Annotated in this window: 86 protein-coding genes and 1 tRNA gene (2 of these 87 only partly in view); 32 read left to right on the top strand and 55 right to left on the bottom strand. The window is 72.6% G+C overall.

The window, feature by feature from the left end; genetic code table 11:
- A protein-coding gene (locus ACWEN6_RS08545) for a choice-of-anchor L domain-containing protein (RefSeq protein WP_452569614.1) crosses the window boundary here: on the top strand, positions 1-331 show its end. It extends 2,519 nt beyond the left edge of the window; the window shows 331 of its 2,850 coding nt (coding positions 2,520-2,850); its start codon lies beyond the left edge, outside the window; its stop codon occupies positions 329-331.
- Positions 332-504: 173 nt separating this feature from the next.
- Here ACWEN6_RS08545 and ACWEN6_RS08540 read toward each other — a convergent pair whose 3' ends face one another.
- The gene (locus ACWEN6_RS08540; RefSeq protein WP_452569613.1) at positions 505-1,533 is read right to left on the bottom strand and encodes a polyprenyl synthetase family protein; all 1,029 of its coding nucleotides are present in this window, start codon (positions 1,531-1,533) and stop codon (positions 505-507) included.
- Positions 1,534-1,671: 138 nt separating this feature from the next.
- On the opposite strand from ACWEN6_RS08540, the gene ACWEN6_RS08535 reads away from it, so the two are divergent.
- Complete coding sequence (locus tag ACWEN6_RS08535) at positions 1,672-3,009, top strand: hypothetical protein (protein ID WP_452569612.1); 1,338 nt, start codon at positions 1,672-1,674, stop codon at positions 3,007-3,009.
- A gap of 114 nt (positions 3,010-3,123) precedes the next feature.
- Here the strand turns inward: ACWEN6_RS08535 and ACWEN6_RS08530 are convergent, their stop codons facing one another.
- The 7 genes from ACWEN6_RS08530 to ACWEN6_RS08500 all read right to left on the bottom strand — a co-directional run bounded on the left by ACWEN6_RS08530 (position 3,124) and on the right by ACWEN6_RS08500 (position 10,586).
- Complete coding sequence (locus tag ACWEN6_RS08530; protein ID WP_452569611.1) at positions 3,124-5,796, bottom strand: fumarate reductase/succinate dehydrogenase flavoprotein subunit; 2,673 nt, start codon at positions 5,794-5,796, stop codon at positions 3,124-3,126.
- Positions 5,797-6,552, bottom strand: a complete 756-nt coding sequence (locus ACWEN6_RS08525; RefSeq protein WP_452569610.1) for an ABC transporter ATP-binding protein — start codon at positions 6,550-6,552, stop codon at positions 5,797-5,799. It lies immediately after the preceding gene.
- Between the two features lie 40 nt (positions 6,553-6,592).
- The gene (locus tag ACWEN6_RS08520; RefSeq protein ID WP_452569609.1) at positions 6,593-7,435 is read right to left on the bottom strand and encodes an ABC transporter permease; all 843 of its coding nucleotides are present in this window, start codon (positions 7,433-7,435) and stop codon (positions 6,593-6,595) included.
- Positions 7,432-8,844, bottom strand: coding sequence for an ABC transporter substrate-binding protein (locus tag ACWEN6_RS08515; RefSeq protein ID WP_452569608.1), 1,413 nt, complete (start codon positions 8,842-8,844; stop codon positions 7,432-7,434). Before ACWEN6_RS08515 ends, ACWEN6_RS08520 begins: the two co-directional genes overlap by 4 nt.
- Before the next feature lie 11 nt (positions 8,845-8,855).
- Positions 8,856-9,083 (bottom strand): 4Fe-4S dicluster domain-containing protein, encoded by a 228-nt coding sequence (locus ACWEN6_RS08510; protein WP_148440852.1) that lies wholly within the window; start codon positions 9,081-9,083, stop codon positions 8,856-8,858.
- Positions 9,074-9,904: a GntR family transcriptional regulator gene (locus ACWEN6_RS08505; RefSeq protein WP_380830499.1), complete on the bottom strand. Its 831-nt coding sequence runs from the start codon at positions 9,902-9,904 to the stop codon at positions 9,074-9,076. The genes ACWEN6_RS08510 and ACWEN6_RS08505 overlap by 10 nt, the downstream gene beginning before the upstream one ends.
- 196 nt (positions 9,905-10,100) lie before the next feature.
- Positions 10,101-10,586 carry a GNAT family N-acetyltransferase gene (locus tag ACWEN6_RS08500; protein WP_452569607.1) on the bottom strand — a complete coding sequence of 162 codons (486 nt, stop codon included), beginning with the start codon at positions 10,584-10,586 and terminating at the stop codon, positions 10,101-10,103.
- A gap of 268 nt (positions 10,587-10,854) precedes the next feature.
- On the opposite strand from ACWEN6_RS08500, the gene ACWEN6_RS08495 reads away from it, so the two are divergent.
- Positions 10,855-11,628 (top strand): SDR family NAD(P)-dependent oxidoreductase, encoded by a 774-nt coding sequence (locus ACWEN6_RS08495; protein WP_452569606.1) that lies wholly within the window; start codon positions 10,855-10,857, stop codon positions 11,626-11,628.
- Positions 11,629-11,735: 107 nt separating this feature from the next.
- Here the strand turns inward: ACWEN6_RS08495 and ACWEN6_RS08490 are convergent, their stop codons facing one another.
- On the bottom strand, positions 11,736-15,101 hold the full coding sequence (locus ACWEN6_RS08490; RefSeq protein WP_452569605.1) for an AAA family ATPase: 3,366 nt from the start codon (positions 15,099-15,101) through the stop codon (positions 11,736-11,738).
- Between the two features lie 366 nt (positions 15,102-15,467).
- Between ACWEN6_RS08490 and ACWEN6_RS08485 the strand changes: the two genes are divergently transcribed.
- Positions 15,468-16,886 carry an amidase gene (locus ACWEN6_RS08485; protein ID WP_452569604.1) on the top strand — a complete coding sequence of 473 codons (1,419 nt, stop codon included), beginning with the start codon at positions 15,468-15,470 and terminating at the stop codon, positions 16,884-16,886.
- 181 nt (positions 16,887-17,067) lie between these two features.
- Here the strand turns inward: ACWEN6_RS08485 and ACWEN6_RS08480 are convergent, their stop codons facing one another.
- The 6 genes from ACWEN6_RS08480 to ACWEN6_RS08455 form a co-directional block, all read right to left on the bottom strand.
- Entirely contained in the window at positions 17,068-17,991 is a 924-nt protein-coding gene (locus ACWEN6_RS08480; protein ID WP_452569603.1) for an aldo/keto reductase, read from the bottom strand.
- 38 nt (positions 17,992-18,029) lie between these two features.
- Complete coding sequence (locus ACWEN6_RS08475; protein WP_452569602.1) at positions 18,030-19,895, bottom strand: RiPP maturation radical SAM C-methyltransferase; 1,866 nt, start codon at positions 19,893-19,895, stop codon at positions 18,030-18,032.
- Positions 19,896-21,089: an aKG-HExxH-type peptide beta-hydroxylase gene (locus ACWEN6_RS08470; RefSeq protein WP_452569601.1), complete on the bottom strand. Its 1,194-nt coding sequence runs from the start codon at positions 21,087-21,089 to the stop codon at positions 19,896-19,898.
- A gap of 119 nt (positions 21,090-21,208) precedes the next feature.
- A complete protein-coding gene (locus tag ACWEN6_RS08465; RefSeq protein WP_452569600.1) occupies positions 21,209-21,451 on the bottom strand; it encodes a hypothetical protein in 243 nt (80 codons plus the stop codon).
- A 680-nt stretch (positions 21,452-22,131) separates the two neighbouring features.
- Positions 22,132-22,989 (bottom strand): alpha/beta hydrolase family protein, encoded by an 858-nt coding sequence (locus tag ACWEN6_RS08460; protein ID WP_452569637.1) that lies wholly within the window; start codon positions 22,987-22,989, stop codon positions 22,132-22,134.
- A 331-nt stretch (positions 22,990-23,320) separates the two neighbouring features.
- Positions 23,321-26,380 carry an AAA family ATPase gene (locus ACWEN6_RS08455; RefSeq protein WP_452569599.1) on the bottom strand — a complete coding sequence of 1,020 codons (3,060 nt, stop codon included), beginning with the start codon at positions 26,378-26,380 and terminating at the stop codon, positions 23,321-23,323.
- Positions 26,381-26,864: 484 nt separating this feature from the next.
- On the opposite strand from ACWEN6_RS08455, the gene ACWEN6_RS08450 reads away from it, so the two are divergent.
- A complete protein-coding gene (locus ACWEN6_RS08450) occupies positions 26,865-30,452 on the top strand; it encodes a discoidin domain-containing protein (protein WP_452569598.1) in 3,588 nt (1,195 codons plus the stop codon).
- Between the two features lie 255 nt (positions 30,453-30,707).
- The gene (locus ACWEN6_RS08445) at positions 30,708-31,859 is read left to right on the top strand and encodes an LLM class flavin-dependent oxidoreductase (protein ID WP_452569597.1); all 1,152 of its coding nucleotides are present in this window, start codon (positions 30,708-30,710) and stop codon (positions 31,857-31,859) included.
- Positions 31,860-31,955: 96 nt separating this feature from the next.
- Here ACWEN6_RS08445 and ACWEN6_RS08440 read toward each other — a convergent pair whose 3' ends face one another.
- A complete protein-coding gene (locus ACWEN6_RS08440) occupies positions 31,956-32,222 on the bottom strand; it encodes a putative glycoside hydrolase (protein ID WP_452569596.1) in 267 nt (88 codons plus the stop codon).
- Positions 32,185-33,234, bottom strand: a complete 1,050-nt coding sequence (locus tag ACWEN6_RS08435) for a hypothetical protein (protein ID WP_452569595.1) — start codon at positions 33,232-33,234, stop codon at positions 32,185-32,187. The genes ACWEN6_RS08440 and ACWEN6_RS08435 overlap by 38 nt, the downstream gene beginning before the upstream one ends.
- A gap of 126 nt (positions 33,235-33,360) precedes the next feature.
- On the opposite strand from ACWEN6_RS08435, the gene ACWEN6_RS08430 reads away from it, so the two are divergent.
- The gene (locus ACWEN6_RS08430; protein WP_452569594.1) at positions 33,361-34,506 is read left to right on the top strand and encodes a TIR domain-containing protein; all 1,146 of its coding nucleotides are present in this window, start codon (positions 33,361-33,363) and stop codon (positions 34,504-34,506) included.
- 6 nt (positions 34,507-34,512) lie between these two features.
- Positions 34,513-34,935 carry a hypothetical protein gene (locus tag ACWEN6_RS08425; RefSeq protein WP_452569593.1) on the top strand — a complete coding sequence of 141 codons (423 nt, stop codon included), beginning with the start codon at positions 34,513-34,515 and terminating at the stop codon, positions 34,933-34,935.
- Between the two features lie 125 nt (positions 34,936-35,060).
- Here ACWEN6_RS08425 and ACWEN6_RS08420 read toward each other — a convergent pair whose 3' ends face one another.
- The 3 genes from ACWEN6_RS08420 to ACWEN6_RS08410 all read right to left on the bottom strand — a co-directional run bounded on the left by ACWEN6_RS08420 (position 35,061) and on the right by ACWEN6_RS08410 (position 39,763).
- Entirely contained in the window at positions 35,061-37,721 is a 2,661-nt protein-coding gene (locus ACWEN6_RS08420; protein ID WP_452569592.1) for a glycoside hydrolase family 3 N-terminal domain-containing protein, read from the bottom strand.
- 446 nt (positions 37,722-38,167) lie between these two features.
- Complete coding sequence (locus tag ACWEN6_RS08415) at positions 38,168-38,584, bottom strand: PH domain-containing protein (protein WP_452569591.1); 417 nt, start codon at positions 38,582-38,584, stop codon at positions 38,168-38,170.
- A 9-nt stretch (positions 38,585-38,593) separates the two neighbouring features.
- Positions 38,594-39,763 (bottom strand): YihY/virulence factor BrkB family protein, encoded by a 1,170-nt coding sequence (locus ACWEN6_RS08410; RefSeq protein ID WP_452569590.1) that lies wholly within the window; start codon positions 39,761-39,763, stop codon positions 38,594-38,596.
- A gap of 167 nt (positions 39,764-39,930) precedes the next feature.
- Between ACWEN6_RS08410 and ACWEN6_RS08405 the strand changes: the two genes are divergently transcribed.
- Complete coding sequence (locus tag ACWEN6_RS08405; protein ID WP_452569589.1) at positions 39,931-40,635, top strand: dienelactone hydrolase family protein; 705 nt, start codon at positions 39,931-39,933, stop codon at positions 40,633-40,635.
- Between the two features lie 19 nt (positions 40,636-40,654).
- Here the strand turns inward: ACWEN6_RS08405 and ACWEN6_RS08400 are convergent, their stop codons facing one another.
- The gene (locus tag ACWEN6_RS08400) at positions 40,655-42,307 is read right to left on the bottom strand and encodes a catalase (RefSeq protein WP_452569588.1); all 1,653 of its coding nucleotides are present in this window, start codon (positions 42,305-42,307) and stop codon (positions 40,655-40,657) included.
- Between the two features lie 164 nt (positions 42,308-42,471).
- Positions 42,472-43,014, bottom strand: a complete 543-nt coding sequence (locus ACWEN6_RS08395) for a cysteine hydrolase family protein (RefSeq protein ID WP_452569587.1) — start codon at positions 43,012-43,014, stop codon at positions 42,472-42,474.
- A gap of 217 nt (positions 43,015-43,231) precedes the next feature.
- On the opposite strand from ACWEN6_RS08395, the gene ACWEN6_RS08390 reads away from it, so the two are divergent.
- Positions 43,232-43,471, top strand: coding sequence for a helix-turn-helix transcriptional regulator (locus tag ACWEN6_RS08390; RefSeq protein WP_354834142.1), 240 nt, complete (start codon positions 43,232-43,234; stop codon positions 43,469-43,471).
- Positions 43,471-44,016, top strand: a complete 546-nt coding sequence (locus ACWEN6_RS08385) for a hypothetical protein (protein WP_452569586.1) — start codon at positions 43,471-43,473, stop codon at positions 44,014-44,016. Before ACWEN6_RS08390 ends, ACWEN6_RS08385 begins: the two co-directional genes overlap by 1 nt.
- Before the next feature lie 9 nt (positions 44,017-44,025).
- Here the strand turns inward: ACWEN6_RS08385 and ACWEN6_RS08380 are convergent, their stop codons facing one another.
- The 3 genes from ACWEN6_RS08380 to ACWEN6_RS08370 all read right to left on the bottom strand — a co-directional run bounded on the left by ACWEN6_RS08380 (position 44,026) and on the right by ACWEN6_RS08370 (position 47,738).
- Positions 44,026-44,826 (bottom strand): cytochrome c oxidase assembly protein, encoded by an 801-nt coding sequence (locus ACWEN6_RS08380; protein ID WP_452569585.1) that lies wholly within the window; start codon positions 44,824-44,826, stop codon positions 44,026-44,028.
- 73 nt (positions 44,827-44,899) lie between these two features.
- A complete protein-coding gene (locus ACWEN6_RS08375) occupies positions 44,900-45,454 on the bottom strand; it encodes a DUF2243 domain-containing protein (RefSeq protein ID WP_452569584.1) in 555 nt (184 codons plus the stop codon).
- Between the two features lie 136 nt (positions 45,455-45,590).
- Positions 45,591-47,738, bottom strand: a complete 2,148-nt coding sequence (locus ACWEN6_RS08370; protein ID WP_452569583.1) for an ABC1 kinase family protein — start codon at positions 47,736-47,738, stop codon at positions 45,591-45,593.
- Between the two features lie 234 nt (positions 47,739-47,972).
- Between ACWEN6_RS08370 and ACWEN6_RS08365 the strand changes: the two genes are divergently transcribed.
- Positions 47,973-49,031: a zinc-dependent alcohol dehydrogenase family protein gene (locus ACWEN6_RS08365; protein WP_452569582.1), complete on the top strand. Its 1,059-nt coding sequence runs from the start codon at positions 47,973-47,975 to the stop codon at positions 49,029-49,031.
- Positions 49,032-49,496: 465 nt separating this feature from the next.
- On the top strand, positions 49,497-50,069 hold the full coding sequence (locus ACWEN6_RS08360) for an STAS domain-containing protein (protein ID WP_452569581.1): 573 nt from the start codon (positions 49,497-49,499) through the stop codon (positions 50,067-50,069).
- 363 nt (positions 50,070-50,432) lie between these two features.
- Here ACWEN6_RS08360 and ACWEN6_RS08355 read toward each other — a convergent pair whose 3' ends face one another.
- Both ACWEN6_RS08355 and ACWEN6_RS08350 read right to left on the bottom strand, forming a co-directional pair.
- On the bottom strand, positions 50,433-50,843 hold the full coding sequence (locus tag ACWEN6_RS08355; protein WP_354834162.1) for a hypothetical protein: 411 nt from the start codon (positions 50,841-50,843) through the stop codon (positions 50,433-50,435).
- A 252-nt stretch (positions 50,844-51,095) separates the two neighbouring features.
- Entirely contained in the window at positions 51,096-53,453 is a 2,358-nt protein-coding gene (locus ACWEN6_RS08350; RefSeq protein WP_452569580.1) for an NB-ARC domain-containing protein, read from the bottom strand.
- 240 nt (positions 53,454-53,693) lie between these two features.
- Here ACWEN6_RS08350 and ACWEN6_RS08345 point away from each other — a divergent pair, with 240 nt between their 5' ends.
- Positions 53,694-54,083 carry a hypothetical protein gene (locus ACWEN6_RS08345; RefSeq protein WP_452569579.1) on the top strand — a complete coding sequence of 130 codons (390 nt, stop codon included), beginning with the start codon at positions 53,694-53,696 and terminating at the stop codon, positions 54,081-54,083.
- Between the two features lie 163 nt (positions 54,084-54,246).
- Here ACWEN6_RS08345 and ACWEN6_RS08340 read toward each other — a convergent pair whose 3' ends face one another.
- Positions 54,247-54,513, bottom strand: coding sequence for a hypothetical protein (locus ACWEN6_RS08340; protein WP_452569636.1), 267 nt, complete (start codon positions 54,511-54,513; stop codon positions 54,247-54,249).
- A gap of 53 nt (positions 54,514-54,566) precedes the next feature.
- On the opposite strand from ACWEN6_RS08340, the gene ACWEN6_RS08335 reads away from it, so the two are divergent.
- The 3 genes from ACWEN6_RS08335 (at position 54,567) to ACWEN6_RS08325 (ending at position 63,274) form a co-directional block, all read left to right on the top strand.
- Positions 54,567-55,205 carry a hypothetical protein gene (locus ACWEN6_RS08335; protein ID WP_452569578.1) on the top strand — a complete coding sequence of 213 codons (639 nt, stop codon included), beginning with the start codon at positions 54,567-54,569 and terminating at the stop codon, positions 55,203-55,205.
- A 418-nt stretch (positions 55,206-55,623) separates the two neighbouring features.
- Entirely contained in the window at positions 55,624-61,461 is a 5,838-nt protein-coding gene (gene pulA / locus ACWEN6_RS08330; protein WP_452569577.1) for a pullulanase-type alpha-1,6-glucosidase, read from the top strand.
- A 25-nt stretch (positions 61,462-61,486) separates the two neighbouring features.
- Positions 61,487-63,274 carry a carbohydrate-binding module family 20 domain-containing protein gene (locus ACWEN6_RS08325; RefSeq protein ID WP_452569576.1) on the top strand — a complete coding sequence of 596 codons (1,788 nt, stop codon included), beginning with the start codon at positions 61,487-61,489 and terminating at the stop codon, positions 63,272-63,274.
- 53 nt (positions 63,275-63,327) lie between these two features.
- On the opposite strand, the gene ACWEN6_RS08320 is transcribed toward ACWEN6_RS08325, so the two are convergent.
- Both ACWEN6_RS08320 and ACWEN6_RS08315 read right to left on the bottom strand, forming a co-directional pair.
- Positions 63,328-64,143: an alpha/beta fold hydrolase gene (locus ACWEN6_RS08320; RefSeq protein WP_452569575.1), complete on the bottom strand. Its 816-nt coding sequence runs from the start codon at positions 64,141-64,143 to the stop codon at positions 63,328-63,330.
- A gap of 166 nt (positions 64,144-64,309) precedes the next feature.
- Positions 64,310-66,739 carry an AAA family ATPase gene (locus ACWEN6_RS08315; protein WP_452569574.1) on the bottom strand — a complete coding sequence of 810 codons (2,430 nt, stop codon included), beginning with the start codon at positions 66,737-66,739 and terminating at the stop codon, positions 64,310-64,312.
- 209 nt (positions 66,740-66,948) lie between these two features.
- Between ACWEN6_RS08315 and ACWEN6_RS08310 the strand changes: the two genes are divergently transcribed.
- Positions 66,949-68,022, top strand: coding sequence for a hypothetical protein (locus ACWEN6_RS08310; RefSeq protein WP_452569573.1), 1,074 nt, complete (start codon positions 66,949-66,951; stop codon positions 68,020-68,022).
- Positions 68,023-68,040: 18 nt separating this feature from the next.
- On the opposite strand, the gene ACWEN6_RS08305 is transcribed toward ACWEN6_RS08310, so the two are convergent.
- From ACWEN6_RS08305 to ACWEN6_RS08295, 3 genes are all read right to left on the bottom strand, one after another.
- Positions 68,041-68,922, bottom strand: coding sequence for an N-acetyltransferase family protein (locus ACWEN6_RS08305; protein ID WP_452569572.1), 882 nt, complete (start codon positions 68,920-68,922; stop codon positions 68,041-68,043).
- Between the two features lie 107 nt (positions 68,923-69,029).
- Positions 69,030-69,800 carry a type 1 glutamine amidotransferase gene (locus ACWEN6_RS08300; RefSeq protein WP_452569571.1) on the bottom strand — a complete coding sequence of 257 codons (771 nt, stop codon included), beginning with the start codon at positions 69,798-69,800 and terminating at the stop codon, positions 69,030-69,032.
- 149 nt (positions 69,801-69,949) lie between these two features.
- Positions 69,950-70,777, bottom strand: coding sequence for a M55 family metallopeptidase (locus ACWEN6_RS08295; protein ID WP_452569570.1), 828 nt, complete (start codon positions 70,775-70,777; stop codon positions 69,950-69,952).
- Between the two features lie 377 nt (positions 70,778-71,154).
- Between ACWEN6_RS08295 and ACWEN6_RS08290 the strand changes: the two genes are divergently transcribed.
- On the top strand, positions 71,155-72,942 hold the full coding sequence (locus ACWEN6_RS08290; protein ID WP_452569569.1) for an SUMF1/EgtB/PvdO family nonheme iron enzyme: 1,788 nt from the start codon (positions 71,155-71,157) through the stop codon (positions 72,940-72,942).
- Positions 72,943-72,972: 30 nt separating this feature from the next.
- Here ACWEN6_RS08290 and ACWEN6_RS08285 read toward each other — a convergent pair whose 3' ends face one another.
- Positions 72,973-73,920, bottom strand: a complete 948-nt coding sequence (locus ACWEN6_RS08285) for an endonuclease/exonuclease/phosphatase family protein (RefSeq protein ID WP_452569568.1) — start codon at positions 73,918-73,920, stop codon at positions 72,973-72,975.
- Positions 73,921-74,178: 258 nt separating this feature from the next.
- On the opposite strand from ACWEN6_RS08285, the gene ACWEN6_RS08280 reads away from it, so the two are divergent.
- Positions 74,179-74,466 carry a Fe-S cluster assembly protein HesB gene (locus ACWEN6_RS08280; RefSeq protein WP_452569567.1) on the top strand — a complete coding sequence of 96 codons (288 nt, stop codon included), beginning with the start codon at positions 74,179-74,181 and terminating at the stop codon, positions 74,464-74,466.
- A gap of 423 nt (positions 74,467-74,889) precedes the next feature.
- Here ACWEN6_RS08280 and ACWEN6_RS08275 read toward each other — a convergent pair whose 3' ends face one another.
- Positions 74,890-77,769: a galactose-binding domain-containing protein gene (locus ACWEN6_RS08275; protein WP_452569566.1), complete on the bottom strand. Its 2,880-nt coding sequence runs from the start codon at positions 77,767-77,769 to the stop codon at positions 74,890-74,892.
- 263 nt (positions 77,770-78,032) lie between these two features.
- Between ACWEN6_RS08275 and ACWEN6_RS08270 the strand changes: the two genes are divergently transcribed.
- From ACWEN6_RS08270 to ACWEN6_RS08250, 5 genes are all read left to right on the top strand, one after another.
- Complete coding sequence (locus ACWEN6_RS08270; RefSeq protein WP_452569565.1) at positions 78,033-79,220, top strand: LacI family DNA-binding transcriptional regulator; 1,188 nt, start codon at positions 78,033-78,035, stop codon at positions 79,218-79,220.
- A gap of 381 nt (positions 79,221-79,601) precedes the next feature.
- The gene (locus ACWEN6_RS08265) at positions 79,602-80,975 is read left to right on the top strand and encodes an ABC transporter substrate-binding protein (RefSeq protein ID WP_354920413.1); all 1,374 of its coding nucleotides are present in this window, start codon (positions 79,602-79,604) and stop codon (positions 80,973-80,975) included.
- A gap of 70 nt (positions 80,976-81,045) precedes the next feature.
- Positions 81,046-81,963, top strand: a complete 918-nt coding sequence (locus ACWEN6_RS08260) for a carbohydrate ABC transporter permease (RefSeq protein ID WP_452569564.1) — start codon at positions 81,046-81,048, stop codon at positions 81,961-81,963.
- A 12-nt stretch (positions 81,964-81,975) separates the two neighbouring features.
- Positions 81,976-82,986, top strand: coding sequence for a carbohydrate ABC transporter permease (locus ACWEN6_RS08255; RefSeq protein WP_452569563.1), 1,011 nt, complete (start codon positions 81,976-81,978; stop codon positions 82,984-82,986).
- A gap of 140 nt (positions 82,987-83,126) precedes the next feature.
- Entirely contained in the window at positions 83,127-84,689 is a 1,563-nt protein-coding gene (locus ACWEN6_RS08250) for a glycoside hydrolase family 13 protein (protein WP_452569562.1), read from the top strand.
- 62 nt (positions 84,690-84,751) lie between these two features.
- Here the strand turns inward: ACWEN6_RS08250 and ACWEN6_RS08245 are convergent, their stop codons facing one another.
- A complete protein-coding gene (locus ACWEN6_RS08245; protein WP_452569561.1) occupies positions 84,752-85,909 on the bottom strand; it encodes a serine hydrolase domain-containing protein in 1,158 nt (385 codons plus the stop codon).
- A 70-nt stretch (positions 85,910-85,979) separates the two neighbouring features.
- Here ACWEN6_RS08245 and ACWEN6_RS08240 point away from each other — a divergent pair, with 70 nt between their 5' ends.
- Positions 85,980-86,567, top strand: coding sequence for a TetR/AcrR family transcriptional regulator (locus ACWEN6_RS08240; protein WP_452569560.1), 588 nt, complete (start codon positions 85,980-85,982; stop codon positions 86,565-86,567).
- A gap of 36 nt (positions 86,568-86,603) precedes the next feature.
- Here ACWEN6_RS08240 and mshB read toward each other — a convergent pair whose 3' ends face one another.
- The 3 genes from mshB to ACWEN6_RS08225 all read right to left on the bottom strand — a co-directional run bounded on the left by mshB (position 86,604) and on the right by ACWEN6_RS08225 (position 89,659).
- On the bottom strand, positions 86,604-87,455 hold the full coding sequence (gene mshB, locus ACWEN6_RS08235) for an N-acetyl-1-D-myo-inositol-2-amino-2-deoxy-alpha-D-glucopyranoside deacetylase (protein WP_452569559.1): 852 nt from the start codon (positions 87,453-87,455) through the stop codon (positions 86,604-86,606).
- A gap of 115 nt (positions 87,456-87,570) precedes the next feature.
- Complete coding sequence (locus ACWEN6_RS08230; protein ID WP_452569558.1) at positions 87,571-88,599, bottom strand: LacI family DNA-binding transcriptional regulator; 1,029 nt, start codon at positions 88,597-88,599, stop codon at positions 87,571-87,573.
- A 142-nt stretch (positions 88,600-88,741) separates the two neighbouring features.
- Positions 88,742-89,659, bottom strand: coding sequence for a 1-aminocyclopropane-1-carboxylate deaminase/D-cysteine desulfhydrase (locus ACWEN6_RS08225; protein ID WP_452569557.1), 918 nt, complete (start codon positions 89,657-89,659; stop codon positions 88,742-88,744).
- A gap of 83 nt (positions 89,660-89,742) precedes the next feature.
- On the opposite strand from ACWEN6_RS08225, the gene galK reads away from it, so the two are divergent.
- Positions 89,743-90,885 (top strand): galactokinase, encoded by a 1,143-nt coding sequence (gene galK, locus ACWEN6_RS08220; protein WP_452569556.1) that lies wholly within the window; start codon positions 89,743-89,745, stop codon positions 90,883-90,885.
- A 181-nt stretch (positions 90,886-91,066) separates the two neighbouring features.
- Here galK and ACWEN6_RS08215 read toward each other — a convergent pair whose 3' ends face one another.
- The 5 genes from ACWEN6_RS08215 to ACWEN6_RS08195 all read right to left on the bottom strand — a co-directional run bounded on the left by ACWEN6_RS08215 (position 91,067) and on the right by ACWEN6_RS08195 (position 94,564).
- Positions 91,067-91,462, bottom strand: coding sequence for an STAS domain-containing protein (locus tag ACWEN6_RS08215; RefSeq protein ID WP_452569555.1), 396 nt, complete (start codon positions 91,460-91,462; stop codon positions 91,067-91,069).
- A 113-nt stretch (positions 91,463-91,575) separates the two neighbouring features.
- Complete coding sequence (locus ACWEN6_RS08210) at positions 91,576-91,779, bottom strand: cold-shock protein (protein ID WP_354834246.1); 204 nt, start codon at positions 91,777-91,779, stop codon at positions 91,576-91,578.
- Positions 91,780-92,004: 225 nt separating this feature from the next.
- On the bottom strand, positions 92,005-92,784 hold the full coding sequence (locus ACWEN6_RS08205; protein WP_452569554.1) for an enoyl-CoA hydratase-related protein: 780 nt from the start codon (positions 92,782-92,784) through the stop codon (positions 92,005-92,007).
- Between the two features lie 66 nt (positions 92,785-92,850).
- Positions 92,851-93,984, bottom strand: coding sequence for a nitric oxide synthase oxygenase (locus ACWEN6_RS08200; protein ID WP_380823620.1), 1,134 nt, complete (start codon positions 93,982-93,984; stop codon positions 92,851-92,853).
- Positions 93,985-94,488: 504 nt separating this feature from the next.
- A tRNA-Asn gene (locus ACWEN6_RS08195) sits at positions 94,489-94,564 on the bottom strand.
- Between the two features lie 245 nt (positions 94,565-94,809).
- On the opposite strand from ACWEN6_RS08195, the gene ACWEN6_RS08190 reads away from it, so the two are divergent.
- Positions 94,810-95,112 (top strand): YtxH domain-containing protein, encoded by a 303-nt coding sequence (locus ACWEN6_RS08190; protein ID WP_354834255.1) that lies wholly within the window; start codon positions 94,810-94,812, stop codon positions 95,110-95,112.
- Between the two features lie 229 nt (positions 95,113-95,341).
- Here the strand turns inward: ACWEN6_RS08190 and ACWEN6_RS08185 are convergent, their stop codons facing one another.
- The 4 genes from ACWEN6_RS08185 to dnaG form a co-directional block, all read right to left on the bottom strand.
- Positions 95,342-95,821 carry a hypothetical protein gene (locus tag ACWEN6_RS08185; protein WP_452569553.1) on the bottom strand — a complete coding sequence of 160 codons (480 nt, stop codon included), beginning with the start codon at positions 95,819-95,821 and terminating at the stop codon, positions 95,342-95,344.
- Positions 95,822-95,875: 54 nt separating this feature from the next.
- The gene (locus tag ACWEN6_RS08180) at positions 95,876-97,150 is read right to left on the bottom strand and encodes an MGH1-like glycoside hydrolase domain-containing protein (RefSeq protein ID WP_452569552.1); all 1,275 of its coding nucleotides are present in this window, start codon (positions 97,148-97,150) and stop codon (positions 95,876-95,878) included.
- 126 nt (positions 97,151-97,276) lie between these two features.
- Positions 97,277-98,380, bottom strand: coding sequence for an RNA polymerase sigma factor RpoD (gene rpoD / locus ACWEN6_RS08175; protein WP_452569551.1), 1,104 nt, complete (start codon positions 98,378-98,380; stop codon positions 97,277-97,279).
- Between the two features lie 181 nt (positions 98,381-98,561).
- Positions 98,562-100,430: a DNA primase gene (gene dnaG / locus ACWEN6_RS08170; RefSeq protein ID WP_452569550.1), complete on the bottom strand. Its 1,869-nt coding sequence runs from the start codon at positions 100,428-100,430 to the stop codon at positions 98,562-98,564.
- Positions 100,431-100,682: 252 nt separating this feature from the next.
- Here dnaG and ACWEN6_RS08165 point away from each other — a divergent pair, with 252 nt between their 5' ends.
- On the top strand, positions 100,683-101,600 hold the full coding sequence (locus ACWEN6_RS08165) for a peptidoglycan DD-metalloendopeptidase family protein (RefSeq protein ID WP_452569635.1): 918 nt from the start codon (positions 100,683-100,685) through the stop codon (positions 101,598-101,600).
- An 88-nt stretch (positions 101,601-101,688) separates the two neighbouring features.
- Here the strand turns inward: ACWEN6_RS08165 and ACWEN6_RS08160 are convergent, their stop codons facing one another.
- The 4 genes from ACWEN6_RS08160 to ACWEN6_RS08145 all read right to left on the bottom strand — a co-directional run bounded on the left by ACWEN6_RS08160 (position 101,689) and on the right by ACWEN6_RS08145 (position 108,831).
- Complete coding sequence (locus ACWEN6_RS08160; RefSeq protein WP_452569549.1) at positions 101,689-102,714, bottom strand: GDSL-type esterase/lipase family protein; 1,026 nt, start codon at positions 102,712-102,714, stop codon at positions 101,689-101,691.
- Positions 102,715-103,067: 353 nt separating this feature from the next.
- The gene (locus tag ACWEN6_RS08155) at positions 103,068-104,303 is read right to left on the bottom strand and encodes a deoxyguanosinetriphosphate triphosphohydrolase (protein WP_452569548.1); all 1,236 of its coding nucleotides are present in this window, start codon (positions 104,301-104,303) and stop codon (positions 103,068-103,070) included.
- Between the two features lie 264 nt (positions 104,304-104,567).
- Positions 104,568-107,228: a pyruvate, phosphate dikinase gene (ppdK, locus tag ACWEN6_RS08150; RefSeq protein WP_452569547.1), complete on the bottom strand. Its 2,661-nt coding sequence runs from the start codon at positions 107,226-107,228 to the stop codon at positions 104,568-104,570.
- 316 nt (positions 107,229-107,544) lie between these two features.
- Positions 107,545-108,831 (bottom strand): MFS transporter, encoded by a 1,287-nt coding sequence (locus ACWEN6_RS08145; RefSeq protein WP_452569546.1) that lies wholly within the window; start codon positions 108,829-108,831, stop codon positions 107,545-107,547.
- Between the two features lie 212 nt (positions 108,832-109,043).
- On the opposite strand from ACWEN6_RS08145, the gene ACWEN6_RS08140 reads away from it, so the two are divergent.
- Positions 109,044-109,829, top strand: coding sequence for an aminotransferase class IV (locus tag ACWEN6_RS08140; RefSeq protein ID WP_452569634.1), 786 nt, complete (start codon positions 109,044-109,046; stop codon positions 109,827-109,829).
- 152 nt (positions 109,830-109,981) lie between these two features.
- Here ACWEN6_RS08140 and ACWEN6_RS08135 read toward each other — a convergent pair whose 3' ends face one another.
- On the bottom strand, positions 109,982-110,836 hold the full coding sequence (locus ACWEN6_RS08135; RefSeq protein ID WP_452569545.1) for a PHP domain-containing protein: 855 nt from the start codon (positions 110,834-110,836) through the stop codon (positions 109,982-109,984).
- Positions 110,837-110,917: 81 nt separating this feature from the next.
- On the opposite strand from ACWEN6_RS08135, the gene ACWEN6_RS08130 reads away from it, so the two are divergent.
- Positions 110,918-111,964, top strand: a complete 1,047-nt coding sequence (locus tag ACWEN6_RS08130; protein WP_452569544.1) for a hypothetical protein — start codon at positions 110,918-110,920, stop codon at positions 111,962-111,964.
- 104 nt (positions 111,965-112,068) lie between these two features.
- Here ACWEN6_RS08130 and ACWEN6_RS08125 read toward each other — a convergent pair whose 3' ends face one another.
- Positions 112,069-112,962, bottom strand: coding sequence for an SCO6745 family protein (locus ACWEN6_RS08125; RefSeq protein WP_452569543.1), 894 nt, complete (start codon positions 112,960-112,962; stop codon positions 112,069-112,071).
- 365 nt (positions 112,963-113,327) lie between these two features.
- Between ACWEN6_RS08125 and ACWEN6_RS08120 the strand changes: the two genes are divergently transcribed.
- Entirely contained in the window at positions 113,328-114,992 is a 1,665-nt protein-coding gene (locus tag ACWEN6_RS08120; RefSeq protein ID WP_452569542.1) for a serine/threonine-protein kinase, read from the top strand.
- A gap of 124 nt (positions 114,993-115,116) precedes the next feature.
- Here ACWEN6_RS08120 and ACWEN6_RS08115 read toward each other — a convergent pair whose 3' ends face one another.
- Positions 115,117-115,343, bottom strand: the final stretch of a protein-coding gene (locus ACWEN6_RS08115) for a response regulator (RefSeq protein ID WP_452569541.1). 445 nt of this gene lie beyond the right edge of the window; 227 of the gene's 672 nt are visible here — the last part of the coding sequence; its start codon lies off the right edge, out of view; it ends in the stop codon at positions 115,117-115,119.

The raw sequence follows: 115,343 nt of genomic DNA, 5'->3' as shown, positions 1-115,343 counted from the left end.
GAACCCGCTGCCCACCGTCACCGGCGGCGGGGCCGACGACGAGACCCCGCCCGACACCACCGTCAACCTCACCTACGACACCTTCGAGGGCAAGCGGCGGGTGCGCATCACCGCCGGCGGCACCGACGCGGGCGGGGCCGGAGTCGAACGCATCGAGTGGGCCATCGAGTCGAGCGACCCCGGCGACCGGACCCAGTACGCCACCTACGCCCAGCCGTTCTACTGGATCAAACCGGCAGGCTCGACGGGCACCTGGACGCTGCACCTGCGCAGCATCGACGCCGCCGGCAACATCGACGGCTCCTACGTCAAGACCGCCCTCGACCTGTGACCGCGCACCTGGTGGCCGTCCCGCCCAAGCGGGCGGCCGGTCACCAGGGCCGTGCGGCCGAGGCCCCAGGCCGGGGCCGCCCTCAAGCCGGACCGATCCGGCCGAGCCACTCAAGCCCGACCACTCAAGCCCGACCACTCAAGCCGGACCTCTCAGGCAGGGAGGAGATCCTCCTACGCCGAGCGGCCGGTCACCAGGTCGCAGAGGGACTCGAGGACGTCGCGGGCGGCGCGTTCCGGCAGCCGCCGCGCGGCCGCCCTGGCCTCGCCCGCGTACCGCGCCACCTCGGCGCGGGCCAGTTCCAGCGCGGGTGAGGCGCGCAGCAGGCGCAGCGCCTCGGCGTGCGGGCCGTCGTCCGGGACGGCGCCCGCGCCGAGGATCTCGCGCAGCCGCCCGGCCGCGGCGTCCTCCCCCGCCCCGGCCACGTCCCCGGCCCCGCGCAGGGCGAGCAGGACCGGGAGGGTGGGAACCCCTGCGCGCAGGTCGGCGCCCGGGGCCTTTCCCGCGCGGTCGGCCTCGGAGACGATGTCGATGATGTCGTCGGAGAGCTGGAAGGCGACGCCGAGCGCCTCGCCGTACTCCCCGAGGGCGCGCACCGCCGCCGCGTCCGCGCCCGCGCACATCCCGCCGAGCCGCACGGCCAGGGCGATCAGCGAGGCCGACTTGTCGCGGACCACCTCCAGGTGGTGCTCGACGGGGTCCTCGCCGCGCCGGGGGCCCGCCACCTCCCTGACCTGCCCCCTGACCAGCCGTTCGAAGGCATGGGCCTGCGCGCGCCTGGCGGCCTCGCCGAGCTCCAGGCTGACGGTCGCGCCTCGGGCGAACAGGTGGTCGCCGACCAGGATGGCGATCTTGTTGTTCCATCTGATCTGCGCGCTCGGCACGCCGTGGCGCAGCGGCGCGTCGTCCATCACGTCGTCGTGGTGGAGCGAGGCCGCGTGGATGAGCTCGACGGCCACCGCGGCGTCGGACACCTCGGCGGTCTCCGGGTCGCCGAACTCGGCGCCCAGCAGCACGAGCAGGGGACGCCAGCGCTTGCCGCCCGCATCCAGCAGGTAACCGGCCGCCTGGACGATGAGCGGGTCGGGCGAGTCGGCGGCGGCGTCCCGCAGCCGGGCCTCCACCGCGGCCATGCTCTTGCGCAGCCGCCCGGCCAGTTCGCCGTCGGCCGGCGCGACCTGCTCCAGGGCCGATCCAGCCATTCCGCCCTCCAGCCGAAGAAGTCACATATTCACGACTTTGCGACTCTAGCGCTTCATGATCCCCGTGCCCCGGGTCACCATCGGAGAGGAAGACGTTCAGCGGATCGGACAGCGTGTGTCGTTCACCGGAGGGGACCGATGAACCGGTTGCTCGTCGTCATGGGTGCCGCCGCCGTGGTGGTGGCGGCCGGAGTGGTGGTCTTCCTCCTCCTCCAGCACGACCAGGGCGGCGGCGGCGGGCCGGTCGCGGCGCGCTCGCCCGTGCCATCTCCCGCGGTGAGCTCCCCCGCGGCGGCGGCGAAGAGCGTGCTGACGGACGTCCATGGCGCGGTGATCGAGGAGCTTCCGGACGACTGCGCGGGCAGCAGGTACCCCTACGTCTGCCGGTACGTGCGCGACCAGCTCCTCGCCTACGACAAGGAGCTCCTCGAGCGCGGCGGCCTGACGATCAGGACCACGATCGACCAGGGGATGCAGCAGGCCGCCCAGCGGGCGATCGACGCCCACGTCGGCCGGGACGACCCGCAGGTGGCCTCGCAGGCCCTCATCGTGCCCGGCGAGGGCGCCATCAGGGCGCTGGCCACCAGCAGCGCCTCGGGGGAGGTGAAGGGGCTCCTGCAGGGCACGACGGCGATGCCCTACACGCTGGCCGCCGCGCTGGCCAAGGGCATGCGCTACGGCGACGGGATCCGCGGACCCGACACCTACCAGGCCACCGGGTACCCGGCGTTCAAGAACTGCAAGGGCGAGAACGTCGGCGACCCGATGCACGTCGCCCACAACCGCGAACCGGCCGGCGGCTTCACCACCCTGCGCTCGGGGACCCAGGGCCAGGTGAACACCTTCTTCCTCAGACTGCAGCAGAAGGTCGGCCTGTGCGAGACGGTCCAGATGGCCGAGCGGCTCGGACTCCGGCGCGCCGACGGCAGGCCGCTGCTGGAGGTCGAGACGTTCACGCTGGGCGTCAACGAAGTGGACCCGGTCTCGGTCGCCGGCACCTACGCGACCTTCGCCGCCCGGGGTCTGCACTGCGAGCCGACCGCGATAGCGGAGATCCGCGAGCCCTCCGGGGCCGTTCGCGACTTCCCGCCGCGCTGCGAGCAGGCCCTGGAGCCGGCGGTCGCCGACGCGGTGACCGGCCTGCTGCGAGCCGACCGCCGCACGCTGAACGGCGTCGGCCGCGACGCGGCGGTCATGCCGGGCACGACCGACGGCTACATGAGCGCCTGGTACGCCGGGTACACCCCCGGCCTGGCCTCCGCCGTCGGCCTCGGCGTCCCTGAGCAACCCTTCCTGCACCCGCTGAGGGACGTCACCATCCACGGCCGCCACTACGCGCGGGTGGACGGCACGACCATCGTCGCCCCCATCTGGAAGGCGACGATGACCGCGGCGGTGGACGGGACGACGGACACGGCGTTCGCGGCGCCCGACACCGGGCGTTTCGGAGGGTGCCAGGACTTCTGCGGGCGCTGAGCGGGCCGGGCGGACGGCGCCTGGACGACGGAAGAGCCGTGGCGAGCCGGTCGCGCGGACGGCGCCTGGACGACGCAGGAGCCGTGGCGGGCCGCCCGCAGGAGGGGCGCCGGCTCAGGCGGGGGTCGCCTCCAGTGCGCGGCGGGCGTAGGCGCGGACGTCGGCGTCCGGGTCGCCCAGGGCCGCCGAGAGCGCCGCGGCGACCTCCGGGGCACCCGCCCAGCGGGTCAGCGCGAGCACGGCCGCCTTGCGCACGTCCAGGTTGGCGTCCGAGAGGGCCTGGACCAGGGGACCCTGGGCGGTCTGGCCGCCGCCCGCGGCGCCCAGGCAGCGGGCCGCCCCGACGCGCACCTGCCAGGCGGGGTCGGCCAGCCCGCGCAGCGCCTGGGCCTCCAGCGGGGCGCCGGTGGCGCCGGACGCCTCCAGCGCCGCCGCCCTGACCAGCGGGTCGGCGTCGGCCGCCAGCGCGCCGAGCGCGGCGGACGGCTTGCCCACCAGCCCGAGGCCCCTGGCAGCCCAGACCCTGACCTCCCTGGACGGGTCGCCGGCGGCCGCAGCCACCAGGTCGGCCTCGTCGAGGGAGACCAGGCCGCGGATCGCCTCGATGCGCACGCGCCGGTCGGGGTCGTCCATGCCGGCGCGGAACACCTCGCGGTCGCCGAGCCGCAACGCGCGCAGCATGTCCAGCGCCGTGGCCCTGACCACGGCGTCACCCCCGGTGAGCCGCCCGGCCAGGGCCGCGCCGAACTCGGGGGTCGCGGGGAGCACCTCGGCCAGCTCCCTGAGCCCGGTGGCGGCGGCGCGCCGCACCGCGCCGTGGTCGTCGCCGAGCGCGGCGACCAGCGCCGCGCCCGCACCGTCCGGGACGGTCTCGGTGAGCGTGGCGATGGCGGCCCGCCTGACCTTGGGGTCGGGGTCGGCGAGGTAGGGGGCGAGCCGGTCGGCGGTGGGCTGCTCCTCGGCCAGCCGGTGCAGTTCCAGGATGCGGGGCGATCGGCCGACGGCGGCCCGTCCGGCGCGCACGGACTCGACGCGCCGCACCGCCGTGGAGACGTGGGCGCCCAGCGGCACCGGCTCCCCGCCCGTGGGCGCGAACTCCGGCACCGGCACCAGGTAGGGCTCCACGGGACGCTTGAGGAACTCCATCGCCCCGTCCTGCCGCCTGCGGAGGTTGAGGTGGAACAGCCAGCGGCCGTCGTCGCGCGCCGGCAGGTCGGCGCGCTCGTGGTACAGCCCCCAGCGGCTCTCGGTGCGGGTGAGCGAGGCGCGGGCGGCCATCTCGGCGCAGTCGCGGATGAAGTCCACCTCCGCGCAGCGCATCAGCTCGTGCGGGGTACGCGCGCCCATAGAGGCGATCTCCTCGCGCATCCGCTCGAAGGACTCCAGCGCGATCTCCAGCTTGGCGGCGGTCTTGGGCGGGGCGACGTAGTCGTTGACGAAGCGGCGCAGCTTGTACTCCACCTGCTGCTGCGGCGGCCCGCCGGGGTGACGCAGCGGGCGGTAGACCAGCTCGTGCGCGGCGGCGACCTGGTCCTGCGGGAGCGCCGCCGGGGCGCCGCCGTGGTGCGCGGCGGCGTGCGCGCCGGCGAGGTCGCCGAACACGAACGCGCCGATCATGTAGTTGTGCGGGACGCAGGCCAGATCCCCGGCCGCGTACAGACCGGGCACCGTGGTGGCGCCGTTCTCGTCCACCCACACCCCCGACGCCGAGTGGCCGCCGCACAGGCCGATCTCGGAGATGTGCATCTCCACGTCGTGGGTGCGGTAGTCGTGGCCGCGCCCGGCGTGGAAGGTGCCGCGCGTGGGGCGCTCGGTGGAGTGCAGGATGGTCTCCAGCGCGCCGATGGTCTCGTCGGGCAGGTGGGTCAGTTTCAGGTAGATGGGCCCGCGCGCCGAGGAGATCTCGGCGGCGACCTCGGCCATCATCTGGCCCGACCAGTAGTCGGAGTCGACGAACCGCTCTCCCCGGCTGTTGACCTGGTAGCCGCCGAAAGGGTTGGCCACGTACGCGCACGCGGGTCCGTTGTAGTCCTTGATCAGCGGGTTGATCTGGAAGCACTCGATGCCGCTGAGCTCCGCGCCCGCGTGGTAGGCCATGGCGTACCCGTCGCCGGCGTTGGTCGGGTTCTCGTAGGTGCCGTAGAGGTAGCCGCTCGCCGGCAGGCCGAGGCGGCCGCAGGCGCCGGTGGCCAGGATGACCGCCCCGGCCGCGACGGTGACGAAGCGGCCCGACCTGGTGTCGAACCCGGCGACGCCCACGGCCCTGCCGCCGTCGGTGAGCACCCTGACCGGCATGACGCGGTTCTCGATGCGCACCCTCTCGCGGATGTCGCGGCGGCGCAGCACCCGGTACAGCACCTTCTTGACGTCCTTGCCCTCGGGCATCGGCAGCACGTAGCTGCCCGAGCGGTGCACCCTGCGCACGGCGTAGTCGCCGTATTCGTCCTTCTCGAACTTCACGCCGTACCGCTCCAGCCGCCGGACCATCTCATAGCCGCGGGTGGCGGTCTGGTAGACGGTCTTCTGCGCGACGACGCCGTCGTTGGCGCGGGTGATCTCGGCGACGTAGTCCTCGGGGGTGGCCTTGCCGGGGATGACGGCGTTGTTGACCCCGTCCATGCCCATGGCGAGCGCGCCGCTGTGCCGCACGTGCGCCTTCTCCAGCAGCAGCACGCGGGCTCCCCGCTCGGCCGCGGTGATCGCGGCCATCGTCCCGGCCGTGCCGCCGCCGACGACCAGCACGTCGCAGTCCAGGCTCAGGCGGTCCTCGATCGAGGGGATGTCCATCTACAGTTCCTCCAGGATCCTCGCGCGCGTCTCGCTCCGGTCGGCGGCGGGGTCGCGCGGTCCGTGCATCTCGATCACCGAGCGGACGCCGTGGCGGCCGAGCACCACCACCCGGTCGGCGAGCAGCAGCGCCTCGTCCACGTCGTGGGTGACGAACACCACCGTCGCCCGGGTGTCGGCCAGCACCTCCAGCAGCAGGCGCTGCATCTGGGCGCGGGTCTGGGCGTCCAGCGCGCCGAACGGCTCGTCCATGAGCACGGCGCGGGGCGCGCCGACCAGGGCGCGGGCGAGCTGCACCCGCTGCCGCATGCCGCCGGACAGCTCGCGCGGCAGCCGGTCCTCCGCGCCGGCCAGGCCCACCCGGGCGATCCACGCGCCGGCGGCCGCGGCGCGCTCGCGCCGGGGCGTCCCGCGGATGCGCAGCGGCAGCTCGACGTTCGCCCGGACGGTGCGCCACGGCAGCAGGCCGTCATCCTGGAAGACCATGGCCCGGTCGGCGGAGGTGGCCGCGACCGGCACCCCGTCGGCGAGGATCCGGCCGCCGTGCGGCGCGAGCAGCCCGGCCATCGCGCGCAGCAGCGTGGACTTGCCCGAACCCGAGGCCCCGACGACGACCAGGACCTCGCCGGGGACGATGTCCAGGCCGACCTCGTGCAGCACCGGGCCGCGGCCGTAGCCGAGCGACAGCCCGTCCAGCGTGAACCCGAGGCCCGGCCGCGACTCGCCGGTGCGCGCCGGTCGTGCGAGCGTCGTCACGTGGTGCTCCTCTCCGGGCGGGCCCGCCGTCGGCGCCCCGTCACGACTCCCGCCCCTCGGCGCGGGGCAGCCAGCGGGTCGCCCTTCGCCCGGCGAGCTCGACGGCGGCCGAGGTGGACCAGCCGAGCAGGCCGATGGTGGCCATCCCGACGATGACCGCCGGGTAGTCGACCAGCGTGTACGACTGCCAGGTGCGGTACCCGACGCCGAACTCGCCGGAGATCATCTCGGCGGAGATGACGCAGATCCACGCCACTCCCATGCCGACCGACAGGCCGCCGAACACGCCGGGCAGGATGCCCGGCAGCACGACGTTCCACAGAACGTGCCGCCGCCCGCCGCCGAGGGTCCGGACGGCGTCCTCCCACAGGGTGGGCAGCGCCCGCACGGCGTGCCGGGTGCTCACCATGACCGGGAAGAAGGCGGCGACGAAGGTGATGAACACGATGCCCTGCTCGTCGGTGGGGAACAGCAGGATGGCGACGGGGACCAGCGCGATCGCCGGGATCGGGCGCACCGCCTCCAGCAGCGGCAGCAGCACGTGGCGGGTGCGTCGCGAGCGGGCGACGGCGACGCCGACGGCCACGCCCGCGACCGAGGCCAGCCCGAACCCGGTGAGGATGCGCAGCAGGCTCTGCAGCAGGTCCAGGTAGTAGACCGGGTCCGCCAGGCGGCGGGTGGCCTCGGCGGCGATGTCGCCGAGCGTCGGCAGCCGGTCGAACCGCAGCCACAGGCGCGCGTCGGTGACCGTGAGCGCCTGCCACACCCCGGCGGCGGCCAGCAGCGAGGCCGCCTTGGCGGCCCAGCCCCACCGGGCCCCGCGCGGCGCGGGCGTGGGAGCGGCGGCCGCCCGCGGTGGGGAGGTCCGGGCCGGCGCGGTCACCGCGCCTCGCCGCCCGCCTTGGCCGCCCGCAGCGCCTCCTCGTAGGAGAGCGGCCGCGTCTTCGGGTGCTGCCGACGGTAGGCGTCGGCGCCGTCCTGCGTGGTGAAGGGCAGGAACCTGGCGTCGGGCGCCGCCGCGGGGTCGCGCAGCCAGACCGAGCCGTCGGCGAACCACCGGGTGCCGGTGACGGTGTCGGGGACGTAGGCGGCGCGCACGGGCGCGCCGGCGGCGGCGATCCGGCGCAGCAGGCAGGTGGGCGTGGCGGCCGGCCGCGTCGTCGTCGCGCCGGCGAGCCACAGCTCCGAGGCGGTCGCCGGGTCGCCGGCCGCCTTGCCGCACACCGGGTCGGGCCCGGTGATCCGCGCGGGGTTGGCCGTCGAGGCCAGGTCGGCGTCGTAGGAGGGGCCGTACGCCTTGCGCAGGTAGGAGTCGTCGACGAACGCGCGGACGTCGACTCCGGGGAAGCCGTCACCGATGCGCTTGAGGAACGGCACGTCGTGCTCGTGGGCGGCCTGGAGCGGCGGCTTGAGCGTGGGATCGAAGGTCGCGATGCCGCCGGGGCCGTTGTAGAGGTAGACGACCTCGGCGGGCAGGCCGGTGGCCGTGGCGACGGACTCGGCGGCCTCCAGCGGGTGCTCGTGCAGGTAGCGTGTCGCGTCGATCTGGGCCTTGAGGAAGGCGTCCACGACTTCGGGGTGCTCCTTGGCGTACGCCTCGCGCAGCACCACGCCATGGAAGGTCGGCACGTCCAGCGCCGAGCCGTCGTACAGCAGCCGGGCCTTGTGCTGGAAGACCAGCAGGCCGGGCCAGGCGACGAACTGCGCGTACGCCTGCACTCCCCCGGACTCCAGCTGCGAGGCGCCCACCGCGGGCTGGTGGTTGACGACGCGCACGTCGCGGGCCGGGTCGAGGCCGGCCTTCTCCAGCGCCTGGACGAGCGTGCCGTGCCCGGCGGAGCCGGCGCTGGCGGAGATGGTGGCGCCCTTGAGGTCGGCGAGCGTTTTGGCCGTGGAACCGGGCGGGACGACGACCATGTTGAGCCCGCCGCGCAGGTTGTACCCGGTGATGGACACCAGCCGCGTGCGGGCCGCCGGGATGCCCTGGGTGCGGGCGGCGTTGATCAGCAGCGGGTAGTCCCCCATGGACCCGATGTCGATCTTCCCGGCGACCATCTTCGCCGTGATGGGCGCGCCGGTGTCGTAGTCCTGCCACTCGACCGAGTACCCCGGGCCGAGCCGCTTCTCCAGGTAGCCGAGGGACCGCAGCAGGGTTCCGGCGGTCACCGTGTTGATGGTCTTGGACTGGTAGCCGACGACCAGCGTCGTCTTCTCCCCGCCGCCCGCCGCGCCGGCGACCGAGCAGCCGGTCGCGGCGAGCAGGACGGCGATCGACGCCAGGGCTGCGCGCATGGCGGCCTCCTTCATCGCAGCAGGTAGGGGATGTTGATGGTGACGGCGTCGACCGGGCACCTGGCGGCGCACGGGCCGCAGTACCAGCACTCGTCGACGTGCATGTACGCCTTGCCGGTCTCGTCGCTGATGGCGAGGGAGTCGAGCGGGCACGCCTCGACGCACAGCGTGCAGCCGTCGATGCACAGCGACTCGTCGATGGTCACGGGCACCTCGACCCGCTGTTCGATCAGGGCCATGGTCGTTCCTCCGTGGTGGCGTCGTGGTCGCGGCGCGCGGGCGGCGCTGTGCCGGCCGGGCCGCCGCCGGGGGCGGGGGGTGTGCGGTCGAGATGGCCGCGCATGGTCAGCCGGTCGCCTCTGAAGCGGATGAACTCCAGGTCGACCGGCCGGCCGTCGGCCAGGTGGGTGAGCCGCTCGACCATGAGCAGCGCGGCGCCGCGCGGCGCGTCCAGGGCGGCGGCGGTGTGGGCGTCGGCGTTGACCGCCTCCAGGGTCAGCTCGGCCATGCCGAGAGGCTGGCCCGCGATGCGTTCGAGCAGCACGAAGATGTCGTTGTGCTCCAGGTCGGCGTCGAACAGCGGCTCGCCGACCTCGCGGACCAGGTAGGTCAGGTCGAGCGAGAGCGGCACGCCGTTGAGCCGGCGGAGCCGTTCGAGGTAGATGACCCGCTCGCCCGGCGGCACGCCGAGGCGGTGGCCGACCATGGCCGGCGGCTCGATCAGGGTCATGGTCCTGACCTGGTTGGTCACCTCGCCGTGCTCGTGCAGGGTCTCCGCCAGGCCGAGCAGCCGGTGCAGGCCGTGGGGGTACTTCTCCCCCGCCACCGTGGTGCCCACTCCCGGGCACCGCTCGACCAGCCCTTCCTCGCGCAGCAGGTGCAGCGCCTCGCGCACGGTGTTGCGCGAGGCGCCGAACTCGCGCGCCAGCGCGGCCTCCAGGGGGAGCTGCCCCGCCGGGAAGTGGCCGTGCACGATCTGCCTGCGCAGCAGGTCGGCGACCTGCCGGGCCCGATCGGCCCGGCGGCGCCGCGCGGTGGGCTCCGCCGTCACCCGTTCCACATCCGCCTCCCCGGCTGTTCGCCAGCTCCGACGGGATCAACCTAGCAATCCGGTAGGGAAATGGGGATAACGGGGAGATTGCGCCACTCAGCCGCGTCCGCGCACCACCGCCGAGCAGCCGACCGGCCGCCGGACCGGCGAGATCCGCCACCGGACGGCCGTGTCGTCAGCGGGCGGCCGTGTCGTCAGCGGGCGTTCAGGGCGCGAGCGCCTTCTCGAAGCAGAGCGAGTAGTCGAGCGACTCGTAGGGCGGGAAGATCGGGACCCGGGTGTAGCCCTCGCGCTCGTACACCCGCACCGCGTCGGGCTGGCGGTCGCCGGTCTGCAGGATGATCCGCGGGGCCCCGAGCGCGCGGGCGGCCTCCTCCGCCGCCGCCAGCAGGGCCCGCGCCACCCCCGAGCCGCGATGGGAGGGCGCGACGTACATGCGCTTGAGCTCGACCTCCTCGCCCAGGCGCCGAAGGGTGACATGGCCCACGGGCACACCCCCGTCGAAGGCGACCCCGGTGTACAGGACCGTCTCGGCCCGCACCTTCATGCCCGGGGGCAGGTGGCCGGGGTCGGCGAGCCGGTCGGCGTACCGCAGCCCCATCTCGGCCTCCATCGCCGTACGCAGCTCCTCGGCGCCGGGATCGTCGTAAGGCACTGCCCGGACGGCGAACGTGGCCTGGTCGGTCGTCATCTGTCTCCTCACCGGGTTCGCGGACGGGACTGGCGCGCCCTGGGCTGCGGGCAGCCCAACGGTACCCGGGGCCGGGGCGGCCCGAGCCGGCCGGCACGCACCCCGACTCATCCGCGCTCCCCCTACCGCCGCGACAGGCCCGGCGGGTTGACGCGGGAGACTTGGGTCTCCGGCAGCGTCACGGGAGGAGGCCGCGACCGTCGTGCCCGGCGGGCCGCACGTGTGCGGTGCGGCTTTGGGTAGTTTGTGATCAGTCGAGGGGGTGGCCATGGGGCTTTCGTACGTGGTGACCGGCGGCGGTCAGGGCATCGGCCGGGCGATCGCCGAGCGGCTTCTCCAGCGGGACGGCCGGGTCGTCGTCATCGAGCGCGACCCAGCGGCGATGGCGTGGACCCGCGGGCATCCCGCCGGGCCCCGGGTGGCCGCCGTGACCGGCGACGCCTCCGACGAGTCCGTCACCGAGCGGGCCGCCGACCTGGCGCAGGCCGCCGGTCCGCTGGCCGGCTGGGTCAACAACGCCGCGGTGTTCCGCGACGCCTCCCTGCACGAGGTCCCGGCGCGCGAGATCGTCGGCCTCGTCGACCTCAACCTCGGCCCCGCCGTCGCGGGCAGCGCCACGGCGATCCGCCGCTTCCTGGCGGCCGGACGCGGCGGCGCGATCGTCAACGTGTCCTCGCACCAGGCGCAGCGGGCCGTCCGGGGCGCCCTGCCGTACGCCACCGCCAAGGCCGCCGTCGAAGGGCTCACCCGCGCGCTGGCCGTCGACTACGGCCCCTCGGGAGTGCGCGTGAACGCGGTCGCCCTCGGCTCGATCGCCACCGCCCGTTACCAGGAGTTCCTGCGCGGTCAGGAGCCGCGGGCCGCCGGACGCGTCGAGGACCGGATGCGCCGGCTCCACCCGCTGGGCCGGGTCGGACGACCCGAGGAGGTCGCCGCGGCGGTCGCCTACCTGCTGTCGGACGACGCGAGCTTCGTCAACGGCGCGATCGTCCCCATCGACGGCGGCCGCTCCGCCCTCGGCCTGGACCCCGAGGAGACCTGAGCGGCCGCGCCTCGCCGTGGAGCGCGACCTCGGCGACCACGGGCGGGCGCCGGAGCGGAGAACGGGTGGCCGGCGGCGGCCCGCCGGCACGCCATGGACGACGACGTTCACGTTTCCGGAGGACGGCGGGCGGTGAGGAGGTGGGCGATCAGCTCGGTGCGGTTGGTCAGGCCGAGCTTGGCGAGGATGTTCCGTACATGGCTCTCGACCGTGCGCTCGCTCACGGTCAGCCGTTCGGCGATCCGCCGGTTGGACAGCGCCTGTGCGACCAGGTCCGCCACCTCGCGCTCCCGGGCGGTGAGCGGGTCGCCCGCACGGCGCCGGGCCGCCGCCTCGGCGAGCAGCCGGTCGGCGCGGGCGAGCGGCCCGGGAAGGTCCAGCCGCCGCGCCTCGGCCGCGGCCCGCGCGGCCAGAACCGCCGCCTCGTCGTGATCCCCGGGAGCCCCTCGGCGCAGCAGCACCTGCGCAAGGGCGAGCCAGGAATGGACGAGCCAGGGCCGGGCGCCCAGCCGCACGTTGACCTCCGCCGCCACGCGAAGGGCCCGCTCGGCGTCGTCCAGCCGGCCCATGACGGCCGCCATGCGCCCAGCGGCCCGCGCGGACGCCCCGCCGCAGAAGCTGTCGGCTCCCCCGGGCACGCCCGCGGCCCGCGACCACGGCAGCCAGTGCTCGTACGCCCACCGCGCCGCCTCGGCGTCGTCGAACACCTCGACCAGCTCGGTCACATGCTGGAGCACGCCCATCCCATGAACCCCCGGCAGAGGCCCGCGCAGCAGCAGCCGCAGCCGCTCGTACTCGGCGAGCGCCTCCTCGCGCGCCCCGGTCAGGTGCAGGCGCAGCGCGTGGGCGGCCTCGACCACCGGGATCGGCGCCGCGAGCGCCTCGGGGTCGCCGTCCGTCACCTCGCTCGGGTCGCCCCGTACGAGCGCCACCAACGCGGCGAAGACGCCGGTCACCACGCACGCCAGCGAGTCGCCCGTGCGGACCGCCACCGCCCCCGCCTCCGACGACCGGGCGCGCGCCTCGTCCCAGCGCCCGGCCAGTGCGGCGCGGGCCGCCGCCACCCGCAGGTGGTACCAGCGGGCCACCGGCAGCCGCGTCGCCGCCGCCAGTTCGCCGAGTCGCGCGATGCCGTCGTCCACCGCGGCGAGGTCTCCGATCTGGTAGTCGGCGTCCAGCCGCCAGATGTACCCGCGGACCGCCGGCATCGGCCGGCCCACGCGCAGGCCCACGCCGACGGACAGCTCACCGAGCCGCCGGCGTTCGGCGGCGTCGCCGGGCCGGTCGAGGATCCCGGCCCTGGCACGCGCCGCGTCGAGCAGGGCCGCGGGGTCGCCGCAGCCCTCGGCGAGGCGCAGCGCCTCGGCGGAGGTCCGCGCGGCCTCCTCCCACCGGTCGGCCTCCACCTCCCACGCCGCCTTGCGCGCCATCAGCCGCGACCGCACGACGGCGACCGCATCCGCTCCAGCCTCCGCGACGCCCTCGCCGGCCCACTCCCCCGCGGCGCCCCTGCCCGCCCATTCCCCTGCGACCGCCTCACCCTCCTGATCCCCCGCAGTGCCCCTGCCCGCCTGTTCCCCCGCGACCGCCTCACCCTCCTGATGCCCCGTGGCGGCTCGGGCCTGCCGGTCCGCCGGGGCGGCTTCGCCCGGCCGGTGCGCTGGGATGTCCAGGGCCGCCAGGGCGCGGTCGCAGAGGGCGGTCATGCCCACCACGACGGCCCGGTCCCCCGCTCCGCTGAGCACGAGGGCGGCGGACGCGAGCAGGTCCGGACGTCCCGCCGCGTCAGCGGCATCGGCGGCCGCACGGCAGTGCTCCGCACTCTGACCGACGAACCCGGCGTAGCACTCGGCGGTGGCCAACTCGGTCAGGATCTCCGCCCGCCGCGCGTGATCGGCGCCCAGGCGGCCGAGCAGTCCGAGTGCCTGACGGCTGAGCCGGGCCGCGTCCTGCGGCGCGGAGGAGCGCAGCGCGTACGCGGCGGCGGCGCGCGTCCACCACAACGCCGTGCGCAGGGTCTCGGGGTCGTCGCCCGCCCGCCGCCAGTGGGCGGCGACGCGCGCGGCCAGGGCGGGATCGTCGCCGGCCCGGCGCACCAGCGCGGCGGCCGCACGCCGGTGCAGGCAGGCGGCCTCCCGCGCCGCCGCCGCGGCGGCCACGCCGTCCCGCACCACAGCGTGGGCGAACCGGTACGCCTGCGGCCACGTGGCGGACGCGGGCGCGCCACCCGTCGTGAGCACGCCGGCGGTCAGGAGCGCGTCGAGGTGGGCGGACACCACCGCGTGCGGCAGGTCGCGGACCTCCGCCAGCAGACGCGCGTCGATGTCCCGCCCGAGGACCGCCGCGGCTCCCGCCGTCTCCCGCACCTCCGGGCCGAGCCCGTCGAGCATGCCCAGGACCAGCAGCCGCATGTTCGCGGGCGGCACCAGCCCATCGGCGCCCCTCTCGCCCAGGTGCGGGCCTCCGCCGCCGGACGGCCGCTCACTCCCGGGGGACGCCCTGCCGGAGGGGAGCATCTCGCCCTCACCGGAAGACGACCCGCCGCCAGGAGACGGCCCACCGGCGGGGGAAGGTGTGCGCCCGAGGGCCGCCGCCATCGCGGCGACCAGTAAGGGGAGGCCCCCGGTGCGCTCGTGCACCGCCGGCGCGAGCGCGGCGCCCCCGGGGACGTCCGCGAGCACCCGCGCCACATCCCCCACGGTCAGCGGGGCCAGGGCCAGGGCGCGCACGGCCCGGCCGCGGGCGATGCCGGCAAGGGTGGCGGCCAGGGCGCCGTCGCGTCCCGGAGCCGGATCGCGGTGCGTCGCCAGGACGAGCAGCCGCGACCCCGGGGTCTCCGAAGCGACGTGGCGCAGCAGGGCCAGGGACGCCTCGTCGGCGTCGTGGACGTCCTCCAGGACGACGACGAGGCCCTCGGCGTCCTCGGCCGCCGCGAGCAGCGCGTCGACGAGCGAGACGAGCCGCCGGAACCGCGCGGCGCCCGCCTCCGCGACATCCCCACCGGCCCAGATCGCATCAAGATCCACTTCGGCGGCGTTCCCACCGGTCTCCACCGCATCGCCACCCGCCCCGACGGCGCCGGGGGCGCCTTTGGCGGTATCGAGGTCAGCCTCAGCGGCATCGGCACTCGACCCGACGGGATCGGCGCCCGCCTCGGCGGGGTCGGCGTCCGCTCGTGCCGCTGGTGAGCGGGTCGCGGGGCGGGGGGACGGATGAGGGGCGAGGCGGTGCAGCAGGCGCGTCCACGGCCACAGTGGGGGGACGCCCGGCTCGTCCGGACAGCGGGCCCAGACGACACCGGGTTCGCCGGCCAGGGCCTCCTCCACCAGGCGGGACTTGCCCATGCCTGGCGGACCCGAGACGAGGATCACCCCTCCACCGCCCTCCCGAGCGGCGGCGGCGGCCTCGCGCAGCACGGCGACCTCACGATCGCGCCCGGCGAAGGGAGGCGAGGCGCTAGGTCCGGCATCCACCGGACCAGTCTGACAGCCACGGCCCGGATCCCATGGACGCCCGTCTCCGACGGCCTCCTGGACGGTCCACATTGACCTCGCGGGGGTCTGCGCGCCCGGGGTGGGTGGGGGTCGGCCGGCGTCCCGGCAGGACTCGGCGGCCGCGGCGTGTGGGCGCGGATGCGTGAGGGCTCGGGATGTGTGGGGGGGGCGGCCGGCGTCCCGGCAGGACTCGGCGGCCGCGGCGTGTGGGCCGGGTGCGTGGGGGCTCAGTGCCGTGGGTCGGTGGTAGCACTCATGACCGGGGCGCGGCGACGGTTCACGCTGGTCACGACGCCGGAGCAGAGATGACCGGACGCAGCGGAACGGTGTGACGAGGGGGACGAAGTGGAGCTTCGTGAGTACGCGGGTCACGACGCCGTCGGGTTGCGCGAGCTGATCGCCACGGGCGAGATCACCGCCGGCGAGGTGGAGGGCGTCGCGCGGCGGGCCCTGGAGGCGGCGGACGCCGAGTTGAACGGGCTGGCGCTGCCGCCGTTCACCCCGGCGCTGGACCACGACCCCGGCGGGGCGCTCGCCGGGGTGCCGTTCCTGATCAAGGACAACGGCCCGATGGCCGAGGGGACGCCGTTCTTCTGCGGCAGCCGGGCCGTCCGCGCCGTGGCCGGGCACGACACCGATCTGATGCGGCGGCTGCGCTCGGCGGGCCTGGTCACGCTGGGCCTGACGACGGTGCCCGAGATGATGATCAGTTTCTCCACCGAGTCGGTGCTGTACGGGCCGACGCGCAACCCGTGGGACCTCGCGCGGGGGGTCGGCGGGTCCAGCGGGGGCTCGGCCGCCCTGGTGGCGGCCGGAGCCGTGCCCCTCGCCCATGGGAGCGACGGCGCCGGTTCCATCCGCATCCCCGCCTCCTGCTGCGGGCTGGTCGGGCTGAAGCCGAGCCGGGGACGGGTGCCGTGCGGGCCGGACGTGGGCGAGCCGCTGTTCGGCATCTCCGTCGAGTCGGGGCTGAGCCGCACGGTGCGCGACACCGCCTGCTACCTGGACGCGATCCAGGGTCCGGCGCCGGGCGACAAGTACACCGCCCCGCCGCCCGCGCGCCCCTACGCCGAGGAGGTCGGGGCGGACCCCGGCCGGTTGCGGGTGGCGGTGTCGACGCGGGGGTGGCCGGACGTGGCGGCGGACCCGGAGGTGGCGGCGGCGGCCGTCCAGACGGGTCTGGCGCTGGAGAAGCTCGGACACGTGGTCGGCGAGGCCCGCCCGGAGGTCGGCGCGGAGACCATGATGAGCGCCATGGTGCCGTTCGCGATCGTCGCCGTCGCCGCGCCGCTGCTCACCGCGCTCAGGCCACCGGACCCCGCCAAGGTGGAGGCGGTGACGCGGCGGGCGTTCGCCGAGGCCAAGGAGCTGAGCGCCTACCGGCTGCTGGGCGCGTTCGACGCGCAGAACCGGGCGGGCCGGACGGTCGGCGCCTTCTTCGGCGAGTACGACCTGCTCGTCACGCCGACGCTGGCGCGCCCGCCCGCGCCGCACGGGACGCTGCGCTACGACGACCCCGGGCACACGGTGGCCACGTGGCTGGAGTCGCTGTTCGCCTACGGCCCGTTCACGGCGCTGTTCAACCTCACCGGGGAGCCGGCGATCAGCCTGCCGCTGGGGTGGAGCGACGACGGGCTGCCCATCGGGGTGCAGATCGTCGCCCCGTACGGCCGCGAGGACCTGCTGGTCCGCGTCGCGTCGCAGTTGGAGGAGGCCATGCCGTGGGCCGGCCGCACGCCCGCGTTCCACGTCGGCGACCGCTGAGCGCCCATGCCGACGGCGGCCGCGCCTGCGGCCGCCATCACTCCCGCCGTCTCCCGCACCTCTTCGAGCTGGAAGCCGACACAGGCCGCGGACAGGTAGGTGTACGACGTTGCCAGGGCACGCACACCCCGTACACGAGGCGGCCTGTGGGGGCCTCATACACGCTCCACCGCGACGTCGTCTACCGTACGGCGGTCTGTTCGATCTGGGCGAACGCGGGAAGGTCGGGGACCGCGAAGTTCTCCACCGCCTGGGCCGGGGTCTTAACGCCCACGATGGTGGTGGCGAAGGCCAGCTCATCCAGCACGAAGCGGAGCGCGGCCTGGGCCAGGGTGACGCCGGGCCTCTCCAGGCGCCGCACGGAGTCGGCGAGCGCGACGTACACGCGCCGGCGGCCGGCGGGCCACCGTCCACGCAGGTCCCCTTCCCCGTACGTCGTCCCCGGGGCGTGCCTGCCGCTGAGGAAGCCCGCCGCCAGCGGTTCCCGGGCGATCAGGCCGACGCCGCGCCGGGCGCACTCGGCGAAGAGCCCGGCGGGGAAGTCCGGCGAGAGGGCGAGGAAGAAGAGGTTGTACGGAACCTGCAGGGTGCGGAGGTTCTCGTACCGGAGGCAGGCGCGTCCCTCCTCCAGCGAGTGGATGGACGCCCCGTAGTGCCGGATGAGGCCCCGTTCGACCAGATCGTCCAGCACTCCGAACGCCTCGCCGTCCTCGATCACGTGGAGCGGAGGGTCGTGAAGCTGGTAGAGGTCGATGTGGTCCCGGCCGAGGCGGCGCAGGCTGGCCTGTACCGCCGACAGCAGATGCCGCGGAGAGAAGTCCATCCGCGTCCGCCCGTCGTCGAAATTGCCGCCGACCTTGGTGGCGATGACGACGTCGTCGAGCCGGCCGGCCACCTTCAGCGCTCCGCCCAGGACGGCCTCGCTGTGGCCGTGGCCGTACACGTCGGCGGTGTCGAAGAACGTGCAGCCTAGGTCGAGGGCCGCGCGGACCGCGACGGCCGAGGTGCGGTCGTCGGTGGGCCCGTAGCTGTTGCCGGACCGGTTGCCGCCGATGGCGAAGGCACCGAAGCCCAGCTCCGAGACGAGCAGATCGGTCGCGCCCAACTTGTTGGTTCTGATTGTCCGGCTCCCGTCTCCGCCGCCTACCAGTTCGGGTTCAGCGGCAATGCCAGGCTCAGATATCGGTCCGCCTCACCCAGCATCAGTCCGGCCCGGCAGAACTCCTCCAACGCGTCCCGTACCTCGTCCGCCGAGACGTCGAAGGAGGGGTCGGCGCTCTTCAGGTGCTCGGCGACCTGTGCCGGGGTCCGCATCGTGTCGCCGCAGAAGACGTAGGCGAGCGCGTTCGCCGCCGTGACCTGGTAGGTCACCTGCCGGTCGGGGCCCTCGTTCCTGTCGATGAGGATCCCGTTGCCCGTACGCCGGTAGGTCAGCGTGTGCCGCCTGCCCGAGGACCACTGTTCGCGCCACCGCTCGACGAAGTCGTGCGTCGGCGCGAGAAAGGCGGCGGGAACGGTCTCCCCCATCTCGTAGTCGAAGAAGTACGCGACCTTCATCAGGTCCACGTGATCGGGATAGACGTATTCGTAACTCGCCTCGGGCCGTTTGGCGCGCACCGGGAACTCGGGGTCGGTGTAATGCGGGGAGAACCTCTCCAACCAGATCCGCCCGCTGCCGACAGGGGGTTCGAGGTGGGTGATGCATCGCAGGACGCGCAACTGCGCCTCGTAGTCCTCCGGTCGTTCCCCGGGAAAGCCCCAGATCAGGTTCCAGTTGACGCCGATTCGGTAGTAGGCGCACCACTTGAGGCAGCGGACGTTCTGCAGCATCGTGCAGCCCTTGCGCATGAGGGTGAGAATGTGGGTGTTGAGGCTCTCGATGCCGGGCTGCACGCGGCGGACCCCACCGCGGTGGAGGGCGTGGATCTGCTCGCGGGTCAGATTGGCCTTTATCTCGTAGAAGAAGTTGTAGTCGAGCCGGTCCCGCTCGATCTCGGAGAACAGGCTCCGGATGTATCTGACGTCCAGGATGTTGTCGACCGCCATGAACGAGCAGATCCGATGGCGCTCCGCCAGTTCCGTCAGTTCCGCGAGAACGCGTTGCGGACTCTTGGCGCGGTAGCCCATCGTCTCACCGTTGAGCCCGCAGAACGTGCAGTGGTGCTTCTGGCCCCACCAGCAACCCCGGGAACTCTCGAACGGGAGGGTCCAGGTCGCCTTGTAATGCGGGAGGAGGCCTAGCCGCTCGGCCCGTTCGAAGTAGTCGCGGTAGTCCGGCACGGGCAACCGGTCGAGCCGGTGTGTCGGCAGGACCGGCCCGCCCTGAAGGACCTCGCCGCCCCTGCGCACCAGAAGGCCGGGGATGCGCAGCGGTACCGCGCCGCGTCTAAGGTGCGAAAGGAGCGCGGGGAAGACGTCGTCTCCCTCCCCGGACACGACGTAGTCGATGAAGGGGAAGGCCCGGGCGTATTCCGCGCCCATCTCGCCCTCCATGTTCGCTCCGCCGAAGACGACCTGGATCCCGGGATGGAGTTCCTTGATGCGCCGCGCGAGCGCGAGCGACGCGACGTTCTGCTGGAACAGGGAGCTGAATCCGACCACCTGGTACTCCGTCCAGTCGACCTTGCGCAGGCAGTCGTCGATGAACGCGGGCAGGATGTCCCGGCGCAGTTCGAGGAAGAACTTCTCGTCCTTTCCCAGCTCCTCTATCCAGGAGAACTCGTAGGGGAACCTGGCGAAGTACTCCGCCTCCCGCCCGGCCGCCTCGGCGCCGAACGCCGCGTGGCCGAACAACCATTCCCCGGTCATGTGCGAGCGGCGCTCGCACAGCCTTTCGTACACGTCGGGGGACAGCTCGGCGGACAGATCCAGATTGAACTGGTGGACGTCCGCCGCGAAACCGGCGGCCTTCGCGATGGCGGCGAGCAGGCCGACCTGAATCGACGGCCGGTCGGCGGAGGCGAACGGCATGCAGACCAGGGCCACCCGGAAGCCGGCGGGATCGGCCATTCACCCCTCCTGGTGGAGGTGCTCGTAGAGGGGTTGCCACAAAGCCTGCCCCAGGGGCGTGAGTGACGTGGCGTTCCGCAGCACCGGCTCGATCTCGCGAAGCTGCCGCAGCAGGTTCTCCTCCCGGTTCCGGAAGACGTCGGAGTCCGGCATGCCCTGAGGAAGGTGGCCGTTGGCGCGTGCGGTGCGGTAGAAGAGCGCGACGTTGCCGAAAGCGTGGTAGGCGACCACGATGAAGAAGATCGGCCGCATTTTGTCCCGGAAGGGCGAGTAGTAGAGGTTCTGGTCCGTCCGGTCGTCCAGCGGGCCGAGCCTGGTGATGATGTGCAGGTACTGATGGGTCGCCTCGTGCACCAGCATCTCGGCCAGCGGCCAGACGTACCGCTGGTCGGAGACGCAGATGACGCCAGGGGAGAACCGGTGACTTCCGCTGTTGAAAATCCCGGGCCTCGACTGCAGCGGGACGAGTTCCCTCAGGACGGTGCCCGCCCATTCGGTGTAGCCGGGCGCGGCGTCGCGGATCAGGCGGAGCGCGCTCTCGCACACGGGACGCCATTCGCCGCCGCCGGCGGCCTCGTCGGGATCGAAGTCGTACGCGTCCGCGGTCAGCAACCTGCGCGCTCCCGCCGGGGACAGCGCCTCGGCGCTGGAAAGGGTGAAACGAAACCCCGGCGCGGTGACCAGGGGAAGCCGTTCCGCCTCCGCCGAGAGCCAGTGGTCCTCCTCGCGCGCGAAGACGAGGCTCGCACGCTGCCCCTTGTGGCTGGTTTCGATGACCACCTGGCCTGAGGTCGCCGATACGCGCAGTTCGTCCGCCGACGGGAGCAGCCACTCGCCGAAACGCAGACGCGCGGGCTCCGGCAGGCGGGCCCTCCATTCTCCCGTCCGTCCGAGCCAGGTGACCCGTAGGCCGAGCGCCGACACCGATCGGAGCGTGTCGTCGCCGGAGAGCAGCGAGGCGTGGAGGTCCCCGAACGCCGGGTCCCAGGCCGCGTCGAAGGAGGACTGCCCGGCGCTCCAGCGCTCCAGTATGGGTCCGAGGCCCGGGGTGTGCCGTTCGAGATCCGCTTCGTGGACCCGCAGGAATTCCCGCACGAGCTGGATCGCGTGGCCGGCGACGACGACCTCGAGGAGCTGCGCGTCGAGGCCGGCCTGCGGACAGGAGAATCCGGTGTAACCGAGGTCTGGGATCATGGCTTCTCCTCTACGCGGGTGGTGGCGGCGGATCGTGTCCGGGAGCGGACGGGAAGCCGGTGCGGGCGGTGCGGCCGTCGCGCCTGTTCGCTCACCACGCCGGCATGGAGGCACGTCGATCAGAAAGAGATGCTCTGGCCGACCGAACTGCTGATGGCGACGTCCTCTCCCGGGTTGAGCCCGAGGGTCTGCTGGTCGTTGGTCAGTTCAGCCTGGAGCGCCTCGCGCAAGGTGGCGTTGATGCGCGCCTTGGCCTCGTCCGAGAGCGACGTCATCAGGCGCTTCTGGACGTTCGCCGCGTCTTCGACGGGTGTGACCACGTGTAGGTCGAGGTCCTGGGGTTCCATCTCGATCGCCTCCATCCGGGGTTATCCCTTTTGTTTCCAGGCATGCCGCAGGCGCATTCGGCTTGGCAGAAATCGCGGCGGTGGGCCTGCACTAGTCATAACAAACAGAATGGAACGGTCAAGGGTTTCACCGAGAAAAGGTGTCGATCGCATTGGTCGATCTTGAATTACCCGAGAATGATGATCCGTTGCGTGGGCCGCCGAGTTTTTCGATGGAGCGCCACGTTTTCCGGTCAATCGACTCAGACGCGGTAAATTAGAGCAGTTCGCCCATATCGGACCCGCACGTCGTCCATGGCGCCCGGCCGGCGGACGCCGGGGGCGCCCCCGCCTGTCCCCCGCCGGCCACAGGTCCGGCGCCGACACCCGGAACCGCGACTCGGCCGGTACGTCGGCTTATCGCCGCGGGCATCACGCCGCGCGGTCGCGAGGAGGTGTCGACAAAGAAGGAGAGGCGGGACTCCCGGGACATATGCGGCCGCAGTGGTGCGGTTCGCGCCTCCGATCCGCGCGGCGGGCCGCGGCCGAGCATCCGCGGGAATCCAATGGCGGTCTCCCCGGAAGCGCGGAATACGATTCTTCGAGCTGACAATGCGGCGACCGGTGAGCGCCCATGCCGATGGCGGCCGCGACGGTGGCCGCCATCGGTGCGGGTGCAGCGCGCCGTCCCGCGGGACGGGCGCCGGGACCCGCGGCTAGGTGAGCGGGCAGGTGTCGCGGTACTCCGAGATCGCGATGCTGCGCGGCGCCGGGCAGAGGAACTGGTCATAGCGGGTGTCGTCGTCGATGAAGCGCTTCATCCACGAGATCATGTACTTGGCCATCGTGGTGTTGGAGGTCTGCGGGAAGAAGTGCGAGGCGCCCGTGAGCTCCATGTACGCCTTCTCGGTCGACGAGGGGATGCTGGTGTAGAAGGGCTGGGAGTGCGTGGCCACCGGCGCGATGGTGTCCGCCTGGCCACCGATGATCATGGTGGGGACGCGCACGCCCGACCAGCTCTTGTCGAGGTTCCACGGGGCGATGGGGATGGCGGCCTGCAGCGAGGGGCGCGCGTTCGCGGCCTCCAGCGTGCCGCCGCCGCCCATGGAGTGCCCGGCCACGGCCAGACGCGTGGTGTCGATGCGGGCCCGCACCGTGCTGCTGCTGTTCCTGACCAGGTAGTCCAGCGCGGCGAGCAACTGCCTGCCCCGGCTGTCGGGCTGGTCGTACAGGGTGTTGGTCTCGATGCCGAACACGACGAACCCCTGCGAGGCGAGCCGGGGTCCGAGCCAGCTGAGGCTCGACCAGGTGGCGGTGTACCCCGGGGAGATGGCGATGGCGCCGAAGGTCCCCTGGCTGGTGTCGGTCGGATAGTAGATGGTGCCACCGCCGAACCCGCTGACGCTCAGCGAGGACACCGAGGTCTGGGCGGTCGCGAACGGCCCGCGGGCCGCCTCGATGCTCGCGTTGGTGGGCGCCGGGCCGCGCTCGTAGGGGCCTGCCGCCGCGTGCGCGCCGGGGGCCGCGGCGAGGGGGCCGCCGGTCAGGGCCAGGGCCAGGCACACCTTGGTGATGAGCCGCGTCCCGAACCGCCGCCGGGGGACGGCGGCCCGGTCTCGCAGGAGGGTGGCGGCGGGCAGGGGGGTGAGGGAGAGGATCTCGCGTGGCTGCACGTTCGTGTGCTCCCTGTCGGTGGGGGGACCAGCGGGCGAGGCGCCCGGCGACCCGGCGGCGGCCCGAAGCAGGCGGCCGGGGGGCGGCCGGCACGGTTCGGACGGGGACGCCGCAGGTCAGCGGGGCGCTTCCGCTGACTACTGACTGACGCAATTGTGAGATCCCGAAGTCAGCCGCGCATCGGCGAAATCACCGGTCTTGACCGGAAGGCGCTCACCCGCCTGCTCGCCGTCAGGACAGGAGGCGGGCCAGATCCACGCGGGAGCGGATGCCGAGTTGGGCGAAGATGTTCCGCAGGTGGTGGTCGACGGTGCGGGGGCTGATGACCAGCCGTGCCGCCACCTCGCGATTGGTGGCGCCCTCCGCGACCATCCGCGCGATCTGCTCCTGCTGCGCCGTGAGCCGGGCGATCTGGGCCTGGCGGTCCGCCTGGCGCTCGCCCTCCGGCAGGTGGGAGAACGGCCGGGCCGCCGGGGTGGACGGGGGCGGGACGGCCTGCCCGGCGGCGCGCAGTTCGGCGCGTGCCTGGGCCGCCCACAGCCGGGCGCCGAACCGTTCGAAGGCGTCGAGCGCACTGTGGAGGTGTTCCCGCGCCGCGCCGGGACGCCGGTCGCGGCGCAGCGCGCCGCCGAACAACAGCTCCGTCCTGGCCGTCTCGAACTCGCACGACCCGCGGTGGTGCAGGTCGAGAGCGTGGCGGAACAGCTCCTCCGACGCGCCCGGCTCGGCGAGCAACGCGTGGCATCGCGCCGCGAGCGCGAGCCGGTCGGGGTTTCGCGTGCTGCCCGCCCAGCGGTCGAGCACGTCCAGCGCGGCCATGGCGTCCTGCCGTTCGCCGGTGCGCGCCGCGGCCTCGATGAAGGTGGGGGTGGCCATCACCCGGACGACCACGTGGCCGTTGCGGAGCTCGGCGCGCAGCCGGCCGGCGGCGTCGGCGGCGCGGCCGCGGGACAGGTCGAGGTGGGCGAGCGCCCAGTTGCCGAGCGCCGCCGCCACGCCGAGCCCGTGGGCGTCGGCGACCTCCAGGGCGGCCGCGGCCCGGGTGCGGCAGGTCTCCTTGTCGCCCTGGACGGCCGCGGCGAGCGCGAGCCACGCCAGATGCTGGCCCGCGGTGTTGTGCTGGCCGGTCTCCTGGGCGAGCCGCAGCCCTTCGATGGCGTGGCGGGTGACCGATCCGTACCGGCCGAGCCAGAGTTCGGCGTTGATGACGGCCGACAGCAGTTGCGGCAGCGCCGAAGCCCCTCCCCGTCCGCGCGCGCTATCGACGGCCCGGGTGGCCAGGGCGAGCGCGTTGGCGTCGTCGCCGAGCAGCAGGCCGGCCGATCCGGCCCATACCAGCATGGCCGTGCTGTGGACATGGGGCGCCAGGAGCAGGACGCGGCGCAGCGGCTCGGCGGCCTCGGCGTGCCGCCCGCGCAGGGTGGCCGCCATGCCTTCGAGGAACTCGAACATCAGCCGGGTGGCCGGGCGCTCGTCGGGACGGCGCAGGACGGCGGCGCGCCGGGCGATGGCGAGGAAGCGCTGATGGTCGCCGGCGAAGTAGCCGGCCTCGGCGGCGCGGACCAGGGCGCGGACGCCGAGGGAGCGGTCGCGGTCGAGCAGCCACCCGGCGGCGGCCAGAAACCTGTCGTGCGCGCTGCCGGTCTCGCCGCCGAGCAGCTCCAGGTTGCCGCGCAGCAGCTCGGCCTGGCCGCGCATCTCCGCGGGGACGGTGAGCGGCGACAGCCGGGCGAGCAGCGCCCTGGCCCGTTGCGGGTGGCCCGAGATGGACGCGTGGTGGGCGGCCGCCGCAAGCCGGGCGGCCTTGACCTCGCCGTGCTCGGTCAGCTCCGCGGCACGTTCGAGGGCGAGATAGGGCTCGGGATGACCGGCGTGCGGGCCGGCGGCCTGCGCCGCCTCGGCGAGCTCGGCGGCCAGCTCGTCCACCGAGCCGTCGAGGGCGGCGGCGCGGTGCCAGGCCCGCCGCAGGCGCTGGTGGTCGTGATGGAGCACGCCGGCGAGCAGGCGGTGCGCGGCGCGCCGGGCGGCCGGGGAGGCGGCGGCGTAGACGACCGGACCCATCACGGGCTCGGCGAAGGCGTACCGGTCGCCCTCGGCGGTGAGGACGCCGGCGACCTCGGCCGGTTCGAGCAGGTCCAGCACGTGCCCGGGCGAGACGCCCCCGCCGTGACCTCGTCCGGCGTCCGGCGGGACGCCGCCGCCGTACCGTTCTCCGGCTTCGGACGGTGCGGTGTCGCCGTGGCGTGGTCCGGCGGCGCGGACCAGGGTGGGGATGTCGAGGTCGGGGTCGGCGGCGACCAGCAGGAGCAGCGCCCGGGTGGCCTCGGGCAGCGCCGCGACCCGGCGGGTGTGGGCGCGCCAGAGCCGGCCGCCCGGCGGGACGGAGACGGGAGGCGCGTGCGTGCCGGCGAGCCGGCCCGGCGTGAGCGATCCGGTCAGTTCGGCCAGGGCGAGGGGGACGCCGTGGGCGAGCCGTTCGAGCGACGCGCGCAGGTCCTCGCCCAGCCCGGGCGGGGCGAGGTCGTCGAGCATCCGCCTGGCGGCGGCCGGGTCGAGCGGGCCCAGCACCCGCACGGGCACCTCGTCATCCAGCGCCGCCCCGTGGCCCGGCGGCCGGTCGGCGGTGAACAGGAAGGCGACCGGCTCGGCGGCCAGGCGGCGGGCGGCGAACAGCAGCAGGTCGTGGCTGGCCGCGTCGAGGTGGTGCAGGTCGTCGACGCAGACCAGGACGGGCCCGCGGGCGGCCAGGGACGCCAGCCACTCCAGCACCGCGACCGCCGGCCCGAGCGCGTCCCCGGCCTCCTGCGTGGGGGCCACCGGGCTGAACGGGGCGGCGGCGGTCCGGGCCCGCCGGCGTGCCGCCGAAGGCCGACCCCCTGCCGCTGCCGCCGGGGTGGGCCCGCCGGAGGCGGTGGCGCCTGGAGCACGCGGACCCGTGGCCGGGAGGGGCCGGGAGGCCGGGGGGAGGTGGAGGGTGGCGCGCAGGAGGGCGGCCTGCGGTTCGGGAAGGTGAGGGCCGGGGTCTCCGAGGGGGCGCAGGAGGCGGTGGAGGGCGGCGTGGGGCAGGCCGTGCTCGCTTTCGGCGCCGCGGGTGCGCAGGACCAGGAAGCCGCGCGCCTGCCCGGCGGCGTGGTCGAGCAGGGCCGTCTTGCCCATGCCGGGCCCGCCGGCGAAGAGCATGGCGCCGCCCGAGCCGGTGCGGGCTCGGTCCAGCAGCCGCCGGACCGCATCCTGCTCGGCGTCTCTGCCGCGCAGGACGGCCAGCCGGGCGGGGAGTGACGCGGGAGACACGTCTTCCAGTGTTACGCCGAGTTCTCACCCATCGGAAGGGACATGTCCGGTCTGTTGCTTACAGGCCGTTGACTCGGCTGTAGCACGTATGTAACCTTTGGCCAACGCTCTGCAAGAATCTTGCAAATCCCTGCTCGCTTTCGTTCCACAGCCTGCAACTTCCGGCTGGACCGCAACGCGTCCGTGCGTCCGCCCGGCTCCCATAAGGGAGGCCCCCGGTGATGTCGGTCTCGGCATCGCGCTGCCGGTCACCGCCGGCGTTACCAGCGCGGCCCCAATCCCCGATCCAGCGCACCCCTATCCCCTCCCGCGCTCCGAGCGCGGCGTCATCCTCCCTGCCGGCGACCCCCGGCGCGGAGTCCGCGCGGGCCCTTCCCCGCCCCCTGCCTCTGCCTCTGGCTCGAGATCACCACCCCCCGGCGACCACTGCCGGCGCCACGGCGCCGCCGCGATCCGTCGTCCCAGACGAGAGATAGAGAACGCGATGAGAAAGAAGCACCCCCCGGTATTACGGCTGGTCGCGGCGCTGCTCGCGGCCGGCCTGCTCGTCCTGGCGGGCCCGGTCCTGCCGGCGTCCGCGGTGGCCGGGCCGAACCTGGCCACGGGCAAGGCCGTCACCGCGAGCAGCTTCACCGACGTCTACACGGCCGGCAACGTCAACGACGGCAACCAGAGCACCTACTGGGAGAGCGCCAACAACGCCTTCCCGCAGTGGATCCAGGTGGACCTCGGATCCAGCAGGAGCGTGAACGGCGTCGTCCTCAAGCTCCCCACCTCAGGCTGGGGCGCGCGCACCCAGACCCTGACCGTCCAGGGCAGCACGACCGGGTCGAGCTTCTCCACCATCGTGGGGTCGGCCGGCTACACCTTCACCGGCGGCAACACGGTGACCATCGACTTCGCCACGACCACCACCCGGTACGTGCGGCTGACCATCACCGGCAACACCGGGTGGCCGGCGGGCCAACTGTCGGAGTTCGAGGTGTACGGTCCGGTCACCGGTGACACCCAGGCGCCGAGCGCCCCGTCCAACCTGGCCTACACCCAGCCGGCCTCCGGGCAGATCAAGCTGACCTGGAACGCCTCCACCGACGACGTGGGCGTCACCGGCTACACCATCTACGCCAACAACGCCGTGCGCGGCACGGTGGCGGGCGGCGTGCTGACCTACACCGACTCCCAGCCCGACACCGCGACCGTGTCCTACCAGGTCACCGCCAAGGACGCCGCGGGACACGAGTCGGCGGCGAGCAACACCGTCACCCGCACGGGCGGCGGGGGCGGCGGCTCCAACCTGGCCCGCGGCAAGCCGATCACCGCGTCGTCGTTCGTGCACACCTTCGTCGCCACCAACGCCAACGACGGTGACCTGACGACGTACTGGGAGGGCGCGGGGAGCAGCTATCCCAACACGCTGACGGTGCAGCTCGGCGCGAACGCGAGCGTCGACCAGGTCGTGCTGAAGCTGAACCCCGACAGCGCGTGGGGCACCCGCACGCAGACCATCCAGGTGCTCGGCCGCGACCAGAACTCCACGACCTTCACCAGCCTGGCCTCGGCCGCGACCTACACCTTCAACCCGGCGTCGGGCAACACGGTGACGATCCCGGTGTCCGCCACGGTGGCCGACGTCCAGCTCCGGTTCACCGCCAACTCCGGCGCGCCGGCCGGGCAGGTGGCCGAGTTCCAGGTCATCGGCACCGCCGCCCCGAACCCCGACCTGACCGTCACCGGCATCACCTCCTCTCCCGCCTCGCCGGTGGAGACCGACGCCGTCACGCTGTCGGCGACCGTGCGCAACGGCGGCACGGCGGCCTCGGGCGCGACGAACGTCAACCTCTACCTGGGGAGCACCAAGGTCGGCACCGCGTCGGTCGGCGCACTGGCCGCCGGGGCCTCCACCACCGTCTCGGCCAACATCGGGCCGCGCGACGCGGGCACCTACCCCATCACCGCCAAGGTGGACGAGTCCAACGGCGTCGTGGAGCTGAACGAGGCCAACAACTCCTACACCAGCCCCACCTCGCTCACGGTCCGGCCGGTGGACAGCTCCGACCTGGTGCCCGTGGGGAGCTGGACGCCGAGCAACCCGGCGGCGGGCAACACCGTCACCTTCACCGTGGCGATCAAGAACCAGGGCACCGTGGCCTCGGCGTCCGGCGCGCACGGCATCACGCTGACCGTCACCAACGACGGCGGGACGGTCGTGCGGACGCTGACCGGCTCCTACAGCGGCGCGATCGCGGCCGGCGCCACCACGGCGCCGATCAACCTGGGCACCTGGACGGCGGTCAACGGCAAGTACACCGTCAGGACGGTGCTGGCCGCCGACGCCAACGAGCTGCCGGTCAAGCAGGCCAACAACACCACCAGCCAGTCGTTCTTCGTCGGCCGGGGCGCCAACATGCCCTACGACATGTACGAGGCCGAGGACGCGGTGGCCGGCGGCGGCGCGCAGGTCGTCGGGCCGAGCAGGGACATCGGCACCGTCGCGGGCGAGGCGTCCGGGCGCAGGGCCGTGACGCTGAACGGCAACGGCAGCTACGTCGAGTTCACCACCAAGGCGAGCACCAACACCCTGGTCACCCGCTTCTCCATCCCGGACTCCTCCGGCGGCGGCGGCATCGACTCGACGCTGAACATCTACGTCAACGGCGTCTTCCTCAAGCCGATCAACCTGACCTCGCGGTACACCTGGGTGTACGGCGCCGAGGCGAGCCCGTCGAACTCGCCGGGCGCCGGACCGCCGCGGCACATCTACGACGAGGCCGGCGTCATGCTGGGGCAGACCGTCCCGGCCGGCAGCAAGATCCGGCTGCAGAAGGACCCGGCGAACGGCACGACGTACGCGATCGACTTCATCAACCTGGAGCAGGTGTCGCCGATCGCCAACCCCGACCCCGCCAGGTACGCGGTGCCGGCGGGCTTCACCCACCAGGACGTGCAGAACGCCCTGGACAAGGCGCGGATGGACACCACGGGCACGCTGGTGGGCGTCTACCTGCCGCCGGGCACCTACGACACCGCCTCGAAGTTCAACGTGTACGGCAAGGCGATCAAGGTGGTCGGCGCCGGGCCGTGGTACACCCAGTTCCGCGCGCCGCAGAACCAGGAGAACACCGACGTCGGCTTCGACGCCTCCTCCTCGGCGAACGGCTCCTCCTTCTCCGGGTTCGCCTACTTCGGCAACTACACCAACCGCATCGACGGCCCGGGCAAGGTGTTCAACTGGGCCAACGTCGCCGACATGACGATCGACAACGTGTGGAACGAGCACACGGTCTGCCTGTACTGGGGCCAGAACACCGACCGGATCACGATCAAGAACTCGCGGATCCGCGACCTGTGGGCCGATGGCATCAACATGACCAACGGCAGCACCGACAACCACGTCACCAACATCGAGGCCCGCACGACCGGTGACGACAGCTTCGCGCTGTTCTCGGCCATCGACGCCGGGGGGGCCGACGAGAAGAACAACCTCTACGAGAACCTGACCGCCCTGACGCCCTGGCGCGCCGCCGGCGTGGCCGTCTACGGCGGGTACGCCAACACCTTCCGCAACATCTACATCGCCGACACGCTGGTGTACTCGGGCATCACGATCAGCTCGCTGGACTTCGGGTACGCGATGAACGGGTTCGGCGCCGATCCGCCCACCCAGTTCCAGAACATCTCGATCGTCCGCGCGGGCGGCCACTTCTGGGGCCAGCAGACCTTCCCGGCCATCTGGCTCTTCTCGGCCTCGAAGGTGTTCCAGGGCATCCGCATCAGCGACGTGGACATCGTGGACCCGACCTACAGCGGGATCATGTTCCAGACGCAGTACATCGGCGGCCAGCCGGTGAACCCGATCAAGGACACCGTCCTGACCAACGTCACGATCTCCGGCGCCCGTAAGAGCGGCGACGCGTTCGACGCCAAGTCCGGGTTCGGCGTCTGGGCGAACGAGCTGCCCGAACCGGGCCAGGGCCCGGCGGTCGGCTCGGCGACGTTCAACAACCTGGTGCTGAGGGACAACGCCGTGGACATCAGGAACACGACCTCGACCTTCACCATCGTCCGCAACTGACCTGAGAACGACCCGCGCGGCCGGCCCACGACCGAACCGAGACCGAGCCGCGCGGCCGGCCCACGACCGAACCGAGACCGAGCCGCGCGGCCGGCCCACGACTGAACCGAGACCGACCCGCGGCCGACCCGCGGCCGACCCGCGAATGCTCCCGGGGCCCATCGCCCCGGGAGCATTCGCGTATCCCGCCACCAGTATTGCCTACCTGCAATATGGGGATTACGGTTGACCGTGCCATATCGAGGGGAAGACGCGATGACCTTGACGTTCCACTGGTTCCTGCCCACCTACGGCGACAGCCGGGACGTGGTGGGCGGCGGTCACGGCCTGCCCGCCGGCTCGGCCGGCGGCGCCCGGCCCGCCACGCTGGCCTACCTCCGGCAGATCGTGCAGGCGGCCGAGCAGCTCGGCTTCGTCGGGGCGCTCACGCCCACCGGCGCCTGGTGCGAGGACGCGTGGCTGACCACGGCCATGCTGGCCGCCACCACCGAGCGCCTGAAGTTCCTGGTCGCCTTCCGGCCCGGCTTCGTCTCCCCCACCCTGGCCGCGCAGATGACCGCCACCTTCCAGCGGCACTCCCAGGGACGGCTGCTGCTCAACGTGGTGACCGGCGGCGAGAGCCACGAACAGCGCGCGTACGGCGACTTCCTGGACAAGGACGCCCGCTACGCGCGGACCGACGAGTTCCTGCACATCGTCAGGTCGCTGTGGCGGGGCGAGAGCGTCGACTTCACCGGCGAGCACCTGCGCGTGGAGGGCGCGCGCCTGGACCGGCTGCCCGACCCGGTGCCGGAGGTCTACTTCGGCGGCTCCTCCCCCGCCGCGGGGCGGGTGGCGGCCCGGCACGTGGACGCCTACCTCACCTGGGGCGAGCCGCCGGCGGCCGTCGCCGAGAAGATCGCCTGGGTGAACGGCCTGGCCGCGGCCGAGGGACGCGCGCTCAAGCACGGCATCAGGCTGCACGTCATCACCCGGGACACCGGCGAGCAGGCCTGGGCGCAGGCCCGCAGGCTGCTGGACGGCATCGACCCGTCCACCGTCGAGAAGGTGCAGGCGGGCCTGGCCCGCAGCGAGTCCGAGGGGCAGAAGCGCATGCTCGCCCTGCACGGCGGCAGGCGGGACGAGCTGGAGATCTATCCCAACCTGTGGGCGGGCGTCGGCCTGGTTCGCGGCGGCGCGGGAACGGCCCTGGTCGGCAGCCACACCGAGGTGGCCGACCGCATCGAGGAGTACCACCGCCTGGGCATCACCGAGTTCGTCATGTCCGGCCACCCGCACGTCGAAGAGGCGTACTGGTTCGGCGAGGGCGTCCTGCCGATCCTGCGCGAGCGCGGCCTGTGGCGCCACCCCGCCGCCACCGACGAGACCGCCGCCGCCATCCCCTTCGCCGCCACCGGCTCCGGCTGACCTCCGAGCGCGGAACGCGCGAGGGCCGCGGGAGAGGTTCTCCCGCGGCCCTCGCGGCCGTTCACGGCCCGGTGGCGGCCCCGCGCGGGGCCGGCCTCAGGTCAGATCCGAGCATTTACGGGCGTCGGGGTCCTTGCCGGCGCCCGGCACCCAGCGGACGTTGGCGAAGGACACCGAGAAGGCGGCCTCGGTGTAGACCAGGAACGGCGTGTTGACGTTCTCGAAGTCCAGGTTCGGCGAGAAGCACGACACCGGGATCTTGACGGTGGCCTTGCTCCCGCCATCCTTGGTGGCCGATGTCAGCAGAACGACCGAACGCGGGAAGTCAGCGGTGGCCCAAAGCGGACGTCTCTGTAACGTCATGGGCACGAAGCTTGTTATAGACGGCATCGAAGGTAAGGCCGGCGACGAAGCCGATCGGCAAGATGAAGAAGATGAGACGCCGGGCTCCATCGCCATTTAGCATGTCAGGCGTGGTAGCGATCTGAGCGGCCACGAACAACAGACAGGCCACCGATCCCGCCGCAGCCCCGAGCACGGCGGTTCGTACCCATTGACCGCCCTGTTCCGAGGCGTTACGGACAATGGCACCACAGGTAGCGGCGAACAATGGAGCGGCCACGAGGAGGGCAACGAGCGCCGGACTGCCTGACGGTGCGGCGTAGATGAATGGGATCGTCGCCACCGACATCAGGAGCAAAAGCGCCCCCACTGCGAGACCGGCCATGGCGCGACGCTCAAAACGCCACTCGCGGCGCCTCTCCTCATCACGGGCCGCCATCCTCCTTTTATGCTGCCCAACCAGCGAACCGACTATCGCGCGCGCGGATCCGGTGTTCCACTCGTTCGCCATGACGGCCAGATCCTCGGGGTTCGTGTGAGCAGGCTCGTTCGCCAGCCGGTGCCAGACTTGCTCGGCTGCTCCTCCGAGACAGGCGACAGGGCAAAGCGCGACACTCCTGGAAATGGATATCAACCCTGCGATGAACGTCGACCTCCCGCCACCGATCAGGAGCACACCGTCCAACGTGAGAAGCGATCGATAATAACTGACTTCCCAGTCGTTGCTAGCCTCCGGTCGCAAGTCGAAGAGTTCACGGTGGTCTATCATCTCTATGAATGACATGTCACCACCAAAAGGCCCGCTCACTTGAATGGAAAGCTCACCCGCACCACCGCCCTCGACATACCCCCGGACGACGGCCTCCTCTATGAACTTCTCATCGCTGCTGTACACCACGATTCTGCATTTCTGAATGGCGAGCTCACGGCCCAGCTCAACCGCAGCCTGGAGCGCCAGGTTGGATGTGCGTAGGGGGGGATCGTAGGAGCGTCCAGGGTGTGCACTGCCGATGACCGCGACGCGCGGCTGCATGGCCTCTCCCTTCGGATGAATCTCTGTGCGTGCACTCGACGGTACGCCGCTGAGACCTCGGTCGCCATAGGGTTCTGGCGATCATCGTGCCACTGGTGGAAGACTTGGCAGATGAGGCAGAGGCCGGTGCTCACCTTCGTGAGCTATGCGCGAGAAGACGCTCGATATCGCGACACTTTCTTGAAATTCGCCGCGCCCTACGAACGCGCCAATCACATCGAGCTTTACCACGATGTCAGGCAACCAGCGAACAAGCTGTGGGAGGAAGATCTCGCAAACGCCATACATAATTGCGGCATAGGCGTTCTGCTCCTGACATCCGCCTTTGTCTCATCATCTTACTGCATGAATAAAGAGTTCGGCGCGCTACATGAGCGGTTCATGGCCGACCAATGCATGATACTCGCCGTCCGAGTGTCCCCTTTCCAGCTTCCCGACGACGCCCTGCTCCGAAGACACCAGTGGATTCCCAGCGACAAACCGATCACGAAATACAGCGGTACCGCCAATCAGGAGACGCAATGGTCTCATGTCGCCAAGGAACTGGGCAGGCTGGCCGCCTCCGCCTACCCTCTGGACTCCGAAAGTGAAAAATTTTCGGCCGGGACGGAGGATAACGTGCCTCAGCCCCGGCGATCTCGGCCTCCGGAGTCGGAAGGCGCCACGACGGGTGACCTTCACCGTCTCCAGAGGCGGGTTGAGCCTCGTCCCGGTGAGGACGACGACAGCGCGGTGGCCTACACCACCACCGCCAGGACCGAGATCTGCCGACTCCTGGTGTTCGACTGGCCTGCACTCGCCGACCAACTGGGTTTCAGGGCCTACGAGATCGCGACGTTTACTCGCGGGCATGAGGCTCGTCGAATGTGGGACATCCTGGAACAGCGCCACGAGCTCCGACTCCTGCGCCCTGCCCTCAAGGCCATCGGTCGCGACGACCTCGTCCGAGAACTCGACAACGGATTGATCTATGGAAGGCCCGGCACGCCGGAGTCCACAGTCGAGCGATTATTCGACAACCCCTTCATCGCATCCGATTCGCAGGCCCTCACCATCGAGACGAGCGACCTGCGAGCAGCACTACGTCAGATGCTCAGCGACCCGCAGCGACTCCCCCAGGCATGGCGAGGAAAGCGCGACACCGTCCAGGCACTCGTCCAAGCGCTGGACAATGCCATCAAAGCACCCGGAAAGCTAGGCTTCAACAACTCCCTGACCGTGGCGAACAGAATTCGCGAGAGATTGAGAAGGGCATTATCCGAAGCCGGATGACGACAGATGCCCGGCGACGCGGCCTTCGAAGCCGCGCGCGACGACCTAGCGACCTACATTCCGAAGTTCTGGCAGAAGGTGAAGAAGCCGGTTCTGTTCGTGGAGTACAGTCGGGAGAAAGGCGATGACACGTTCAAGGAGCTACTCGAACACCTTGTCACCATGCGTCGCCACGCAAGGGACGACGCCGATTTCAGGGCGTGGAGCCGCCATGAAGCCAAGGTCATGGGCGTTGAATTCAAGCTGCACCAGCAGCAGAACGTCGACTACCAGGATGACAACAACAAAAGCTGGAACGAACTGTTGATCGTCTGGGAGGAATCCCGCGAGGCCCTACAGGAGATCGCGCTCCATCTCGGCCTGTCCAGGCGCCTGGACTTTCGCGAAACCCGCTCTGGTGTCACCCTTCGCATCCCTGAGGCAGGATGACCACTTCATCCTCGTTCGGTGACTCGCGGTGGCGGACGTCCACCACCGCGTCCACAACGGTGGCGGGCCACGGGAGGGAGGATACCTCTCGTGGCCCGCGTGCCCATCGGTCTACTCAAGGGCGTCTATGTCAGGTCGGAGCATTTACGGGCGTCGGGGTCCTTGCCGGCGCCCGGCACCCAGCGGACGTTGGCGAAGGACACCGAGAAGGCGGCCTCGGTGTAGACCAGGAACGGCGTGTTGACGTTCTCGAAGTCCAGGTTCGGCGAGAAGCACGACACCGGGATCTTGACGGTGGCCTTGCTCCCCACCGGCAGGTTCTGGAACAGCGAGGTCGCCACCACCTCGGCCAGGCACGGGTACACGCAGTGCGAGCTGATCACCGTCCGGCCGGCCGGCGGCTGGTGGACGATGGTGTCGAACTCCAGAGCGGCGTCGGCGTTGAGGTAGCCGCGCAGGTCGGTGCCGCCGGCCGGGTTCTGCATGTAGAGCTGCGCGGGGCCGCCGGTCCAGGTGGCCTTGAGGCCGTCCTGCTGGAGGTTCACGTCGGAGGGCACGACGTTGATCTCGGTGTGGGCGGCCTCGCCGTCCGGGCCGATCTCGGTGCCGCCCCAGTTCTCCGCCGAGCCGATGTAGCTCTTGTAGGGGGCGACGTCGGTGCGGTTGAACACCTCCAGGTCCTCGGTGGCGGTGCCTCCGCCGCCGGTCGAGCCGCACGCGCCGGTCTGCGCGGTCTCGTCGAGGGTCCCCACCGAGCCGGTCTGCCCGTAGCGCAGGCCGTAGCCGATCGGGAAGAGCGGGTCGTAGTCCTGGTCGCCGGCGTTGAGCGGGGACTGGCAGGCGCCCTTGGGCCAGGAGTAGGACAGCTTGCCGGTGTAGCCCTGGCCCGTGCGCGGGCCGCGTACCAGCAGGTCGGCGACTCCGCCGCCCTCGGTGCCGGGCAGCCAGGCCGCGACGAACGCCTCGGAGCGGTTGAGCTCCTTGTTGACCTGCAGCGGGCGCCCGGAGAGGTACACGGTGACGACCGGGGCGCCCTTGCCGTGGACCTTGTCCAGGACGGCCAGGTCGCCGGGGTAGAGCGCGGCGGCCTGCAGCGAGCGGCGCCCGAGGTCGCCGACGCCCTCGGCGTACGGGGTCTCGCCGATCACCGCGACGACCGCGTCGTACTGCGAAGGGTCGACGCCGTCGGCCGTCTCGCTGAAGGTGACGTTGGCGGCGCCGAGCGCCTCGCGCAGGCCGGCGAGGATGCTCGTGCCGTTGGGGAAGTCGGCGTTGGTGTTGCCGGTGCCCTGCCAGCTGAGGCTCCAGCCGCCGGTCTGGTTCTGCAGGCTGTCGGCGCTCTTGCCGACGACCAGCACCTTGGACCTGGGGGACAGCGGCAGCACCCTGCCGTTGTTCTTGAGCAGTACCTGCGACTCGCGGACGGCCTTGCGCGCCAGCGCCTTGGCCTGGAGGGCGTCGGCCGAGCCGGCGAAGGCGCGCGCCGAGGGCTTGGGCGCGGTGAACACCCCGGCGCGCAGCTTCACGCGCAGGATGCGGGTGACCGCGTCGTCGATGCGCGCCATCGGGATCTCACCGCTCTGCACCTGGGCGATGGTGTTGGCGATGAACGCCTTCCAGTCGTTGGGCACCATGATGATGTCGACGCCGGCGTTGATCGCCCGCGCACAACTGGAGTTGGTGCAGCCCGTGACCTGCCCGTGAGCGTTCCAGTCGCCGACGACCAGGCCGTCGAAGCCCATCTTGCCCTTGAGGATGTCGGTGAGGGCGTGCTTGCTGCCGTGCATCTTGCCCTCGTCGATGCCGAGGTCGGCGTTGGTCCAGCTGTTGAAGGACGCCATGACGGTCTGCGCCCCGGCCGCGAGCGCGCCGTAGTAGCCCTGGCCGTGGATGTTGATCATCTCGGCCTCGGAGGAGGGGTTCACCCCCTGGTCGGTGCCCTTGATGGTGCCGCCGTCGCCGATGTAGTGCTTGGCGGTGGCGATGACGCCCTTGTCGCCGACGCCGCGGGGGTGCATGCCCTGCAGACCGCGGATCGCCTCATAGCCGTAGGCCCGGGTGATGCGCGGGTCCTCGGAGAAGCCCTCGTAGGTGCGGCCCCACCGGTCGTCGCGCACGACGGCGAGCGTCGGGGCGAACGCCCAGTCCTGGCCGGTGGCGCGGACCTGCTTCGCCGTCGCCTCGCCGATGTCGCGGACCAGGCACGGGTCGTGCGCGGCGCCGAGCGCGATGTTGTGCGGGAAGAGCGTCGCGCCGTACACGTTGCTGTTGCCGTGGACGGCGTCGATGCCCCAGATGACGGGGATCTTGGTCCTGGTGGCGAGGGACGCCTGCCAGAACGCGTCGGCGACGTCGAGCCACGCCTTCTGCGGCGCGTGCTTGTCGCGGCCGGGCCAGGAGCCGCCGCCGTTGAGGATCGTGCCGATGGAGTACTGCGTGACCTCGGCCGGGGTGATCGCGTTGATCTCCGGCTGGGTCATCTGGCCGACCTTCTCGGCGACGGTCATGCCCGAGACGATCTTGGCGATGCGCCGCTCGTCGGCCGGGTTCTTCTTGACCCGGCTGTCGACCTTGGGCCAGTCGGACAGCTTGGGGAGGCTCTTCTCGATGCGGGCGCAGCCGTGCTCGTCCATGGCGGGCTTGCCGACCACCGGTTGCCTGTGGCCCTTCGCGCTGTCGGCGCCCGCGGTGGGCGTGCCCACGGCGCCGCCCGCGAGGAGCGCGAGGCCCGCCACCAGCGCCGTGGCGCCCCGGCGGGCTCTTGATCGGACAGGAGGTCTGGTCATGGAGCATCCGTTCTCGTTGCACTGCGCGGATCTTCCACGGCTCCCCCCGCAGCCGCACTGTTCGGATACTGACCATGTGACAGCGCCGAGTCAAGGGATGATAGAGCGCTCTCCGAGTCCCATGGGGCGCCCGGTACGGCCCTGCGGGCGGCCCGCCACCCGGTGAACACGGGGATGAGCAGGCATTCGCGCACCGCGTCCGCGGATCGGGACGACGCGGGCCAGAGAGCGCTTTCACCCTCGGCCCGCGACCGGGCGGGCGGCCGAGGATGAAAGATGCCGCCGAGCACGCCGGCGCGGTGGGGTCGCTCGGTGCGGTCGGGGCCGGTCCATGCGGTCTGGCCGGTGCGGTCAGGCCGATGCGGCTAGGCCGGCGCGGTGGGTCGCTCGGTGCGGTCGGGCCGGTCGATCCGGTCGATCCGGTCGATCCGGTCTGGCCGGTGCGGTCAGGCCGGTCGCAGCCGGAACAGCTCTTCGGCCGCCTCGACGCAGGAGGTGCCGAGCTCGTGCGCGGAGAAAAGGTGCAGCCCGTCGGCGGTCTCGATCTCCAGCATGTCCCAGCGCAGTCCGTACCGGGCGTTGGCGGCCACCCGGATGTGCTCGACCAGCGGCCAGGGCACCCGCTCGCGCCGCGCCATCCCGGTCACCACGGTGAGGCCACCCTCGTCGGCGGCCAGCCGCACCGGGGCCAGCACGTCGCGCAGGGCGAACCCGGCCAGCAGCACGGCGGCGGCCGCGCACAGCAGCATGCCGCGCGTGTCCCCCGACACGGCGAAGGCGGTGACGGCGAAGGCGGCCGCGGCGGCTCCCTTGAGGAGGGTGTACTCGCGCCGGACCCGCCACTGCCGGGAGAGGGCGGTCATACCCGAACGCTACCGTCCGCCGCGCGAGGCCCGGCCGTCTCCCGCCGTCCCGCCGTCCCCCGCCGTCTCGCCGCCCGCTTCGGGCCGGCCGCCCTCCGGCCGGCGTTCGCCCTGCCCCGGGCCCTGGCTCTCGGCCTCGCTCCCGGGCCGGGCCTCCCGGGGCTCGGCGCCGATCTCCCCCGGCATTCCGGCCTGCTCCTCGGCGTCCATCTTCCTGGTGTCGCGGGGCTCCACGTACGGTTCCCGGTCGGCGGGGTGGCCGGAGGCGATGGCGCGTCCCCGGGCCAGCTCGGCGTCGAACTCCACCCCCAGCAGCACGGCGATGTTCGTGATCCACAGCCAGACCAGGAAGACGATGACCCCGGCCAGCGCCGCGTAGGTCTTGCTGTAGGAGGAGAAGTTCGCCACGTAGAACCCGAAGACGAGCGAGGCGAGGATCCACAGGACCACGGCCAGCACGCTGCCGGGCGTCACCCAGCGGAAACCGGGCTGCGCGACGTTGGGCGCCACCCAGTACAGCAGGGCCAGGACGCCCATCACCGCCACGACCAGCACCGGCCACTTGGCGATGCTCCACACGGCGAGCCCGGTGTCGCCGACGCCGAGCACCTTGCCGGCCTGGTCGGCGAGCCCGCCGGTGAACACCACCGCCACGGCGCCGGCGGCCATGAGCACGACGAGGACCGCGGTGATGCCCACCCGCAGCGGCAGCGTCTTCCAGATGGGCCGTCCCTCCGGCATCTCGTACATCACGTTCGCCGCCCGCATGAACGCCCCGACGTACCCCGAGGCCGACCACAGCGCGACCGCGATGCCGATGGCGGTGGTGACGCCGGCGGCGCGCGGGCTGCCCTGGAGCGCGGTCAGCACCTGGCCGAGGATGTCGCGGGCGGGCCCGGGGGCGACGGCGCCGAGGTTGTCGATCAGCGGCTGGATCGCGGGCCTGCCGAACAGCCCGAGCAGCGACACCGCGGCCAGCAGCGCGGGGAACAGCGACAGCACGGCGTAGTAGGTGAGCGCGGCGGCCCAGTCGGTGACCTTGTCCTGCTGGAACTCCTTGACGGTGCGCTTGAGCACCCCCCACCACGACCGTCCCGACAGCTGCAGGGGGCCCTCGGGCGCCGTCTCCGCGTCCCCGGACCGCTGGAGGTCTCGACGCTGAATGTCGTGGTAGGTCATCTCCCGCACCATCTCCACACCGGCGCGTCGTGCGCGCCTTCTTCCCGCCCTGCCTGTGCTCCAGCGGCTGCCCAGGCGCCCGCGCGGCAAACCCGCACAGGCCGGACGCCCCAGGGCCGGGGTCACTAAGGTCGGGGAGGAGATCTCCACCAGTGCCGGGAGGAAGCATGCGCGAGCGCCGCGAGACCGTCACCGTCGCCGACGGCGGGTTCGACATGGACGTCTGGGTGCCGGAGGCGGGCCGCGGGCCCGGCCTGCTGCTGATCCAGGAGATCTTCGGCGTCGGCTCCTACATCCGCAAGGTCGCCGAGGACCTGGCCGGGCGCGGGTACGTGGTGGGCGCGCCCGACCTGTTCTGGCGGCTCCAGCGCAACTGGGAAGCCGAGCACGACCAGGAGGGGCTGGCCGGCTCGCTCCGGCTCGTCGGCCGGTTCGACTTCGAGACCGGCGTGGACGACGCCGAGGCGGCGCTCGGCGTGCTGTCCGGCCTGCCGGAGGTCGCCGGCGGCGCCGGGCTCCTCGGTTTCTGTCTCGGCGGATCGCTGGCGTACACGCTGGCGGCGCGCACCCGTCCCGCGGCCGTCGTGTCGTTCTACGGATCCTCGGTCCACGACACCCTGCACCTGATCGACCGCATCGAGGCCCCCGTCCAGTTCCACTACGGCGGCCAGGACCCCTACATCCCCCGCGACAAGGTGGCCGAGGTCGAGCGGGCGGCGGCGGGGCGCGACCACCTGGAGGTGCACGTGCAGGAGGACGCGGGCCACGCCTTCCACAACTTCGAGGCGCCGATGTTCCACCACCCCGAGGCGGCGGAGGCGAGCTGGCGGCTGGCCATGGACTTCCTGGCCCGCCACCTGCCCGTCCGCTGACCCCGCGCCGGGGCGCCGGCTAGGGGATGAACCGCTCGTCGGGGACGCAGTGGGTCATCTTCAGGCCGGTGACGTCCCGCGGGCCGTTCTTGCCCAGGTTGGACAGCCGCTCGCGGTCCTCGTCGGTGAGGTCCTGGCTGGCCAGCGGTTCCAGGTGCGCCACGTCCTCGGGCCCGATGCCGAGGCCGGAGCCGACCCGCAGGCCGAGGTCGTCCTCGACCAGGAGCAGGTGCCAGACCATCCGCTCCTGGACGGCCCGGTCGCACTGGGCCAGCATGGTGGTGAGGTTCAGCACCAGGTCGTCGCGCTCCCACTGCTCCAGGAGCAGGTAGCGCTGCCCCGCCTGCGTGTAGTCGTTGGTCCGCGGGATGCGCTTGCGGGTCACCCGTCCGCTGATGACCGGGCCCTGCTCGTCGTGCGAGGGGTACTCCGCCTCGCGGAGCCCGCCGGTGATCGAGGGCTCGTAGTTGACGTGCGGGTTCTCGCCCTGGCCGTCGACGTGGTAGGTCATGAAGCCGTCGCGCTGGTTGGTGCGCACCTGGGCGTTCTTCGCCTGGTTCACCGGGAGCTGCAGGTAGTTCGGCCCGACCCTGTACCGCTGGGTGTCGCTGTAGGAGAAGGTCCGGCCGATCAGCATCTTGTCGTCGGAGAAGTCCAGCCCGTCGATCAGCACTCCGGTGCCGAAGGAGATCTGCTCGTTCTCGGCGAAGAAGTTGGCGACGTTGCTGTTGAGCACCATCCGCCCGACCGGCAGAGCGGGGAACCGGTCCTCCGGCCACACCTTGGTGTCGTCCAGCGGGTCGAAGTCCAGCTCGGGGTGCTCGTCGTCGCTCATGATCTGCACCAGCAGCTCCCACTCGGGGTGGTCGCCGCGGTCGATGGCGTCCTGCAGGTCCTTCGTGGCGTGGCCGAGGTCGCGGCTCTGGACGACCGCCGCGTCCGCCGCCGTCATGCTCTTGACCCCCTGCTTGGGCATCCAGTGGTACTTGACCAGGTGGGTCTCGCCGCGCGCGTTCACCCACTTGTAGGTGTTCACGCCGAATCCCTGCATGTGCCGGTAGTCGGCAGGGATGCCGCGCGGGCTGAACAGGTTGACCAGCATGTGCATGCACTCGGGCGTCTGCGACATGAAGTCGAAGATGCGCCTGGGCTCCTGCCGGAACGTCACCGGGTCCGGCTTGAGGGCGTGGATGACGTCGGGGAACTTGATCGCGTCTCTGATGAAGAAGACGGCCAGGTTGTTGCCCACCAGATCCCAGTTGCCGTCTTCTGTGTAGAACTTCACCGCGAAGCCGCGCGGGTCGCGGGCCGACTCCGAGGAGTCCCGGCCGCCGATCACGGTGGAGAACCGCACGGCGACGTCCGTGCGCTTGCCCGGCTCGCTGAACGGGACGGCGCGGGTGTACCGGCTGATCGGCTCCTCTCCCAGGTAGCCGGTGGCCTCGAAGTAGCCGTAGGTCGTGATCCCGCGCGCGTGGACGACGCGCTCGGGGATGCGTTCCCGGTCGAAGTGGCTGATCTTCTCCAGGAACTGGTAGTTCTCCAGCGTGGCCGGCCCGCGCGCGCCCACCGTCCGCTGGTTCTGATTGTCGTAGACCGGGTGGCCTTGCCGGTTGGTCAGCACCGGGCGCTCGTCACCCGGCTGGGGACCCTTGCTCGACACGTCCGTCATGACGACGGCTCCCTCCGTTGGCGGTCGGTCGTCCACCCCTATCCGCGTCACGGCAAACTAAGCCCCTTGCCGGGTCAAATGTCCGACGTGCGAAGATCCGCGGGTCGAACGGCTTCCGGCGGGGCGGGCGGGTCTCCCCGGACGACGCGCTCCGGCGAGGGCGCTCACCCGCCCAGGCAGGCGTCGGCGCCGGTGATCTCGGCCCGCATGTTCCGCTCCATCATCCGCACGGCCGCGTCGGCGAGATCGCCGTGGATGTCGGCGACGCAGTCGCGGGGGATCTCGATCGCGTAGTGGCGCACGTAGGCGTCCAGCGCGGTGTACAGGATGCACTGCTCGGTGACCTGCCCGGTCAGGATGACCTTCTCCACGCCCTGGTGCTGGAGCAGGTACTCCAGGGACGTGCCGAAGAAGGCGCTGTGCCGCACCTTGGGGAGGAACGCGCAGTCGTGCGGGGGCAGCAGCGGCTCGACCAGGTCGGGCCGCCTGCCCTTGCGGGCGCGGTCCTCGATCTCCTCCCGGGAGGCGGTGAAGTCCCCGTGGTTGTCGTTGACGTAGACCAGTTCGACGTCTTCGCGCCCATGGGCCCGCCGCACCAGCCCGGCCAGCGGCGGCACCACCCGCTCGGCGCTGGCCTCCAGCAGTTCGACGTCCTCGTGCGCGTACGGGCTGAGCATGTCGATCACAAGGAGCGCGGTAGTCGCCATGTCTCCCTGCATGCCCAGCCAACCCACCAGAACACCCGTGACGCCGTGCATAGATGACGTAGATCCTCGACGATCGATCACACCATCTAGACGAGATGTAGTAGGTGTACTACATTCCATGCCATGAGTACTGCAGTCGTGGACCCGCGCGAAACGGGTCGTCTGCGCGGCCTCCAGGCGCCGCCCCGGAAGGCCGCAGCGCGAGGAGAGCGCCGCGATGTCCGGTGAAGACGTCTACAACCGCATCTCCATGCTGCGCGCGGAGCGCGGGGTCTCGCGCAAAGATCTGGCCGCCGCGCTCGGCGTCCACTATCAGACCATCGGCTACCTGGAGCGGGGCGAGTACAGCCCCAGCCTTCACCTGGCGCTGCGCATCGCGGAGTACTTCGACGTACCGGTGGAGATCGTCTTCTCGCTCACGCCGTTCCCCCGGCTGGGCAGTGAGGTGGTGAAGTGATGAAGCGAACCGAAGAAGAGCGCTTCGAGGCCGCCCGGCGCGGCGTGCCGCTCGTCTGGTACGGCACCCGCAGGAGCCGGCGGCTCACCGTCCTGCTCGGCGCCGCCGCGCTCGGGCTGCTGTACGTCAGCGCGGTCGTCTGCTGGTTCCTCGGGCCGGGCGACCCGGCGATGTGGACGACGTTCGCCCTCGCGGCCCTGTGCATGGCGATCGGCGCGTGGGTGTTCTGCGTCCTGTACGTCGCCTCCGGCGGCGCGATCGGCGTGGCGCGGCACAAGCTGGACGAACGCCAGCTCACCGAACGGCGGCTCGCCCACGCGGCCGCCCATCGCGGCACGGCCTACCTGCTCGGGATCACCGTGTTCCTGGCCCTCCAGATGGACGGCGACGCCGACCATTTCCTCCGCCTGCCGACTCCGACGCTGTTCCTGTGGCTGTACGCGCTGTTCTGCACCCACCTGCTGCTCCCCCAGCTGACGGCCGGCTGGCGGCTGCCCGACCCGCTGACCGAGGAGGACGAGGCCGGGGCGGGGGCCCTGGCCTGACCGGTGGCCTCAGTGGGCGGCCGGGGCGTAGGCGGGGGCCGGGCGGGGGCGGCGGGATGGGCGCCAGGTGGTCAGAATCGCCAGGGCGAGCAGCAGTTCGGCGATGTCGCCGCCGTAGTACATGATCTCGGCCGCGCCCTGCCGCTCGGCGGCGGGCGCGTCCAGGCCGGGCAGCAGCCCGGCGTACATGAGCTGCGAGAGCGCGGCGTGCGCGGCGATCGCCACGCCGAGGACGACCAGCCGTCGCGGCACCGGCGGACGGCGCGGAGCCGGGTCCGGCCCGGCGATCACCCAGGCGAACAGGCAGCCGGCCGCCACCACGTGCGCGTGCACCAGCACGTGCAGCCCGGGGCTGCCGCTCGCCGCCCGGTACAGCGGCGTGGCGTACAGGGCGGCCAGGCCGCCCAGGTTGAGCGCCGCCGCCGTCCACGGGCCGGCCACCGCGTGCAGGTACCGGCTCCTCAGCGCGGCGGCCACCGCCCGCCCGCCGCGGGGCCCCGCCGAGCGCAGGACGAGCGTCACCGGGGCGCCGAGGACCAGCCCGAGCGGCGCCAGCATGCCGGCCAGAAGGTGCTGGATCATGTGCCCGCGCAAATCGTGCGCGGCGAGCGTGGCCACCGGCGGCAGGAACGCGGCGGCCAGCAGGACGGTCCCGGAGAGGAAGGCGGCCGTCCGACGATGGCTCCAGCCCCGGGCCTCCCGGCGCCGCCGCGCGGCGGCCAGGGCGTAGCACCCGGCCGCCAGGACGGCCACCATCGCCGGCAGGAGCGCCACCACACCCCCGTGCGTCCCGGCGCCGTGACCGTGCATGTCGTGCGGGGACACCCTCACGCCCCCGCGTCCGGGCCCACCGGCCCACGGCGGACGCGGAGCCGGACCAGGCTCATGCCCTCTCCTCCGGGCCCGCCGGTTCCCGGCACAGGTCCACCGTGGTCGCGCCGCGGGCGAGAAGCCAACCCCCTGCCATCAGGACGGCGCCGAGGGCGAGGAACCCCAGGTCCCACCAGGTCTGGTACGGGCCGGCGCGCACGTGGTGGATGCCGAGGACGTGGTGGTCGACGATGCCCTCGACGAGGTTGAACAGGCCCCACCCGACCAGTCCCCAGCCCCACAGCTCACGCGACCTCCACACCCTGCCGCGCGAGCGGGTGACCCGCGAGTACAGCAACCCCAGGCCCGCGAGCACGGCGACCCAGGTGAACACGTGGAACAGTCCGTCCCACAGCGTGTTCATCCGCAGTCCGGGGACGGTCTGCGGCGAGTAGTACCGGATCCCGATGTTGTCGGTGTCGGTGCTGCTGAGCATGTGGTGCCACTGGAGGACCTGGTGCAGCAGGATGCCGTCGACGAAGCCGCCCAGGCCCACGCCCAGCACCACGCCCGGCAGGGCGAGGCGCCGCTCGCCGCCGGCCGCGCGGGCCGGCCCGCTCGTCGTCATGGCTCCCCTGTCCGTCGGCCGCCGGAGACCTCAGGGGCCGGCCTCGCCGAACCCTGCACCGGGCTCCCTGCCCCGAGGCGGTCCGGGTAAGCCGGACTTGATCATGTGCTTGCCCGGACGCACCCGCCCGCGCCGGTCACAGGTCGCGGCGGAAGATGACGACCAGCACGCGCAGCGCCAGGATCGAGGCGACCACCAGCAGGTTGTAGGCGAACAACTGGTAGAGGCCCACCTGGGCGGTCACCTTGGGCCCGCCGTCGACGCCGAGCAAGAGCACCGCCATGATCCCGGCGGTGGCGGCCAGCACGGTCAGCAGCACCTGGTGCAGCATGCCCGTGACGTGCCTGCGGTCTCGTTCGTCGGCGAACAGCCGCACGTTCACCGACAGGCGGCCGTTCTCCGCCGCGCCGGCGATGCGCTCGAGGCGGCGCGGCAGGCGGCGCAGCATGGGCAGCAGGGCGGTGGCCTCGTCGGTGACGGCCCGGCGGATGGTCGCCGGGTCGCGCGACTCGGCGAAGTGGCGGGCGCCGAACGCGCGCGCCTCGGCCACCAGGTCGAAGCCGGGCGCGAGCGCGGTGAGCGTTCCCTCGACGGTGGCGAGGGTACGGAACACCGCCGCCACCTCGGGCGGGACGGACAGGCCGTGCCCGGAGACGATGCCGAACAGGTCGGTGAACATCCGGGCGCCGGCCGTGGCGCCCGCGCCGTTCATGTGGCGGGCCATGAACCGGCCGAGCTCGCGCTCCAGCCGGGCCTCGTCGATCTCGTCGGGCCGCGGCACGACCTCCAGCAGCGCGTCGGCCACCCCGAGCGGGTCGCCGCGGTCCATCGCCAGCAGCAGCCTCTGGAGCGAGGCGCGCAGCGAACCGTCCAGCCGCCCCACCGAGCCGAAGTCCAGCAGGCCGAGGCGCCCGTCGGCGAGCAGCAGGATGTTGCCGGGGTGCGGATCGGCGTGGAAGACCCCGTCCACCATGATCTGCCGCAGCAGGGTCCCGAGCAGCGTGCGCGCCAGCACGCCCGCGTCCGGCGCCCCACCCGTGTGACCGTCCCCGGCCTCCCCCGCCCCACCCGTGTGACCGTCGCCGGCCACCCGCGCCCCGCCCGCGTGACCGTCCCTGGCGTCCCGCGCCGCGCCGGTGGCCGCACCGTCGTGCCCCGCGCCGCCCGCGGCCTCCGCGCCCGCCGTTCCCCAGGCGTCGGCATCAGCGCCAGCGGCGGCGCCGGGCCGCGACGCCGGGGCGGCGGTGTCGAGCGGCGTGCCGTCCAGGCGCTCCATCACCAGGACCCGCCGGCCGGACAGCGGCAGGTGCGGGGCCGGGACGTGCACCTCCGCGTCGCGGGAGGTCGCGGCGACGGCGGCCATGTTGGCGGCCTCCACGCGGAAGTCCAGCTCCTCGCGCAGCGCCTCGGCGAACCCCCGTGCGAGGTCGCGGACGCCGATCGCGCGCCCCCACCGCGTGCGCGCGGAAAGGGTGAGGGCCAGCCGCGCGACGATGTCCAGATCGCGTTCGACCACCTCGGTGATGCCGGGGCGCCGCACCTTCACCACCACCCTGGCACCCGAGCGCAGCCGCGCCGCGTACACCTGGGCAATGGACGCCGAGGCGAGGGGCCGCCGCTCGAACTCGGCGAACACCTCCTCCACCGGGCCGGGCAGCTCCTCGGCCAGCACGCGCTCGACCTGCTCCCACGGCGCGGGCGCCGCCCGGTCGCGCAGCAGCGCCAGCTCGTCGATGAACTCGGCGGGCAGCAGGTCGGGGCGGGTGGACATGATCTGGCCGAGCTTGACGAACGTGACGCCGGCCTCGTCCAGAGCCAGGCGCAGGGACCGCGCCACCCGCGCCCGCCCTCCGGCCCCGTCGTCGGGGCGGCGTCCGCGCAGGTACGGACCGAGCCCGTGGCGGGCCAGGATGCGGACGATGGCGAAGTACCGGCGCGATCTGGCGGCCCTGCCGCGCAGCGACCGCGCCAGCTCGACCGGACCGGGCAGCGACCCCGCGGGCACGAGAGCCTCGGCCACCGCGAGGAAGACCATCGCCGCGAGCAGCGCGCACGCCACGGCCAGGATCAGGAACCACAGCGGGGTGAGACTGGAGTCCTGCGGGGAGACCGACCCCGCCAGCGCCTGCATGATCGGGCCGGCCAGCAGGAAGGCCAGCGCGCCGGCGAGCAGGCCGCGGACCACTCCGAACCGCAGGTTCAGCAGCCGCCGCGCCGCCACGGCGAACGCGCCGATCATCACCAGCACGGTGACGGCGATGACGATCGTGATCCCCACGTCCACAGGCGGCCTCCGCGCGGTCTGTCCACCGGCCCGTGGCGACGCCCACGACGGCCGGGCCGACACTATCGCGGGCTTAGGCGGCATTTCCTCGGATATAAGTGGAAGATCCACCCGACCGGCAGAAGGTCCCGGCCCGGCCGGCAGGGCAGAATCGGTCATGCCCGGGATGTCGGCCATGGGGTGTCCCGACCGGATTTCGGAGTCGCCCGGGCGGTGAGCGAAGGAGGCCGGCCGGTGCGCGCGGTGCAGTACGACGGGTTCGGCGAGCGGCCCGAGGTGCGGGAGGTGGCCGATCCGGCGCCGGGGCCCGCAGGTGCGGTGATCCGGGTCGAGGCGACCGGACTGTGCCGCAGCGACTGGCACGGGTGGATGGGCCACGACCCCGATATCCAGAAATTTCCGCATGTGCCGGGGCACGAGCTGGCCGGCGTGGTCGAGGCGGTCGGCCACGACGTACGGGCGTGGCGTCCCGGCGACCGGGTCACCACCCCGTTCGTCTGCGCGTGCGGACGCTGTCCCGCCTGCGCGGCCGGAGACCACCAGGTCTGCGAGAACCAGACGCAGCCCGGGTTCACCCACTGGGGCTCCTTCGCCGGCTACGTCGCCATCGGCGACGCCGACGTCAACCTCGTCCGCCTGCCCGACGCCATGTCCTATCCGACCGCCGCGAGCCTCGGCTGCCGCTTCGCCACCGCCTTCCGCGCCGTCGTCGCGCAGGGGCGGGCCGCGCCGGGTGAGTCGGTGGCGGTGTACGGCTGCGGAGGCGTCGGGCTGTCGGCCGTGATGATCGCCGCCGCGGCCGGGGCCCGCGTGGTCGCCGTCGACGTCTCTCCCGCCGCCCTGGAACTGGCCACCCGATTCGGCGCCGCGCACACCGTCCTCGTCCCGCCCACGCCCGCCACGGGGCAGGACGGGTCCGCCCAGGTACGCGAGATCACCGGCGGCGGCGCGCACCTGACGATCGACGCCCTGGGCAGCTCCGCGACCCTCGCCGCGGCCGTGGAGAGCCTGCGGCGCCGGGGACGGCACGTCCAGGTCGGCCTGCTCCCGCGGGCCGCCGGGCACCCGGCCGTCCCGATGGACCGCGTGATCGGGCTGGAGCTGTCGATCCTCGGCAGCCACGGCATGGCCGCGCACGCCTACCCGCCCATGCTGGCGATGATCGCCGACGGCCGGCTCAGCCCCGACGCGCTCGTCACCCGCACGATCACCCTGGAGGAGACCCCCGAGGCCCTGGCCACCATGGCCACCGGCCCGGCCGGGATCACCATGATCGTCCCTGCCCGCACATGAACCCGGCACCGCCGTCCCTGACCGCACACGACCCCGGCACCGCCATCCCTGACCGCACACGACCCCGGCACCGCCATCCCTGACCGCACATGACCCCGGCACCGCCATCCCTGACCGCACACGACCCCGGCGCGGCCGTCCGGCGCTCCCCAGACACCGGTGACCACCCTTGGGACGACAGCGCCCCCCGCGCGGCGCGGAGGGCCGCGCGGGCGTGCGGGCGAGTGGCGGGCGGAATCGGCGGCGCTCGATTTCGTTTCTTCGGCCCCGCGGATCGAGGACGCGCAGCCCCTGCTCCACCCCACGTGTAGGCCGAACCGGGCCTCTGGGCGTCCACATCTCGTGCGGTCGCGTGGCGGTGGCGGTCGCCCGAACCTGGTAGGAAGGTATCCACGCCTGCCCTGAAACCTGCAGGCCGAGGGAGTGATTATGCAGTTTGGTGCCGATCCGCAAGCAGGATTGGTCGTGTTCTCCAGGGTGGGCAACAGCGCGATCGTCGTCGAGGCGCAAGGTGAGCTCGACTACCGTTCCGCGGTCATCCTGCGCGACGAACTCGGCCGTGCCTGGAGCATGCCTGGAGTGACGGCCGTCATCCTCGATGTCGCCGGGGTCACGTTCTGTGACTCGGTGGGGTTGAGCGAGCTCATCGCCGCCCTGCACCACAGCCAGGCGGCCGGGCAGGGCTTCATGCTCAGCGGTGTCCAGGGCACGCTGCTCCGGGTGCTGACCATCACCGGTCTGCGCGCGGCGTTCGACACCTACGAGAGCGTGGACGACGCCATGCTCCGCGTCTCCCCCTCCGTGGCCGGAGCGATGGAGCCTCTTGATCCCCTCGGCCTGGCGGGCGCCGCCGGCCCGCACCTCGGCGGCGCGGTCCCCATGGACGCCATCGGCCCAGGTCAGGCGGACGACGTCCTCACGAGCGTGAGCGGGGCAGGTCAGGGGGACGACGGGTCCACGGTCGCGGGCGTGCTCCAGCAGGCCGACGACCTGCCGCCTCCCGACTCGGCCTCCCCCATCCCCCCTCCCCAAACCTGACCAGCCCCACCCGGCCTCCAGCGCCACACCACCAAGCCGCAGGGCGCACCCGTGTCCAGACAGAACCCAGAGGACACCCCCCAGCCCGAGCGCGTCGCCCTTCAGCCCTGGGTGGACCTTCCCCGGAGGCCACGCCGCCACCCGGAAAAGCCCACCTTCCCCAGCCAGGAGCGTCACACCCCCGCCAGGAAAGCCCCTCCCCCGCAGGGCACGCCGTCAGACGAAAGGGCCCACTATGTCCGGCCGGGTGCGTCGCTCTTCCCGCTTGGGTGGAGCCTTCCCCCGGCGCCGGGGCGGCGGGATGGTGGGCGGTGGATCCGGCGCCGCCGTACGGCGGACGACCGGTACACCTCCGCAGTCGCCCTAGAGGCGCACCTCGTACTCGGGGGAGCGGCGCCGGCCGGGCTGGCCGGCGGTGACAGTGGGCTCGATCTTGCGGATGTAACCGGCCGCCTCCAGCAGGTCCAGCGCGGGCACCATGGCGGCGACGCGCTTGAACCGGCGGGCGAGGCGGCGGAAGATGTCGCGCCGCCGGAACCGCTGGGCACCGGTCCTGCGGATGCATTCGAGCACCGCGCGCGCGTCGTCCGGCAGGGCGTCATCGGATCGGGCGGGCGGGGTGACCGAGATGATCTGCATCCGGGAGGCGCTCTCGTTGCGGATGCGCGAGATCTCCAGGATCAGATCGTCCAGGTCCACCAGCATCCGGGTGGCGGCGCGGAAGCGCTCGAAGTCATCCTGGATCAGCAGCAGCCGCTCGGCTTCGTCACGCATGGCTGAATAATGTCATTTGTGGCATTAATGTCAACACATTCGCGAAGCCCTACTTAACCGGATTTTCGCGGCCCTCCTCAAGGTTGTCCAGCATGCGGCGAAGCACGCCCGTAAGCTGCCGCGACTCCTTTTCGGAGAACCCGTCCAGCAGCCGCGTGACCGCCTGCCCGAAGATCGGGAGCGAGCCGCGGCGCGAGCGCCCTCCTCTGGGCGGTCACCTCGATCATGATCGAGCGACGGTTCCGGACGCGGTCAGGTGCGGGTGCCGGTGGAGGCGTCGGCGAGCGCGTAGGCCAGGGCGCTGTCCAGGTCCAGCTCGCGGCCATGGGCGAAGGCGGTGTCGAAGTCGCGGTCACCGAGAACGGCCCTGGCCCGCGACTCGGCCTGCTCACGCAGGCCGTCGGCGCGCGGCAGGCACAGCCGCAGCCCGTAGCTGTGCTCGACCAGTTCGCCGCTGCCGAGCAGCCGCGCCGCGCGGTCCATGTCGCCGAGGCCGGCGGCCGTGCGGGCCAGGCTCGCCAGCACCATCGCCATGCCGTGGCTGTCGTGGACCAGCCATTTGTGGCGCAGCGACGCGCGCGCGTACCGGTCGGCCGCCGCGTAGTCACCGTGGTCGGCCTCGATGAGACTGCGGACCCACTCCCCCGACGAGCGCACCCAGATGTCGCCCCGGGAATCGCACAAGGACGCCTGCAGGCGCAGGCAGCCGAGGGCCCGGTCCAGCCTGCCGAGCCGCATGAGCGCGTACGCCTGCCCGGTGAGCGCCATCGCCAGGCCGGCCCCGCGGTCGCCGCCCTGCTCGTGGGTACCACGCGCCCGCTCGTACATCGACAGCGCCTCTGTGAGGTACCCCCAGCGCAGGCCGGTGTTGGCGCAGCAGAGGATGCCCCAGCCCGCCGCCGCCAGGTCGTCATGGGAGAACGCCTGCGCCATGCACTCGGTGGCCAGGTCGTTGGCCTCGTCCAGGTCGCCCTGCAGGTCGGCGAGCCACGCGCACGCCCACAGCGCGCGCGACAGCGCCCGCCCCGAGGGCTGGACCAGCTCCAGCGCCCGCCGCAGGTGGCCGCGGCCCTCCTCGACCAAGCCGCAGGCCAGCCACAGGTAGGTCAGCCGTCCCGCGAGGTCGAGGCCGGCGGTGTGCTCGGCGGGCTCGGCCAGGCAGAAGCCGAGCGCCTCCCGCAGGTTGGGCAGCTCGCGGCGCATCCGGGTGTACCAGGACACCTGCTCGGCGCCGAACCACTCGGCGTCGAACCGCCGGGCCAGGTCGAGGTAGTGGTCGCGGTGGCGGCGCCGGACCCCGGCCGTCTGCCCCAGCTCGCGCAGCCACACGGCGCCGTACTCGCGGATGGTGTCGAGCATGCGGAAGCGGACGGCCGCGCCGGCGTCGACGCGTGACACCACCGACGCGTCCACCAGGGCGAGCAGCACGTCCTCGACGTGCTCGCGGCCCAGGCCGGCGCCGACCTCGTCCTCGGCGTCCGCGCACACCGCCTGCGCGGCCGCGAGGTCGAAGTCGGCCGGGAACACCGACAGCCGGGCCCACAGCAGGCGCTCCAGCGGCTCGCACAGCTCGTGGCTCCAGCCGATCGCCGTGCGCAGCGTCCGGTGACGCGCCGGGCCGGGACGGCGGGTGTCGGACAGCAGGGCGAAACGGTCGCCCGCACCGGCCGCGACCTGCTCGAACGACAGTGACCGCAGCCGCACGGCGGCCAGTTCGATCGCCAGCGGGATGCCGTCCAGCCGCCGGCACAGCCGCGCCACCTCCGGGGTGGCCGCGAACCCGGGCACCAGTGAGGCGGCCCGCTCGGTGAACAACGCCACCGCCCCCCGCGCCCCGCTCCCGGACGACGCCGCGCCCCCGCTCGACCCGCCCCCGGACGAATCCACGCCCCCGCTCGACCCGCTCTCGGACGGCGCCGCGGCCCCACTCGGGCCGCCCTCGCCGTCCGCGTCCGTGGCCAGGGCGTCCGCGCCATCGGACGGGCCGCCGCCCCGCCCCGCGTCCCCGGCCTGACCGGACCCATCGTCTCGCGCGCCGCCGGCCCCGGTCGGACCGGACGCGCCGTCTCGCGCGTCGCCGGTCCGTAACGGGCCGGGCCGGCCGTCCGGTGCGCCGCCGGACGGCGCCGTGTCCTCTCCCAGGCCGGGCTCGCCCTCCACCGGCAGCGGTTCGACCTCGAAACGGGCCTCGCCGAGGACGCCGAGCACGCGCCTGCTGGTGGCGAGGACCCGGACTCCGGGCGCGGCGGCCAGAATCGCGCGCACGGTCGCGGCGCAGGCGTCCGTCAGGTGCTCGCAGGTGTCCAGGACGAGCAGCGTGCGCCGCCCCGCCAGGAACTCGCCGAGAACGGCGACCGCCGTGTCGCCGGGCCGGGCGCCCACGCGCAGCGCCGCGCGGATCGCGTCGCCGACCATCTCGGGGGCCCGCAGCGAGGACAGCTCCACGAACCACGCGCCGCCGGGGAAGCGGCCCGCCACCTCGCGCGCCACCCGCGTCGCCAGCCGCGTCTTGCCGACCCCGCCCACGCCTGTGAGCGTGACCAGCCGCGACTCCCCCAGCATGCGCGCGATCGCGGCCACCTCACGACGCCGCCCCACGAAAGTGGTCATCTCGACCGGTACGTTGCTCGTGTATGCCCCGGCGGGCACATCCATGGCCAGCCCCACGTCGCCTCGGCTCCAGATGCCCCGCAATCGTAAATCAGTTCGCCCCGAATGCACAGATCGACTTTCCCGGTTCACTGCGCCAGAGGCCAAATACTTCACCCGGCGGCCGTCCCACGAACCTCGGGTTCAGGTCGTTTCTCCCGCCCCTATACGCGGGCCTATCCGAGAGGTGAGAATCACCGGATGAGGCGTTCGCGGGCACGGATATTCACCCGGCTGGCAGTGATCGCGACCGGTCTGGTCATGGTGGCGCTCGGGGTGGCGCTCCCCATGGCCGGTCTGGACGACGCCGACAAGTACGCCAGCGTGCTCGGCGCGTTCACCGGGGTCGCCGGGCTCGCCCTGTCGGCCTACGGAGTCGTCCTCGCCCGGCGCGCCCCCGCCCAGGAAGGGACGCCACCGCCCCCGGAGCCGGACTCCGGCGCGGGCCGGGTGCGCAACAGCGTCAGCGGCACGGTGCACGGCCCCGTCCTGCAAGCCGACACCTTCACCGGCCCCATCACGATCGGCACTCCGCGGCCCTGCCGTCCCAGTGACGAGGCGGCCGACGAGCGGGAGGGCCCTGCCCGATAGGCGGCCCCGGTCTTTGAACGATCGATGCTTCGCTCGCCATGGAATACCATCCGCCCGCGCTTTCCGGTCGCCGGTTTCTCATGAATGCGGTCTGGCCGTCCGCGCATTTCCCGGATCTCCGCGAGCCGTCCCTTGTACGGACGCACATGCCGCGGTCGCCGAATCAGGGAAACCGCCGTCCGGTGATCTTTCGGAACTCCTCGCGCGCGCGCCCGGAGAACCGCACCGTGGCCGACCGGAGGCCGGTGACCGTCCAGGGGCGAGGGGCGGGCGCCGGGACGGAACGGCCGGGCGGCGGGGCGGCGTCGGACGCCTCGGCGAGGCGGGTGCGGAGGCGGTCGCGGATCTCTTCGGGGGTGTAGGCGCGGCGGCGGCGCTCGGCGCGGACGATGACGGCTCCGGAGGCGGCGACGCCCGCGAAGGCGGCCAGGCCCAGTATCTTCCACCAACGCATGTCCTCAGGCTACTGGGAAGAGGAGTGGGATGTCCGGCGTGAGCATCGGCCTCGACGAGGCGCTCGACCTGACCCGCACCGGCGACGTCTGGCTGTTCCGCGGCCGGTCGGCGCCCGACCGGGCCATCCAGGTGACGACCAACAGCCCGGTGAACCACGTCGGCATGTCCGTCGTCATCGATGATCTACCGCCGCTGATGTGGCACGCCGAGCTCGGGCGGTCGCTGCCCGACCTGTGGTCGGGCACGAACCAGCGCGGCGTCCAGCTCCACGACCTGCGCGACGCCGTCACGGTGTGGGCGACGAGGTACGGGCAGCGCGCGTGGCTGCGCCAGCTCGACCGCCCGGTCACGCGGGACATGGAGGACGCCCTGCTGCGCACCATCGCGCGCCTGGACGGCACGCCGTTCCCTTCGACGGCGCGGCTGGCGGGCCGCTGGCTGCGCGGCCGGCTGCCGGCCGTCCGTCGTGCCCGGGAGGCGGCGCTGGAGACGGCCTACTGCGCGGAGGTGGTCGCGGCGACGTACCAGGACATGGGTCTGCTCCCGGCCGGTCGCCGCCTCAACTGGTACGACCCAGGACGTTTCTGGAGCGGCGACGACCTCGAGCTGACCTCGGGCGCCCGTCTGGGCGGCGAGATCCCGGTCCGCGTCCCGCCCGCCACCTGACCAAAACGACCTCGAACTCTGCCGCGGACGCCTGGCCGCCGTCGCCCCGCTTCTGTGCGCGTCTCGCCCGGCGGCGCTCGCGTCCCCGGCCGGCTCAACGGGACCTCGGCCAGGCTCGGCCGTCCTGCCCGGGCGGAGGAGCCTCGGCCGCGACGCCGTCCGGCTCGACGGGTTAGCAATTTGCAGGAAATCTCTGAAAGGCATTGCATGACGCCAAGTGACTGAGTAACTTCCGGGCAACAACCCTGAAATACGACACGCGGAGGCCCTTGTGGTCCGGCCACTCCCCCCATGGCCCGCGAGAAGGTCGCCCGTCCGCGGGCCGGCCCGCTTACCGGTGGCCGCGGTCCTCACAGCGGTCCTCTGCACGGCGCCCCTGGCCGCCGTTCCCCCGGCCTCCGCGAACTCCGTGACCTCCGTGACCTCCGCGGCCTCCGCGGCCTCCTCCACCGCCGCCGTGGCCTCCGCGGGCTCCGCCGCCTCCGGGGGCTCCGAGGCCTCCGCGGGCTCCACCGCCGCCGTGGCGTCCGCGGGTTCGCCCGGCGTTCCGGCCGCCGCGAAGGCGCTGGTGTCCCCGCTCAGCCGGACGGCGGAGCCCTCCGACAAGGACCTCGCCCGCGACGCGCCGCGCACCCGGCTGACGCGCGAGCGGTTCTACTTCGTGATGACCGACCGGTTCGCCAACGGCGACCCGGGCAACGACAGGGGCGGGCTGACCGGCGACCGGCTCGCCACCGGCTTCGACCCGGCCGACAAGGGCTTCTATCAGGGCGGTGACCTGGCCGGGCTGCTCGGCAAGCTCGACTACATCAAGGGCCTGGGCAGCACCGCGATCTGGCTGACCCCCGCGTTCAAGAACCGCCCCGTGCAGGGCACGGGCGCCGACGCCTCGGCCGGGTACCACGGCTACTGGATCACCGACTTCACCTCGATCGACCCGCACCTGGGCACCAACGCCCAGATGAAGCGGCTCGTCCGCGAGGCCCATGAACGCGGCATGAAGGTGTTCTTCGACATCATCACCAACCACACGGCTGATGTCGTCGACTACAAGGAGAAGACCTACACCTACCGCTCCAAGGCCGCCTATCCCTACGTCGACACCTCCGGCCGGCCCTTCGACGACCGCGACTACGCGGGCGGGACCACCTTCCCCAAGGTCGACGCCGGCTCCTTTCCCTACACGCCGGTCGCGGCCAAGGGCGTGAAGACCCCGGCCTGGCTGAACGATCCGACGATGTACCACAACCGGGGCGACTCGACGTTCAGCGGCGGCGAGACCGACGAGTACGGCGACTTCTCCGGCCTGGACGACCTGTGGACCGAGCGCCCCGAGGTCGTCAAGGGCATGACCGACATCTACCGGACGTGGGTCCGCGAGACCGGCATCGACGGCTTCCGCATCGACACCGCCAAGCACGTCAACATGGAGTTCTGGCAGCGGTTCTCCCCCGCCCTGCACGAGTACGCCGCGAAGCGCGGCCAGGACCGCTTCTTCATGTTCGGCGAGGTGTACTCCGGCGACCCGGCGGTGACCAGCCGTTACTCGACGCAGGGCGGCATGGACGCGACGCTGGACTTCCCGTTCCAGGAGGCCGCGCGGTCCTACGGCGGCGGCACGGCGGACGCCTCCCGGCTGGCCCGCCTCTACGCGGGCGACGACTACCACACGGCCGCCGACCGCGACGCCGCCTCGCTGCCGACCTTCCTCGGCAACCACGACATGGGACGCATCGGCCGGTTCCTCGCCCAGGACGCTTCGGGTGCGACCGACGACGAGCTGCTGCGGCGCGACCTGCTCGCCCACGAGCTGATGTACCTGACGCGGGGCCAGCCGGTGGTGTACTACGGCGACGAGCAGGGCTTCACCGGCAAGGGCGGCGACAAGGACGCACGGCAGTCCATGTTCGCCTCCAGGACCCCGAGCTACCTGACCGACGACCTGATCGGCACGACCGCGACGCACGCGCAGGACAACTTCGTCCCCGCCCATCCGCTGTACCAGGGGATCGCGGCGCTGGCGAAGCTGCGCGACGCCCACCCCGCGCTGGCCGACGGCGCGCAGGTCGAGCGCCTGGCCACCGGCGGCCTGTACGCCTTCAGCCGCATCGGCGCCAAGGAGCAGGTCGAGTACGTCGTCGCGGTGAACAACGCCGAGACGCCCGCCTCGGCCGCCGTGCCGACCTACTCGGCGGGCATGGGCTTCACCCGCGTGTACGGCGCGGGCCCCGCGACGGCGGCCACCGGCGCCGACCGCGCGCTCCGGGTCACCGTCCCCGCCCTGTCGGCGGTGGTCTACCGCGCCTCCGGCAGGCTCGCCGCCCCGGCCGCCGGGCCCGCCGTGTCGATCACGCTGCCGGGCTCCGAGATCGGCGGCACGGCGGCCGACGGGCGCGTCCCGGTGGCGGCGACCGTGCCGGGCGACGGGTTCGACCAGGTGACCTTCGCCGCCCGGGCCGGCGACGGCCCCTGGAAGGTGCTCGGCACCGACGACGCCCCCACCGTGTCCGGCGCGGGCCGCACGTTCCGGGTGTTCCACGACCTCACCGGGCTGGCCGCGGGCACGAAGGTCGCCTACAAGGCGGTGGTGAAGGACTCGGCCGGCCGGTTCGCCGCCGCCTCCGCGACCGCCGCCGTGGCGGCGCCGCCCACCCCGGAGGAGCCCGGGACGCTCACCCGCGACTGGCTTGTCGTCCACTACCGGCGCGCGGACTACGACGGCTGGGGACTGCACGTGTGGGGCGATGTGGAACAGCCCACCGAGTGGGGGACGCCGCTGGCGCTGACCGGCGAGGACTCCTTCGGCCGCTTCGCCTGGATCAGGCTGAAGCCCGGCGCGGCGAGCGTCGGCCTCATCACCCACAAGGGCGACGAGAAGGACGGCGGCGACCGTGCCGTCGACCCGCGCAGGACGGGCGAGGTGTGGCTGACCGAGGGCAGGCCGGAGGTCTCCTCCTCCCGTGCCGCCGCCCAGGGGTACGCGACCGTGCACTACCACCGCCCCGACGGACGGTACGACGGCTGGGGGCTGCACCTGTGGGGCGACGCGGTCGCCGACGGGGCGGGCACCGGCTGGGCGAGCCCCCGCGCGCCGGACGGCGCCGACTCCTACGGCCCGTACTGGAAGGTCCCGCTGAAGGACCCGTCGGCCCCGTTGAACTACATCGTGCACAACGGCGACGCCAAGGACCCGGGCCCCGACCAGTCGTTCGTCCCGGCGCTGCGGCCCGAGGCGTACGTGAACTCCGGCGAGGCCACCCTCCACCCGACGCGCGCCGCCGCGGAGAACGTGGCGATCCTGCATTACCGGCGCGCGGACGGGAACTACGACGGCTGGGGACTCCACGTGTGGAACGGGGCCGCCCAGCCGACGGAGTGGGCGGCCCCGCTGCCGCCGGCGGGCGAGGACGACTTCGGCGTGTACTACCGCGTGCCGCTGGCCGAGGGGGCGACGAGCCTGAGCTACATCATCCACAAGGGCGACGACAAGGACCTGCCGTCCGACCAGTCGCTCGACCTGAGCGCCACCGGCCACGAGGTGTGGCGGCTGGCCGCCGTCGAGGGCCACCTGCTGCCGCAGCCGACGGCCCGGGGCGCGGACGCCGACCTGTCCAAGGCCGCGGCGCACTGGATCGACCGCGACACCATCGCCTGGAACCTCACGCCGTCCACCGCCTCGCACTACTCGCTGGCGTTCTCCGCCGAGGGCGACATCGCCTACGACAAGGGCGACCTGACCGGCGACCTGCGGCTGATCCGCCTGTCCGGCGGGGGCGCCCTCACCGACGCGCAGAAGGCGAAGTGGCCGCACCTGGCCTCCTACGCGGCGCTGAAGGTCGACCCCCGCGACGCCCACCTGGTCGGGCAGGCGCTGCGCGGGCAGGTCGTCGCCGTCGAGCGCGACGCGGCGGGGGTGCTGCGCACGGCGACCGGCGTGCAGATCCCCGGCGTGCTGGACGACCTGTACGCCGCGGCGACGTCCGCCGAGCTCGGGCCGGTGTGGCCGTCCTCGGCCTCCTCCCAGCTGAACGCGGCCTCGGCCTCGCCGTCGGTGTCGGTGTGGGCGCCCACCGCGCGCAAGGTCGAACTGGCGCTCTACCAGCGCCCCTCCGGCGGCGGGCGCACCGTCCACCCGATGCGCCGCGACGACGCCACCGGGGTCTGGTCGGTGCGCGGCCTGCCCACCTGGAAGGGGCTCTACTACACCTTCCTGGTGACCGTGTACGCCCCGGCGGCCGGCACGGTGGTCACCAACGAGGTGACCGACCCCTACAGCGTGTCGCTCGCGGCCGACTCGGCGCGCAGCCAGCTCGTCGACCTGTCCGACCGCGCGCTGCGGCCCGGCGGCTGGACGACGCTGCGCAAGCCAAAGGCCGTGCCCCAGGAGAGGGCGTCCATCTACGAGCTGCACGTGCGCGACTTCTCCGCCTCCGACACCACCGTCCCGGCGTCCGAGAGGGGGACCTTCGCCGCGTTCGCCCGCGACTCCGCGGGCATGAAGGAGTTGCGCGGGCTCGCCGCGGACGGGCTCACGCACGTGCACCTGCTGCCCGCGTTCGACATCGGCAGCGTCCCCGAGCGCCGCGCCGACCGCACCGAGCCCGGGTGCGACCTGGCCGCGATGCCGGCCGACTCCGAGGGGCAGCAGGAGTGCGTGGCGAAGACCGCCGCCACCGACTCCTTCAACTGGGGATACGACCCGGTGCACTACACGGTGCCCGAAGGCTCCTACTCGACCGACCCGGACGGGCCGCGCCGCGTCGAGGAGTTCCGCTCGATGGTCGCCGGGCTGAACGGGGCCGGGCTGCGGGTCGTCATGGACGTCGTCTACAACCACACCTTCGCCGCCGGGCAGGACCCGAGGTCGGTGCTGGACCGCGTCGTGCCCGGCTACTACCACCGGCTGCTCCCGGACGGCACGGTGGCCACCTCGACCTGCTGCGCCGGCACCGCGCCCGAGCACGCCATGATGGGCAAGCTCGTCGTGGACTCCGTCGTCACCTGGGCCAGGCAGTACAAGGTCGACGGCTTCCGGTTCGACCTGATGGGCCACCACCCGAAGGCGAACATCCTGGCCGTGCGGGCGGCGCTGGACAGGCTGACGCTCGCCCGCGACGGCGTGGACGGCAGGTCGGTCATCCTGTACGGCGAGGGATGGAACTTCGGGGAGGTCGCCAACGACGCGCGGTTCGTCCAGGCCACCCAGGCGAACATGGCCGGCACGGGCGTCGGCACGTTCAACGACCGGCTGCGCGACGCCGTGCGCGGCGGCGGGCCGTTCGACGCCGACCCGCGCGTCCAGGGCTTCGGCTCCGGGCTGGCCGGAGCGCCGAACGGGTCGCCGGCCAACGGCGACGCCGGGCAGCAGCGGGCCCGCCTCCTGCACTACCAGGACCTGATCAAGGTCGGGCTGTCGGGCAACCTGCGCGACTACCGGTTCACCGCCTCCACCGGGGCGCAGGTCACCGGCGCCCAGGTCGACTACAACGGCTCGCCCGCCGGGTACACCGCCGCGCCCGGCGAAGCGGTGAGCTACGTCGACGCCCACGACAACGAGACGCTGTTCGACGCGCTCGCCTACAAGCTCCCGCAGTCGACCTCGATGGACGACCGGGTGCGCATGCAGGCGGTGGCGCTCGCCTCGGCGGTGCTGTCGCAGGGCACGGCCTTCGTGCACGCCGGCAGCGAGCGGCTGCGCTCCAAGTCGCTCGACCGCAACTCCTACGACTCCGGCGACTGGTTCAACCGGCTGCTGTGGGACTGCTCGGCGGGCAACGGCTTCGGCGCCGGCCTGCCGCCGAAGGCCGACAACGAGTCCAAGTGGCCCTACGCCAGGCCGCTGCTGGCCGACCCGGCGCTGCGGCCCGGCTGCGCGGCGATCGGCGCGGCGCGGGCGCGGTTCGGCGAGCTGCTGAAGATCCGCTCCTCCTCCCCCGCGTTCTCGCTCGGCTCGCTCGCCGAGGTGCAGCGGCGGCTGTCCTTCCCGGTGAGCGGCACCGGCGAGACGCCGGGCGTGGTCACCATGCACCTGGACTCCTCCGGCGCCGACCCGCGCTGGAAGTCGGTCACGGTGGTGTTCAACGCGACGCCGGACACCCAGGCGCAGACCGTCCCCGCGCTGAAGGGCGCGCGGGTCGCCCTGCACCCCGTCCAGGCCGCCTCGGACGACTCCGTCGTCAGGCGGTCGGCCTTCGACCCCTCGACCGGCACCCTGACCGTCCCGGCCCGCACGGTCGCGGTCTTCGTCCGGTCGTGAACCCCTCCCATCCTGGAGGCCCCACGTGAGATCGTGCGATCCCCCCGCCCCCGCCCGGTCCGTCCGCGCTCCTCGCCCCCGCCGGGCCGGGCTCGGTTCCCTCGCCCTGTCCGCCGTCCTGACCCTGCTGACGGCGTCGGCCGTCGTCCCGCTGACCGGCGGCCCCGCGCAGGCGGCCCCCTCCGGCACCAAGGACGTCACCGCCAACCTGTTCGCCTGGAACTGGCCCTCGGTCTCCGCCGAGTGCACCAACGTGCTCGGCCCGGCCGGGTACGGAGCGGTGCAGGTGTCGCCGCCGCAGGACTCCCTCAAGCGGGCGGGCACCCACTCGTGGTGGGAGCTGTACCAGCCGGCCGCCTACGACCTGACCGGAAGGCTCGGCAGCCGTGCCCAGTTCTCGGCGATGGTGCAGGCCTGCCACGCGGCCGGGGTCAAGGTCTACGCCGACGCCGTCATCAACCACATGACCGGCCAGGGCTCGGCCTCCTACGGCGGGAGGACCTTCTCCAAGTACAACTATCCGGGCACCTATTCCTCGGCCGACTTCCACTACTACCCGGGCGCCTGCGGCAACTCCGACGGCACCATCCACGACGGCGACTACGCCGGCAGCGCGCGCAACGTGCAGCAGTGCGAGCTGTCCGGCCTGGCCGACCTGGACACCGGCGCGGGCTACGTGCGCTCCCGCATCGCCGCCTACCTCAACGACCTGGTCGGCCTCGGCGTGGACGGCTTCCGCGTGGACGCGGTGAAGCACATGAACCCCACCGACCTGGCCGCCATCTACGGGCAGGTCACCGGCTCGCCGTACATCGTCCAGGAGGTCATCTACGGCGCCGGCGAGGCCGTCCAGCCCGGCCAGTACACCGGCCTCGGCGACGTGCTGGACTTCCAGTACGGGCGCTACCTCAAGCAGAAGTTCGAGGGGAACATCTCAGAACTGCAGACCTTCGGCGCCACGTGGGGCGGCATGCAGCCCGGCGACAAGGCCGTCACCTTCGTCGCCAACCACGACACCGAGCGCAACGGCTCCACCCTCACCTACAAGAGCGGAGCCGCCTACACGCTGGCCACCATCTTCCAGCTCGCCTGGACGCACGGCGCGCCGCAGATCTACGACGGGTTCACCTTCGGCGACAACGACGCCTCCCCGCCCTCGGACGGCAACGGCTACGTGACCGCCGCGAACTGCTCCAGCGGGTGGACGTGCCTGCACCGCGACGGCGCCGTCAACGGCATGGTGGGGTTCCGCAACGCCGTCCGGGGCACCTCGGTGGCCAACTGGAGCGCCCCGTCCGCCAACGTGATCGCCTTCAGCCGCGGCGCCAAGGGCTGGGTCGCGATCAACAACGGTTCCTCGTCCTACTCGGGCGCCTTCGCCACCGGCCTGCCCGCCGGCACCTACGCCAACCTGACCGGCGGCGGCTCGGTGACCGTCGGCTCCGGCGGCACGGCCGTCGTCACCGTCCCCGCCAAGAGCGCGGTCGCCATCCGGACCGGGGCCACCACCACGCCGCCGGCGACCGTCGCGACGTCGTTCAACGCGAACGTGACCACCACCTGGGGGCAGAACGTTTTCGTGGTGGGCGACCTCGCCGAGCTGGGCGCGTGGAACCCCGCCGGCGCGGTGGCGCTGTCGTCGGCGTCCTACCCGGTCTGGCGCGCCACGGTGGCCCTGCCGGCGGGCACGGCCGTCCAGTACAAGTACATCAAGAAGAACCCCGACGGCTCGGTCACCTGGGAGAGCGATCCGAACCGCTCCTTCACCACCCCGGCGAGCGGCACCGCCACCCGCGACGACACCTGGCGCTGACCCTGACCCGGCCGCGCGCCCCGGGGCAGGCGGCCAGGGGGCGCGCGGCCGGGTCAGGCGGGCGGACGCACCAGGGACCCGGCCGGTCGCGCCAGGATCGCGGCCAGCTCGGCCGGCCGGGCCAGGTGCGGGAAGTGGCCGCCGCCCGGCAGGACGGTGACGGCGGCGCCCGGCAGCGCCGCCTCCAGCCAGCGCCGGTACGCCTCACCCAGCTCACCGCCGCTCACATGGTGATAGGAGACGCCGCGCGCGCGAATCGCGTCCAGGTCGCGCGCGCGGCGGTCACCGAGGTCGCCGGACGGCGTGACCAGGATCTCCTCCCAGTACCCGAGGAGCAGGTCCTGCCGGGGGGTGGTGGCCGTCCGCAGCAGCTCCCGCGCGGACGGCGGCAGCAGGTCGATCCCCATCCCGGCGAGCAGCGACCCCCACACCTGCCCGTACCCGGGGCCGCGCAGTACGGGCTCGGCCTCGCGCAGCACCGCGGCGAACCCGTCGACGAGCAGCGGCTGGTCGACGTTGACCACGCCCCTGGTGGGATACGCGGCGGCGTAGACGGTCGCGAGCGCGCCGCCCAGCGAATGGCCGACCACCACCGGGTCCTCGATCCCGGCCTCGGTCACCGCTGCGTGCACCACGGCGGCCACCTCGTCCAGGCGGTAGGTGGAGCGCCGGGGCGACTCGCCGTGTCCGGGCAGGTCGAAGGCCACCACCTGCCGATCGGGGTCGCACGCGAGTTCACGCAGGACCGGCCCCCACTGGCGCCGGTCATAGGTGAGACCGTGCAGCAGGACCAGGGGCGGCCGGTCGCCGACTCTTCCCCGGCTGCCCGCGGCGAGCGCGCCGAAGTACCGTGGTCGCATATGTGACATGTCGTTCTCCCGCCCTGAGGGTGCTTTCACCTGGCAGGCGTAACTCCGGCACGAACGATTCGTTCGTCCGCGACGAACACGCCCCGGCACACCGGTGCGGCCTCCTGGCCCGGACGCTCCGCCGGGCCGACCGGCAGGCGGTGGCGGTGAGGCGATCCCTCTTCGGTCAGACCCGCCAGCGTGCCGGGCCGCCGGGGGCGGGCTGGTAGCGGAACAGGCGGCCGGTGCGCAGGGACGCCCGCAGGTGGGCGCCGGCCAGCGGCGCGGCCGACTCCACCCGCTCGACGGCGGCCCACAGCGTCCGGGTCGCGTTGACGCGGGCGCGTTCGGCCTCGCCCGCCTGGGCCCGCGGCCGGCCGCCCAGGCCGGTGGCCCGGCGCAACTCGCCCAGCAGGGCCGTCCGCTCATGCTGGAGGGCCGCCGCCCGTTCGGAGTCGCCCACCCGGTCGGCCTCGTCGAGCCGCCGGTCGAGCGTCTCCAGCCGCCGCCGGTAGGCCGCGCGGGCGGCGTCGTCGAGCACCGGGTCACCGCCGGGCGCCCGCAGGCCGGCGCCTCCCGCGACGAGGTCCAGCGCGGGGATCTCCCGCCCGGGCGCGGCCAGCAGTGCCCGCAGGTAATGCATGCCGCGACCGTCGCGCAGCCGGGCCGTCTCGGCGCCCGCCTCCAGGCTCCAGCCGTCGCCGTCCCGGCGCAGCCGCCACTCGTCGGCCGGGGGCTCCAGCGTGGCGAGCAGCCCGCCCATGCCGAGACGCCCGGCGATCGAGCGGGCGCGGGCCAGGTCGTCCGCGGCCCGGTCGTGGTCGCCTTCGCCGCCGCGCGCGGTCATGGCCTGCGCGCGGGCGACCAGCGTGCGGGCCAGCCAGGGCAGCGCTCCGACGCGCCGCTCCAGCGCGGCGGCGGCGTCCAGGTGGCCGACCGCCTGGTCCGGCCGGCCGAGCCGGGCGGCGAGCCGGCCCAGGTAGTCGTCCACCGGCCCGGTGATGGTGTTGGCGCCGCCCCAGACGACCAGCCGTCCCTGGTAGGGCAGCAGCGCCTCGTACAGCGCCTCGGCGGGCGCGGGCTCCCCGGCCAGCGACGCCACCACGGCGAGGTCGGCCGCGACGCCCAGCCAGCGCGGCCCCGATCCGGCGAGCACGGCGGGCAGCAGCCGCTCCAGCTCCAGCTCCGCCTCGACACCGCGGCCGGACTCGGCCAGGGTGCGGGCGGCGGCGGCCTCGAAGAAGTGCCCGGGCAGCCGCCGGGCGAGCGCCTGCCATGGTTCCACGAGGTCGGCGGCCTGCCCGCGCAACGCGGCGAGGCTCGCGCGCAGCGATCCGGCCAGGCGGCCGGTGTCGTTCAGCCCCGCCCGGCCGCCGCGGACGACCACCTCCCGCGCCAGAGCCTCCGCCGCGTCGAACCGGCCGCGGATCGTGGCCAGCATCGACTGGCGGGCGAGCACCACCACCGCCGCCTCGGCGTCCCCGGCCAGCTCGCCGGCCCTGGCGTACGCCGTGAGCGCCGCCTCGGCGGACGCGAGGTCCCCCAGCTCGCACAGGGCGGTGAACCGCCAGAACAGCCCGCGTCCCTCGACCGCCGCGTCACCCGCCCGCCGCGCCCGCTCGATGATCTCCGAGGCGGCGGCCAGTCGCTCATCGGCGGCGGCCGGGTCCCACAGGGCGTGCAACCGGCAGTCGAGGACCTCGGCGACCGCGCCGGGGTCGCCGGCCGTCCTGGCCAGCGCCATCGCCTCGCCGATCAGCTCCCGCCGGCGGGACGCGGCCGAGGCGTCCCCAAGCAGTTCGCGGGCGAGCCGCGCCAGCACCCGGGCCCGGGTCGCGGGCGGGAGCTGACGCCCGGCCGCGTCCTCCAGGACGCGGATCAGGCCGACGTCCAGGTCGAGGAACGACGCCCCCGACGGCGCGGCCAGTGCCACCTGGGCCACCACGTCGCCGGCGGCCGGCGAGCCCGCGAGCCCGGCGGCGAGGGCGAGGGCGGGACCGGGGAGGCCGCCCGAGGCCAGCCACACCGCGTGGGCCGCCTCGGCGGGCAGGTCCGCCACCAGCTCGGCGAGCTCCGGTTCCGCGAGGCCGCCCAGGCGCAGCTCCGGCGTCAGCCCGAGAGGGTCCCGCGCGGTCACGACCAGCGCGGTCGCGCCGGCCCCGAGGCGGGCGGCGAGCAGGTTCAGCAACGCCACGGCCGGCGCGCCGTCCCGGTCGGCGTCCTCCACCAGGACCAGGCGCGGTCCGCCGCGAGCGATCAGCCGCGCCACCTGGTCGAGCTCCGCGAGCCCATCCCCCGGCAACGTCCCGCCCCCGTCCGGACCGCTCCCTTCCGGACTGCTCCCTTCCGGAACGCCCCCGGAGCCGGGAGCGTCGTGCGTGCCGAGGTCGTCCAGCAGACGGGTCCAGAAAGGCGGGGCAGAGGCCAGGCCCGTCGCCGCGGCCCGGATGACCGGGATGCCGCGGGCGCGGGCCAGGCGCGCGGCGGCGCCGGCCAGCGCCGTCTTGCCCGAGCCGGGCGGCCCGGTGACGACGAGGTGCCCGCCGGTGCCGGCCGCGGCCCGGCCGAGCAGCCGCTCCACCGCGGCCAGCTCTCCGCGGCGTCCGATCAGGGTCACCTCCGCAGCGTACCGACCGTTCCGGGCCCGATGACCTGCGCTTCCCCTCCGCGCCGATGCCGAGGCGCCCCATGGCGAACGGCGGCGGGCCGTGGCCGGGATGAGCGATCACCCATGAGAGGGCCGGGCCGGTCGGACCGGCGAGCGTCTGGTGAGGAAATAAGCGAAAGGGAGTGATGTGGCGAAGTGCCGCAAGTAGCATCGCGGGCGTGCGAATGAGCCATGTCAGCCACGTTGCCGTCAGCGTCGTCATGGCCGGAGCGGTTCTGGCCGTCCCGGGGAGCGCCCAAGGGGCCGCGGGGCCGGGCAACCCCGCAGGCCGGGCCGTGGTGCCCGCGGACGGGAGGGCGATCGACACCTCGCGTCCCGACCGGGTGGTGGGGAACGGGACGCCCGCGAGCTGCACGTCGGCCGCGGTGGTGGCGGCGGTGGACAAGGGAGGGCTGATCCGGTTCGCCTGCGGGCCGAAGGCCGTCACGATCGTGATGCGGGCCACGGCGAAGGTGCGCAACACCAGCAGGCGCGTGGTGCTGGACGGCGGAGGAAAGGTGACGCTGAGCGGTGGCGGAGCGCGGCGGATCCTGTACATGAACACCTGCGACAAGGCGCAGGTGTGGACGACTCCGCACTGCGACGACCAGCAGTGGCCGCAGCTCACCGTGCAGAACATCCGGTTCGCCGACGGGAACGCCACCGGGGAGCGGGCCGAGGGCGGCGGCGGGGGCGCCGTGTTCGTGCGGGGCGGCCGGTTCAAGGCCGTGAACTCCACCTTCGTGCGCAACCGCTGCGATCCCACCGGGCCGGACGTCGGCGGCGCCGCGATCCGGGCGCTGGACCAGTGGCGCGACCTGCCGGTGTACATCGTGAACAGCACGTTCGGCGGGGCCGCCGGGCAGGGCGGGGTGTGCTCCAACGGCGGGGCGCTGAGCGGCATCGGGGTGTCGTGGGAGGTGCTGAACAGCGTGTTCACCCACAACCAGGCGATCGGGCGGGGCGCCAACCCGGCGCGGGGCGGCACCCCGGGCGGCGGCAGCGGCGGTGCGATTTACGCCGACGGCAACCGGTTCACCGTGCGCGTCGCGGGCTCGATCGTCAGCGACAACACCGCGCGGGAGGGCGGCAGGGCCGTCTTCTTCGTCAGCAACGACCGGACCGGGACGCTGCGCATCGAGCGGTCGGCCTTCCGCCGCAACCGCAGCGCCGGCTTCGAGACCAAGGGATTCCCGGGCATCTTCTTCCTCGGCGCGGGCCGTCCGCGGGTCGTCTCCTCCACACTGAGATGAGACCTCCGGCCCGGCCGGTCAGAGGTCGAGCTGGTATTTGACGGTGCGGTGGGTGGGCGCGTACCCGAGGGTGTCGTTGACGGCCCTCATGGGGGCGTTGCCGTCGGCGGTGTCGGTGAGCAGGCCGGCGAGGCCGGGGTGGCGCTCGCGCGCGCCGCGGATCGCCTCGGTCTTCATCCAGCGGGCCAGCCCGCGGCCCCGGTGCTCGGGCAGCACTCCGGTGCCGTAGTGCTGGGCGTCCCCCTTGCCGTCCCCGGGGACCACCAACTCGGTGAACCCGACGACGGAGCCGTCGGACTCCCGCACGGCGGCGACGGTGTGCAGCAGTTCGCCGCGCTCCTCGATGGCCCGCGCCGCGGCCAGCACCCGGTCGGCGTCCCAGACGTCCACCCCGAAGTCGGCCTCACCCATCGGCATGTCGGCCATCGCCCGGCGCGAGGCGGTGAAGGTGTCCAGCAGCTCGCCGGGGACGGCGCCGTCCCAGGACACCAGGCAGTATCCGGGGTGCGGCTTCTCGACCGCCGCGGCCAGGGCCGCCGGGTCGACCTCCGCCAGCGGCAGCCGCGCGAACGTGAGCGTGAGGACGGGGCGGAAGCCGTGCGCGGCCAAGAAGCCCTCGCCGGGCGAACCCTCGGGGACGTCGGCGCTGACCCGGCGGCGCAGGTTCTCCCGGGCCGCGCCGACGGCCGCCTCCAGCAGCAGGCGGCCGACGCCGGCCCGCCGCTCGGCGGGGTGGACGTTGATCTCCAGCTCGGTGAGATGCCGGACCTCCGGCCGGGCGAACAGCCGCAGGAAGGCCGAACCCACCGGGTTCTGGGCGTCATCGGAGGCGAGCCAGACCAGGCGGCGGCCGGAGGGGCCACGTTCGGGGTCGGCCAGCGGAGTGATGCGGATCGGCACGGGGTCTCCGTCGTGGGAAGGGCGTACGAGAGGGGTTCGGGTCGGCCCATGAGTGATCATGCGCGGTTCGCAGAACGTATCCGGGCCCTCCCACCGCCGCAAAGCATTTACCCGTGATCTTCTTCCCGCGGTGCGACGGCGGACGCCCGGGGCCGGACGGTACCCCGGTGCCGGTCGCGCACGATGGAGGCGAAGCGCCGCGCCACCGCGTGCCAGGCCGCGGCGGAGGCCGGCTCGTCGGCGACGGCCGTCGCGTACAGCTCCTCCCGGTCGAACCCCTGGCCTCGCAGCTCCTCGCCGTTCCACTGGCGGATGCGCTGGGGGGTGACCTCGGGGTGGAACTGCACGCCCCAGGCGCGCGGGCCCACCCGGAAGGCCTGGTAGGGGCATCTGGCGGTCTCGGCCAGCCATACGGCGCCCGGCGGCAGGCCGGTGATCGCGTCGACATGGTGCTCGATCGCGGGGACGACATCGGGCAGGCCGTGGAACAGCGGGTCGTCCGCGGCCTCGGGCCTGATGGTGACGGCGGTGCTGCCGTGCTCGGGCGCCCCCACGTCGGCCTGGACCTTGCCTCCGGCCACCGCGGCGAGCATCTGGCCGCCGAGGCAGACGCCGAACATCGGCACCGACCCGCGCAGGGCCTGCTCGACCAGGGAGCGGGTGGCGGGCAGCCAAGGCGCCTTCTCGTCGTCGTCGGGCATGTAGCCGCCGCCGAGCACGATCAGCCCGTCGTGGGCGAGCCGCCCGGGGACGGCGGAGCCGTCGAACGCGGTGACGACCTGCACCGCGACGCCGGCCTCCCCCAGCCACTCACCGAAGCGGCCGGGGCCGCCGTTCTCACCGTGCTGCACGACCAGCACATTTGGCACCTGCGACATGGGCACCGATGCTACCGCCGCCTCCCCACCCCACCCCACCGGCCGGGGCGGACGCCCTGGAGGGGGCTCCACGGTGGCGAGCGGCAGGACCGGCCGGTGTGTGCCGGTGAAGTCCGCGGCGGTTCGCGATCGGCCCACGGTCTGGGGGGTCAGGCGGGCTTGATGGTGGCGAGTTGCACCAGCAGCAGGACCAGTCGGTAGGCGCCGGCGAAGTCCGCGGCGGTGAAGGTCACCGTACGGCCGCCCGCGGCGCGGGAGACGCCCGGCACGAGCGTCGCCAGGTCGACCGTGATCGGGCTGTAGAGGTCGACCTCGACGTCGATCGGTCCGGCGATGCTCAGGGGCGCGACCCGCGCACGCCCGGTGATCGCCTCGGCGGCGGCCCGGCGCAGCCGCTCCCGGGCCTCCCCCGGGTGCAGGGCGATGGCGGCGGATTGGCCGAGAGCCTGTTTGACCGCGACGGTGACGGCCGAGGGGACCAGCTCTCCGAGCTCGGCGCAGGCGGTGTCGTCGCCGCTGAGCATCACGACGGGCACGCCCAGATGCCCGGCCATGGCGGCGTTGAGCCCGATCTCCCCCATGGGGCGCCCGTTCACGCGCACGTCGAGGATGTCGCCGCTCATGGTGTGCGACAGCACGGCCGGGCCACCACCGGCGCGGGCGTGGTAGCCGATGAACAGGGCGGCGTCGGTGTGGTCGTCGAGCGCGCCGAGCATGCCCTGCGGACGCGGCTTGCCGCGGACCAGGCGGGCCCGCCGGTCGAGTTTCTCGGGATGGATGTTGCGGAACGGCCCGTGGGCGTCGGCGACCCACACCACGGCGTCGGGTTCGGCGTCCAGGACTCCGGCGATCACGGCGTTCGCCTCGGCGGTCATCAAGGCCCTGCCGCGCTCGTAGTCGTAGCGGTCCGGGTTGGTCTCGGCGGGATGCACGACCCCCGAGATGCCCTCCATGTCGACGGAGATCAGCACCTTCATGAACCACGGAGCCTACAGCGACACCGGACTCGAATGGATCAAGCACCTCTACCTCGGTGACCGCCTGAGATCACCTCGCCCCTACTCGCCTCCGGGTGGGCTCTAGCCGGTTGAAACTCCGGCCAGAGCTCACCCACAAGGTGAACCGTCAGGGCTACGAGTGCCAGACGATCTGGAGAACAGCCCAGAGCGCCGTCTTCACGAATTCCAGGACGATACGGATACGCCAGTACCGCTTGGCGTGGCGACAAACCTCGTTCATTGGAGTCTCCTCGATCTCGGGTGATGCGTATCCAGAAGACCCGATGGGGACAATGTCCAGTAGATGCTCGGACATCCCGGGACAGCAGCTGGCCGTTCTACTACGCTGCCGTGACATGTCTGGACAAAACTGGACGGCCCGTGGTCGTCCCACGGAAGCTGACGATTTCGATTTGGCCTCCGTCACTACAAAGGAGGACCTGCAGGTCCACCTGCGCCGCCTGCACGCCCTCAAAGGGAAACCGTCTGTGCGGGAGATGGCCCGCCGGACCGGCGGAAAGTATTCCTCCTCCTCACTCCACGACTACCTCAAAGGGCACCGCTATCCGAATCGTGACGGGCTCTATTACTTCGTGATCGCCTGCGGAGAGTCCGAAGCCGTCGCAGAGCAGTGGGGAGCGACCTGGGGCCTAGTGGAAGCCCGAAACCTGCGGCCGCCCGCGGTCGCCGCGAGCGACGAGCCTGACTTGAGCATCCGTCTGAAGCATCTGCTGGACCGCTACGACATGAAGTTCCATTCCGCGCCCGCCCACATCCTCCGAGGAGATCGCAAGTCACTCGACGCTGACGCGCTGGGGAACGTGCTCGCGATCCTCGAGACCTTCATAGCCGGAGGCGGCGTCGTGGAGGCGGTGACCCGCTTTCACCGGCATGGTGTGCGCGTCACCTCCATAGCGGACTTTCTGGCCGTGCTCGCCGCGGACATGGTCCTGCATCCGGCCAAGCAAGATCCAGGCTCGCGGTTGTGGCTCATCGAGCAGAGTCAGAAGATTCTCAAGACCAAGAATCAGGCCCGGAAGACGCAGCTGCGCATGACCTGGGTGGCTCTCCTCGATCTCCTGCGGCGGGCCTCCTGCGAAACGCGCACGGCCTGGCCGATCGAGCAGATGGTCGAAGACATCGTGAAGAAGGCCGACAACTCCGCCAGCCGCTTCTCCTCGGTCACGGGATTGCTCTTCGAGGTCGTTCGCGACGATCAAGTTCTGCGCGAAAAGCTCCACCGGGCCCTCGGTGACGAGGAACGCAAGCTGACCGACGAGGCAACACCCCAGATGCGACACCATTTCGGCAGACTCCGCAGCCTCACCCGGACATACCATCGGTCCGATGGATACGATTTCGTCGGCAGACTGAAATCCGTCCCGGGCGGCGACCTGTGCGACTATCCCTTCGCGGCCGCAGCGTACCCCCTGACCATGGGCGATGCCGTTCGCCTGCTGGATGGTCTGGAACTGGCGGAGGGCCGGGCCAGTTATCCCTACGTCATCGAGCTGGAGCGACCCGCGCCAGAAGAGGCGTTGACCGAGACCCTGACGAGATTGCTCGTCCAGTGCAATAAGAAGGCCTACCAGTCGGGAAAGATGTGGGCTCTGCCAACCGCCGCCGAATGGATCACGCTGGCGGGATGTGAAGACCGCCTCTTCCCCTGGGGCTCGGAGCCGGCGGACCCGCTTCGGGCGAATCTCACCTACTCCCGGGAAGAGGAGGGGCGGCTGCAACCGGTGGGGACACTGCCAGGGGGACGCTCGCGACATGGCATTGACGACTGTTGCGGCAACGTTCACGAGATCGTCGAGTGGTGCAGGGAACCGAGCAGGCGTGCTGAGTACCGGTTGGCAGGAGAAAGCTTCAAGTCTCTGGCGGGCCACGCTTCCTGCCTCCGCTTACGACATCTCACTCAGAGCTCCTTCAGCAGAGGCAACGTGGGTGTGCGGCTCGTTCAGATCGACATCGAGGACGCCGAGAAGCGCTGGGTCGCGCAGGAGGCGTTTCGACGCACCAGCGAAGAACCGCTGCCTGAGATCGACGGCGAAGAAGTCGCCGGTTTCCAGCGGGTTGACGACGGTGGCGAGTCGCTGGAGCCGTCAGCGTCCGGCCAACGCGATCCCGGTCGACGACCATGACGTCACGGGGGCCCTGAGGTGTACTGGGATTCAGACGTCGAAGTGGGCGACGATCGGAGCGTGGTCGGAGTCGGCGGCGTCGCGGCGTGGGGTCGGGTCCTCGGTGACCGAGGGCAGGCCGTGGCCGACCACGGAGCGGATCTCGGCGACTCGTTCGATGAGGGCCCGGCTGGCCAGGATGTGGTCGATGAGCTCTCCGCGGCCGTTGTGGACGCGGGAGAAGCGCTCGGCCTCGGGGATCAGCGTCGCGAGGTTCCACAGCCGCCAGGCGTCCCCCTTGTCCGGGCGCAGCGCCCCGGCCGTGCCGAGCTCGGACCCGGGCGGACCGAGGACGATCTGCGTGGTGGCCGCCTGCGGCTCGTCGTTGAAGTCGCCGAGGACGACCACCGGCCGGTCCTGCCCGTGGCCGCCGACGAGCCGGTCGGCCAGGCCGCGCAGGGTGGTGGCCTCGGCGGCCCGCCGGTACAGGGCGTAGGCGCCGTACCGGGCGCGCTCGCCCTCGTCGCGGGCCGCGAACCGGCCGCCGGGGAAGCTCAGCAGCTTGGACTTCAGGTGGCAGACCGCGACGGCGAGCGTCGCGCCCGGGCCGGGCTCGACCCGCACGGCGAGCATGCCGCGGCTGGTCTGGGCGGTCGCGGGCCCGGTGTCGGCGCTCTGCACGGCGGCCAGCGGCGAGGTGAACGCGGCGACGTCCTCCACGACGGTGAGCGGGAGGCGGCTGAGCACGCCGACGCGGATGCCGCGGGCGTCCGGGTGCTGGGACAGGACGGTGTGCCACTCGCCGCCGAGCGCCTCCGTCAGGTCGGCCAGCGCCGCGGGGTCGCCGACCTCCTGGACGCCGAGCACGTCGGGGGCGATGCCGCCGAGGGTGGCGGCCAGCGCCGAGATCTTCGCCTTGTACGCGGCCTCGTCGCGGGGGCCGAACTCCCCGCCGGGCCGGTAGAGGTTCTCCAGGTTCCACGTGCTGACGACGACCATGACCGCTCCCGTTGTGAACGCGGACGGGAGCGTTCCCGTGGCGCGCTCACCCCCGTGGCGCAGGCGGGAACCGGACCCCTCCCCAGTGATCGCGGGCTCCGGCGACCGTCGCCCGCCGCTCCACTATGACCGCTGTCGCACCGCTTGGCCATCGGTTCGCGCGACCAGGATTCGACCCAAGGAACCGACCATACGGTTCATATCACGCAAATCGGGCATGGGGCGGGTAACCCAACTCGGCCCTCTCGAGGAGGCCCAATGCTCACGCTGACAGAGACCGCCGCCAAGGTGATCCGTGACCTCAACACCCAGTCGGGCGAGGCGACCGACAAGGGCATCCGCATCTCCTCGCAGGGCGAGGACGCCGGCTCGCTGATGCTGTCGGTCGCCGACGGGCCCGAGAACTCCGACAAGGTCGTCGAGAGCGAAGGGGCCAAGGTCTACCTCGACCCGGTGGCCGCCACCGTGCTCGACGACAAGGCGCTGGACGCCAACATCGACGACCAGGGGGGCATCTCCTTCCACGTCGAGGACCAGCCCGCCTGACCGTTCGGCGCGCCAGCCGACCCCGAAACTTTCACCCGCAGGCCGGACGGTCACGCGCGGGGTATCGACCTGCCACCCTTTCCGACCTGTGCGTTCGCATGAACGGCCGGGTTGTGCCCTATCGGCTCCAGTCCGCTCCCCGAACCATGGGCTTGTCCCTTTCGGTGATGCTCCGTAACTTTCGAAAGGAGTCGCGTCCCCGTCCGGGCGGAGCACGGTCACCGGGCCCGCCGGGCGGCCGGCGATCGTCCCGGCCCTCTGACGGGCCGGGCGCCGAGAGAAGACCTCCGGCTGATCATCGGGAGCCGTCGCCGGATGGTGGGGGCCTCGGTGGCAGGTGCGTCCCCCTGCCACCGAGGCCCCCGGTCTCGGGCCGGCGCGGGGGGCGTCGCTCGGGGGCGCCCCCCGTACCGGGTTCCCCTCCTAGGAGGAGTAGACCTCGAACTCCGACAGTTGCCCGGCCGGCCAGCCGGTGTTCCCGGTGAAGGTCAGTCGCAGGTGGCGCCGGTTGGCGGCCGGGAAGGTGATCGTCACGGTGTTGCCGGTGGCCGGGTCGAAGGTGTAGGCGGCCGGGCCGGCCAGGGTGCCGAACGTGGACCCGTCGGTGGAGCCGAGCACCGCCACGGTCTGGCCGCGGGTCGCCCAGGACGCCGACGGGGGCAGCTTCAGCACGACCCTGCCGACGCTGTAGGCGGCGCCGAGGTCGACGGTGACCGACTGCGGCCAGGCGTTGTTCACGCTCTCCCAGTAGGTGCCGGTGTTGCCGTCCACCACGTTGGCCGAGCCGTACACGTCCGCGTGCCCGCTCTCGCTGGTCGCCTTCCCCCGGGCCAGGTTGCCCGCCGGCGGGGTCGGGGTGGGAGTGGGCGTCGGGGTCGGGGTCGGCGTGGCGGCGGGCCCGCCGTACACCTCGAAGGAGGACAGCTGGGCGGCCGGCCAGCCGGTGTTGCCGGTGAAGGTCAGCCGGAGGTACCGGAGGTTCGCCGGGGTGAAGGACACCGTCGCCGTGTTGCCCGACGCCGGGTCGAACGCGCGGCCCGCCGCCGCCGACAGGGTGGTGAAGGCGCCGCCGTCCGCCGAGCCCTGCACCGCGACCGTCTGCGTGCGGGCGGCCCAGGCCGCCGCCGGAGGCAGCTTGAGCGTCACGCGGTTGACCGAGGCGACCGCGCACAGGTCGACGGTGATGGACTGCGGCCAGGCGTTGCCCGGGCTCTCCCAGTAGGTGTCGGCGTTGCCGTCGACGGTGTTGGCGGGGGCGTAGTTCTGCACCTGTCCGGTGGCGGTGACCGCCTTGCCCCGCGCCAGGTCGCCGGTGCCGGGCGCGCACGGGGTGGGCGTCGGCGTCGGGGTGGGCGTCGGGGTCGGGGTGGGAGTGGGCGTCGGGGTCGGGCCGGTCGGGGTCGGGCTGGGCGTGGTGTTGCCACCGCCGCCCGGGTAGATGTAGTTCGGGGCCGGCCAGCCGCCGCAGAACGTCGAGGTGGGGCTCCACCCGGTGTTGCCGCCGCCCTGGGTGATGGAGAAGCCGCTGCCGACGCAGTTGTGCACGCTGACCCCGGCCCCGATGTGCGCGGCGCTGACGTTGGTGAACGTCGTCCTGGCCGCCGCCTGCGCCTGGATCATGTAGGTGCCCGTGCCGTCCACCCGGACGCCTGAGAAGTTGACGGTCTGCGTGCTGCCCTCGATGAAGTGGATCGCCGCGTACGAGCTGTCGAGGATGTCGGTGTCGGTGACGTTGATCGTCGCGTTGACCGGTTCGTTGAGCGCGTCGAACCAGATGGCGCCGACGCCGAAGTTCCAGTTGTAGTCGGAGTTGCCCGCCCGCAGCAGGGTGTTGCGCGCCACGGTGTGCGTGCCCGCCACCGCCGTGCCCGACCCGGAGTTGACCCCCGGGTAGCGGTTGGCGACGTGGATGCCGCCGCCGTTGGTCACGGTGTCGGTCACCACGTTGTCGGTGATCTTGATGTCCCGCCCGCCGTAGGTGACGATGTTGTTGGCGAGCACCGGCGCGACCACGGTGTTGTGGGTGAAGCTGTCGTTCACGTTGGCCACCCGGTCCGGCCACATCGCGAGCCCGTCGTCGCCGGTGTTGCGGACGAAGGTGTTGGTCACCGTCGAGTTCGTGACCCCGGTGTGGAAGTTCACCCCGTCGGCGGTCTGGTCGAGGATGCGGCTGTTCCTGATGGTGAAGCCGTCCATCGGGCCGTCCATCCAGGCGCCGACCTTGGTGTGCTGCATCCACACGTTGTCCACGACCGAGTTGGTCATGGCGCCCCCGAGGGCGTTGACCTGGTCCTCGTCGACGCGTTCGGTGATCTCGCCGATGATGGCGAAGTCCCGCAGCGTGACGTCGCGGCTGGGCCCGCCGGCCTCGTGCGCGCGCACCGGGCCGGTGTACCCCCCTCCGGCGACGTACTTGCCGTAGACGCCCACCGCGCGGTTGCGCTGGGTGGGATGCCTGCCGGTCAGCACGCTGTACCAGGGCCCGGCCCCGGCCAGGGTGACGCCGTCGACGACCACGTGGTCCCACAGGGTGTAGGTCCCCTCGGGGATGTAGACCACCTTGCCCTGGGCCTTGCCCGCGTCCACGGCGGCCTGGAAGGCGGCGGTGGAGTCGGTCGCCGAGTTGCGCGCGGCGCCGAAGTCGTCCACCGACAGCGACCCCGACGGGCGGCCGATGGCCGCCGGGACGGCCTCGAAGTCGGCCAGGTCCACGGTGATCGGGATGCCGCCGGTGTGCTGGACGCGCACCTTGGTCCCGGCGGCCAGCGTCGAGCCGAACCTGGTGCGGGCCTCGTCGTAGAAGTGGTGCGGGTTGCCCGCGCCGGGGTTGTTGCCGAAGGGGTAGCCGCCGTAGTACCAGCCGTACCGGGAGGTGAGCGGCAGGTCCTTCAGATGGGCGCCGTTGACCCGCACGTCGGCGGTGGTGTCCTGCCCGGTCCCGGCCGCGTTGTCCGGGACGCTGTAGCGCACCACCATCGCGTTGGCGGGCTTGGTGAGGGTGAACTCCACGTACTCGCCCGAGGCGTCGAGGGTCACGGCTCGGCGGCCCGACGCCTCGGACGGCAGGTGGGTGTAGACCCGGTCGGGCCCGATCACCTGGCCGTTGGTGGCGGCGTGCGCGGAGTCCTCGGCTTCGAACTCGGTGAAAGGAACGGTGGCGCCGCGCCCGGCGAAGTCCCAGGGGGTGTCCACCGCCGTGGCGGCCACGGCACCGGGTGACAACAGCGGGACCGACAACGTCCCCGCCGCCAGTGCCACGGTGGTGGCGATCGTCCAGGCGCGCAGCCTGCCCGTTTTCTTCATCGGCGGACCCTTCTGCGGAAGCGAAGAGCCGGGACGTTTCGCGGTCAGGGACGCGCGGACCGTCGCTTGCCCGGCGGAACTGCCCACACCATAAGATGACAGACAGATAACCGCAATGTTCTGACTAAAGCCTGCAATGTTACGACTGTGTCACGGCATTCGCCGGGAGATTCGGCCCCAGGAAGGACACCCGGGACCCTCCGGGACGCTCTTCCCCCACCCGCCGCAAACCGTTTGCAGACGACTGACGTATATTTGCGACCGTGACAAGCGACGATGCGGCATCCCGTCCGAAGGGCGGCCCCGCCGCCCGCCCCACCGACGGGGGAAAGCCCGTCCCGCTCGACGGCGCCGCCGCTCGTCCGGGCGGCGCCGCGGCGGCGCGGCGGTCCGACGGCGCGGGGTCGCGCGCGGCCGGCGGCGCGGCCTCCCGCGCGACGACCCGCCGCCTCGCCGAGGTCGCCCGCAAGGTGGGGGTGAGCGAGGCGACGGTCAGCCGGGTCCTCAACGGCAAGCCCGGCGTCTCCGACACCACCCGGGCCGCAGTGCTCACCGCGCTCGACGTGCTCGGGTACGAACGGCCGACGCAGTTGCGCGGTGAGCGGGCCCGCCTGGTGGGCCTGGTGCTGCCCGAGCTGGGCAACCCGATCTTTCCCGCGCTGGCCGAGGTGGTCGGCGGCGCGCTCGCCCAGCGCGGCTTCACCCCCGTGCTGTGCACCCGGACGGCGGGCGGGCTGTCGGAGGCCGACTACGTCGAGATGCTGCTGGAGCAGCAGGTCTCGGGCATGGTCTTCGCCGGCGGGCACTACATGGAGGCCGACGCGCCGCACGAGCACTACCTGCGCCTGCTCGACCGCCGCCTGCCGGCCGTGCTGGTCAACGCGGCGATCGGCGAGCTGAGCTTCCCGTGCCTGGCGACCGATGACGTGGTCGCGGTGGAGCAGGCTTTCGGCCACCTGACCTCGCTCGGGCACACGCGCATCGGCATGGTCCTCGGGCCGCGCGACCACGTCCCCTCTCGCAGGAAGCTCGCCGCGTTCCAGGCCGAGGCGCGCCGGGCCGGGCTGGAGGCGGGCCGCGACACCATAGAGCACAGCCTGTTCTCCCTGGAGGGCGGCCAGGCCGTGGCGACCCGGCTGGTCAAGAACGGCATCACCGGCATCATCTGCGCCAGCGACGTGCTCGCGCTCGGCGTGCTGCGCGCGGTGCGCCGGCTCGGCATGTCCGTGCCCGACGACGTCTCGGTGGTCGGCTACGACGACTCGGCCTTCATGAACTGCACCAATCCGCCGCTGACCACCGTGCGCCAGCCCATCGAGGCCATCGGCAGGACGGCGGTCACGCTGCTGGTCAACCAGATCGACGGCGGCTCGGTGACCGCCGAGGAGTTGCTGTTCGAGCCCGAGCTGGTCGTGCGCGGCTCCACCGGCCCGGCCAAGACGCGCGATTAGCGCGCCTTCGCACTGGACGCCCCGGCCAGGCGCCGTGAGCGGCGCCGGCATCGCCGTACCACGACCCGCCGACCCGGCGCCGATAACCTCCGGCACATGCCCGGAGTGAAGAGCGGCGCCCGGCGAACGCAGGGGTCACTCCGGTCGGCGTGAACACCCACCGCCGCGCCCACCTTCGTCCGTCCTCGCGTTGAGGCACTGGATCGGTGTGACGTCAAGGTGACAAGGATGTTGCCAGAGGCGGCACTGTCACTTTTTTGCATCGGGGGCATATGACTCTTGCTGGGATATGTCCGCCTCTATATGTTGCTCCCAACCGGTTCACGAAGCTGTACCAGAACTTGGGCCTCGTAGTCGGGGGCAGTCCAGGAGGGAACATCCATGAAACCCCGCAACCTTGCGATCCTGCTGAGCGCAGGGATCGCGCTCGCCGCCGCCGGATGCGGCAGCGACGCCGGCACAACCCCTGACGCGAAGTCGTCGCAGGGCTCAGCGGCCGCCAACGCCCCCGTGACGATCACGGTCGGCTGCAAGCCCCCGAAGAACAACCCGAAGGAAGCGGCCCAGTGGGACGCGGACGTCGCGGCGTTCCAGAAGCTGCACCCGAACATCACGGTGGAGGGCAAGGACGCCTTCCCGTGCATCGTCCCCGAGACCTTCCAGGCCAAGCTGGCCGGCGGGGAGATGGAGGACCTCTTCTACGTCTACTACACCGACGTCCAGAAGATCATCGCCGCCGGTCAGGCCGCGGACATCACGCCCTACCTCGACAGCGTCCCCGCGCTGAAGAACATCCGCCCCGACGTCATCAGCGTCTTCAAGAGCGGCGAGAAGATCTTCGGCCTTCCGAGGGTCAACTACTCGACGGGCCTGGTCTACAACCGCAAGCTGTTCACCCAGGCCGGGCTGGACCCCGACCAGCCGCCCAAGACCTGGACCGACGTGCAGGCCGCGGCCAAGAAGATCGCGGCGCTCGGGCCCGGCTACGTCGGGTACGGCGAGTACAGTGCGGGCAACACCGGCGGCTGGCACTTCACCTCCTCCATCTACGGCCGCGGCGGCGACGTCGTCACCCCCGACGGCAAGAAGGCCGCCTTCAACAGCCCGCAGGGCAAGGCGGTGCTGGAGAACCTCAAGCAGATGCGCTGGACCGACGACAGCATGGGCACCAAGCAGCTGCTGCGCTGGGAGGACCTCATGCGCATGATGGGCAGCGGCAAGCTGGGCATGATGATCGGCGCCCCGGACGTGGTCAAGGAGGTCAACAACACCTTCAAGGGCAAGTTCGACGACTACGGCGTGGCGGGCATGCCGGAGGCCACCACCTCCCTCAGCGGCGGCGACGGCTACATGTTCAACCCCAAGGCCACCCCCGACCAGATCAAGGCCGGCCTGCAGTGGCTGGAGTACAAGTTCCTGACCCCCGGCCAGGGCCAGTTCAACTTCGAGCGCGCCAAGGCCGACGGGCTGCCGGTCGGACTCCCCGACATCGACCTGTTCGGCGACACCGAGCCCGGTAAGAAGATCCTGGAGCTGCGCAAGCAGTTCGCGACGATCCCCGTCGAGCACTTCCAGCCCTACATCGACGCCAACTCCGCGGTCCAGTTCAAGCTGGAGCCGCCGAAGGCCCAGGAGATCTACGCGGTGCTGGACACGGCGATGTCGGCGGTGCTGACCAGGCAGGACGCCAACGTCGACCAGCTTCTGTCCGACGCGGAGAAGAAGGTCAACAACATCCTGGCCAAGTCGAGCTGACCTTGGCCCGCCGGGGCGCCGGCCCACCGGCCGGCGCCCCGCCCACGCACTATCGCGATCGGGAGTACAGATGACCACGACGGCCGTGGCAGGATCACGGCGCCGCCCCCCGGGGGCGGTGCGGCGAGGCGTCCGCCGCAACCTGACGGCGTACGGGTTCCTCTGCGGGGCGCTGATCTGCTTCGCGTTCTTCTCCTGGTACCCGATGGTGCGGGAGATCCTGCTCAGCTTCCAGAAGACGAACTTCGTCGGGCCGCCCGACTGGGTCGGCCTGGACAACTTCCGCACCGTGACCGAGGACTCGGCGTTCGTGCCGGCCTGGCTCAACACGGCCGCCTTCACCGGGCTCGCGCTGATCGTCGGGTACGCCGTGCCGTTCGTGGCGGCGATCGTCCTGAACGAGCTGCGGCACGCCAAGGCCTACCTCAGGTTCGTGGTCTACCTGCCGGTGATGCTCCCGCCGGCCGTCGCGGTGCTGCTGTTCAAGTGGTTCTACGACCCGGGCCCCGGCCTGTTCAACCAGATCCTGGCCCTGGCGCACCTGCCGGGGCTGAGCTGGCTGGACTCCACCAGCACCGCGCTGCTCTCGCTGGTGCTCGTCTCGACGTGGATGAACCTCGGCACCGGCACGCTGATCTACCTGGCGGCGCTGCAGAGCATCCCGGGCGAGCTGTACGAGGCGGCCGAGCTGGACGGCGCGGGCCTGTTCAAGCGAGTGTGGCACGTCACCATCCCGCAGACCAAGCTGATCCTGCTGGTGATGCTCCTGCTGCAGATCGTCGCCACCATGCAGGTGTTCATCGAGCCGTACCTGCTGACCGGCGGCGGCCCGGAGAACGCGACGGTCACGATCGCCTACCTGATGTACCAGTACGCCTTCAGCTTCGGCAACTTCGGCGGCGGCGGCGCGCTGGGACTCATGCTCATGATCGTGCTGATGGTGTTCTCGGCCATCTACCTGCGCGTCTCGCGGGACAACCAGATCTAGGAGGTGGCGACGATGTCGAGCAGCACAGTGCGTTCGGGCGGCGAGGTGCGCCCGCCGCGCCCCGTCCCGCCACCCGCGCCGGGCGGCGGCGGCGCCGTCACGGCGTCCCCGCCGTCGCGCGGGCGCAGGAAGAAGAAGGAGGCCGCCCGCCAGTTCCGGGGCCTGGTGTCCCCCCAGACCCTCAGCACGACCCACGGGAAGATCATCTACTGGATCGTGCTGGTCACGGTGGTCGTCGCCTTCACCGCGATCTTCGTGTTCCCGTTGTACTGGATGGTCACCGGGGCGCTGAAGTCGCCCGACGAGCTCGCCCAGATCCCGCCGTCGTTCTTCCCGCACTCCCTGGACTTCGGCGTGTACGCCGAAGCGTGGGACCAGCTCGACCTCGGGACGTTCCTGCGCAACACGGTGATCTACGCGGCGGGGGCCTGGCTGTTCACCCTGGCGATCGACGTCACCGCCGCCTACGCCCTGTCCAAGCTGCGGCCCGTGCTCGGCAAACTCGTGCTGGCCGGGATGCTCGCCACGCTGATGATCCCGCCGATGGTGATCCTGCTGCCGGCCTACCTGACGGTGAAGGACCTGCCGATCCTCGGCCTCAACCTGCTGAACACCCCGTGGGCGATCTGGCTGCCCGCGGCCGCCAACGGCTTCTTCATCTTCCTGCTCAAACGCTTCTTCGACTCCATCCCGCGGGAGCTGCTCGAGGCCGCCGAGATCGACGGCGCGGGCCCGGCCCGCATCCTGTGGTCGATCGTGCTGCCGGTGTCGCGGCCGATCATCGGCGTGGTGTCGATCCTGTCGGTGGTCAGCGTCTGGAAGGACTTCGTCTGGCCGCTGCTCGTGCTGCCCGACAGCGACAAGATGTCGATCAGCGTGGGCATCTCCTCACTCTCTGCGCAGATGCCGCAGAACGTGCTCATGGCGGCCCTGGTCATCGCCAGCATCCCGGCCATCGTGATCTTCTTCGTCTTCCAGCGCAGCATCATGGCCGGACTCACCGCCGGAAGCCTCAAGGGATGACCCGGCGCGCGCCCCACCCGGCCGCGCCCCCTGCCGCGCCCAGAGCACCCACCGCCCGGGCCGTACCCGCCGCGACCGGCGCCCTCCGTCACCGCGGACCGCGCCGGCCGCACACCGAATCTGTAAGGAGAGACTCCAGCATGTCCGAAACGTGGTGGCGGGGAGCCGCGATCTACCAGGTCTACCTGCGAAGCTTCGCCGACGGCAACGGCGACGGCGTCGGGGACCTGGCCGGCCTGCGGTCCCGCCTTCCCTACCTCGCGGAGCTCGGTGTCGACGCGATCTGGCTCAACCCCTGGTACCCCTCCCCCATGGCCGACGGCGGCTACGACGTGGCGGACTACCGCGACATCGACCCCTCGTTCGGCACCCTGCCGGAGGCGGAGAAGTTCATCCAGGAGGCGCACGCGCTGGGCATCAGGACGATCATCGACATCGTGCCCAACCACGGCTCCGACCAGCAGGAGTGGTTCCGTCAGGCGCTCGCCGCCGGGCCGGGGTCCCCCGAGCGGGCGCGCTTCTGGTTCGCCGAGGGCCGGGGCGATCTGCCCCCGAACGACTGGCGGTCGATCTTCGGCGGTCCCGCGTGGACCCGGGTGCCGGACGGGCAGTGGTACCTCCATCTGTTCGCCCCCGAGCAGCCCGACTTCAACTGGACCAACCCCGAGGTGGTGGAGGAGTTCCACGACATCCTGCGGTTCTGGTTCGACCGCGGGGTGGACGGCATCCGCATCGACTCGGCCGCCGTGCTGTTCAAGGACTTCGACAGCGTCGAGGAGTCCTACACCGACCACGACGCCGTGCACGAGGTGTACCGGGGCTGGCGCAGGATCGCCGACGAGTACGGCGAGCGCATCCTGATCGGCGAGGTGTGGCTGCCCGACCAGGAGCGGTTCGCCCTCTACCTGCGTCCCGACGAGATGCACACCGCCTTCAACTTCGACTTCATGGCCCGCTCGTGGGAGGCGGCGGAGCTGCGCGCGTCGATCGACCTGACGCTGGCCACGCACGCGACGATCGGCGCCCCGCCGACCTGGGTGCTGTCCAACCACGACGTGCCCCGGCCGGTGACCAAGTACGGCAGGGCGATCACCTCCTTCAGCCACGCCGACCGCAGGGACGGCATGGCCTCGGACCTGGCGCTCGGCCGGCGCAGGGCCAGGGCCGCGGCGCTGCTCGCCATGGCGCTGCCCGGCGGCGTGTACGTCTACCAGGGCGAGGAGCTGGGCCTGCCGGAGGTGGAGGACATCCCCGCCGAACTTCGCCAGGACCCGATGTGGACCCGCTCCAAGAACACCGTCCCCGGCCGGGACGGCTGCCGGGTGCCGCTGCCGTGGTCGGGCGCCACGCCCCCGTTCGGCTATAGCACCGGCGAGCCGTGGCTGCCGCAGCCGGCCGCGTGGAAGGACCTGACGGCCGAGGCGCAGAACGCCGACCCCGACTCCATGCTGTGCCTGTACCGCACGGCCCTGCACATCCGGCGGGCCGAGCTCGGCGACGGCGCGCTGCGCTGGCTGGAGGCGCCGGAGGGCGTGCTGGCCTTCGCCCGGGAGTCCGGGCTGGCCTGCGTCGTCAACCTGAACGCGGGGCCGGTGCCGCTGCCCGCGCACGAGAGCGTCCTGCTGGCCAGCGGCCCGCTGGACGGCGAGGTGCTGCCCTCCGACACCGCCGTCTGGCTGCGGCTGGCCGAGACCGCCGGGTAGGCCCTGGCCGCCGGGTAGGCCCTGGCCGCCGGGTAGGCCCTGGCCGGCGGCGGGCCACGGGCTCAGCCGTCGGCCAGGCAGTCGCGCAGCGCGGAGACGAGCCCGCGCGCCCGCGCGTCGCCGTGGCCGATCATCCGGTTGGCGACGTAGGCGAACCCGACCCCGTACTCGTCGTCCCCGAAGGAGAACTGGCCGCCCGCGCCGTCGTTGCCGAAGCTGCGCGGGCCCAGCATGGCGCGAAAGCGCGGCGCGTCGAGCAGGAATCCCGACCCCCACCGGGCTCCGACGTCGGGGAATCCCGACCAGGACGCTCCGGCCGCCTGCTCGCGCAGGGCGCCGGTGAGGGTGTCGCGCGTGAGCAGCCGGGGCGAGCCGTCCAGGCCGGTCGCGGCGGCGGCGTACACGCCGGCCAGGCCGCTCGCCGACGCGACGGCCCCGGCCCCGGGGATCTCGGCGGCCAGCAGCGCGGGATCGTTCCACCCGTGCGGCTGCTCGAGGCCGGGGAAGGGGATCGCCCCGTTCATCGTCACGATGCGCACCGGCAGCGACTCCTGGCCGGGCATCGCCGGCCTGCCCTCGGCCTCGACGAGCCGGGCGATCGTGGGCAGTTCCTCCTGGGGCAGGCCGATCCACGCCCGCAGGCCGAGTTCGTCGCCGACGGCCTTGCGGAAGTACGCGCCGGGGGTGAGCCCGGTGATCCGCCGGATCAGCTCGCCGATGAGGAACCCGAAGACGTGGCCGTGGTACTCGTGCGCGGTGCCCGGCTCCCACAGCGGCCGCTGCTCCTCGATGGCGTGGACCACCGGTGTCCAGGCGAGGATCTCCTCGAAGCTCAGCACGCGATCGAGGACGGGCAGTCCGGCGCGGTGCCCGAGCACCATACGCGGCGTGATGGACTCCTTGCCGCCGCGGGCGAACTCCGGCCAGTGCCGGCTCACCGGGGCGTCGAGGTCCAGCCGCCCCTCCTGCGCCAGCAGGTGGGCGCACACGGCGACGACGCCCTTGGTGCAGGAGAACACCGGGACGATCGTCTCCCGCTCCCAGGGCCGGCCGTCGCGCTCGTCGGCGACGCCGCCCCACAGCTCGACGACCTTGCGCCCTCCGGCGAAGACGGTGACCGCCGCGCCGAGTTCGCCGTGGGCGGCGAAGTTGCGGAAGAAGGCGTCGGCGACCGCTCCGAACCGTTCGTCGGCCGCTCCGCCATGCTTCATGGTTGTCATGGCGCGGAACGCTACATTCCCTTGATAGATTAGGCAACTACCTAGAGGCTCTAGGAGAGTGAGGTGGCGGATGGCGCGTGCCGGACTGACGGCAGAGCGCGTGACGCGGGCGGCGGCCGACCTGGCGGACGCCGTCGGCTTCGACAACATGTCGGTCTCCGCGCTCGCGCGGAGCTTCGGCGTCAAGGACGCGAGCCTGTACTCGCACGTCAAGAACCTCAAGGACCTGCGGGAGCGGGTCGCGCTGCTGGCCGCGGGCGAGATGGTCGACCGCATCGCCGCGGCGGTCGCGGGGCGGGCCGGGCAGGACGCCCTGGCCGCCTTCGCCAACGCCTACCGTCAGTACGCTCTGGCCCATCCCGGGCGCTACGCCGCGACACAGGTCTCGATCGACCCCGCCGTCCTGGCCGGTTCGGCGGCCTTCGCCCGCAACGTGGAGCTGACCTACGCCATCCTGCGCGCGTACCGGCTGTCGGAGCCGGACCTGACCGACGCGGGCCGCCTGCTGCGCAGCACCTTCCACGGGTACATCACCCTGGAGGCCAACGGCGGGTTCACCCACGTGCGCGACGTCAACGCCTCGTGGGACCGGGCCATCACCGCCCTGCACTTCCTCCTGCAGAACTGGCCCGCCACCCACTCCCACACCGAACCCTGACCCGCCGGCCACCGGTGAGCGTCTTCGGTCAGGGGGTCAGGCGAACAGGCCGGTCTCGTGGCCGTCGTCTCCGGTGGGGCCGGGCGCGCCGGCGAGGCGCGTGTAGTGCTCCACGGCCGACACCGGCTGCCCAACGCCGTTGGACAGCGCGAAGTAGCCGCCGTCCACGCTGATCTGCGTGCGGTGGGCGCGCAGCGCCGCGGTCTTGGCCGGGAGGTGGGCGACCGCGTCCACCCGCGTGGTCACCTGCTCGTCGGGCACGCCGAACCCGAAGTCCTCCACCGCCTTCAGCCGTTCGAACGGCCCGGCGTCCACCGCCTGCTCCAGCACCGACAGCGGCGTCGCGGTGGCGTAGAACCGCGACGGCGTCCACGGCTCGCCCTCGCCGAAGCAGGGGTCGGCGGCCTTCTCGAAGGCCCGCCACGCCACCCGGTGCGCCTGGATGTGGTCGGGGTGGCCGTAGAAGCCGTCGGCGTCGTAGGTCACGATCACCTGCGGCCGCACCTCGCGGACGATGCCGACCAGCTCGGCCGCGGCCAGGTCCACGTCGGCCTGCCAGAAGCAGGCCGGGTCGTCGTTGGTGGGGGCGCCCATCATGCCCGAGTCGCGCCAGCGGCCCGCGCCGCCGAGGAAGCGGTGGTCGCGCACTCCCAGCGCCGCGCAGGCACGGGCGAGCTCGCCCACCCGGTGCTCGCCGAGACGGTCGTCGCGGTCGGCGGCGAGGTGGCGCAGCTCGGCCGGGATCACCTCGCCCTCCTCGCCGAGCGTGCAGGTGACCAGGCAGACGTGGGCGCCCTCGGCCGCGTACTTGGCCATCGTGGCGCCGGTGCCGATCGACTCGTCGTCGGGATGGGCGTGGACGAACAGAATCCGACGATCGGGCGACATGACCGACCTGCCTTTCCTTCCGTGGCTCCCAGCCGGGTCCGCCGAGGGTTCCCGCGTGCTCCGGGGTGGCGCCTCCCCGTCCGCCGAACGGCACGAGGGGCCCGAATCCGGGACCTTACTCCACGAAGGCGCTGGAACGAACCTTGACCGGCCCCGTGGAGCCCCGCACGACCAGCTCGGGCTCGTACAGCAGCTCCTCGGCGGTGACCGTCGCGCCTTCGATCTGGCTGACCAGCAGGGTGACGGCGGTCCTGCCCATGGCCTCGATCGGCTGGCGGACCGTCGTCAGCGGCGGATTGGTGCAGTTCATGAACGCCGAGTCGTCGAAGCCGACGACCGAGACGTCCTCGGGCACCGACATGCCGACCCGCCGGACGGCCCGGATGGCCCCCAGGGCCAGCGGGTCGCTGGCGCAGATCAGGCCGGTGACCCCTCGCTTGAGCAGCCGGGTGACCACCGCCTGGCCGCCCTCGGGGGAGAACAGGGTGTGCTCCACCGTGTCGAGGCCGGCCTCGAACCCGGCCTTGCGCGCCGAGGCGGTGAACGCCTCCAGCTTGCGCCGGGAGGGAATGTGGTCCTCGGGACCGAGCACCAGGCCGATGCGCTCGTGCCCGAGCGAGGCCAGGTGGCCATAGGCCTGCTCGACGGCGACGGCGTCGTCGGTGGAGACGCGCGGGAAGTCCAGGCTGTCGGTGGCCGCGTTGACCAGCACGACGGGCAGCCGCAGCTCCAGCAGCCGGTGGTAGTGCTCGTGGGGCGCGTCGGCCTCGGCGTAGTGGCCGCCCGCGAACACCACGCCGGAGACCTGCTGCTCCAGCAGCATCTCGACGTAGTCGGCCTCCGACAGCCCGCCCGCCGTCCGGGTGCACAGCACGGGCGTGAAGCCCTGCTGGGCGAGCGCGCCGCCGACCACCTCGGCCAGCGCGGGAAAGATCGGGTTGCCCAGCTCGGGCAGCACCAGGCCCACCAGGCGGGCCCGCTCACCGCGCAACTGCGTCGGCCGTTCGTACCCGAGCACGTCGAGCGCGGTCAGCACCGCCGCGCGGGTCGCCTCGGCCACCCCCGGCTTGCCGTTGAGGACCCGGCTGACCGTGGCCTCGCTGACGCCGACCTTCTTCGCCACTTCCGCAAGTCGCCGTGTCACGGCGCAATCATAGGTCGCAATCCTGCAAGCCGCTTGCGTTCGCCTGGTCGCTCAACGACATGCGCCCCAATTGGAACGTCGGCAACTTGCACCGTCTTACAACGGCTTGCAAGTTCGGTCGGAGCGCCCTGTCAGCGGAAGATCACTCAGGGCCCGCGCCGCCGGTGACCACGGCGACGACGCGGGCGCCCGGGGCGAAGTCCCCCCGGGCTGCCAGGGCGAAGATCCCGTACATCATCTTGGCGATGTAGACGCGGTCGAGCCGCAGGCCGTGCCGCTCGTGGAAGTCCCCGGCGAAGGCGTCGAGCTCGGGGGTGCGCCTGGCGTACCCGCCGAAGTGGAAGCCGCATTCGAGGCTCCAGTTCGACGTGGGCGCGCCGAACGCCTCGCGCTGCAGCCGCTCCACCTCCCCGGCCAGGTACTCCCCGCCCTTCAGCACCGGGAATCCGACGGCCCGGCGCCCCGGCGGCAGCCCCCCGGCGATGCCGGCCAGCGTCCCGCCCGTGCCGCACGCGCAGCACACCGCGTCGAACCCCCCGGCGGCGGCGAGCTGGGCGTCGATCTCGGCGGGCAGCTCGGCGCAGCCCCGGGCGGCGAGGGCGTTGCTGCCGCCCTCGGGGAGCAGGTAGAACTCGCCCCACTCGGCCCGCAGCCGGGCGATGGTCTCAGAGGTGTGCTTGGCGCGGTAGGCGGTGCGGTCGAGGTAGGTCAGCCGCATCCCGCGGGCGGCGGCGCCGGCCAGTGTCGGATTGAGCGGCAGGTGCTCCTCGCCGCGGATCACCCCTATGGTCGCGAACCCGAACCGGCGGCCGGCCGCGGCGGTGGCCCGGATGTGGTTGGAGTAGGCCCCGCCGAAGGTCAGCAGCGTGCCGTGCCGCAGGCGGGCGGCCTCGGCCAGGTTGTACTTGAGCTTGCGCCATTTGTTGCCGGGCAGCTCGGGGTCGAGCAGGTCGTCCCGCTTGAGGAACAGGCGCACGCCGCCGAGCCGGTCGTCGCGGAGCTCCGCGATCGGGCTCGGCGTCCGCGGCGCCCCGTCACCCCGCCCGGCGTCGTCGTCCACAGGCCCAGCTTGGCACGCGACGAGCGGTGAGAGGGGGTCGGTAGGCTACCGACGGCCCTTCGAAACCTGAGGAGATGCGCGTCATGCGTGCTGTCGATGCCTTCCGCGCGGCCTACGGCCGCGAGCCCGAGCGTGTCTGGCACGCCCCGGGGCGGGTCAACCTGATCGGCGAGCACACCGACTACAACGACGGGTTCGTGCTGCCGTTCGCGGTGCCCTGGGGCGTCACCGCCGCCGTCGCCCTCCGCGAGGACGACACCGTCCGGCTGCTGTCCCTTCAGGCTTCAGGCGGCGACGAGGCCCAGGCGCCCGAGCCGCTGGTGATCACCGAGTTCGAGCAGGCCGAGGGGTGGGCGCGGTACGTCGTCGGCGTCTTCTGGGCGCTGCGGCAGGCCGGGCACGGCGTGCGCGGCGCCGACGTGGTGATCGACGGCGACGTGCCGCGGGGGGCCGGGCTGTCCTCCAGCGCCGCGCTGGAGGTCTCGGTGGCCATGGCCCTGGACGACCTGCACGGGCTCGGCCTGTCCCGGCTCGACCTCGCGCTGCTGTCGCAGAAGGCCGAGAACGACTTCGTCGGCATGCCCTGCGGCATCATGGACCAGGCCGCCTCCGCCCTCAGCCAGGAAGGCCACGTCCTGTTCATGGACTGCCGCAGCCTGGCGACGCGGGCCGTCCCGCTCGATCTGGCCTCCGAGGGGCTGCAGATCCTCATCATCGACACCGGCGTGCACCACGAGCTGGCCGACGGCCAGTACGCCCGCCGCCGCCGCGACTGCGAGAGCGCCGCCGCCCGTCTCGGGGTCAAGGCACTGCGCGACGTCACCGACCTGGCCGCCGCCCTGTCGCGCCTTTCGGGCGACGAGCGCAAGCGTGTACAGCACGTCGTCACCGAGGACCACCGGGTGGAGGCGCTGGTCGGGTTGCTGCGGGCCGGCGCCGTGCGCGAGATCGGCGCCCTGCTCAACGCCTCGCACCTGTCGCTGCGCGACCAGTATGAGGTGTCCTGCCCCGAGCTGGACGTGGCGGTCGAGGCGGCCGTGCGCGGCGGCGCGCGCGGCGCGCGCATGACCGGCGGCGGGTTCGGCGGGTCGGCGATCGCCCTGGTCGCCGACGACCGTGCCGATCAGGTGCGCGAGGAGGTCACCAGGGCCTACCAAGAGCGGGGCTGGGCCGCTCCGCGGTTCTTCCCGGCCAGCCTCGCCCCGGGGGCGCACCGCCTCGCTTAGCGGTCGCCCTCAGCGAGCGGCGAGGCCGGCGGACGCCCCAGCGCGAGAGGGGTCAGGGGACGTCCCAGCGGGAAGTGAGGCCCGCGGACGGCTCCGGTGCGAGACGAGGCCGGCGGACGCCGTCAGCGTGAAGCAAGGCCCGGGGACGCCGCAAGGGCGGGGATGAGGGCGGCGGGCGCTGTCAGCGGGAGGCGGGGCCGGTCAGGTCGCGGGACGCTCTGGCGCTCCCGCGGCCGGCGGGGAGGGGCTGCGGCCCGCGCCCGCGGCGCGGCCGGGTCTCGACGAGGAAGCGTGCGGTGAGGCCGCTGGCCTCAAGGACGCGCCGCACCGGCGAGGAGGGCTCCGCGAGCCGTAGTTCGCCGCCCAGCACCACCGAGCGCCGCCGGGCGGCCAGCAGGGCGCCGAGCCCGCTGGCGTCCATAAAGGTGACCTTGGAAAGGTCGACGATGAGCCGCGGGTGCGGCAACTGGAGCAGGCCGATCAGGCGCTCTTTGAGCTCGGGGGAACAGGCGATGTCGATGTCCCCGCTCACGCGGCACACCACCGCGTCGGCCAGGACGTTCACGGACAGGTCCATCACAGGACCTCCAATCGGACGCCGGGCGGCTCGCGGTTGAGCGGACCGCCCTTCTTGCGTCCTTCGAATGACAGCGGCGTCGCCGCCGTCATGTGAGCCTTGCGGCTGCGTGATCAGAGCGGGCGAACCTGCTCCGCCTGGGGGCCCTTCGGGCCGCGAGTCGTCTGGTAGTCCACACGCTGGTTCTCCTCGAGGCTGCGGTAGCCCGCGGCGTCGATCGCGGAGTAGTGCACGAAGACGTCGGCGCTGCCGTCATCGGGAGCGATGAACCCGAAGCCCTTTTCGGCGTTGAACCACTTGACGGTTCCCTGAGCCATAAAACTGATCTCCTCTGAGACGATCTACGAGGTCCACGATGTGACACCCCGGGTTGTTCAGCGACCGACCGCCCCTTGAAACACGTGCTTCGCACGGTGGAACGCCCGCTGTAAGAACTCCGCAGGCGCTGCTAAACGTTAACGAACCTCTACTACAACCGATACCCATTCAACACCATGCGGCCCGAGAAGGCGAACGGTGACCCCGGGAATTTTCCGGGCCTCCTACCCGCCGAGCGGAGGGAAGGCCGGGGTGCGGCGCTCCAGGAAACTCGCGACGCCCTCGGCGAAGTCGGGCCGGGTGAAGGACTCCAGCATCAGGCGCACTGCCTCGGACTCCGACTCCGCGAGGGACCGCCCCCAGTCGCCCCAGACCTGCCGTTTGATCACGGCCATCGAGGCCGGCGAGCTGTGGGCGGCCAGCTCCCGGGCGTAGGCCAGGGTCTCCTCCAGCAGCCGCTCCCCCGGCACGACCCGGTTGGCCAGGCCCAGTTCGCCGGCCTCGGCGCCGGTGAACGTGCGGCCGGACAGCAGCAGGTCCATCGCCCTGGGCTGGCCGATGAGCCGGGGCAGGATCCAGGCCAGGCCGTACTCGGCGACCAGGCCGCGCCGGGCGAAGGCGGTGGTCCACTTGGCCTCGGCGGCGGTGAAGACCAGGTCGCACACCAGCGCGTGCACCATGCCGAGCCCGGCGCAGGCGCCGTTCACGGCCGCGATGACGGGCTTGCGGATGGTCGTCGGGTGGGTGGTGGGCCGCTTGTCCGGCTCGACGTCGTAGGAGCCGTCCTGGACGGCGGCGAGGGTCTGGAAGTCCGCCCCGGCACAGAAGCCCTTCCCGGCGCCGGTGACCACGACGACCCGTACCCCGGGGTCGCGCTCGGCCTGCTCCAGCAGGTCGAAGTAGCGCCTGCCCATGGCGTCGGTCCACGCGTTCAGCCGGTCGGGCCGGTTGAAGGTGAGCGTCAGCACGCCCCCGTCCAGGGACGACAGCACCAGATCGGACATGGAACCTCCAGCGGGGCCGGTACAGAACAACGTTCTACACCAGTCTGCCCGACCGGGGCGGCCCGGTCATCCCTCGTAGTCGCTCTTGCGGGGATGGTGGACGAACGCCGGGGAGAGCTGCACGTCGTCGTAGTAGCGGTGGAAGACCGGCGTGAGCGAGCCGGACAGGGGCGGGACGATCCACGACCAGTCGGCCGGGCAGATGCGTCCCGAGCGCTCCTCACGCTCGAGGTGGGACATGAACCGGCGCGACTCGGTGTGGTGGTCGGTGATCGTCACCTGCGCCCGCTCGAAGGAGTGCAGCACGGCGACGTTCAGCTCGACCAGCGCCTGGTCCTTCCAGAGCGTGCGCTCGTTGGAGGTGTCCAGGCCGAGCCGGCGGGCCACGACCTCCAGCATGTCGTACCGGTCGGTGTCGGCCAGGTTGCGCGCGCCGATCTCGGTGCCCATGTACCAGCCGTTGAACGGCGCGCACGGGTAGCAGACACCGCCGATCTCCAGGCACATGCCGGAGATCGCCGGGACGGCGTGCCAGCGGAGCCCGAGCTCGGCGAACCAGGGGAACACCGGGTGGACCAGCGGCACCTCCAAGATCGCGTCCGCCGGGACGGTGGCCAGCAGCGGCGGGCGGCCGCCCGCCTCGATGACCAGCGGCAGCACGTCGAAGTCCGTCCCCGGCCCGCCGGACCACCCCAGGCGGCGGGCCATGGCGGTGAGGTCGGCGTTGCGCGCGTCACCCGCCAGGATGCTCCCGTCCAGCGCGCGGTACCCCGCGTACCGGATGAGCTGCTCGTTCAGGATGCGCGGCCCGGGACGGCCCGGCCGGTCGGGGGCGAAGACGGTGATGGTGGGGCGGATGCGCCCTTCGTTGGTCGCCTCGCGCAGGTGGGCGACCGACTCCACCGCCACCCCCTCCGCGGTGTCGACGTGGCGGCGGTCGCGCACCCGCAGCGAGTGCCAGTACAGCCGGCCGATGCACCGGTTGCTGTTGCGCCAGGCGACGCGTGCCCCGTAGGCCAGTTCGTCGGCGGTGTGGGTGTAGGTGCCCCAGGCGTCGATCTCGGCCAGCACCTGGTGCAGGCGGGGCCAGAACGGGCCGGCCGAGGGGTTCTCGGCGTGGAACAGCCGCAGGAACTTCTCCGCCTCCTGCGGGTCGGCCAGGCCGTCGCCGCCGCCGGGGCGATGGAGGGGCAGCGCCACAGGAGCGCCATGGGCCGGCGGGCGGGCTCGGTCCCGCTCATGGATCGGCACGGGAACTGCGCTCCGTCCGGGGGGAGACAGTGGGACATCCTCCTGCGAGGGTGAGGGCGCGTGGACGCCCTCTGCCTCAGGGGACGGCGCGGGAGTCGAACGACCCCGACGCAGCGCCGCGACAGCTGACTTTACCGGAAGTCGGACCCTCAGAAACCCCAACACTGGACAACCGCCACATCGGTCACATGGGTATCAGAACGCTTCCGGGAGCTCTGACGCCCTGGAGGCGGCGGCCTTCCCCGCCGCCGTCGGCACGGATCCGCGGCAGCCGCACGTCGCGTTCCGGGCGAGCTCGGTGACTCTCAGCGTCGATGCGCCTGCAGAGTGACACGAAGCACGGCAAGACCACATCTTGGGCCATCGAGTGGGATTTGTCCTGCCAAATCGCAGACGGGTCGGTGTCCAAGAACGGCGACAGCCCCAGGGGGGACTCCCCCTGGGGCTGCGTGGTGGCTCCCGCGATAGGACTCGAACCTATAACCTGCCGGTTAACAGCCGGCTGCTCTGCCGATTGAGCTACACGGGATCGTTCGTTTTGCGCCTTGCGGGGAGGGCGTTGGCCCTTCCTTGCGGCGCGGAACTAGATTAGCGCATTCCGAGGGGTGCGTGTCGCACCCAGATCGTCCCCCCCGCCGCGGGGAGGCGCCGTCCCGGGCCGGAGCATGCGGTGTCGCTCCCCCGCAAGCTTCCGCGCGCCGGGAAGATAACCGCCCGCAGCCGGGGTAGGGGAAGCCCAGAGCGGGGGAGCCAGCGGCACGCGGGAGGTAGAAGATGCGATATCGATTCACGTTCGCCGTAGGCCTGGCCATCGGGTACGTCCTCGGCAGCAAGGCCGGACGAGAGCGGTACGAACAGATCAGGCGGCTGGCGCAGCGCGTCGCCGACAATCCCATGGTCCAGCAGGCCGCGGGCGTGGCGGGAGCCCAGGCGTCCAAGGCGGCCGAGGTGACCAAGCACAAGCTGGGCGACGTGCTCGGCGACCGGGTGCCGTTCCTGCACAGGAACGGCTGGAGCGTCGTCAAGGACGACACCGGCACCGGCTGGCCGGACAGCGAGATGGACCGCGTCACCTGACCGGCGCACCTCGGAGACGGCCCGCGTGAACCCCCGCGTACGGGCCGTCTCCGCATCTCGCGGGTCCCCGCGTACGGGCCGTCTCCGCATGTCGCGGGTCCCCGTGCACGGGTCGGTCTCCGCAGGCCCCGGGCATGGGTCGGTCTCCATATGCCGCAGGCCCCCCAGGGCGAGGCCGTCCGCGGTACGTGCGCGGACGGGCCGTCGCCGCGGCCGTGCGGGCGGCGGGTCAGACGCCGAGCGTGCGGCGCAGCCGCTCCAGAGCCTGCTCCGCCGCGGCGCGCAGGCCTGGGTCGGACGGGTCCAGGCCGGGGTCGAACACGAACTCCCACTCGGCGGTGTCCTGACCGGGCACCCGGCGGGCGACCAGGCGCACTCCCCCGCGCTCGCCGAGGCGGACGTGCCGGTTGACCAGGATGGAGGAGGTCACCCGCTCGCGCACGGCCTCGGGCAGCCGGCCGGGGTCGGGCAGCTCCACCCGCCGGCGGGCGCCGTCGGTGCCGACGACCAGCAGGCCCTCCTCGTCCCACTGCGCCCGGTCGACGCGGTACCAGGGCAGCGCCTCGCCGGCCGGCAGGCGCAGCGCGCGGTCGGTGGCGACGACGTACCCGCCGTCCGGCGTCCGCGCGTGGACCAGCACCCGCTCGCCGGGCTCCAGCCGCACGCCGGCCTCCGGGGGGAGGCCTTTGGTGCCCCAGGGAAATCGCATGGGTGAAAGCTACCCGGCCCGCCGGTGCGGGGCCGCACGCGGGCGGCCCGGCGCTCATCCGGCGAGCAGGTCCAAGGTGAGGGCGGCCGACCAGGAGAAGTCGCGGCACCCCCGCCCCATGCCGTCGAAGGGGTCGAAGCACTCACGGAACCCCGCCTGGCGCACTAGGCGAAGGGTGGCGGTCGCGAGCAGCCTCTCCAGGGCCCCGAGGCCGTGCCCGGCCGCGGCCTGCCGCAGCAGCCAGTTGGTGTTCACCCACGACGGCCCGCGCCAGTACGTCTCCCGGTCGAACTGGAGCGCCCGCACCTCGCAGCTCGGCACCGGGTAGCCGCTCGGGCCGAGAAAGCACGACTCCAGCAGCTCGACCAGCGGCCCGACGATCGTCGCGGGCATGCCCGGGTCCAGCAGCGGGCCGAACCCGCCGATCGTGCGGATCGGGATGAGCGACCCGGCGCGCAGATCGCGCGCGTAGAACGCGCCTTCCCACAGGCGGGCCAGCAGCCCGCCGCGGATCCGCTCGGCGGCCTCCTCGAACGGCCGGCCATCGGCCCCGACGACCCCGGCCAGGTCGGCCAGCGCCAGGCAGGAGGCCAGCCAGATGCCGTTGAACATCGGGTCCTCGACGGCGAAGGGGTGCTCGTCGCGCAGGTAGCCCGGGTCGTACCCGGCGTCGCGGTAGCGCAGGGCCAGCCAGACCCAGCGGTCGTGGTGGCTGTCGGAGCGCCAGTCCTCCAGCCCGCAGGCGTAGCCGGCCATGGGCAGCGCGGCCAGCGGGGCGTCCCAGGCGGGGCTGTCGTCCAGGCCGGACTCCCAGGGGTGGACGATCGCCGCCAGGCCCTCGCCGCCGAGGTCGCGGGCGGAGGCCAGGTACCGGTGCTGGGCCACCAGGCACGGCCAGGTCTTGCGGACGAACCCGAGCGCCGCGTCGCGGTCACGGGCGTAACGCCAGATCCACCACACGGCGCAGGCGTGGAGCGGCGGCTGGGTGAGGCCGGAGGTGGGCACCCCGCGCGGCGCGGCGGCGCACTCCCCCGAGCGCCAGATCGACGGCCCCGGGTAGTAGGAGTCCCTGGCGGCCGGGTCGAAGACGATGTGCGGCACCATGCCGGTGCTCCACTGGCCGGCGAACAGGCTCAGCAGCTCCTCGCAGGCGCGCGACCACCGGCGCCGGGCCAGGCCGATCGCCACGAACGCCGAATCCCAGCTCCACTGGTGGGGGTAGCGCCCCACCGAGGGGACGGTGGCCGTTCCCGTCCAGTTCGCGTCAAGCACGTCGAGTGCGGCCTGCTCGAGCGCGGTGTCCTCGTCGAGCGCGGACCGCGCGTCCATCGGCTCGTCGGCAGGAGGGGCGTCCCTGCCGTCCCTCCTCCCTGGTCCCCGCGGGCCCCCGTGCTGATGGGCCCGCGCCCGTCCGGGGCCTATGGCCTTGACGGCCCTGGACGGGCGCGGGAGGTCTCAGTCGAGGTAGTCGCGCAGCATCTGCGCCCGCGTCGGGTGACGTAACTTGGCCAGCGTCTTGGACTCGATCTGGCGGATGCGCTCGCGGGTGACCCCGAACTCCCTGCCGACCTCCTCCAGCGTCCTCGGGTGCCCGTCGGACAGCCCGAAGCGGAGCTGGATGATGCGCTGCTCGCGATCGGAGAGAGTGGCGAGGATGTCGTCGAGCTGGTCCTGCAACATGATGAACGCCGCCGCCTCGATGGGCACCACGGCGTCGGCGTCCTCGATGAAGTCGCCGAGGTCGGAGTCCTCCTCGCCGATCGGCGACTGCAGGGACACCGGCTCCTGCGCGATGCGCTGGATCTCCACCACGCGGTCCACGGGGAGGTCCATCTCCATCGCGATCTCCTCGGGAGCGGGCTCCCGGCCGAGATCCTGGTGGAGCTGGCGCTGCACGCGGACCAGCTTGTTGATCGTCTCGACCATGTGCACGGGAATTCGAATCGTCCGCGCCTGGTCGGCGATCGCCCGGGTGATGGCCTGGCGAATCCACCACGTGGCGTAGGTGGAGAACTTATATCCCTTGGTGTAGTCGAATTTCTCCACCGCGCGGATCAGCCCGAGGTTGCCCTCCTGGATGAGATCGAGGAAGAGCATTCCGCGGCCCACATAGCGTTTGGCGATGGACACCACGAGCCGCAGGTTGGCCTCGATGAGCCGCTGCTTGGCCCGGACGCCCTCCCAGACGAGCTCCTCGAACTCGGGCTTGACCAGCCGAATGCCGATGTCGCACAGTTTGTCCTCGGCGAACAGGCCGGCTTCGATCGCCTTCGCCAGCTCCACCTCCTCCTCCGCCGTCAGGAGCGGCACGCGGCCGATCTCCCGCAGGTAGATGCGGACGAGGTCGCTGGTCGGCGCCCGCTTGCCGACATCCTCCTCATCGGGCCGGACGGTGTCGTCGTCGCCTTGCGGCTCGAGCACCTCCACACCCTTTTCGGCGAGCATCCGCACGACACGCTCCAGCGCGTCGGCCGGCAACTCGGAGCGGTCGAGCGCGGCGGCGACGTCTTCGACGGTGACGCTGCCGCGCTCCTTTCCTCTCGCGACGAGATCCGCCACCTGGTCTACTACCGACGGCGGTCCACTTGGCAGCACCGATGCACCCACGGTGCATAGTCTGCGGTATAGGGGCGGTAAAAGGGCAGGCCTATTTTTGTCACCCGAGGTAAGGCCGGAGCCATTACCGAATTGAGATCGGACAAAGAGTTTGGCTGCTCTGAGAAGCGGAAAGTAAGGTTAATTACGCTCCGACGGCGCGTTCTCTTAAGACCCGGCGTTGTTGTTCGAGCGCCACCAGTTCCCCGAAGAGGCGGTTGTAGTCCTGCTGCTGCTCAACAGGGTTGAGGCGCTCCATCTTGGCCTTGATCTGCACCAGCGCCCTGGTGACGGCGATCTCGGCGAGCCGGGCCAGCACGGCCTGGCCGTAGCGCTCTTCGTCGGCCAGGTCGGCCCGCACCGGATCGACCGCGAACCTGGTCGCCAGGGCGCGCAGGCCGTCGTCCTCGGTGGCGGCGAGCAGCATGTCGACCCACTCGCGCCCGCCGGGGCCGCCCGCGACCGTGCCGCCCGCCGCCATGACCAGGCCGTACAGGGCGACGTGCTCGGGCACGGTGAACGCCTCGGCCCCGAGGGCGTCGAACTCGGGCCCCATGAGCGCGGGACGCTGCACCGCGAGCTTCAACGCCTCCGCCTCGATGCGCACCACCGGGTCGGCGGAGTCGGCCCGCGGGGGCGCGCTCGCCCGCCGTGCGGGCCGTTCGGGCGCCGCCCTGCCCCCCGCGCGGCCCGCGACCTCCTGGATGCGCCGCAGCACCAGCCGCTCGTCCATGAAGCCGAGCCAGCGGTCGAGGTCGACGGCGTACCTGGAGCGCAGCGCGGAATCCTTGATGCCGGCCACCAGCGGGGCGGCGGCGTCCAGGGCGGCCAGGCGGCCCTCGTTGGTGGTCAGCTCGTAGCGCGAGATGACGCTGCGGATGGCGAACGCGAACAACGGCTCGCGGGCGGCGACCAGATCGCGGACGGCGGCGTCGCCGTGCTTGACCCGCAGGTCGCACGGGTCGAGCCCGTCGGGCTGCACGGCCACAAAGGTCTGGGTGACGAACTTCTGCTCGTCGGCGAAGGCGCGCAGGGCGGCCTTCTGGCCGGCGGAGTCGCCGTCGAAGGTGAACACGACCTCGCCGCGGAACTCGGCCTGGTCGAGCAGCAGGCGGCGCAGCACCTTGATGTGCTCCTCGCCGAAGGAGGTGCCGCAGGTGGCGACCGCCGTCGGCACGCCGGCCAGGTGGCAGGCCATGACGTCGGTGTAGCCCTCGACGACGACGGCCTGGGAGCGCTTGGAGATCTCGCGCTTGGCCAGGTCGATGCCGTACAGCACCGTGCTCTTCTTGTAGATCGGGCTCTCGGGGGTGTTGAGGTACTTGGGCCCGTCGTCGCCGTCGAGCAGTTTGCGCGCGCCGAAGCCGATCACGTCGCCGGTGATGTCGCGGATGGGCCAGACGAGCCGGCCGCGGAAGCGGTCGACCGGGCCGCGGCGCCCCTCGCGGGCCAGGCCGCCCTTGATCAGCTCGTTGGCGGTGAACCCCCGGCCCAGCAGGTGGCGGGCGAGGCGATCCCACTCGGATGGGGCGAAGCCGACCCCGAAGTGCTCGGCGTCGACGCGTTCGAAGCCCCGCTCGGACAGGAAACGGCGGCCGGGCGCCGCCTCGGGGGTCTCCAGCTGGGCGGCGTAGAACTCGGCGGCGGCCCGGTGGGCCTCGATGAGCCGGCTGCGCTCGCCCTGCTCGCGCCCGGGGACGTACCCGCCCTGCTCGTAGCGGAGCTGGATGCCCGCGCGCTGCGCCAGCCGCTCGATCGCGTCGGCGAACGTCAGCAGCTCCAGCTTGCGGACGAAGGTGATGACGTCGCCGCCCTCGCCGCAGCCGAAGCAGTACCAGTAGCCGCGGGAGGGGGTGACGTTGAACGAGGGGGACTTCTCCTCGTGGAAGGGGCACAGGCCTTTGAGATTGCCGCCGCCGGCGTTGCGAAGCTGGATGTGCTCCCCCACGACGTCGGCGATCGATGAGCGCTCTCGCACGAGCGCGATGTCCTCGTCACTGATCCGCCCTGCCACGCCGCGAGTCTACGACTCGGCGCCGACACTCCGCTCCGGCGGTCGTCCCGGCCCTGCGGGAGGCGCTGCGGGAGCCGCCGGGACCGGACACCGCGCGCCCCGGAGCGTCAGGGGTCGTCGTGCCACCGTGACCGGCCGGTTACCGTCGGTTCCATCCCAAGATGGGGGATTTTCGGCGAATAACCGGTGATGGTGGCGAAGGTCGGTTACAAAGGGAACGCTCATATCGGTAACGTCTGGCGGGTGGAGATCATGCGATCGGGGCGACTGGCCGCCATCGGAGCGGCCGTGCTGGTCAGCGCCGCCTGTGCGGCCCCCGGCGGGGTGGCCGGCATCAGCACGCTGCCGCCCGCGCCACCCATGCAGGACGTGGCGGCGACCGGGGCCGCGACCGGCACGCCGGACGCACTTCCCAGCCCCGACGCCTCGCCCACCGGCGAGGGCGGCACGGAGATCGACGCCGCCACCCTGAAGCCGACCCCGTCGGCCTCCCCCGGCTCCCCCGGCGACGTCAGGCCGCCGCGCGGCGACGACCCGGTCCGCGTGCCCCCGCCGAGGCTGTCGCGGTTCACCTACGTCTTCCCGGTCCGCGGGTGCCGGGTCAGCTACGCCCGCAAGCAACTCGTGCTGCCCAAGACCACCATCTGGGCGGGCAAGGGCTGCTCGTACGTCTCCCCGGTCGGCGGCGTCGTGCACGAGGTGAGCACGACCGACCGCTGGAGGCCGGCCACCGACCACGGGACCGACCGCGAGGGCCGGTTCGTGTCCGTGCTCGGCGACGACGGGGTGCGCTACTTCGGCGGGCACCTCGACACCGTCGAGGCGGGCGTCCGGCCGGGGACGCGCGTCGCCGCGGGCCAGGTGCTCGGGCGCGTCGGCGACTCGGGCGACGCGCGGGGCCAGGGGGCCAACCTGTACTTCTCGGTGTCCTGGGCGACCGCCTCGCGCTACTGGTGGGTGCGCCGCGGGATGGTCGATCCGTGGACCTACCTGGACGCGTGGCTGCACGGCAATCCGACCCTGTCCCCCGCCGAGCAGGTGGCGGCGGTGCGCGCCCGGGTCGGCGCCACGCCCGCCTGCCGCACCCTGTGCGCCTCCAAGCCGGTCAAGAAGAAGCCCACGCCGGTCCCCACCCAGACCGCCGACCCCGACTCCGTCACCACCGGCTGACGCCACGCGTGGGCCGGCCGGCGGAGGCCACCGCCCCTGCCGGCCGCTCCGGGTCGCCATGCGTCCGCGCGTGCGGCGCCGGCCCTCGTCAGGGAGCGCCGATCCTCGCCGCGATGATCGGGGCCAGGCGGTCGGCGATCTTGACGTGCCCGGCGTCGTTCGGGTGCACGGAGTCGCTCAGGTCGGCGCTGGTCAGCCAGCCCTCGGTGTTGACGTAGAGGACGTTGGGGTCGCCGCCGTCGTTGAGCGTCTTGACCGCGGCCTGGGTCTGGGCGACGAACTTCGCGCGGAAGGTCTCCATCGCGAAGATCGTCGCGTACGGGTACTTCGCCCGCACCTCGCGCAGCAGGTTGGTGTAGGAGGCCTGGAACTCCGGGGTGTGCACGCCGTGGCCGGAGTCGTTGGTGCCGAGGTTGATGACCACCACGTGCGCCTGGTAGCGGGAGAAGTCCCAGTCCGGGGTCGCCGCGTTGGGGTTCAGCTTGAGGAACTGCCGCTCCAGCCCCACGCATCCGTCGGCCGTGGCGACCAGGCAGGCGCCACCCTGGGCGATCTGCGTGTGCCGCACGTGGAGCCGCTCGCCGACCAGCCACCCGTACGCCGTCAGCGCGTTCTTGGAGGTGGTGGTCCCCACGGTGATCGAGTCGCCGACGAACTCCAGCAGCGTCGAAGGCACGTTCGCGCGGAAGGTGCTCGCGCCCGCGTCCAGGACCAGTCCCTGGAACACCGCGTCGCCGTGGTAGGACCCGGCGACGACACGGTAGGAGACGCGCAGCGTGTGGTCGCCCGCCCGCAGCGGCGTCGAGGTGAGGTTCACCGTGCCGCTGACGTTGGTGCGGTAGACGAACGGGGCGCCGTCGATGCTGTAGTAAAGGTCGATGGCGCCGCGCTGCTTGAGCTTGACCGTCGTCCCGGTGAAGCCGGTGGTGAAGTAGGCGCCGGCCCAGTACGGCGTGTAGGCCGCCGGGTTGCGGGTGTCCCAGCGGCCGGTGAAGGAGATGTTGGCGTCGGTCGGCGAGCCGTCGCCGGTCGCCGCCGTCGCCGGGAGCGGCGCGACGCCGCCGATGACCAGGGCCGTCACCGCCCCCATGATGAGAGCTCTGAACCTCGGCATGTGATCGTCCTCGCTCGTGGCGGAGCCCGCCGCGTCCGGCCGCGGCACGGCGCCGGGTGGGGGAAGGATCAGGACGTGATGATCGGTCTTCGACGCTAGGTCGGCTCGCGCGGCGCGGCAACGGCCGTGGGGCCGCCCGCACCCGCCGCCCCGGCTCTTCCCCAGCTCACCCGGCGGGCCGCCGCCACGCGGCCGTGTAACTTACAGCCCGGGGCGGCGGACGCCGGGCGAGCGGAACACCAGGACGTCGGACGCCGGCATGGCCGGACCAGGACGTCGGACGCCGGCATGGCCGGACCAGGACGTCGGACGCCGACGTGGCCGGGCCGGCGCGCCGGGCGGGGCGGCGGGGGTCAGGCGCGGGAGCTGAGTGAGCGGTGCAGGGCGACGGCGCTGACGTCGGTGAGCGAGGCGATCTGGTCGACCACCACCCGCAGCCGGGCGGCGTCGTCGGCCGCTCCGGCGAAGGCCGGGCGCAGGGCGGGCTCCAGCGTCCCGGGCGCGCCCAGCATGATCATGGACGCCAGTTCGGCGATGAGGTCGCGCTGGCGCGCCTGGTTGGCGTGGTGGTCCTCACGGGACATCACGTAGTGCGCCGTGACCCCCTTGAGCAGCGCGCACTCCAGCCGGGTGACCCGCGGCACGATCAGGTCGGCGCCGTACCGGGTGCGGCCCCGGCCGTAGGCGCTGGTCGTCGCCTCCTGCGCCGACAGGCAGAACCGGCCGATCAGGGCGCTAGTGAAGGACTTCAGCGCCACCAGGTCGGCCATGGTCTCCTCGAACCGCGCCGGCCACAGCGGCGCGGCCACCAGGTGGGCCAGCGTCTCCTCCAGCTCGGTGAGGCAGGAGTCGCCCGCGTACCACTTCAGCGTGCGCTCGCACACCTCGCGCCGCTCCCCCGCGTCGAACAGCAGTTCCGGGGTGAGGTGCCCGGAGTGCAGCGCGTCCTCCAGGTCGTGCACGGAGTAGGCGACGTCGTCGGACCAGTCCATGACCTGCGCCTCGAAGCTGACCCTCCCCTCGGGCGCGCCCTGCCTCGCCCAGTCGAAGACGGGCAGGTCGTCGGGGTAGACGCCGAACTTCGGGCCGTGCGCGGAGGTCCAGGGGTACTTCAGGGACGAGTCGAGCGTCGCGCGGGTGAGGTTCAGCCCGGCGCTGCGGCCGTCGCCGGTGAGGACCTTGGCCTCCAGGCGGGTCAGCAGGCGCAGGCTCTGGGCGTTGCCCTCGAAGCCGCCGCACCGGGCCGCCAGCTCGTTGAGCGCCGTCTCGCCGTTGTGCCCGAACGGCGGATGGCCCAGGTCGTGGGCGAGACAAGCGGTCTCGACCAGGTCGGGATCGCAGCCGAGCGCCTTGCCCATCTCCCGGCCGATCTGCGCGCACTCCAGCGAGTGGGTCAGGCGGGTGCGCGGGATGTGGCGGCCGTGGTCGGGGATCTCGCCCGGGCCGACGACCTGTGTCTTCGCGGCGAGCCGCCGCAGCGCAGAGCTGTGCAGCACCCGCGCCCGGTCGCGCTCGAACGCGCTGCGCTCAGGGTTGCCGGGAGGTTCCGGCACCCATCTGGCCTGGTCGAAGTCGTCGTAGCCTGTCATCGGTAGCGGGGATGCTACCCCCGCTACGGGTCGCGCATGACAAACATGCAGGAAACTCACGATGTCCGGACGCATTTCGTCTTCCCCCGCAGGTCAGGCGGCCCGTGAGAGACCCCTGACCAGGCCGTCGCCACCCCTGTCCGGCCGGAGGGGACCCCTTCGGCCGGACAGGGCCTGCATGGACGGAAGCCCGGCCGTCGCGCGAGCGGGACGAGCGACGGCCGGCGGGAGCCGGGCTCCGCGCACAATGCGGGCGGGGCGCGGTCAGCGGGAGTCGGACTCCTCGCGGGGCAGCGCCGCGCGTCCGGCCTCCAGCCGGGCGACCGGGACGCGGAACGTCGAGCAGGACACGTAGTCCAGGCCGATGTCGTGGCAGAAGCGCACTGACTCGGGGTCCCCGCCGTGCTCGCCGCAGATGCCGATCTTGAGGTCGGGACGGGCCGCGCGGCCCTCCTCGACGGCGATGGACATCAGCCGCCCGACGCCGCCGCGGTCGATGCTCTCGAACGGGGAAACCCCGAAGACGCCCAGCTCCAGATAGCGCGAGAAGAACGCGGCCTCGACGTCGTCCCGGGAGAACCCCCAGGTCATCTGGGTGAGGTCGTTGGTGCCGAAGGAGAAGAAGTGCGCGGCCTCGGCGATCTGGCCGGCGGTCAGCGCCGCGCGCGGCACCTCGATCATCGTGCCGATCGCGGCCTCGACGCCGTTCTTCGCAAGGACGCCCCGCGCCTCGTCCCGGACGTGCTCCAGCTCCTGCACGGCCCCGACCAGCGGGATCATGATCTCGGCCCGGGGGTCGCCGCCCGCGGCGCGGCGCTCGGCCACCGCCTCGGCGATGGCGCGCACCTGCATGGCGAACAGTCCGGGGATCACCAGCCCGAGCCGCACGCCGCGCAGGCCGAGCATCGGGTTCTCCTCGTGCAGCCGCTTGACGGCCGCGAGCAGCCTGCGGTCGCGGGCCGTGGCCCGCTCGCCGGCCAGCGCGACCTTCACCGACAGGGCGGTGAGGTCGGGCAGGAACTCGTGCAGGGGCGGGTCGATCAGGCGGACCGTCACCGGCAGGCCGTCCATCGCCGCGAAGATGCCTGCGAAGTCGGACCTCTGCAGCGGTTCCAGCGCGTCGAGCGCCGCCTGGCGCTCCTCCTCCGAGACGGCCAGGATGAGGTCCTCGACGAGCCGGCGGCGCTCGCCGAGGAACATGTGCTCGGTGCGGCACAGGCCGATGCCCTCCGCGCCGAACCCGCGCGCCCGCGCGGCGTCCTCGGGGGTGTCGGCGTTGGCCCGCACCGCGAGGCGGCGCCGCTCGTCGGCGTGGACCATGACGCGGTGCACGGCCTGGATCAGGTCGTCGGAGGTGTCGCCGGCGCCCTCGAAGTACTGGACGACGGGCGAGGCCATGACGGGCACCTCCCCGCGGTACACCTCGCCGGTGGAGCCGTCGATGGAGATCACCTCCCCCTCCTCGACCACCACGCCGCCGGGGGCGGTGAAGCGCCGGCCCGCGGGGTCCACCTCGATCTGCTCGGCGCCGCACACGCAGGTCTTCCCCATGCCGCGGGCGACGACGGCGGCGTGCGAGGTCTTGCCGCCCCTGCTGGTCAGCACGCCACGGGCGGCGATCATGCCCGCCAGGTCGTCCGGGGTCGTCTCGCGGCGCACCAGGATGACCTCCTCGCCCCGCGCGGTCAGCTCCTCGGCGCGCTCAGAGGAGAACACCGCCTTGCCCACGGCCGCGCCCGGCGAGGCGTTCATGCCCTTGGCGATCGGGCTGAGGCGGCCGTGCCCGGCGAACCTCGGGAACATGAGCTGGGCGAGCTGGTCGCCGGAGACGCGTTCGAGCGCCTCGTCCATGTCGATCAGGCCCTGGTCGACGAGCTGGGTCGCGATGCGGAACGCCGCCTCGGCGGTGCGCTTGCCGACACGGGTCTGCAGCATCCACAGCTTGCCGCGTTCGATGGTGAACTCGATGTCGCACAGGTCGCGGTAGTGGTTTTCCAGCGTCCGCATGATGCCCAGCAGCTCGCGGTAAGAGCTCGCGTCGATCTTCTCCAGTTCCTGCAGCGGGATGGTGTTGCGGACGCCCGCGACGACGTCCTCACCCTGGGCGTTCTGCAGGTAGTCGCCGTACACGCCCTGGTTGCCCGTGCCGGGGTCGCGGGTGAAGGCGACGCCGGTGCCGGAGTCCATGCCGAGGTTGCCGAAGACCATCGCGACGATGTTGACCGCCGTGCCGAGGTCGGCGGGGATGCGCTCCTGGCGGCGGTAGACGATCGCGCGGGGGGCGTTCCAGGAGTCGAAGACCGCCTCGACGGCCATGCGCATCTGCACGCGGGGGCCTTCGGGGAACTCCCGGCCGGTCTCGTCCTTGACGATGTCCTTGAAGGTCCGCACCAGGCGCCGGAGGTCCTCGGCGGTGAGCTCCAGGTCGCTGCTCACCCCGCCGTGCCGCTTGGCCCGCTCGATGGCGTCCTCGAACCGGTCGCCCTCGATGCCGAGGACGGTGCGGCCGAACATCTGGATGAGCCTGCGGTAGGAGTCCCAGGCGAAGCGCTCGTCGCCCGCCTGCGCGGCCAGGCCGCGCACCGACTCGTCGTTGAGGCCGATGTTGAGGACCGTCTCCATCATGCCGGGCATGGAGAACTTCGCCCCGGAGCGGACGCTGACCAGCAGGGGGTCCCCGGGGGCGCCGAGGCGCTTGCCCATGCCGTCCTCCATCGCGTGGAGGTGCTTGTCGACCTCGTCCCACAGCCCGTCGGGCACCCCGCCGCCGGCCAGGAACCGGCGGCACGCCTCCGTCGTGATCGTGAACCCCGGTGGCACCGGAAGACCGAGGTTCGTCATCTCGGCGAGATTGGCGCCTTTGCCACCGAGGAGCTCCTTGAGATCCTTGTTGCCCTCGGTGAACCCGTATACGTATTTGGGCACTGGGACCCCTCCACGACTCCTTCGGCGTACGGTTCCGCCTCTTTCCGGGGGACTCTACCTACGATTAACGGAAGGAAACGTCACCGGCCTATCAGAGGGACGTTCGCCCTGCTAGACCTAATATAGCGGTCTAATCCACTCGACCTTGGAGGCAGGACGGCCAGAAAAGGCGCCGGCCGCCGGGCACTGGTACAGACCAATTGGGCGGGCGGTTCACGGCGATTAGGCCGGGGCTCACCGGAGCACAATTGGTTTAGACCAGTAAAAGCGACGGCACGGTTTTGACCAACATATTCCGCATTACGGAAAACCCGCCTTACCGGACGGGCGCGTCCGCCGCAGCGTCGGGCGCCCCGCGAAGGCCCGCCGCGTGGTCGCGCTCGGCCCGGTGGACGGCCGGCCCCATGGCGGAGCCGGCCACCAGGAACAGCCCGCCCAGCAGCAACCACCCCGCCGTCCCCCACCCCAGGACGACCGTGGTCAGCAGCAACGGGCCCGCCATCCGGGCCACCGCCGTGCCACTGCCGAAGAACCCCTGGTACTGGCCCTGCCTGTCCGGCGGTGCCAGATCGAAGGCGATCTCCCAGGCCCCCGCGGCCAGCATCATCTCCCCGAGCACCTGCAGACCTGCCGCGGCGAGCAGGACGGCGGCGGCCGCCCACGCCGAGGCCCCGGCCTGCGACAGCGCGAACGCCGCGCACGAGGCGAACATGGCGACGCCCGCGAGCCGCACCAGCCGGGACGCACTGCGCAGGCCCGTGACGCGCCGGGCGACCCGCACCTGGAACAGCATCACGGTCAGCGTGTTGAGGACGAGCAGCGCGGCGACCGTCCAGCCCGGCGCCTGCGTCCGCCCCGCGATCCACAAAGGGACGATCAGGCTGAGCAGCGGCATGTAGAGCATCATCACCATGTTGAGCAGCGCCACCACCGCGTACCGCCGGTCGCGCACCACCTCCGGCACCCATCGCCCCCGGTGCCCGGCGCGCCGGCCGGCACCGGCGCTCCCGGCCACCGGAACGGCCCGGGCCGCCGAGGGCGGCACGGCGGGCAGCCGGAGCAGCACCAGCGCCGAGAGGACGAAGCTCGCCGCATCCATGGCCAGGACCGCCAGGTACGCCTCGCGGGTGTCGAAGTGCAGCGCCACTCCGCCGATGGCCGCGCCGACGGCCAGCCCGGCGTTGACCGCCGCCTGGAGGCGGGCGCGCACCCGCGTGCGCATGGTCCTTTCCACCAGCCCGGCGAGCAGCGCCTGCCGCCCGGCGGCCAGCCCGCTCTGACAGCACGCGTAGAGGCACGCCGCCAGCAGGAAGGCCGCGTACGAGGTGACGAACAGGTACGCCGCCACGGCCGTGCCGGTGGCCAGGGCGAGCAGCGCGGCCGTGCCCCGGGGACCCCTGCGGTCGGCGAGGTGCCCGAGCGGGGCGCCGGCGAGGGCCCCGGCCGCCCAGCCGAGCGTCAGGCCGAGCCCGACCTGCGCCGGGGACAGGCCCACGACGCGGGTGAAGTACAGGGCCGAGCAGACCAGGTACGCGCCGTCGCCGACGGCGTTGGCCAGATGGGCGAGGGCGAGGACCCGCGACGGGCCGGAAGGGCTGATCACGACACCACGCTAGATGCGATGCGGACCATTCTTAAGAGCCGCTTCCCGCTCGTGCTATTGAGCCACTTCGCCGTTCCCGGCCCCTCGCCGTCCGCCGCACCGTCCGGTCGCTCGGGTGTGGGCGCGCCCGGAGGCGTCGCCGTCACGCCAGGGGCGAACAGCGCCGGGAGGGGGGCCACCGACCCGGCGGAAGCTGCCAGGATGGCCGCATGATGGAGCTGAACGGACGTCCGGTGACCCCTGGCGAGCTCGGCTCGCTCGCGCTCTACAACTACGGGCACTTCACCACCATGCGGGTGGAGGACCTCCGCGTCCGCGGCCTGTCCCTGCATCTCGACCGGCTCCTCGGCGACTGCCGCGTCGTCCACGGCGTCGAGCTCGACCTCGACCGGGTGCGCCACCTGGCCCGCCGCGCGGCGTCCGCGGCCCCCTCGCCGGTGATCGTCCGGGTCACCGTCTTCGACCCCGAACTCGACCTCGCGCACCCGGCGGCCAAGGCGCGGCCGGAGATCCTGGTCACCACGCGCCCGGCGCCCCCCGACCGGCAGCCGCCCTCGCTCGGCGTGGCCGAGTACGAGCGCGACCTGCCGCAGGTCAAGCACTCCGGCATGTTCGGCCCGCTCTTGCAGCGGCGCTTCGCCCAGGCCGGCGGCCACGACGACGTCCTGTTCACCGACGCCCGATCCCGGGTGAGCGAGGGGCCCACCTGGAACATCGGGTTCGTCAAGGACGGCGGCGTCGTCTGGCCGGGCGCCGACCGCCTCAACGGCGTCACCATGCGCCTGCTGGACCAGGCGCTGCGCCGCGCCGGCGTCACGTGCGCCACCTCCGAGGTCGACACCGGCGACCTGGCCGCGATGGACGCCGCCTTCATCACCGACGCGGCCGCCGGCCCCCGCCCGGTCCGCTCCATCGAGGGCGCCGAGCTGTCCCTGGACCACCCCCTCCTCACCACCCTGCGCAGGGAGTACGCCGCCCTCCCCACCGACCCGCTCTGACCTGCGCGAACTCCGAGCACGTCCCTCACAGGACCACCTCCGAGCAGGGACGCCGGACACGCCCCCGGCCACCCCGAACGGGGACGAGAGGCACGTCCGAGGATCGCGGGTACGTCCCCTGGCGCGCCGGACAGGGGCGAAGGGCACAGCTCTCAGGAGGGCCGGACGGGAGCGGCGCCGGTGGCGGTGGACACCAAATCCTCGTAGACCTCGCGGCCGGTGGTGAAGGCGCCGAGGGCGATGGTCTTGTTCGTGCCGTGGTAGTCGCTCGACCCGGTGACCCGGAGGCCGAGATCGCCGGCCAGGGCGCGCACGTGCTCGCGGTCGCCGGGGGTGTGGTCGGGATGGTCGGCCTCCACGCCCCACATGCCCGCCTCGGCGAGTCGGGCGATCAGGGCGTCGGGGACGATGTGGCCGCGCCTGCCCGCCCGCGGATGCGCGAGCACCGACACCCCGCCGGCCTCGCCGACCAGGCGCACGGCGGTGAACACGTCGATGTCGGCCTTCGGCAGCCGGTAGCGGCGGCCCAGCCATTCGGGCCCGAACGCCTCGTCCACCGACCCGACCAGGCCCCGCCGCACCAGCGCCCGGGCGATGTGCGGGCGGCCCACCGTGCCGCCGGCCGCCTGCCCGGCGACCTCGGCGGTCGTGACGTCGATCCCGTCGGCGTTCAGCAGCGCGACGATCTTCTCGCTGCGCAGATCGCGTGACCGGCGCACCCGGGCCAGCTCCTCGGCCAGTGGCTCGTGCGCCGGGTCGAACAGGTAGGCCAGCAGGTGCAGCCCGACCGACGGCTCGGCGCCGTACCAGCGCCCGGACAGCTCCGCCCCCGGCACGAGGGCCAGGCCCGGCGGGACGGCCGCCGCGGCCGCCTCCCAGCCGGCCGTGGTGTCGTGGTCGGTCAACGCCACCACGTCGAGCCCGGCGGCGGCGGCCCGCCCCATGAGCGCGCCGGGGGCGTCGGTGCCGTCGCTGGCCGTGGAGTGCACGTGCAGGTCGATCCGCATGGCACGAGCCTGCCAGCATCCCCGCCGCCGCGGTGACCCCCACCGCGCCGTGGTGGGCATGCAGGGGGTTGTATACAGGGCATGTCCGTTCTTCGCGCGCGTCGCCGGTGGCGTGGCGTTCTCGCTCTGCTGTCGGTTCCGCCGCTGTTCCTCGTCGTCAGCGGGGCGTGGTTCTCGCTGCTCGGGTCCGGCGAGCCGGCGGCGCGCCCGCCGCGCCCCGCCGGGCAGGACGCCCTGTGGCTCGGCCACGCCTGGGTGGACGGGCGCAATGGGGAGCCGCAGCTGGCGGCGCTCGCCGCCCACCTTCGCGGCGGAGGCATCGGCGAGGTCTACCTGCACACCGGGCCGCTCGCCTACGACGGCACCCTCGCGCCCTCGTTGTACCCGCGCGCCGCGTGGGCGGTCGGCGCGTTGCACCGGGCCGTGCCGGGCCTGCGCGTGCACGCCTGGCTCGGCCAGCGCGTGGAGCCCGGGGAGCTCGACCTCGGGTCGCCGTCCGTGCGCGCCAACGTGGTCCAGGCGGCCGGGCAGGTGCTGGCCGCGGGCTTCGACGGCGTCCACTACAACTTCGAGCCCGTTCCGGACGGCGACCCGGGGCTGCTCGAGCTTCTCGACCGCACCCGCGCGGCCATCGCGCCCGCCCATGGCGTGCTGTCGATGTCGGTGCACCACATCGAACCGGCGTCCGGCGTCGCGCTCGTCGGCAACGCGCTGCTCGGCAGCACCAAGTGGTGGACGCCCGGTTATCTCACCCAGGTGGCCCGCCGCGTGGACCAGGTAGCGGTGATGAGCTACGACACCGCGCAGCCGACCGAGGACGCCTACGCCGGTTATGTCCGGCGGCAGACCGAGCTGGCCCTGGCGGCGGTTCCGCCCGGCACCCGGCTGCTGATGGGGTTGCCCGCCTATCACGACGACAACCTGACCCACCACGCCTCGGCCGAGACCGTGGCCGCCGCCGTGCGGGGCGTGCGCCTCGGGCTCGGCGCCAGCACCAGGCCCGGCTTCGGAGTCGCCCTGTACGTCGACTTCGCCGCCACTCCCGCCGACTGGACCTCCTACCACCGCGCCTGGGAGGCCCCGTCGGCGAGTATCCCCCGGACCAGCGGGCGGGCGGCAGGACCTTAGAAGGCCCGGACTCGTCAGGGGGCGAGACGTGAAAGAGCCCGGAGCGAGGGTCCCCTGGATCAGCGGGCGGAGGATCGGGACCCTCAGGGAGACCGTGGGGCTGTTCAGCGGGCGGGGGTGGGGACCCTGCCGATGCCGAGGGTGTTGGCGGCGGGGAGCAGGCCGGACTCCAGGGCGGCGACCAGGAGGGGCGTGGTGAGCTCGGCGAGGCGCTCGGCCTTCTCCAGGCCGATCGCGCGCCAGGGGGCGATCGCGAGGTCGTCGGTGACGCGCTCGACGGTGTCGCGCAGCCGGTGCCCCTGCTCGGTCGCCGTGCCGTCGGGGTTCACCAGGCCGCGGGCGGCGAGACGGTCACGGGCGGCGTCCCACTCCTGAGCGGTCCACCCGCGGCTGTCGAACGTCTCGCGCGGCGCGCCGCCGATCGCGGCGAGCGACACCAGCGCCTCGCACGGGTCGAGCTCCGCGGTCAGCAGCGCGGCGACGTGCCCGTCCCCCCGGTGCTCGCGCAGGACGCCGATGGCCTGCCACAGGAGGAGGTGGGGCTCCTCGGGCCACGGCAGGCCGGCGTTGGCGGCGGCGAGCGGCCGGCCCGCGGCGCCGGCGGCCTCCGCCGCCTCTCTGGCGAGCCGCGCGGCCTCGGCGAGGCCCCCGCCGCCGACATCGCCGCCGACCTCGCCGTCCAGCATCGCCCGGTACATCCCGTCCACGGCGCGCAGCCGCGCCTCCAGCACCTTCGCGGCCGGGGCCACGGTCCAGGCGGCGGGGACGTGCTCGGCGACCATGCGAGGGCTGAAGCTGTAGAAGGCCGCGGCGACCAGCTCGGCGGAGGCCTCCCCCAGCGGGGCGGCGCGCCAGGCGAAGTAGGCGGGCCAGCGGGTGTCCACCTGGTAGCCCAGCGCCGCCGCCTCGGCCGACACCTCCGGCGCGTACCAGAACGGCGCGTGCACCGGCTCCAGCTGGTGCCACATCCGCCGCGCGAAACCGGGGTCCTGCGTCATCGTCGTCCACTCCTGTGCGAGAGATCGAAACCGCGAAGCCCCGCGAGAGAAGCCGGAGGCATCCGGGTCGTCACGTCAGCGCCATCACGTACGTTAGATAGCATCGCTATCCAATGTCAATCCCTGTCCTCTCACGCGGCCGCGCCCGTCCTGTGGCGGGGAACGGAGAGGACGGCGCAAACGGGAAGTACACCGTCCGTCAGGCCGGAGGCATGCCTGCTCCATGGCCGCCCTCGATCGGTATCCTGGGACGCCGTGGTGGCTCAAGATCGCCATTGCGCTGCCGGACGGCCCCGCCGGAACGACGGGCATCATCGGCCTCGGGGGACGGACGGCCTGCCGGGCATGACAAGGAAGGCGTTCGCGTGCTGCTGGCGGCTCGATACCGGCTTGACGAGCCTCTCGGGCGCGGAGGCATGGGCGAGGTGTGGCGGGCCACCGACGAGGTCCTTAACCGCCCCGTCGCGGTCAAGCTGCTGCTCGCGGAGGCCGTCGGCTCCTCTGCCGCCACGCGGTTCCGCCAGGAGGCACAGGCCACCGCACGGCTGAACCACGCCAACGTCGTCTCCGTCTACGACTTCGGCCAGGCCGGCGACCGGCTCTTCCTCGTCATGGAGCTGATCGAGGGACACAGTCTCGCCGACCACCTCGCCGCCGGACGACTCGCCGTCGACGAGGTGGTCCGCATCGGGGCTCAGGCCGCCACCGGCCTGGCCGCCGCCCACCGGCTGGGCGTCGTCCACCGTGACATCAAGCCCGCCAACCTGCTGCTCACCGCGGACGGAGCGGTGAAGGTCGTCGACTTCGGCATCGCCCGGCTGGCCGACCAGGCCGCGGCGGCGCTCACCGGCACCGGGCTGATCATCGGCACGAGCGCCTACCTCGCCCCCGAACGCGCCCTCGGCCGCGACGCCGGACCGGCGTCCGACCTGTACGCGCTCGGGTGCGTGCTGTACGAGTTGCTGACCGGGCGCCCGCCCTTCCGCGCGGACGGCCCGACCGCGCTGCTGTACCAGCACGTCCAGGTGCCGCCCACGCCGCCGGGTGAAGTGCGCCGGGACGTGCCGTCCGCCCTGGACGACCTGCTGATGCGCCTGCTGGCCAAGGAGCCCGAGGACCGCCCGACCGCCGACCAGGTCGCCCACCGGCTCACCGACCCGGGGCCCTCCTACACGGCCGCCCCGCCGCACCGCTCCTTCGACGGGGCTCCGATCCCCCGTTCCTTCGCGGACGCCCCCCGCCGGCGGCACGACGTCGCGCCGGCCCTGCCGATGGCGCCGTCCGCCGCGGAGTTCTCGGGGACGCGCTTCCTGGCCTCCCTGCCGCCGGATCACGGGGGCCGCCGGACGTCGCCGATCGCCGAGGCCGGCGTCCGCCGGTCGCCGGCGGTCAAGGCGTGGCTGTCGCTCCGCCGAGGTGAACCGGCGCCCGTCGCCGCCGCCGGAGTCGCCGCGGTCATGGTCGTCGCGGCGCTCGCCTTCGCGCTCCTGCGCTCGGGCCCGGACACGGTGGCCCCGTCGGCCGCCGCCGCGTCTCCCTACGCGGACGCCCCGTCCGTTTCCGGCTCCGCGCCCTCGTCGCCATCGGCGTCGCCTTCCGTGTCGGCGTCGCCTTCCGTGTCGCTTCCCGCGTCGCCACCGCCCTCAACGCCCTCGGTGGTGGCCGTCGGGCCGCGGCGGCTGCCGGACGACCCGCGTGTGCTGCTGGCCCAGCTCGCCCAGGGGCTGAGCTGGGCGGTCGACCAGGGACGGCTCGACCCTCGCGTCGCGGAGAAGGCCCGGCACGACATCGCGGAGGCCCTCGCCAGGCTCGGCCGGGACGGCGGGCGGCACGACCACAGGGACCGGGACGATCGCGAGGCGGCCGACCGGATCCGCGGAATCCTCGGCGACCTGGCCGGCGCCGAGCGGAACGGGAAGTTCACCGCCGGACCCGCGCTGACCCGGTTGCTCACCCACCTGTCACAACTCGCCGGCGCCGATCACCGCCGGCCCGACGACCACGACGACCACGACGACCACGACGACTAGGAACCGGCCGCCGAAGAGGCGGCCGCGCCGGTCGCCGGCGTCGTCCGCCCGAGCCGCCGCTCGGCCGACGCGCCGAGACCCGCGGGAGAGAGGCCGTGACCTGCCGCGACGGCGAGCAGCCGTCTCACACCGTCGCCCGGCGAGGGGTCACCAGGCCGGTCTCGTAGGCGAAGGCGACCGCCTGCGCGCGGCTGGAGAGGCCGAGTTTGGTCATCGTGCGGTTGAGGTGGGTCTTCACGGTCGCCTCGCTGACGCACAGGCGGCCGGCGATCTCGGTATTGGACAGCGCGTGCCCGACCAGCTCGAGGACCTCCGCCTCGCGGGCGGTGAGGGCGGCCAGGTCGCGGGAGG

This window comes from Sphaerisporangium sp. NPDC004334, from assembly GCF_053602655.1.
Note: the sequence above shows the minus strand (reverse complement) of the source record. Positions and strands in the feature narration are given on the sequence as shown.

What these genes read in the sequence shown, in the direction of transcription:
- ACWEN6_RS08540 (WP_452569613.1), bottom strand. Translation starts at nt 1,533, where the DNA reads ATGGCTGGATCGGCCCTGGAGCAGGTCGCGCCGGCCGACGGCGAACTG.
- ACWEN6_RS08535 (WP_452569612.1), top strand. Translation starts at nt 1,672, where the DNA reads ATGAACCGGTTGCTCGTCGTCATGGGTGCCGCCGCCGTGGTGGTGGCG.
- ACWEN6_RS08530 (WP_452569611.1), bottom strand. Translation starts at nt 5,796, where the DNA reads ATGGACATCCCCTCGATCGAGGACCGCCTGAGCCTGGACTGCGACGTG.
- ACWEN6_RS08515 (WP_452569608.1), bottom strand. Translation starts at nt 8,844, where the DNA reads ATGCGCGCAGCCCTGGCGTCGATCGCCGTCCTGCTCGCCGCGACCGGC.
- ACWEN6_RS08510 (WP_148440852.1), bottom strand. Translation starts at nt 9,083, where the DNA reads ATGGCCCTGATCGAACAGCGGGTCGAGGTGCCCGTGACCATCGACGAG.
- ACWEN6_RS08500 (WP_452569607.1), bottom strand. Translation starts at nt 10,586, where the DNA reads ATGACGACCGACCAGGCCACGTTCGCCGTCCGGGCAGTGCCTTACGAC.
- ACWEN6_RS08495 (WP_452569606.1), top strand. Translation starts at nt 10,855, where the DNA reads ATGGGGCTTTCGTACGTGGTGACCGGCGGCGGTCAGGGCATCGGCCGG.
- ACWEN6_RS08475 (WP_452569602.1), bottom strand. Translation starts at nt 19,895, where the DNA reads ATGGCCGATCCCGCCGGCTTCCGGGTGGCCCTGGTCTGCATGCCGTTC.
- ACWEN6_RS08470 (WP_452569601.1), bottom strand. Translation starts at nt 21,089, where the DNA reads ATGATCCCAGACCTCGGTTACACCGGATTCTCCTGTCCGCAGGCCGGC.
- ACWEN6_RS08465 (WP_452569600.1), bottom strand. Translation starts at nt 21,451, where the DNA reads ATGGAGGCGATCGAGATGGAACCCCAGGACCTCGACCTACACGTGGTC.
- ACWEN6_RS08450 (WP_452569598.1), top strand. Translation starts at nt 26,865, where the DNA reads ATGAGAAAGAAGCACCCCCCGGTATTACGGCTGGTCGCGGCGCTGCTC.
- ACWEN6_RS08445 (WP_452569597.1), top strand. Translation starts at nt 30,708, where the DNA reads ATGACCTTGACGTTCCACTGGTTCCTGCCCACCTACGGCGACAGCCGG.
- ACWEN6_RS08440 (WP_452569596.1), bottom strand. Translation starts at nt 32,222, where the DNA reads ATGACGTTACAGAGACGTCCGCTTTGGGCCACCGCTGACTTCCCGCGT.
- ACWEN6_RS08435 (WP_452569595.1), bottom strand. Translation starts at nt 33,234, where the DNA reads ATGCAGCCGCGCGTCGCGGTCATCGGCAGTGCACACCCTGGACGCTCC.
- ACWEN6_RS08425 (WP_452569593.1), top strand. Translation starts at nt 34,513, where the DNA reads ATGCCCGGCGACGCGGCCTTCGAAGCCGCGCGCGACGACCTAGCGACC.
- ACWEN6_RS08420 (WP_452569592.1), bottom strand. Translation starts at nt 37,721, where the DNA reads ATGACCAGACCTCCTGTCCGATCAAGAGCCCGCCGGGGCGCCACGGCG.
- ACWEN6_RS08415 (WP_452569591.1), bottom strand. Translation starts at nt 38,584, where the DNA reads ATGACCGCCCTCTCCCGGCAGTGGCGGGTCCGGCGCGAGTACACCCTC.
- ACWEN6_RS08410 (WP_452569590.1), bottom strand. Translation starts at nt 39,763, where the DNA reads ATGACCTACCACGACATTCAGCGTCGAGACCTCCAGCGGTCCGGGGAC.
- ACWEN6_RS08405 (WP_452569589.1), top strand. Translation starts at nt 39,931, where the DNA reads ATGCGCGAGCGCCGCGAGACCGTCACCGTCGCCGACGGCGGGTTCGAC.
- ACWEN6_RS08400 (WP_452569588.1), bottom strand. Translation starts at nt 42,307, where the DNA reads ATGACGGACGTGTCGAGCAAGGGTCCCCAGCCGGGTGACGAGCGCCCG.
- ACWEN6_RS08395 (WP_452569587.1), bottom strand. Translation starts at nt 43,014, where the DNA reads ATGGCGACTACCGCGCTCCTTGTGATCGACATGCTCAGCCCGTACGCG.
- ACWEN6_RS08390 (WP_354834142.1), top strand. Translation starts at nt 43,232, where the DNA reads ATGTCCGGTGAAGACGTCTACAACCGCATCTCCATGCTGCGCGCGGAG.
- ACWEN6_RS08385 (WP_452569586.1), top strand. Translation starts at nt 43,471, where the DNA reads ATGAAGCGAACCGAAGAAGAGCGCTTCGAGGCCGCCCGGCGCGGCGTG.
- ACWEN6_RS08380 (WP_452569585.1), bottom strand. Translation starts at nt 44,826, where the DNA reads ATGCACGGTCACGGCGCCGGGACGCACGGGGGTGTGGTGGCGCTCCTG.
- ACWEN6_RS08375 (WP_452569584.1), bottom strand. Translation starts at nt 45,454, where the DNA reads ATGACGACGAGCGGGCCGGCCCGCGCGGCCGGCGGCGAGCGGCGCCTC.
- ACWEN6_RS08355 (WP_354834162.1), bottom strand. Translation starts at nt 50,843, where the DNA reads ATGCGTGACGAAGCCGAGCGGCTGCTGCTGATCCAGGATGACTTCGAG.
- ACWEN6_RS08350 (WP_452569580.1), bottom strand. Translation starts at nt 53,453, where the DNA reads ATGACCACTTTCGTGGGGCGGCGTCGTGAGGTGGCCGCGATCGCGCGC.
- ACWEN6_RS08345 (WP_452569579.1), top strand. Translation starts at nt 53,694, where the DNA reads ATGAGGCGTTCGCGGGCACGGATATTCACCCGGCTGGCAGTGATCGCG.
- ACWEN6_RS08335 (WP_452569578.1), top strand. Translation starts at nt 54,567, where the DNA reads ATGTCCGGCGTGAGCATCGGCCTCGACGAGGCGCTCGACCTGACCCGC.
- ACWEN6_RS08320 (WP_452569575.1), bottom strand. Translation starts at nt 64,143, where the DNA reads ATGTCACATATGCGACCACGGTACTTCGGCGCGCTCGCCGCGGGCAGC.
- ACWEN6_RS08300 (WP_452569571.1), bottom strand. Translation starts at nt 69,800, where the DNA reads ATGTCGCAGGTGCCAAATGTGCTGGTCGTGCAGCACGGTGAGAACGGC.
- ACWEN6_RS08295 (WP_452569570.1), bottom strand. Translation starts at nt 70,777, where the DNA reads ATGAAGGTGCTGATCTCCGTCGACATGGAGGGCATCTCGGGGGTCGTG.
- ACWEN6_RS08290 (WP_452569569.1), top strand. Translation starts at nt 71,155, where the DNA reads ATGTCTGGACAAAACTGGACGGCCCGTGGTCGTCCCACGGAAGCTGAC.
- ACWEN6_RS08285 (WP_452569568.1), bottom strand. Translation starts at nt 73,920, where the DNA reads ATGGTCGTCGTCAGCACGTGGAACCTGGAGAACCTCTACCGGCCCGGC.
- ACWEN6_RS08280 (WP_452569567.1), top strand. Translation starts at nt 74,179, where the DNA reads ATGCTCACGCTGACAGAGACCGCCGCCAAGGTGATCCGTGACCTCAAC.
- ACWEN6_RS08275 (WP_452569566.1), bottom strand. Translation starts at nt 77,769, where the DNA reads ATGAAGAAAACGGGCAGGCTGCGCGCCTGGACGATCGCCACCACCGTG.
- ACWEN6_RS08265 (WP_354920413.1), top strand. Translation starts at nt 79,602, where the DNA reads ATGAAACCCCGCAACCTTGCGATCCTGCTGAGCGCAGGGATCGCGCTC.
- ACWEN6_RS08260 (WP_452569564.1), top strand. Translation starts at nt 81,046, where the DNA reads ATGACCACGACGGCCGTGGCAGGATCACGGCGCCGCCCCCCGGGGGCG.
- ACWEN6_RS08255 (WP_452569563.1), top strand. Translation starts at nt 81,976, where the DNA reads ATGTCGAGCAGCACAGTGCGTTCGGGCGGCGAGGTGCGCCCGCCGCGC.
- ACWEN6_RS08250 (WP_452569562.1), top strand. Translation starts at nt 83,127, where the DNA reads ATGTCCGAAACGTGGTGGCGGGGAGCCGCGATCTACCAGGTCTACCTG.
- ACWEN6_RS08245 (WP_452569561.1), bottom strand. Translation starts at nt 85,909, where the DNA reads ATGACAACCATGAAGCATGGCGGAGCGGCCGACGAACGGTTCGGAGCG.
- ACWEN6_RS08240 (WP_452569560.1), top strand. Translation starts at nt 85,980, where the DNA reads ATGGCGCGTGCCGGACTGACGGCAGAGCGCGTGACGCGGGCGGCGGCC.
- mshB (WP_452569559.1), bottom strand. Translation starts at nt 87,455, where the DNA reads ATGTCGCCCGATCGTCGGATTCTGTTCGTCCACGCCCATCCCGACGAC.
- galK (WP_452569556.1), top strand. Translation starts at nt 89,743, where the DNA reads ATGCGTGCTGTCGATGCCTTCCGCGCGGCCTACGGCCGCGAGCCCGAG.
- ACWEN6_RS08215 (WP_452569555.1), bottom strand. Translation starts at nt 91,462, where the DNA reads ATGGACCTGTCCGTGAACGTCCTGGCCGACGCGGTGGTGTGCCGCGTG.
- ACWEN6_RS08210 (WP_354834246.1), bottom strand. Translation starts at nt 91,779, where the DNA reads ATGGCTCAGGGAACCGTCAAGTGGTTCAACGCCGAAAAGGGCTTCGGG.
- ACWEN6_RS08205 (WP_452569554.1), bottom strand. Translation starts at nt 92,784, where the DNA reads ATGTCCGATCTGGTGCTGTCGTCCCTGGACGGGGGCGTGCTGACGCTC.
- ACWEN6_RS08190 (WP_354834255.1), top strand. Translation starts at nt 94,810, where the DNA reads ATGCGATATCGATTCACGTTCGCCGTAGGCCTGGCCATCGGGTACGTC.
- ACWEN6_RS08185 (WP_452569553.1), bottom strand. Translation starts at nt 95,821, where the DNA reads ATGCGATTTCCCTGGGGCACCAAAGGCCTCCCCCCGGAGGCCGGCGTG.
- ACWEN6_RS08180 (WP_452569552.1), bottom strand. Translation starts at nt 97,150, where the DNA reads ATGGACGCGCGGTCCGCGCTCGACGAGGACACCGCGCTCGAGCAGGCC.
- ACWEN6_RS08165 (WP_452569635.1), top strand. Translation starts at nt 100,683, where the DNA reads ATGCGATCGGGGCGACTGGCCGCCATCGGAGCGGCCGTGCTGGTCAGC.
- ACWEN6_RS08160 (WP_452569549.1), bottom strand. Translation starts at nt 102,714, where the DNA reads ATGCCGAGGTTCAGAGCTCTCATCATGGGGGCGGTGACGGCCCTGGTC.
- ACWEN6_RS08155 (WP_452569548.1), bottom strand. Translation starts at nt 104,303, where the DNA reads ATGACAGGCTACGACGACTTCGACCAGGCCAGATGGGTGCCGGAACCT.
- ACWEN6_RS08140 (WP_452569634.1), top strand. Translation starts at nt 109,044, where the DNA reads ATGGAGCTGAACGGACGTCCGGTGACCCCTGGCGAGCTCGGCTCGCTC.
- ACWEN6_RS08135 (WP_452569545.1), bottom strand. Translation starts at nt 110,836, where the DNA reads ATGCGGATCGACCTGCACGTGCACTCCACGGCCAGCGACGGCACCGAC.
- ACWEN6_RS08130 (WP_452569544.1), top strand. Translation starts at nt 110,918, where the DNA reads ATGTCCGTTCTTCGCGCGCGTCGCCGGTGGCGTGGCGTTCTCGCTCTG.
- ACWEN6_RS08125 (WP_452569543.1), bottom strand. Translation starts at nt 112,962, where the DNA reads ATGACGCAGGACCCCGGTTTCGCGCGGCGGATGTGGCACCAGCTGGAG.